General features: G+C 55.9%; 116 protein-coding genes, 1 tRNA gene and 3 pseudogenes (1 of these 120 only partly in view). 55 read left to right on the top strand and 65 right to left on the bottom strand.

What is annotated here, in order from left to right:
• Positions 1-186 carry the end of a hypothetical protein gene (locus TR2A62_RS16270; protein ID WP_009158208.1) on the top strand. Its footprint begins 210 nt before the window's first position, so 186 of the gene's 396 nt are visible here — the last part of the coding sequence; its start codon lies off the left edge, out of view; the stop codon is at positions 184-186.
• A gap of 28 nt (positions 187-214) precedes the next feature.
• Here TR2A62_RS16270 and TR2A62_RS17775 read toward each other — a convergent pair.
• From TR2A62_RS17775 to TR2A62_RS16235, 6 genes and pseudogenes are all read right to left on the bottom strand, one after another.
• Positions 215-1,146: pseudogene (locus TR2A62_RS17775) on the bottom strand (IS5 family transposase).
• 206 nt (positions 1,147-1,352) lie between these two features.
• Positions 1,353-2,309, bottom strand: a complete 957-nt coding sequence (locus TR2A62_RS16255; RefSeq protein WP_223296131.1) for a hypothetical protein — start codon at positions 2,307-2,309, stop codon at positions 1,353-1,355.
• Positions 2,310-2,393: 84 nt separating this feature from the next.
• Positions 2,394-2,684, bottom strand: a pseudogene (locus TR2A62_RS16250) (integrase core domain-containing protein); the annotation flags it as partial.
• Positions 2,684-2,950 (bottom strand): annotated as a pseudogene (locus TR2A62_RS19245) (transposase); the annotation flags it as partial. The pseudogenes TR2A62_RS19245 and TR2A62_RS16250, both read right to left, overlap by 1 nt.
• Positions 2,951-3,251: 301 nt before the next feature.
• Complete coding sequence (locus tag TR2A62_RS16240; RefSeq protein ID WP_009159705.1) at positions 3,252-3,551, bottom strand: hypothetical protein; 300 nt, start codon at positions 3,549-3,551, stop codon at positions 3,252-3,254.
• Positions 3,552-3,807: 256 nt separating this feature from the next.
• Positions 3,808-5,025: a hypothetical protein gene (locus TR2A62_RS16235; RefSeq protein ID WP_150103520.1), complete on the bottom strand. Its 1,218-nt coding sequence runs from the start codon at positions 5,023-5,025 to the stop codon at positions 3,808-3,810.
• Between the two features lie 335 nt (positions 5,026-5,360).
• Between TR2A62_RS16235 and TR2A62_RS16230 the strand changes: the two genes are divergently transcribed.
• On the top strand, positions 5,361-6,197 hold the full coding sequence (locus TR2A62_RS16230; RefSeq protein WP_009157654.1) for an FkbM family methyltransferase: 837 nt from the start codon (positions 5,361-5,363) through the stop codon (positions 6,195-6,197).
• Positions 6,198-6,275: 78 nt separating this feature from the next.
• Here the strand turns inward: TR2A62_RS16230 and TR2A62_RS18850 are convergent, their stop codons facing one another.
• From TR2A62_RS18850 to TR2A62_RS16220, 3 genes are all read right to left on the bottom strand, one after another.
• Positions 6,276-6,425, bottom strand: a complete 150-nt coding sequence (locus TR2A62_RS18850; RefSeq protein ID WP_009160243.1) for a hypothetical protein — start codon at positions 6,423-6,425, stop codon at positions 6,276-6,278.
• Positions 6,426-6,702: 277 nt separating this feature from the next.
• A tRNA-Gly gene (locus TR2A62_RS16225) sits at positions 6,703-6,776 on the bottom strand.
• A gap of 58 nt (positions 6,777-6,834) precedes the next feature.
• Complete coding sequence (locus TR2A62_RS16220; protein ID WP_009160844.1) at positions 6,835-7,917, bottom strand: alcohol dehydrogenase family protein; 1,083 nt, start codon at positions 7,915-7,917, stop codon at positions 6,835-6,837.
• A gap of 153 nt (positions 7,918-8,070) precedes the next feature.
• Between TR2A62_RS16220 and TR2A62_RS16215 the strand changes: the two genes are divergently transcribed.
• The 3 genes from TR2A62_RS16215 (at position 8,071) to TR2A62_RS16205 (ending at position 9,304) form a co-directional block, all read left to right on the top strand.
• Positions 8,071-8,487, top strand: a complete 417-nt coding sequence (locus tag TR2A62_RS16215) for a GFA family protein (protein ID WP_040820880.1) — start codon at positions 8,071-8,073, stop codon at positions 8,485-8,487.
• The gene (locus tag TR2A62_RS16210; RefSeq protein WP_009157857.1) at positions 8,484-8,870 is read left to right on the top strand and encodes a carboxymuconolactone decarboxylase family protein; all 387 of its coding nucleotides are present in this window, start codon (positions 8,484-8,486) and stop codon (positions 8,868-8,870) included. Before TR2A62_RS16215 ends, TR2A62_RS16210 begins: the two co-directional genes overlap by 4 nt.
• Before the next feature lie 95 nt (positions 8,871-8,965).
• Entirely contained in the window at positions 8,966-9,304 is a 339-nt protein-coding gene (locus TR2A62_RS16205) for a hypothetical protein (protein WP_009158659.1), read from the top strand.
• Here TR2A62_RS16205 and TR2A62_RS16200 read toward each other — a convergent pair.
• Together TR2A62_RS16200 and TR2A62_RS16195 are read right to left on the bottom strand one after the other, a co-directional pair.
• Complete coding sequence (locus tag TR2A62_RS16200; protein WP_009159210.1) at positions 9,301-9,963, bottom strand: SOS response-associated peptidase; 663 nt, start codon at positions 9,961-9,963, stop codon at positions 9,301-9,303. The two genes, TR2A62_RS16205 and TR2A62_RS16200, sit on opposite strands and share 4 nt — an antisense overlap.
• A 171-nt stretch (positions 9,964-10,134) precedes the next feature.
• The gene (locus TR2A62_RS16195) at positions 10,135-11,700 is read right to left on the bottom strand and encodes a bifunctional UDP-sugar hydrolase/5'-nucleotidase (protein WP_009157455.1); all 1,566 of its coding nucleotides are present in this window, start codon (positions 11,698-11,700) and stop codon (positions 10,135-10,137) included.
• 182 nt (positions 11,701-11,882) lie between these two features.
• On the opposite strand from TR2A62_RS16195, the gene TR2A62_RS16190 reads away from it, so the two are divergent.
• The gene (locus TR2A62_RS16190; protein WP_009160400.1) at positions 11,883-12,206 is read left to right on the top strand and encodes a DUF952 domain-containing protein; all 324 of its coding nucleotides are present in this window, start codon (positions 11,883-11,885) and stop codon (positions 12,204-12,206) included.
• On the top strand, positions 12,203-13,255 hold the full coding sequence (locus TR2A62_RS16185) for a quinone-dependent dihydroorotate dehydrogenase (protein ID WP_009159200.1): 1,053 nt from the start codon (positions 12,203-12,205) through the stop codon (positions 13,253-13,255). Before TR2A62_RS16190 ends, TR2A62_RS16185 begins: the two co-directional genes overlap by 4 nt.
• Position 13,256: 1 nt before the next feature.
• Here the strand turns inward: TR2A62_RS16185 and TR2A62_RS16180 are convergent, their stop codons facing one another.
• Genes TR2A62_RS16180 through TR2A62_RS16170 form a run of 3 tightly spaced genes read right to left on the bottom strand, consistent with a single transcriptional unit; the run spans position 13,257 to position 15,491 of the window.
• Positions 13,257-14,570, bottom strand: a complete 1,314-nt coding sequence (locus TR2A62_RS16180) for an MATE family efflux transporter (RefSeq protein ID WP_009158889.1) — start codon at positions 14,568-14,570, stop codon at positions 13,257-13,259.
• Positions 14,563-15,057 (bottom strand): PaaI family thioesterase, encoded by a 495-nt coding sequence (locus TR2A62_RS16175; RefSeq protein WP_009157429.1) that lies wholly within the window; start codon positions 15,055-15,057, stop codon positions 14,563-14,565. Before TR2A62_RS16175 ends, TR2A62_RS16180 begins: the two co-directional genes overlap by 8 nt.
• Entirely contained in the window at positions 15,054-15,491 is a 438-nt protein-coding gene (locus TR2A62_RS16170) for a PaaI family thioesterase (protein ID WP_009160077.1), read from the bottom strand. Before TR2A62_RS16170 ends, TR2A62_RS16175 begins: the two co-directional genes overlap by 4 nt.
• A 134-nt stretch (positions 15,492-15,625) precedes the next feature.
• Here TR2A62_RS16170 and TR2A62_RS16165 point away from each other — a divergent pair, with 134 nt between their 5' ends.
• The 9 genes from TR2A62_RS16165 (at position 15,626) to TR2A62_RS16125 (ending at position 23,742) form a co-directional block, all read left to right on the top strand.
• The gene (locus TR2A62_RS16165) at positions 15,626-15,997 is read left to right on the top strand and encodes a MerR family DNA-binding transcriptional regulator (RefSeq protein ID WP_009160679.1); all 372 of its coding nucleotides are present in this window, start codon (positions 15,626-15,628) and stop codon (positions 15,995-15,997) included.
• 235 nt (positions 15,998-16,232) lie between these two features.
• The gene (locus tag TR2A62_RS16160; protein ID WP_009159076.1) at positions 16,233-16,637 is read left to right on the top strand and encodes a MerR family DNA-binding transcriptional regulator; all 405 of its coding nucleotides are present in this window, start codon (positions 16,233-16,235) and stop codon (positions 16,635-16,637) included.
• Between the two features lie 27 nt (positions 16,638-16,664).
• Complete coding sequence (locus tag TR2A62_RS16155) at positions 16,665-18,443, top strand: acyl-CoA dehydrogenase C-terminal domain-containing protein (protein ID WP_009159481.1); 1,779 nt, start codon at positions 16,665-16,667, stop codon at positions 18,441-18,443.
• Between the two features lie 54 nt (positions 18,444-18,497).
• Complete coding sequence (locus tag TR2A62_RS16150) at positions 18,498-18,710, top strand: hypothetical protein (protein WP_009160332.1); 213 nt, start codon at positions 18,498-18,500, stop codon at positions 18,708-18,710.
• A gap of 22 nt (positions 18,711-18,732) precedes the next feature.
• On the top strand, positions 18,733-19,365 hold the full coding sequence (locus TR2A62_RS16145; protein WP_009157837.1) for a glutathione S-transferase family protein: 633 nt from the start codon (positions 18,733-18,735) through the stop codon (positions 19,363-19,365).
• A gap of 16 nt (positions 19,366-19,381) precedes the next feature.
• Complete coding sequence (locus TR2A62_RS16140; protein ID WP_009159542.1) at positions 19,382-20,593, top strand: acetyl-CoA C-acetyltransferase; 1,212 nt, start codon at positions 19,382-19,384, stop codon at positions 20,591-20,593.
• Positions 20,593-21,057 (top strand): cupin domain-containing protein, encoded by a 465-nt coding sequence (locus tag TR2A62_RS16135; protein WP_009159833.1) that lies wholly within the window; start codon positions 20,593-20,595, stop codon positions 21,055-21,057. The genes TR2A62_RS16140 and TR2A62_RS16135 overlap by 1 nt, the downstream gene beginning before the upstream one ends.
• A 4-nt stretch (positions 21,058-21,061) precedes the next feature.
• The gene (locus TR2A62_RS16130; RefSeq protein WP_009160729.1) at positions 21,062-21,547 is read left to right on the top strand and encodes a hypothetical protein; all 486 of its coding nucleotides are present in this window, start codon (positions 21,062-21,064) and stop codon (positions 21,545-21,547) included.
• Positions 21,544-23,742, top strand: coding sequence for a 3-hydroxyacyl-CoA dehydrogenase NAD-binding domain-containing protein (locus TR2A62_RS16125; protein WP_009159089.1), 2,199 nt, complete (start codon positions 21,544-21,546; stop codon positions 23,740-23,742). The genes TR2A62_RS16130 and TR2A62_RS16125 overlap by 4 nt, the downstream gene beginning before the upstream one ends.
• Before the next feature lie 1,250 nt (positions 23,743-24,992).
• On the opposite strand, the gene TR2A62_RS16115 is transcribed toward TR2A62_RS16125, so the two are convergent.
• The 3 genes from TR2A62_RS16115 to TR2A62_RS16105 all read right to left on the bottom strand — a co-directional run bounded on the left by TR2A62_RS16115 (position 24,993) and on the right by TR2A62_RS16105 (position 27,399).
• The gene (locus TR2A62_RS16115) at positions 24,993-25,730 is read right to left on the bottom strand and encodes a Hint domain-containing protein (protein ID WP_223296130.1); all 738 of its coding nucleotides are present in this window, start codon (positions 25,728-25,730) and stop codon (positions 24,993-24,995) included.
• 122 nt (positions 25,731-25,852) lie between these two features.
• Positions 25,853-26,497, bottom strand: a complete 645-nt coding sequence (locus TR2A62_RS16110) for a sulfotransferase family 2 domain-containing protein (RefSeq protein WP_009157772.1) — start codon at positions 26,495-26,497, stop codon at positions 25,853-25,855.
• Positions 26,494-27,399, bottom strand: a complete 906-nt coding sequence (locus TR2A62_RS16105) for a DMT family transporter (protein WP_009159648.1) — start codon at positions 27,397-27,399, stop codon at positions 26,494-26,496. The genes TR2A62_RS16110 and TR2A62_RS16105 overlap by 4 nt, the downstream gene beginning before the upstream one ends.
• A gap of 91 nt (positions 27,400-27,490) precedes the next feature.
• Between TR2A62_RS16105 and TR2A62_RS16100 the strand changes: the two genes are divergently transcribed.
• Together TR2A62_RS16100 and TR2A62_RS16095 are read left to right on the top strand one after the other, a co-directional pair.
• On the top strand, positions 27,491-29,116 hold the full coding sequence (locus TR2A62_RS16100; RefSeq protein ID WP_009159113.1) for an AMP-binding protein: 1,626 nt from the start codon (positions 27,491-27,493) through the stop codon (positions 29,114-29,116).
• A 134-nt stretch (positions 29,117-29,250) separates the two neighbouring features.
• Positions 29,251-30,270, top strand: coding sequence for a hypothetical protein (locus TR2A62_RS16095; RefSeq protein ID WP_009158068.1), 1,020 nt, complete (start codon positions 29,251-29,253; stop codon positions 30,268-30,270).
• A 64-nt stretch (positions 30,271-30,334) separates the two neighbouring features.
• Here TR2A62_RS16095 and TR2A62_RS17770 read toward each other — a convergent pair whose 3' ends face one another.
• From TR2A62_RS17770 to TR2A62_RS16060, 7 genes are all read right to left on the bottom strand, one after another.
• Complete coding sequence (locus TR2A62_RS17770) at positions 30,335-32,026, bottom strand: SPOR domain-containing protein (protein WP_009157639.1); 1,692 nt, start codon at positions 32,024-32,026, stop codon at positions 30,335-30,337.
• Positions 32,027-32,091: 65 nt separating this feature from the next.
• The gene (gene upp, locus TR2A62_RS16085) at positions 32,092-32,724 is read right to left on the bottom strand and encodes a uracil phosphoribosyltransferase (protein ID WP_009159262.1); all 633 of its coding nucleotides are present in this window, start codon (positions 32,722-32,724) and stop codon (positions 32,092-32,094) included.
• Between the two features lie 4 nt (positions 32,725-32,728).
• The gene (locus tag TR2A62_RS16080; protein WP_009157999.1) at positions 32,729-33,709 is read right to left on the bottom strand and encodes an adenosine deaminase; all 981 of its coding nucleotides are present in this window, start codon (positions 33,707-33,709) and stop codon (positions 32,729-32,731) included.
• Positions 33,706-34,914, bottom strand: coding sequence for a phosphopentomutase (locus TR2A62_RS16075; RefSeq protein ID WP_009160867.1), 1,209 nt, complete (start codon positions 34,912-34,914; stop codon positions 33,706-33,708). Before TR2A62_RS16075 ends, TR2A62_RS16080 begins: the two co-directional genes overlap by 4 nt.
• Positions 34,914-36,221, bottom strand: a complete 1,308-nt coding sequence (locus TR2A62_RS16070; protein WP_009159823.1) for a thymidine phosphorylase — start codon at positions 36,219-36,221, stop codon at positions 34,914-34,916. Before TR2A62_RS16070 ends, TR2A62_RS16075 begins: the two co-directional genes overlap by 1 nt.
• A 3-nt stretch (positions 36,222-36,224) precedes the next feature.
• The gene (cdd, locus tag TR2A62_RS16065; protein WP_040820877.1) at positions 36,225-36,617 is read right to left on the bottom strand and encodes a cytidine deaminase; all 393 of its coding nucleotides are present in this window, start codon (positions 36,615-36,617) and stop codon (positions 36,225-36,227) included.
• 4 nt (positions 36,618-36,621) lie between these two features.
• Positions 36,622-37,722 (bottom strand): cupin domain-containing protein, encoded by a 1,101-nt coding sequence (locus TR2A62_RS16060; RefSeq protein WP_009159457.1) that lies wholly within the window; start codon positions 37,720-37,722, stop codon positions 36,622-36,624.
• 125 nt (positions 37,723-37,847) lie between these two features.
• Between TR2A62_RS16060 and TR2A62_RS16055 the strand changes: the two genes are divergently transcribed.
• A complete protein-coding gene (locus TR2A62_RS16055; protein ID WP_009160491.1) occupies positions 37,848-40,148 on the top strand; it encodes an NADP-dependent malic enzyme in 2,301 nt (766 codons plus the stop codon).
• A 125-nt stretch (positions 40,149-40,273) separates the two neighbouring features.
• On the top strand, positions 40,274-42,166 hold the full coding sequence (locus TR2A62_RS16050) for a propionyl-CoA synthetase (protein WP_009157373.1): 1,893 nt from the start codon (positions 40,274-40,276) through the stop codon (positions 42,164-42,166).
• A gap of 51 nt (positions 42,167-42,217) precedes the next feature.
• Here TR2A62_RS16050 and TR2A62_RS16045 read toward each other — a convergent pair whose 3' ends face one another.
• Together TR2A62_RS16045 and TR2A62_RS16040 are read right to left on the bottom strand one after the other, a co-directional pair.
• Complete coding sequence (locus TR2A62_RS16045; RefSeq protein ID WP_009158411.1) at positions 42,218-42,421, bottom strand: hypothetical protein; 204 nt, start codon at positions 42,419-42,421, stop codon at positions 42,218-42,220.
• Positions 42,422-42,966: 545 nt separating this feature from the next.
• The gene (locus tag TR2A62_RS16040; protein ID WP_009158326.1) at positions 42,967-43,731 is read right to left on the bottom strand and encodes an NAD kinase; all 765 of its coding nucleotides are present in this window, start codon (positions 43,729-43,731) and stop codon (positions 42,967-42,969) included.
• Between the two features lie 176 nt (positions 43,732-43,907).
• On the opposite strand from TR2A62_RS16040, the gene glyA reads away from it, so the two are divergent.
• A complete protein-coding gene (glyA, locus tag TR2A62_RS16035; protein ID WP_009160766.1) occupies positions 43,908-45,203 on the top strand; it encodes a serine hydroxymethyltransferase in 1,296 nt (431 codons plus the stop codon).
• A gap of 66 nt (positions 45,204-45,269) precedes the next feature.
• On the opposite strand, the gene TR2A62_RS16030 is transcribed toward glyA, so the two are convergent.
• The gene (locus TR2A62_RS16030) at positions 45,270-45,641 is read right to left on the bottom strand and encodes a hypothetical protein (RefSeq protein WP_009157893.1); all 372 of its coding nucleotides are present in this window, start codon (positions 45,639-45,641) and stop codon (positions 45,270-45,272) included.
• Between the two features lie 78 nt (positions 45,642-45,719).
• Here TR2A62_RS16030 and TR2A62_RS16025 point away from each other — a divergent pair, with 78 nt between their 5' ends.
• Entirely contained in the window at positions 45,720-46,472 is a 753-nt protein-coding gene (locus TR2A62_RS16025) for an alpha/beta fold hydrolase (protein WP_009158660.1), read from the top strand.
• A 161-nt stretch (positions 46,473-46,633) separates the two neighbouring features.
• Positions 46,634-46,933 (top strand): Dabb family protein, encoded by a 300-nt coding sequence (locus TR2A62_RS16020; RefSeq protein WP_009159724.1) that lies wholly within the window; start codon positions 46,634-46,636, stop codon positions 46,931-46,933.
• Here TR2A62_RS16020 and TR2A62_RS16015 read toward each other — a convergent pair.
• Positions 46,930-47,292 carry a hypothetical protein gene (locus TR2A62_RS16015; protein WP_040820876.1) on the bottom strand — a complete coding sequence of 121 codons (363 nt, stop codon included), beginning with the start codon at positions 47,290-47,292 and terminating at the stop codon, positions 46,930-46,932. The two genes, TR2A62_RS16020 and TR2A62_RS16015, sit on opposite strands and share 4 nt — an antisense overlap.
• A 17-nt stretch (positions 47,293-47,309) precedes the next feature.
• Positions 47,310-47,822 (bottom strand): alkylphosphonate utilization protein, encoded by a 513-nt coding sequence (locus TR2A62_RS16010; RefSeq protein WP_009159400.1) that lies wholly within the window; start codon positions 47,820-47,822, stop codon positions 47,310-47,312.
• Between the two features lie 97 nt (positions 47,823-47,919).
• Here TR2A62_RS16010 and TR2A62_RS16005 point away from each other — a divergent pair, with 97 nt between their 5' ends.
• Entirely contained in the window at positions 47,920-48,165 is a 246-nt protein-coding gene (locus TR2A62_RS16005; protein ID WP_150103519.1) for a hypothetical protein, read from the top strand.
• Between the two features lie 112 nt (positions 48,166-48,277).
• Here TR2A62_RS16005 and TR2A62_RS16000 read toward each other — a convergent pair whose 3' ends face one another.
• The 3 genes from TR2A62_RS16000 to lepA all read right to left on the bottom strand — a co-directional run bounded on the left by TR2A62_RS16000 (position 48,278) and on the right by lepA (position 51,227).
• Entirely contained in the window at positions 48,278-48,634 is a 357-nt protein-coding gene (locus tag TR2A62_RS16000) for a hypothetical protein (RefSeq protein ID WP_150103518.1), read from the bottom strand.
• Between the two features lie 126 nt (positions 48,635-48,760).
• Positions 48,761-49,363 carry a hypothetical protein gene (locus TR2A62_RS15995; RefSeq protein WP_223296129.1) on the bottom strand — a complete coding sequence of 201 codons (603 nt, stop codon included), beginning with the start codon at positions 49,361-49,363 and terminating at the stop codon, positions 48,761-48,763.
• A 67-nt stretch (positions 49,364-49,430) separates the two neighbouring features.
• Positions 49,431-51,227: a translation elongation factor 4 gene (lepA, locus tag TR2A62_RS15990; protein WP_009158211.1), complete on the bottom strand. Its 1,797-nt coding sequence runs from the start codon at positions 51,225-51,227 to the stop codon at positions 49,431-49,433.
• Between the two features lie 77 nt (positions 51,228-51,304).
• Between lepA and TR2A62_RS15985 the strand changes: the two genes are divergently transcribed.
• From TR2A62_RS15985 to TR2A62_RS18250, 3 genes are all read left to right on the top strand, one after another.
• Positions 51,305-52,042 carry a hypothetical protein gene (locus tag TR2A62_RS15985; protein ID WP_009159266.1) on the top strand — a complete coding sequence of 246 codons (738 nt, stop codon included), beginning with the start codon at positions 51,305-51,307 and terminating at the stop codon, positions 52,040-52,042.
• 86 nt (positions 52,043-52,128) lie between these two features.
• The gene (locus TR2A62_RS15980; RefSeq protein WP_150103516.1) at positions 52,129-52,500 is read left to right on the top strand and encodes a hypothetical protein; all 372 of its coding nucleotides are present in this window, start codon (positions 52,129-52,131) and stop codon (positions 52,498-52,500) included.
• Between the two features lie 276 nt (positions 52,501-52,776).
• Positions 52,777-53,106 (top strand): hypothetical protein, encoded by a 330-nt coding sequence (locus TR2A62_RS18250; protein ID WP_009159094.1) that lies wholly within the window; start codon positions 52,777-52,779, stop codon positions 53,104-53,106.
• Here the strand turns inward: TR2A62_RS18250 and TR2A62_RS15975 are convergent.
• The 5 genes from TR2A62_RS15975 to meaB all read right to left on the bottom strand — a co-directional run bounded on the left by TR2A62_RS15975 (position 53,103) and on the right by meaB (position 57,210).
• A complete protein-coding gene (locus TR2A62_RS15975) occupies positions 53,103-53,417 on the bottom strand; it encodes a HigA family addiction module antitoxin (RefSeq protein ID WP_009157685.1) in 315 nt (104 codons plus the stop codon). The genes TR2A62_RS18250 and TR2A62_RS15975 overlap by 4 nt on opposite strands.
• Before the next feature lie 2 nt (positions 53,418-53,419).
• Complete coding sequence (locus TR2A62_RS15970; RefSeq protein ID WP_009159691.1) at positions 53,420-54,637, bottom strand: hypothetical protein; 1,218 nt, start codon at positions 54,635-54,637, stop codon at positions 53,420-53,422.
• Positions 54,638-54,944: 307 nt separating this feature from the next.
• On the bottom strand, positions 54,945-55,226 hold the full coding sequence (gene rpmB, locus TR2A62_RS15965; RefSeq protein ID WP_009160037.1) for a 50S ribosomal protein L28: 282 nt from the start codon (positions 55,224-55,226) through the stop codon (positions 54,945-54,947).
• 188 nt (positions 55,227-55,414) lie between these two features.
• Positions 55,415-56,239, bottom strand: coding sequence for a hypothetical protein (locus TR2A62_RS15960; protein ID WP_009158455.1), 825 nt, complete (start codon positions 56,237-56,239; stop codon positions 55,415-55,417).
• Entirely contained in the window at positions 56,236-57,210 is a 975-nt protein-coding gene (gene meaB, locus TR2A62_RS15955) for a methylmalonyl Co-A mutase-associated GTPase MeaB (protein WP_009157876.1), read from the bottom strand. The genes TR2A62_RS15960 and meaB overlap by 4 nt, the downstream gene beginning before the upstream one ends.
• Positions 57,211-57,359: 149 nt before the next feature.
• Between meaB and hrpB the strand changes: the two genes are divergently transcribed.
• Positions 57,360-59,774: an ATP-dependent helicase HrpB gene (gene hrpB / locus TR2A62_RS15950; protein ID WP_009160053.1), complete on the top strand. Its 2,415-nt coding sequence runs from the start codon at positions 57,360-57,362 to the stop codon at positions 59,772-59,774.
• A 1-nt stretch (position 59,775) separates the two neighbouring features.
• On the opposite strand, the gene gndA is transcribed toward hrpB, so the two are convergent.
• Positions 59,776-61,179: an NADP-dependent phosphogluconate dehydrogenase gene (gene gndA, locus TR2A62_RS15945; protein ID WP_009159294.1), complete on the bottom strand. Its 1,404-nt coding sequence runs from the start codon at positions 61,177-61,179 to the stop codon at positions 59,776-59,778.
• Between the two features lie 147 nt (positions 61,180-61,326).
• On the opposite strand from gndA, the gene TR2A62_RS18585 reads away from it, so the two are divergent.
• Positions 61,327-61,782 (top strand): hypothetical protein, encoded by a 456-nt coding sequence (locus TR2A62_RS18585; RefSeq protein WP_009158629.1) that lies wholly within the window; start codon positions 61,327-61,329, stop codon positions 61,780-61,782.
• Between the two features lie 623 nt (positions 61,783-62,405).
• Here TR2A62_RS18585 and TR2A62_RS15930 read toward each other — a convergent pair.
• The 3 genes from TR2A62_RS15930 to TR2A62_RS15920 are packed head-to-tail and all read right to left on the bottom strand — an operon-like array spanning position 62,406 to position 65,539.
• Complete coding sequence (locus TR2A62_RS15930; RefSeq protein ID WP_009160078.1) at positions 62,406-63,815, bottom strand: TRAP transporter large permease; 1,410 nt, start codon at positions 63,813-63,815, stop codon at positions 62,406-62,408.
• Complete coding sequence (locus TR2A62_RS15925; protein ID WP_009160005.1) at positions 63,815-64,480, bottom strand: TRAP transporter small permease; 666 nt, start codon at positions 64,478-64,480, stop codon at positions 63,815-63,817. The genes TR2A62_RS15930 and TR2A62_RS15925 overlap by 1 nt, the downstream gene beginning before the upstream one ends.
• 57 nt (positions 64,481-64,537) lie before the next feature.
• Positions 64,538-65,539, bottom strand: coding sequence for a TRAP transporter substrate-binding protein (locus tag TR2A62_RS15920; protein ID WP_009157518.1), 1,002 nt, complete (start codon positions 65,537-65,539; stop codon positions 64,538-64,540).
• Between the two features lie 181 nt (positions 65,540-65,720).
• On the opposite strand from TR2A62_RS15920, the gene TR2A62_RS15915 reads away from it, so the two are divergent.
• The 4 genes from TR2A62_RS15915 to TR2A62_RS15900 are packed head-to-tail and all read left to right on the top strand — an operon-like array spanning position 65,721 to position 69,517.
• On the top strand, positions 65,721-66,626 hold the full coding sequence (locus tag TR2A62_RS15915) for an alpha/beta fold hydrolase (protein ID WP_009160449.1): 906 nt from the start codon (positions 65,721-65,723) through the stop codon (positions 66,624-66,626).
• Positions 66,623-68,002 (top strand): 3-isopropylmalate dehydratase large subunit, encoded by a 1,380-nt coding sequence (leuC, locus tag TR2A62_RS15910; RefSeq protein ID WP_009160461.1) that lies wholly within the window; start codon positions 66,623-66,625, stop codon positions 68,000-68,002. Before TR2A62_RS15915 ends, leuC begins: the two co-directional genes overlap by 4 nt.
• A gap of 11 nt (positions 68,003-68,013) precedes the next feature.
• Positions 68,014-68,613: a 3-isopropylmalate dehydratase small subunit gene (gene leuD, locus TR2A62_RS15905; RefSeq protein WP_190275719.1), complete on the top strand. Its 600-nt coding sequence runs from the start codon at positions 68,014-68,016 to the stop codon at positions 68,611-68,613.
• 19 nt (positions 68,614-68,632) lie between these two features.
• Positions 68,633-69,517, top strand: a complete 885-nt coding sequence (locus tag TR2A62_RS15900; RefSeq protein WP_009157745.1) for a LysR family transcriptional regulator — start codon at positions 68,633-68,635, stop codon at positions 69,515-69,517.
• A gap of 236 nt (positions 69,518-69,753) precedes the next feature.
• Here the strand turns inward: TR2A62_RS15900 and TR2A62_RS15895 are convergent, their stop codons facing one another.
• Positions 69,754-71,112 carry an FAD-dependent oxidoreductase gene (locus TR2A62_RS15895; RefSeq protein WP_009160065.1) on the bottom strand — a complete coding sequence of 453 codons (1,359 nt, stop codon included), beginning with the start codon at positions 71,110-71,112 and terminating at the stop codon, positions 69,754-69,756.
• 261 nt (positions 71,113-71,373) lie between these two features.
• On the opposite strand from TR2A62_RS15895, the gene TR2A62_RS15890 reads away from it, so the two are divergent.
• The gene (locus TR2A62_RS15890) at positions 71,374-71,610 is read left to right on the top strand and encodes a hypothetical protein (RefSeq protein WP_150103513.1); all 237 of its coding nucleotides are present in this window, start codon (positions 71,374-71,376) and stop codon (positions 71,608-71,610) included.
• 95 nt (positions 71,611-71,705) lie between these two features.
• On the opposite strand, the gene argF is transcribed toward TR2A62_RS15890, so the two are convergent.
• On the bottom strand, positions 71,706-72,632 hold the full coding sequence (gene argF / locus TR2A62_RS15885) for an ornithine carbamoyltransferase (RefSeq protein WP_009160927.1): 927 nt from the start codon (positions 72,630-72,632) through the stop codon (positions 71,706-71,708).
• 58 nt (positions 72,633-72,690) lie between these two features.
• The gene (locus TR2A62_RS15880; protein WP_009159701.1) at positions 72,691-73,863 is read right to left on the bottom strand and encodes an aspartate aminotransferase family protein; all 1,173 of its coding nucleotides are present in this window, start codon (positions 73,861-73,863) and stop codon (positions 72,691-72,693) included.
• 236 nt (positions 73,864-74,099) lie between these two features.
• Here TR2A62_RS15880 and TR2A62_RS15875 point away from each other — a divergent pair, with 236 nt between their 5' ends.
• Positions 74,100-74,978 (top strand): DMT family transporter, encoded by an 879-nt coding sequence (locus TR2A62_RS15875; RefSeq protein WP_040820866.1) that lies wholly within the window; start codon positions 74,100-74,102, stop codon positions 74,976-74,978.
• Here the strand turns inward: TR2A62_RS15875 and TR2A62_RS15870 are convergent.
• Positions 74,968-75,774 (bottom strand): ABC transporter permease, encoded by an 807-nt coding sequence (locus TR2A62_RS15870; protein WP_009160431.1) that lies wholly within the window; start codon positions 75,772-75,774, stop codon positions 74,968-74,970. The two genes, TR2A62_RS15875 and TR2A62_RS15870, sit on opposite strands and share 11 nt — an antisense overlap.
• A gap of 124 nt (positions 75,775-75,898) precedes the next feature.
• On the opposite strand from TR2A62_RS15870, the gene TR2A62_RS15865 reads away from it, so the two are divergent.
• The gene (locus TR2A62_RS15865; RefSeq protein WP_009158957.1) at positions 75,899-76,462 is read left to right on the top strand and encodes a GcrA family cell cycle regulator; all 564 of its coding nucleotides are present in this window, start codon (positions 75,899-75,901) and stop codon (positions 76,460-76,462) included.
• Between the two features lie 81 nt (positions 76,463-76,543).
• Here the strand turns inward: TR2A62_RS15865 and TR2A62_RS15860 are convergent, their stop codons facing one another.
• Positions 76,544-78,040 carry a hypothetical protein gene (locus TR2A62_RS15860; RefSeq protein WP_223296128.1) on the bottom strand — a complete coding sequence of 499 codons (1,497 nt, stop codon included), beginning with the start codon at positions 78,038-78,040 and terminating at the stop codon, positions 76,544-76,546.
• 143 nt (positions 78,041-78,183) lie between these two features.
• Between TR2A62_RS15860 and rimO the strand changes: the two genes are divergently transcribed.
• Entirely contained in the window at positions 78,184-79,578 is a 1,395-nt protein-coding gene (gene rimO, locus TR2A62_RS15855; protein ID WP_009157281.1) for a 30S ribosomal protein S12 methylthiotransferase RimO, read from the top strand.
• Positions 79,579-79,615: 37 nt separating this feature from the next.
• Here rimO and TR2A62_RS15850 read toward each other — a convergent pair whose 3' ends face one another.
• The 3 genes from TR2A62_RS15850 to TR2A62_RS17765 form a co-directional block, all read right to left on the bottom strand.
• Positions 79,616-80,353: a hypothetical protein gene (locus tag TR2A62_RS15850; protein WP_009158575.1), complete on the bottom strand. Its 738-nt coding sequence runs from the start codon at positions 80,351-80,353 to the stop codon at positions 79,616-79,618.
• Positions 80,354-80,381: 28 nt separating this feature from the next.
• A protein-coding gene (locus tag TR2A62_RS15845; RefSeq protein ID WP_150103511.1) for an IS3 family transposase occupies positions 80,382-81,538 on the bottom strand; the annotation gives its coding sequence in 2 pieces (ribosomal slippage) (positions 80,382-81,286 and positions 81,286-81,538; 1,158 coding nt in all).
• A gap of 40 nt (positions 81,539-81,578) precedes the next feature.
• The gene (locus tag TR2A62_RS17765; RefSeq protein ID WP_009158160.1) at positions 81,579-81,956 is read right to left on the bottom strand and encodes a hypothetical protein; all 378 of its coding nucleotides are present in this window, start codon (positions 81,954-81,956) and stop codon (positions 81,579-81,581) included.
• A gap of 407 nt (positions 81,957-82,363) precedes the next feature.
• On the opposite strand from TR2A62_RS17765, the gene TR2A62_RS15830 reads away from it, so the two are divergent.
• On the top strand, positions 82,364-83,014 hold the full coding sequence (locus tag TR2A62_RS15830) for a hemolysin III family protein (RefSeq protein WP_009158855.1): 651 nt from the start codon (positions 82,364-82,366) through the stop codon (positions 83,012-83,014).
• A 40-nt stretch (positions 83,015-83,054) separates the two neighbouring features.
• Here the strand turns inward: TR2A62_RS15830 and TR2A62_RS15825 are convergent, their stop codons facing one another.
• On the bottom strand, positions 83,055-83,414 hold the full coding sequence (locus TR2A62_RS15825) for a diacylglycerol kinase (RefSeq protein WP_009159827.1): 360 nt from the start codon (positions 83,412-83,414) through the stop codon (positions 83,055-83,057).
• A gap of 142 nt (positions 83,415-83,556) precedes the next feature.
• Here TR2A62_RS15825 and TR2A62_RS15820 point away from each other — a divergent pair, with 142 nt between their 5' ends.
• Positions 83,557-83,835 carry a hypothetical protein gene (locus TR2A62_RS15820; protein WP_009157980.1) on the top strand — a complete coding sequence of 93 codons (279 nt, stop codon included), beginning with the start codon at positions 83,557-83,559 and terminating at the stop codon, positions 83,833-83,835.
• Here TR2A62_RS15820 and TR2A62_RS15815 read toward each other — a convergent pair.
• Positions 83,832-84,551, bottom strand: coding sequence for a M48 family metallopeptidase (locus tag TR2A62_RS15815; protein ID WP_009160868.1), 720 nt, complete (start codon positions 84,549-84,551; stop codon positions 83,832-83,834). The two genes, TR2A62_RS15820 and TR2A62_RS15815, sit on opposite strands and share 4 nt — an antisense overlap.
• A 119-nt stretch (positions 84,552-84,670) precedes the next feature.
• Between TR2A62_RS15815 and TR2A62_RS15810 the strand changes: the two genes are divergently transcribed.
• The 4 genes from TR2A62_RS15810 (at position 84,671) to TR2A62_RS15795 (ending at position 87,407) form a co-directional block, all read left to right on the top strand.
• Positions 84,671-84,913, top strand: coding sequence for a hypothetical protein (locus TR2A62_RS15810; RefSeq protein WP_009157397.1), 243 nt, complete (start codon positions 84,671-84,673; stop codon positions 84,911-84,913).
• 71 nt (positions 84,914-84,984) lie between these two features.
• Positions 84,985-86,085, top strand: coding sequence for a class II histone deacetylase (locus TR2A62_RS15805; protein WP_009158196.1), 1,101 nt, complete (start codon positions 84,985-84,987; stop codon positions 86,083-86,085).
• A gap of 54 nt (positions 86,086-86,139) precedes the next feature.
• On the top strand, positions 86,140-86,718 hold the full coding sequence (locus tag TR2A62_RS15800) for a nitroreductase (RefSeq protein ID WP_009159504.1): 579 nt from the start codon (positions 86,140-86,142) through the stop codon (positions 86,716-86,718).
• Positions 86,715-87,407 carry an EI24 domain-containing protein gene (locus tag TR2A62_RS15795; protein WP_009157844.1) on the top strand — a complete coding sequence of 231 codons (693 nt, stop codon included), beginning with the start codon at positions 86,715-86,717 and terminating at the stop codon, positions 87,405-87,407. The genes TR2A62_RS15800 and TR2A62_RS15795 overlap by 4 nt, the downstream gene beginning before the upstream one ends.
• Here the strand turns inward: TR2A62_RS15795 and TR2A62_RS15790 are convergent.
• Positions 87,404-87,688: a DUF1467 family protein gene (locus TR2A62_RS15790; RefSeq protein WP_009160379.1), complete on the bottom strand. Its 285-nt coding sequence runs from the start codon at positions 87,686-87,688 to the stop codon at positions 87,404-87,406. The two genes, TR2A62_RS15795 and TR2A62_RS15790, sit on opposite strands and share 4 nt — an antisense overlap.
• A 65-nt stretch (positions 87,689-87,753) precedes the next feature.
• Entirely contained in the window at positions 87,754-88,152 is a 399-nt protein-coding gene (gene mce, locus TR2A62_RS15785; protein WP_009158683.1) for a methylmalonyl-CoA epimerase, read from the bottom strand.
• A 135-nt stretch (positions 88,153-88,287) separates the two neighbouring features.
• On the opposite strand from mce, the gene TR2A62_RS15780 reads away from it, so the two are divergent.
• Positions 88,288-89,004: a response regulator gene (locus TR2A62_RS15780; RefSeq protein ID WP_009159320.1), complete on the top strand. Its 717-nt coding sequence runs from the start codon at positions 88,288-88,290 to the stop codon at positions 89,002-89,004.
• A 4-nt stretch (positions 89,005-89,008) separates the two neighbouring features.
• On the opposite strand, the gene TR2A62_RS15775 is transcribed toward TR2A62_RS15780, so the two are convergent.
• Positions 89,009-89,743 (bottom strand): GNAT family N-acetyltransferase, encoded by a 735-nt coding sequence (locus TR2A62_RS15775; RefSeq protein ID WP_009157686.1) that lies wholly within the window; start codon positions 89,741-89,743, stop codon positions 89,009-89,011.
• A 183-nt stretch (positions 89,744-89,926) separates the two neighbouring features.
• Between TR2A62_RS15775 and TR2A62_RS15770 the strand changes: the two genes are divergently transcribed.
• Complete coding sequence (locus tag TR2A62_RS15770; RefSeq protein WP_009159854.1) at positions 89,927-90,115, top strand: hypothetical protein; 189 nt, start codon at positions 89,927-89,929, stop codon at positions 90,113-90,115.
• Positions 90,116-90,117: 2 nt separating this feature from the next.
• Here the strand turns inward: TR2A62_RS15770 and TR2A62_RS15765 are convergent, their stop codons facing one another.
• The 3 genes from TR2A62_RS15765 to aspS form a co-directional block, all read right to left on the bottom strand.
• Positions 90,118-91,341: a DUF1501 domain-containing protein gene (locus TR2A62_RS15765; protein WP_009160653.1), complete on the bottom strand. Its 1,224-nt coding sequence runs from the start codon at positions 91,339-91,341 to the stop codon at positions 90,118-90,120.
• Between the two features lie 2 nt (positions 91,342-91,343).
• Complete coding sequence (locus TR2A62_RS15760; protein ID WP_009157923.1) at positions 91,344-92,723, bottom strand: DUF1800 family protein; 1,380 nt, start codon at positions 92,721-92,723, stop codon at positions 91,344-91,346.
• A 145-nt stretch (positions 92,724-92,868) separates the two neighbouring features.
• Positions 92,869-94,722, bottom strand: coding sequence for an aspartate--tRNA ligase (aspS, locus tag TR2A62_RS15755; RefSeq protein ID WP_009158688.1), 1,854 nt, complete (start codon positions 94,720-94,722; stop codon positions 92,869-92,871).
• A 187-nt stretch (positions 94,723-94,909) separates the two neighbouring features.
• Here aspS and TR2A62_RS15750 point away from each other — a divergent pair, with 187 nt between their 5' ends.
• The 3 genes from TR2A62_RS15750 (at position 94,910) to TR2A62_RS15740 (ending at position 100,896) form a co-directional block, all read left to right on the top strand.
• The gene (locus tag TR2A62_RS15750) at positions 94,910-96,193 is read left to right on the top strand and encodes a glycosyltransferase family 87 protein (RefSeq protein WP_190275718.1); all 1,284 of its coding nucleotides are present in this window, start codon (positions 94,910-94,912) and stop codon (positions 96,191-96,193) included.
• Between the two features lie 96 nt (positions 96,194-96,289).
• Positions 96,290-99,640 carry a carbamoyl-phosphate synthase large subunit gene (gene carB, locus TR2A62_RS15745; protein WP_009160056.1) on the top strand — a complete coding sequence of 1,117 codons (3,351 nt, stop codon included), beginning with the start codon at positions 96,290-96,292 and terminating at the stop codon, positions 99,638-99,640.
• 137 nt (positions 99,641-99,777) lie between these two features.
• Entirely contained in the window at positions 99,778-100,896 is a 1,119-nt protein-coding gene (locus TR2A62_RS15740) for a beta-ketoacyl-ACP synthase III (RefSeq protein ID WP_009157563.1), read from the top strand.
• On the opposite strand, the gene arsH is transcribed toward TR2A62_RS15740, so the two are convergent.
• Complete coding sequence (gene arsH, locus TR2A62_RS15735) at positions 100,897-101,616, bottom strand: arsenical resistance protein ArsH (RefSeq protein ID WP_009160808.1); 720 nt, start codon at positions 101,614-101,616, stop codon at positions 100,897-100,899. It lies immediately after the preceding gene.
• A 3-nt stretch (positions 101,617-101,619) separates the two neighbouring features.
• A complete protein-coding gene (locus TR2A62_RS15730; protein ID WP_009159149.1) occupies positions 101,620-102,078 on the bottom strand; it encodes a hypothetical protein in 459 nt (152 codons plus the stop codon).
• A gap of 256 nt (positions 102,079-102,334) precedes the next feature.
• On the opposite strand from TR2A62_RS15730, the gene TR2A62_RS15725 reads away from it, so the two are divergent.
• Positions 102,335-102,925, top strand: coding sequence for a thymidine kinase (locus TR2A62_RS15725; protein WP_009157988.1), 591 nt, complete (start codon positions 102,335-102,337; stop codon positions 102,923-102,925).
• Here the strand turns inward: TR2A62_RS15725 and TR2A62_RS15720 are convergent.
• The 5 genes from TR2A62_RS15720 to TR2A62_RS15700 all read right to left on the bottom strand — a co-directional run bounded on the left by TR2A62_RS15720 (position 102,922) and on the right by TR2A62_RS15700 (position 106,112).
• Positions 102,922-103,866: a D-glycerate dehydrogenase gene (locus TR2A62_RS15720; RefSeq protein WP_009158796.1), complete on the bottom strand. Its 945-nt coding sequence runs from the start codon at positions 103,864-103,866 to the stop codon at positions 102,922-102,924. The genes TR2A62_RS15725 and TR2A62_RS15720 overlap by 4 nt on opposite strands.
• Positions 103,866-104,207: a tRNA-binding protein gene (locus TR2A62_RS15715; RefSeq protein ID WP_009160260.1), complete on the bottom strand. Its 342-nt coding sequence runs from the start codon at positions 104,205-104,207 to the stop codon at positions 103,866-103,868. Before TR2A62_RS15715 ends, TR2A62_RS15720 begins: the two co-directional genes overlap by 1 nt.
• Positions 104,197-105,015, bottom strand: coding sequence for a pyrroline-5-carboxylate reductase (gene proC, locus TR2A62_RS15710; protein ID WP_009159164.1), 819 nt, complete (start codon positions 105,013-105,015; stop codon positions 104,197-104,199). The genes TR2A62_RS15715 and proC overlap by 11 nt, the downstream gene beginning before the upstream one ends.
• Positions 105,016-105,048: 33 nt before the next feature.
• Complete coding sequence (locus TR2A62_RS15705) at positions 105,049-105,552, bottom strand: YbjN domain-containing protein (RefSeq protein ID WP_009157832.1); 504 nt, start codon at positions 105,550-105,552, stop codon at positions 105,049-105,051.
• Between the two features lie 314 nt (positions 105,553-105,866).
• Positions 105,867-106,112, bottom strand: coding sequence for an accessory factor UbiK family protein (locus TR2A62_RS15700; RefSeq protein WP_009157687.1), 246 nt, complete (start codon positions 106,110-106,112; stop codon positions 105,867-105,869).
• Positions 106,113-106,206: 94 nt separating this feature from the next.
• Between TR2A62_RS15700 and lgt the strand changes: the two genes are divergently transcribed.
• The 5 genes from lgt to TR2A62_RS15675 all read left to right on the top strand — a co-directional run bounded on the left by lgt (position 106,207) and on the right by TR2A62_RS15675 (position 110,482).
• Positions 106,207-107,085, top strand: a complete 879-nt coding sequence (lgt, locus tag TR2A62_RS15695) for a prolipoprotein diacylglyceryl transferase (protein ID WP_009159844.1) — start codon at positions 106,207-106,209, stop codon at positions 107,083-107,085.
• Positions 107,082-108,149 carry a class I SAM-dependent methyltransferase gene (locus TR2A62_RS15690; protein WP_009160660.1) on the top strand — a complete coding sequence of 356 codons (1,068 nt, stop codon included), beginning with the start codon at positions 107,082-107,084 and terminating at the stop codon, positions 108,147-108,149. The genes lgt and TR2A62_RS15690 overlap by 4 nt, the downstream gene beginning before the upstream one ends.
• Positions 108,146-108,901, top strand: a complete 756-nt coding sequence (pgeF, locus tag TR2A62_RS15685; RefSeq protein ID WP_009157653.1) for a peptidoglycan editing factor PgeF — start codon at positions 108,146-108,148, stop codon at positions 108,899-108,901. Before TR2A62_RS15690 ends, pgeF begins: the two co-directional genes overlap by 4 nt.
• 269 nt (positions 108,902-109,170) lie before the next feature.
• Positions 109,171-109,323, top strand: coding sequence for a hypothetical protein (locus TR2A62_RS18845; protein WP_009160328.1), 153 nt, complete (start codon positions 109,171-109,173; stop codon positions 109,321-109,323).
• A gap of 361 nt (positions 109,324-109,684) precedes the next feature.
• Positions 109,685-110,482, top strand: coding sequence for a Hint domain-containing protein (locus TR2A62_RS15675; protein WP_040820858.1), 798 nt, complete (start codon positions 109,685-109,687; stop codon positions 110,480-110,482).
• Here TR2A62_RS15675 and TR2A62_RS15670 read toward each other — a convergent pair.
• Entirely contained in the window at positions 110,479-110,979 is a 501-nt protein-coding gene (locus TR2A62_RS15670; RefSeq protein ID WP_009159734.1) for an Lrp/AsnC family transcriptional regulator, read from the bottom strand. The two genes, TR2A62_RS15675 and TR2A62_RS15670, sit on opposite strands and share 4 nt — an antisense overlap.
• 193 nt (positions 110,980-111,172) lie before the next feature.
• On the opposite strand from TR2A62_RS15670, the gene trxB reads away from it, so the two are divergent.
• The gene (gene trxB / locus TR2A62_RS15665; RefSeq protein WP_009159867.1) at positions 111,173-112,108 is read left to right on the top strand and encodes a thioredoxin-disulfide reductase; all 936 of its coding nucleotides are present in this window, start codon (positions 111,173-111,175) and stop codon (positions 112,106-112,108) included.
• The last annotated feature ends 32 nt before the right edge of the window (positions 112,109-112,140 follow it).

The raw sequence follows: 112,140 nt of genomic DNA, 5'->3' as shown, positions 1-112,140 counted from the left end.
CAAGCTTTCGAAGCAGGGTTCCGTCTAGGTGAGCAACAGGGACGCGATCAAGGGTATGTCGATGGGTGTCGGCGGCATCACACCCGCAATGAAACCAAAAGCAGCTGCGTAAATTCTACGGCTAGACCCATTAAAAATGGGGGGATTACCCAATGGACAGGGCTTTGTTGCACAAATCGGTCTTAGGCCGTTCTTCTCCTTACCCCAGACGGATTTAGCCTTTAGCAACGGTACTTGGTATGCCAAGCGCTGTGAAGGCGTTTAGGATCACAGCGCAGATTTGGATCTCTGCAACCTGCCGATCAAAGTCGCGCGCTGAGAGACGCTGACCGAGTAACTTCACACAATGCATCTTGGCCTCGACACGGCTTCTGCGGTGGTATCCGGTCACCTGTCGCCACAATGCGCGGCCTAGATACTTTGAAGCTCTCACAGCTTCGTTGCGCGCTCTGGCCCCGGGGGGTAGGGCTTCCATAATTTGGCATTCTTGCGCGGCGGTATGACGGCGCGGGCATCTCGGGCAGCAATCGCATCGTGACATTTGCGTGTGTCTTATGCTCCGTCGGCTGTAACGCTGCCGAGTTCTTGCTCCGGTGGGATTTGGTTGAGCAGGTCTGACAGAATGGACGCATCCCCGATACTGCTACTCGTGATCTCGACGGCACGGATCTCCAGCGTTTGCTCATCAATCCCGATATGTATCTTGCACCACAGGCGGCGTTTAGAACCGCCGTGCTTGCGGGCATTCCACTCACCTTCCCCTTCAGCCTTGATACCCGTGCTGTCGATAAGCAGGTGCAATGGTCCTGCCGAGCCACTGTAGGGAATGGCAACGGACAGGGTTCGTTGTCGCCGGCACAGGGTGCTGCAATCTGGGACAGACCAGTCCAACCCAACGAGTTTCAGAAGGCTCGTTACAAACCCTTTGGTCTGTCGCAGGGGCAACCCGAACAGGATCTTGAAGGTCAGACAGGCCTGTACCGCCGCATCGCTATAAGCTTGCTGGCGTCCGCGTCGACCGGACGGTGCAGCCTCCCACACCATCTTCGGGTCAAACCAGATCGAAAGCGATCCTCGCTTCTTCAGTGAAGGGTTATACTCTGCCCAGTTCTGGGACTTGTATGTCGTCGGAGTCCAGCTGCTCATGACCGCCAGCTATCAAGCTGGATTCATGAGATGAATCCCAGATCAAGCCGATTTGTGCGACAAAGCCTCCGGCTACTCATAAACGCCAACTAGCACGCTGGAATCAAGCCGTGAATCCTCGCAAGAGACGATTTCCGAAAAAAAGCCTCACCCTGCTCGCTCCTGACGATTTGTTCTGAAAATACCTCGCGACAAGATCATTATTCTTATTCTTGATGAAACTGGTTATTCATTAATTCAAACATTTCAAATTTCTGCTGTAGCAAAGCCAATAGTCGCAAGAATGCCTGAAGAGTTTCGAATTCAATAATACGAATTTTACTACTTCTAATTTCTGAAATTTTTTGACGCATCAGATTAATGTCAAAATCCACACCTTTTCTTCGGGCCTTTCTAAAATACACAAAGCACCAGTCGTCAATTGAAATATCACTTTCAGCATAAAAATGATCTCGGTCAGGTGCAAGTAGAACTTTCCCTTTAAGATCTTGGAATATTGACTTTGGGATCACTCCTTTACAATAATCCCATGGATTTTTTATCGAATGGGTTGATGCACAATTGATCAAGGGCAGGCGATCAGTTTCGATTGCGTAGAATAGACCATTTTGCGAAATACTTAAGTCCTGCATGCTATCAACTGGTGGGAATCTTGCCACTGGATCATCACTAAATTTTTCCAAACTCTCGATTCCATGGCAAATAAAGGTGTCTGATTGATGAGTTGCAAAAAATTGGACTGTACGAAAAAGGTTTGACGTTCGGCTAACACCTGGGTGACCTTCGACAAAGGCCCTTGCGATAACCTCCTCTAGAAACGTTTTGTTATCCAATTCTTTATAAGCTGCAAAGGCCGCCATAATACCTTCAAAAAGGTTCTTGTTACCACGGTCTAACAGCAATAATCGGATTAATTTTGCGTTATGATGGGAGCCGAACCAATCGGACTTAGTTGGGTGAGATTGCTGAATATTTGAGGGACAGTAGGCACATAAGTAAAAGGTAAATAGATTGCAAAAATCCTTGAAATCGTCATCATTATTTTCGCTCAAGACTGGCCAATAGAAGCTCATCAACTCATTGTAATGAAGAAAGTGTTTGTAGGCTTTAATATAGGGCCTAACCCATTTCTTTAATCTAGACTTGATCATTTTTCTTCTCACTCCCTATCACCTTATAGCTTAAAATAGAAGAATCCTTGATAGTTAGGTAATCCCCCCATTTTTAATGGGATCCAGCCGTAGAGTTCAGGCGGCTGTTTTCAGCTTCATGGCGGGGTTATGCCGCCGATGCCCACATTGGGTCGCTCGTTGTTGTAAGTCCAGAGCCATTCCGTTGCCATCCTCGATGGTTTCAAAGATGTATTGGCTCAACTATTCGCCGCGAACGGTGCGGCTGTAACGCTCGATATAGGCATTCTGCTGGGGCTTGCGGGGCTGAATGTGTTCCAGCCTAACGCTCTGCTTCTCAGCCCATTCCATCAACTTTCCACTGATGTATTCGGGGCCATTATCAACTCGAATGATGTTTGGTTTTCCCTCGCAGCTTTGGTCAATATGAGCTTGTCCAATGTCAGATCGGATATCGCCCGCCGCGGCCGTTGGTTCACCTTCTCAAGCTCCTTCAGACGCTTGAGCTGAGACCGACCCATCCCACCATACAGTTTCCTCTATCGATAGAACGTCTGTTGCGTCACGCCGATCTGACGCACCGCATCCGCTATCGTCATCCCTTGCCCTTGCAGAACTTTAACTTGCTGAAGCTTCGATACTATCTCTTCGGGCTTCTCTCGCTCTCCACCCACCGCTGATCCTCCAGTTTGCGGGACAAAACTATCACAGATGGTGGACCACTTTCAGGGGGCTACTCCACATCTGGAAAGGGCATCTATCGATCCCGTATCTAGAGCGGGTGTGGTGATTGATATTCTGCTGGATATTTTTTGGCTATGAACAAATCCTCTTTGGTCCAATCTCTGTTCGACCAATCCGGTATGTATCGTGTACGTATTGCCTCATCCTGACTTGCATTATTATATTTAAATGCCAGTATCGGGGCATCAGGGGTCAGCTTTTGCACGTATTCACCAAGGCGATGCAAGCCACCTACGTTAAGGTGGCAGCCCGCATCGACGTAAACCAGCACCCCCCCTCGCTCATCTGCGCAAGAGTTTGCAGGGCGGTCTGCGGCTTCCAGCACCAATAGCCGAACCCGCGCACATTATTGTGTATTTTGCTTCCAAAGCGAGACAGGAAGTCGCTGTCCAACATCGTCTCGTCATAGCGTTTGAAATCATCAAATACCCCCATATTCGCAGCCTGCTGCCCGACACGGTCCGCCGCAGGTTGCATGGATTTACTCGCAAACGTCGCACAAAATAGCTGCCTAGCCTTCAAATTGGACATGCTTCCGCCTTATTTCTTCTTCTAGCGATAATACGTTTGGTCAGTAACGCTGATCTGTCTGATTGCGTTAATCCGAGGCATGCATTGCTCGATCAAAACTTCAACCTGCCGCAACTTCACACCCGCCGACGTCTACTTCGGACGCGACAAAGTCATTCTACAACAAAGGGAAAGGATCAAACGAAACGCGCCGCTTGCATCACCGCCAACGCGCCGGGTAATCAAACCAACCAGATGAGACAAACTCTCTCTTAGTTTACGCGGCCTTTGGTGCCAAAAACTCTGACGACGGACAAAATGGGAATTTAGCATAACGGGCGTGCATTGCTATCCGGGCCTGTTGTGTAGCCGCATTATAGGGTGCGGGGTTAGCGGCCATGTCTAAGATCGCCTTGGCAAATTCATCATCAGATGTTGCTTCAATCCCATTTCCGAACGACAGGCATTTTGCCATCGCCATTCCGCGCGTTCGGATAACAGGGAGAGCAGCGTTGACCGCATCAATAATCATGCCTGACCCGCTGGTGGTATATCGATCGAGCTCATAAGGGAGCAGAACGCAATCTAGTCCGCATAAGACACTGTGGAAGTCTTTGCTAGACTGTGCGCCCCAGAGCATTTCGACGTTTGGATAGCCCGGTAAGATTTTTGCACACAACAAAATTTTTAGTGTGATTAGAGTTCTCATCGGCTTCTTTTTAGGCGTTGTTTGGACGACTAGTGTCACTTTTGGTGGCGAATTCATCTTTCGACTTTGGGTGCGAATGGCTCTTACAAAGCTGCGTAGCCGGCGGCTTCCTTTTTCCCGACGCTGGCCGCCCAACATACCAACTCGAAACGATGCGCCACGCAAATTCTCTGATACTCCATCATCTGGCAAGATATTGCACGGTAAGATAAAATCACAGTGGCAGGCTAAGTTGTATTGACTGCGCGCCGCATCTTGCATTTCTTCCGTTTCACACGACAAGTGGATACGGCCATCAAGCTGAAACTTGCGAACAGAATCCCGATGCTCTTCTGACAGCTCATAAAGAGCTCTGAGCACTATAATACGCAAAATAATCTTTGGGCCATCGGTTTTTGCCAGAGTAATCGCTACTCTCAGATCATGAGCAGACGCAGTCGGAACAACTATAACGTCATCACGGGTTGCGCCACTTTCTGACACAATCCGAGCTAGCGTTTGGGCCTCAGACACCGTAAGCGATTCTACATCAGCGATCTCTTTTAATGCGGATGAAGTCTCGAGAACATAATGAACTTTCAAGTGCTCGCGGCGATTGGATGGCAAAGCTGAAGCAGGAAATTGCTTCAAGCCTGACCAAGTCACAACATGAATGTCATCGGCGTTACTAAACGCCGCGATTGACTTGATTTGCCCAGGATGGTGTCCCATTTCGTGGTGAAGATGGCGCTCAACAATTAGCATAACTGACACAGCCAGAATTCCTTTAAAAGATGTTGCGATCACGTCTTGGGTGACATTCGCAATTGGAAGAGTTTACACACGTCAATCATCGGTGTCTTCATTTGTTCTATACTCACTGTTAAAACGGGAAGACTCATCATGATACCCTTTTGGTGTTTTTGTATACCAAAGGATATAAGGCTAGTTGTCATCAATCTACTCGTTTGGAGCTAACTTCTGTGAGCAGCCCCACCTGATTGTTGAATTTGAAAGTTAGTGCATGACTGGCCTTTGGTCCGTCGAGATGGTGGTTTCCGGCGCAGGCGGGCGATAGCCCCATACACTGTGTGGTTTTCTCGAGGCAGGAGTTTGCACATACAAACAGGGAGGAAATAGCAGTGAAGAAGTTGAAGGCCATACTATCGCGACTAAACAACCGTCGAAAACGGAATGCACATGCGGTTCGCAACAATGCACTGATCGCACAAGAAGCGGTGGCAGTGGGGGCCGTACCATGGTCCGAAGTGCAGAAATTCTTTGAGCTCTTTACACCTTACAAAACACAGCATGAGCTGGTACGAATTGGTCCCAACCTAGACGGCGGGTATCTGGTGCCGAACGATCTTGACGGACTGTGTGCAGTGTTTTCTCCGGGTGTATCCGACACGCTGGGATTCGACCTAGAGATGTCCAATCGAGTGAATGCCTGCTATCTCGCAGACGCGTCGATTGAGCCGCCGAAGGGTATGCCTTCTAACATGACGTTCGTGCAAAAATTTTTAGGAATGGAAAACAAAGACAACACCATCACTTTAGACCGATGGGTCAGTGCACATACGCAGCCAGGCGATGATCTGTTGTTACAAATCGATATAGAAGGAGCTGAATATGACGTTTTTAATACCGTTTCAGATGAAATACTGAACCAGTTTCGCATTATTTTGGTTGAGTTTCACCACTTGGATCAGGTGTTTGACCGTGCACAATTCGACAAAATGTCGACAACGGTGCGCAAGTTGACAGACACCCACGTGTTGTGCCACCTACACGCCAATAACTTTTCCCCTTTATACCAGTTTAAAGGCCGCGATATCCCACCGTTGGTCGAAGCAACTTATCTCCGTAAGGATCGCGTCAGTGGTGCTCTCACGCCTGCACAGGTGCCCCAACTGCTGGATCAACGCAACGTTACTAGATTTGATGATACGCCAACGCCTGCCTTCTGGAAGAGTTGACACGATTCTGCACGCGATGGGCTGCTGCTGATGAATTTTCTGATTTACTCGGTGAGAGTAGACGGCTTTGTTCCACTGTCAAACGAGTGATGACTTCAGAAAATTGTAGAAGAACACCTTGTCAGACACTTCGCGGATGTCCTTCGGGACGTTGCGCTTGAAGCGAAACACACCAAAGGCAGTCCTGAACACGTACTTTGGCAACTTGTCTTGGCTAGTCTTGGACATCTTTCGGCTCCCTTTTCTGACCTTACGGGTACTATGGGAACACTTCCACCGAGGAGTTTGCCAGTTTTTGACGAAGCTTGGTTCGTTTTCGACGCTTTTGACGAACCATGCAGGGACGTTTCTGACGAAATCAACCTTGTGAAGCGATGCTGAGTAGCAGACCTCCGAAAACTCCCCGAAAACCGCAAAGCGCTCCCTAAAGCGTTCCCGTAAAATGACCCCGTATCTGTTATTATAACTGATAATCTATGTTTTTAAGGGAAAATCGAGAGGAAGCTGGAGCGGGTAGCGGGAATCGAACCCGCACCTTAAGCTTGGAAGGCTCTTATGATACCATTTCACCATACCCGCGCTCAGTATGCGCTAGCTATGCCATGCGATTTCAGAGGTCAACAATGGTTTGGCCCGTTCAGGGTGTCACAACGATATTTCCTGTGTGCGTTTTTTCGATAAACGCTGTTTGAGCCGCATGAATATCCTCAAGCGCGTAGGTTGCAGCCAAAACCGGCGCAATCGCACCCTCTTCGATATACGCGATCATATTTGTCATGACCTGTGCAGGAATGACTGTTGAACCCGTAAATGTGAGATCGCGCAAATAGAGCGTCCGCAAATCCAGATCGACCATCGGCCCCGCGATTGCACCAGAACAGGTATAGCGACCACCCCGTTCGATCACATCAATCAACTGAGGCCAGTAGCTACCCCCAACAACATCGGCGACCACGGTGATCTGTACGTCCCCAAGTGCGGCGCGCAAATCATCAGGCGCACGTGGCAGGATCAAATCTGGGTTCAGCTTGGCCACGTCAGCTTGCTTTGCCTCGGACGCCATCGCGACCACACGGGCGCCGCGGCGTTTGGCCAATTGCACCAATGCGCCACCCACGCCACCGGACGCACCTGGCACCAGAACCGTATCCTGTGCCGTAACATTCGCACGGGTCAGCATCCCTTCGGCTGTCGAGTAAGAACAGGAAAATGTCGCAAGTTCTGCATCGGAGAGTGGGCTGTTCACCGCGCGGGCGTTGCGAGAGGGCATGACAGTGTATTCCGCAAATCCACCATCGCATTCTGACCCGAAATAGCCGGTTTTGTTCAGATTTTCGAGATCGTCAGGATCACGCAGCCAGTTATCGGTGATGATACGTTCGCCAATCCGTGCGGGGTCAACATCCACACCAACAGCCACGATTTCGCCGCACACATCGGCGCCTTGGATACGCGGAAAACTAATCGGGGCTGCACCCCATGTCGGGTCTTCATCATTAACCGTGTTGTAGGCGCCGCCAGTTGTCGCCTCGGTCACGGCCTTGGAATACCAACCCGAACGCGTGTTGACGTCCGTGTTGTTCAAACCGCACGCACCGACACGTACTAACACTTGGTCAGGTGCAGGCTCTGGGCGCAGCCAATCTGTGTGCAGCACCATCTGGTCGATTTCTCCGTGGCCCATCGTCACCATAGCGCGCATTGTATCAGGCAGTGTCATCAGGCGTCTCCACATAGGTTTGTTCGTTTGAGTGTGACGAGACCACATCGCGTGCGGGCGATCTAGGTCGAAATCAGCAACTGACGTTGGGAGCAATTGTTCTGGACAGGTGCCAGCGCGGCGTGCAGGGCTAAGACAAACACGGGGGCCAAAATGATCGATTTCACTGGCAAATGTTTATGTGGGGCGGTGACTTGGACATATTCAGGCGCACCAGATCGCAATTTGATCTGTCATTGCGAGAGCTGCCAACGTGCTGCGTCATCGGCGTTTTCGGCGTTCATCGGGGCGACAACTGACGCAGTGCATTGGCAGGGTGAGATTAACCACTACCAAAGCTCGCCCGGAACATGGCGTGGGTTTTGCGCGACCTGCGGCACACGACTGTATTATGCATCCGATTTGTGGCCCGGTGAAATTCACATCGCAGCAGCAACACTAAACGATCCAGAACTCTATTCCCCGACCAGTCATTGTGTTTGGGGTGAGCGGGTGCCATGGCTGGCCTCGCTCGACGACCTGCCCAAACCGGACGGGTTTGACATTGAACCAACAGGAGACCCGACATGAGTGTTTTTGACGAAGATTTGTTTCTCAAAGGTTTGGAGCAACGCAAAGGCACATTGGGTGCGGAATATGTCGAGAAAAACCTCGCTGCCGCTGATGATTTCACCCGTCCCTTTCAAGAGGCGATGACCGCTTGGTGTTGGGGCTTTGGTTGGGGTGATGATGTGATCCCTGCCAAGACACGCAGCATGATGAACCTGTCGATGATCGGCGCCTTGGGTAAGATGCACGAATGGGAAATCCATTGCCGTGGTGCGATCACCAATGGTGTCACGCCTGAAGAGATCCGCGCGATCATCCATGTGATTGGCATCTATTGCGGTGTTCCACAGGCGCTTGAGTGCTTTCGCGTGGCTAAAAAAGTGCTGGCGGAACAGCCAGAATAATTCGAATCCGCCATATCTTTGCCAAAATCACCAACTAGCTGAGTGCCTGAATAACTTTGTCGCTGGGTGGGACCGACGCACAAAGGAGCATTTAGATGCTTAAGAAAATTGCACTCTCGATGGGGGTTGCTCTGGCTATTTTGGCCTCGCCGGTTCAGGCGGTCGAGCACCGTATCGAAGTTCACCATGGTGAGTTTTTCCCATATGTGACCTATCTCCAAGCCGGAGATACCGTCCGTTTTGTGAACTTGATGGACCGGAATGTTCAAATCAAGGCCACACGACACTATAACCGTTGGTACACAGGCTGGATGGCTCCCCTTGGGGAGTCCGTGGTCACGATCAATTCGAACACACAGCTCAAATTCCAAAACGATCACTACAGCTGGGGTTTTCAGGGGGAACTGTCGTTTTCGCCTGCTCCGAACAGCTAATCAGTCATCGGATCGCGCAGCTGCGCGCCTGAGGCACGGTTCGAATTGACGGCCGTGTCGACACGGAAAAACGACAATGCGTCATTGGGCGCGGCACGCATCAGCGTGGCCGCGCCTTTTCCGTCTTCGCCCAACCACTTTGACCAATCGCTTGTCGGTAAAATCACGGGCATTCGGTGATGGATTTGGCTCATGGTGTCATTGGCGGGCGTCGTCACTATGGCGCAGGTATCAAACGTCTCGCCGTCCTTGCTCCAACTCTGCCAAATCCCTGCAAAGGTCAAAGGGCCCATATCGTTGGGATGTATGTACCAAGGAAGGCGAGCCCCCTCGGGCGCCTTGGTCCATTCGTAAAACCCATCTGCAGGGATCAGGCATCGCCGTTCACGGCAGGCCGCGCGAAACGCGGGTTTCTCAGCTATGGTTTCGCTGCGCGCATTGATCAGCAATGGCCCGTCGTTTGGCTTCTTGTACCAATGCGGAATGAACCCCCACCGCATCGTCCGCAGTCTGCGCCCCTGATCCGACGCCACAACCGCAACAGGATCGGTTGGACAGACGTTATAGTTCTCTTGGGGGGGCAAGTCGTTTGAAGGCACAGCGTCAAAGACCTGAACCATCGCCTCGTGAGGAAGAGTTATCGCCATGCGACCGCACATGGGGTCAGGCTAGCGCGGTCCACGCTCAAGAACCAGCGTCTGGTTGCAAATTGCGCCATGCGGCTGGGCCATCTAGATCTAGATTTGCGCCCCATCAGCGCGCCCTGAACCCGCATACAAAAAAGGCGCGCCAGTTGCCCAGCGCGCCTCGTGATACTTAGGATAAACCGCCTATTTCTGCGCGATGCGTCCGTCAGTGTAGCCGGTATAGGCACCTTGCTCGGCCATGTATTCGGCCAGAACATCAGCCAGATCAGGACCAAAGTCATAGGCGTTCAAGCCGTCAGATGAGAACATCTTATAGCCGTCGCCACCGTTACGCACGTAGTTGTTGGTCACAACGCTGTAGGTCGCAGCGGGATCAATGGCAGCACCACCGACCATCACTTCGACAATCCGGCCTTCGTTGGGGGCAATGCTTGCGTCCCAAGTAAAGGTGATGCCTGCGACCTGAGGGAAGCGACCTTTGACCTCTTCCACTTGGCTGACCCCATTCTCAAGCGCGTCGATGACACCTTGGCCCGAGATCTGGAATGTGGACAGCGTGTTCTGGAACGGAAGCACGGCCAGCACTTCGCCCATGGTCACATCACCCTCGTCGATCGAAGAGCGGATCCCGCCCGAGTTCGCGATCGCGATTGTCACACCTTGGTTAGCCACACGTGCCAACATCGCATCAGCAACGAGATTGCCCATCGAACATTCCTGAACACGGCAAACAGCGCGGTCCCCTTCGATAACGCCACCAGAGCTGGCGACAACCTTGGTCCGGATTTCTTCGAGAGGTCCGGCCAATTCCGCAATGCGCGATTTCACGGCTGCGTTTTCGGTCACGGTGCCATCGATGCTGATCGGCTCGCCCGATGCCTCGGTGATGTTGCCGTCATCGTCAAAGGTAACTTTCAGTTCGCCCAAGAATTTGCCATATGCATAGGCCGACACGATGGCGGTGTTTCCAACCATTGTGGGGTACGGACCTTTGGCGCGGTCATTGGTGTTCGACAGCAATGTGTTGGTGTGACCGCCTACAATCACGTCGACACCGGTGGTGTTCGCAGCGACCGCTTGGTCCACGTCATAGCCAGAGTGCGACAGAACAACGATCTTGTTAACGCCCATTGCAGTCAGCTTATCGACTTCGGCCTGTACTGCCTCGGATGGGTCGGTAAAGATGATGTTCTTGCCGGGGCTGGCCAGTTCGTCAGTGTCTTGGGGTGTCAGACCGATCATGCCGATCTTTTCGCCACCGCGCTCGATCACGACCGATTTCTGGATCGCATCCGAAATCAGAGGCTCACCCGAGAAATCCGCGTTGGACATCAAGATAGGAAAGCTCACGCTGTCAACAAAGCCGCGCAGAACCTCTGGGCCGTCGTCGAATTCGTGGTTGCCGACGGTCATGCCGTCATAGCCCATCTGGTTCATCATCTCAGCCGCTACTGCGCCCTTGTAATATGTATAGAACAACGAGCCTTGAAACTGGTCGCCGCCATCCACAAGGATCGAGTTGTTTGTGCGGGCGCGTGCCTCTTCGATCGCTGTGATCAGACGCGCGGATGAGCCAAAGCATTCACCAGCATCATTGTCTTCCCATGAGCAGGGGCTGTCGTATTTCGAGACGGGCTCGAAGCGCGCGTGAAAGTCATTGGTGTGCAAAACGGTCAAAGTGTAGTCGGCAGAGGCCGCACCTGCCGTCAGAGCCAAAGCCGCTGCGGATGTCAGGAATCGTGTGAACATAATGTCCCCCTATGGTTGTTGTTCCAACAGACTGACCCTTTGGGCACGATGAGTCAAAGGATCGCTGTTAAGTGGCGTAGCGTCAGCTTGTAACTGCCGCATGACATGCGGGCGTTCCGAACGTCTTTAAAAACCAACGCCTAGATATTGACCCCACGCAGGACGCGAGGCATCAGACGGGCATGATGATTTACAAGATCCTGACCGGCGACCAGTGGCGCGCCTTTGACGAAAGCGGCGTGTTTGAGGGTGCTCCGATTGATTTGGCTGATGGCTATGTCCACACATCCACGGCCGAGCAGGCACAGGAAACGCTAGATAAACACTTTGCCGGACAGACGGGTCTGATGCTGGCCGCGCTGAACGAGGCGGACTATGGCGACGACCTGAAATGGGAAGTTTCGCGCGGCGACGCCTTGTTCCCGCATATCTTTCGCCCGCTCAAATTGTCCGACGTCAAATGGTGCCGTCCAATCACCGACGGCCAACTCCCGGATCTGACATGAGCCTTTATGAATCCTTTGGCCTGAAGGTCTTGCGCCAGTTTGATCCTGAACGCGCGCATATTCTGGCGCTCGCGGCACTGTCATTTGGGCTGGCCCCGACACCCGGCGTTGTCCGAAGCACGCGACTAGCCACACGCATCGGCACGCTGGATTTTGCAAATCCAATCGGTTTGGCCGCAGGCTTTGACAAGAATGCGCAGTCTGTCACGCCGCTGTCCAAAACGGGGTTTGGGTTTCTAGAAGTCGGCGCAACGACGCCGCGCCCTCAACCGGGCAACCCCAAGCCGCGGCTGTTTCGCCTGACCGAGGATGAGGGTGTCATCAACCGCTTTGGTTTTAACAATGACGGAATGGACGCGATGGCGCGGAGGCTGAATATCTCGCCCAGCGCTGTCCCTGTTGGTCTAAACCTTGGCGCAAACAAAGACAGCGACGACCGCGCCAGTGACTATTCAAAGGTGTTGATGACCGTCGGTGGGCATGTGGATTTTGCCACGGTCAACGTATCGTCGCCTAACACTGAAAAGCTGCGTGATCTTCAGGGGCGTGACGCGCTGGCCATGTTGCTGGGCCAAGTCATGGAAACCAACGATACGATTGCCAAGCCATTGCCGATCTTCCTCAAGATCGCACCGGATTTGAATACCAATGAATTAGCCGATGTGGCAGAGGTGGCCCAAGCCGCAGGTTTGACGGGGATCATTGCCACGAACACGACGTTGGCGCGTGACGGGCTGGCCAGTGCGCACAAAGGCCAAGCTGGCGGTCTGTCAGGGCAGCCATTATTTGAAAAATCGACACGAGTTCTGGCCCAGTTGTCGACGATGACGGACCTGCCCTTGATCGGGGTTGGCGGCATCGGATCAGCACAACAAGCCTATGCCAAGATCAAGGCCGGCGCGTCTGCTGTGCAGCTCTATTCGGCGATGGTGTACAGCGGCGTTTCATTGGCCGGTAAGATCGCCAAAGAACTGGATACTCTGCTAGAGGCTGACGGCTATTCTAACGTCGCCGACGCGGTGGGCACGGATCGCGGCGCTTGGCTGTGATTTAGCTGTCCGCTTGGGCCTCGAGCGCGGGATAGCGACATGTCAGCGTTATCCCCCGAACCGCAAAGCTAAGCAGCAGACCAATCCACAGCCCGTGATTCTCAAAGGTGTTCATCAACGGCACGATCGTCACGAAATAGAACGTCGCAGAAATGATCATCATATTTCGCATGTCACGGCTGCGGGTTGCGCCGATGAAAATCCCGTCCATCATCCAAGCAAGGCATCCCACCAGAGGGGCCAACACCATATAGATCAGGTAGACCCGTGACGCGGCGCGCACGTCCGGTGATGTCGCCATAACGTCTGTGATGAATGGGCCAAACACTGCAAAGACAAACGACAGTCCAATGCAGGTCCCAAACCCCCATAGCAACGATAGCTTGGCCGCACGGCGCAGTGCTGCGCGTTTGCGCGCGCCTAAGGCTTGGCCAACCAACGCTTCGGCTGCAAAGGCAAAGCCGTCTTGGGCATAGGAAGTGATGAACAGGAATTGCAGCAGGATTTGGTTTGCTGCCAATTGGACGTCGCCAAAGTCAGACCCCCAGAACAGAAAGCTGACAAAGATCGCCTGAAGCAGCACCGAACGGATCAGGATAGCACTGTTGACCACGGCCATCTGCCGCAGGCGGGCGACGTCAAACACCCGCGCACGGCTGCGCCAATCGGTGCCTGCAAACACGCCGCGACACAGCCACAGGCCTATCGCGAGCCCGCCATATTCCGCGATCAAGGTCGCAATAGCGACGCCTTCGACGCCCCATCCGAACCCCAAGACGAACACCAAGTCGAGCAAGATGTTCGTGCCGTTCATCACGAGTTGGATCAACAGAATCCCTCGGGTGCGCTCTTGGGCGACCAACCAGCCGGTGATGCCGTAGATCGCAATTGCGGCGGGGGCCGAGCAAATGCGGATCTGCATATAGCTGAGGGCCAGTGTTTCGACCTCGGCACTGGCCGGGGCCAATTTAAAGGCGCCCCAGAAAAACGGGATTTGCAGCAAGATCAATGCGCTGCCTGCGGTCGCTGCAATCAGCAACGCACGGCTGAGCAGGGCCGCGTTTTCAGCCTTGTCCCCTGCCCCAAGTGCTTGGGCCGCAAGGCCCGTGGTCCCCATCCGCAGAAACCCGAAAATCCAATAGAGTGCCGACAAAATAACCGCGCCGATGCCCACAGCGCCAATCGGGGCTGCCTCGCCCAGCTGACCAACCACGCCTGTATCAACCGCGCCCAAAATCGGCACTGTCGCGTTCGACAAAACGATCGGAATCGCAATCCCGAGAACACGTTTGTTGGTGAGTGCGGTCTCAGCCATCTCGCGCAGGCATCAAGAAATGTCCGGTCGCTTGGGCAAAGAGACGGCTGCGGTTGTCCTGCCATGCCTCGACATGGACGCTGGCGTAGCGCCGGCCCGAACGATTGACACGCGCACGGGCATAGGCGTCTCGTGGCAGGCCCGCACGCAAATAGTCGACTGTGAAATCAATCGTCTTGGGCAAACGGGGCAGCGGCGCATTTTCCAGATCAATGCATTCGGCTTCGATATCGGGCCATAGGGTGGACCAGCTCAGTTCAATAATCGCCGTGATCTCAAGAAACGCGGCGGTTGCCCCGCCGTGCAAAGCAGGCAGCATCGGGTTGCCGATCAACCGCTCTGCAAACGGCAGCGTCGCGGTTAGCTCGTCACCGCGCCTGTCGAACTTAACACCCAGATAGTTGATGTAGGGCACACCACCAACCAACGCACCCAGCGCGGCATCACGGCGGTGTTTGATCTGCTGAAGGGGTTCAGGTGTCTTCATTTCGGATAACTAACGGTAAAGGCGCCCGTGGCGGTGGCCACCGGACGATCGATGTCGGCGTCCATCGCGGTCGCGCGAACAAAGGCGACAGACCGCGTCACGTGATAGCATTCTGCAATCGCTGTGATGGGCTGGTTCGGGGTGGCCGCACGCATATAGTCGATCCTCAGATCTAGAGTTGCCGTCGAAATCGGACCCGATGGATGCGACATGACTGCCGCGCCACCACAGGTGTCCATCAATGCCGAAACAGCACCGCCGTGGATGACACCGGCCTTGGGATCGCCGATCAACCGTTCGTCATACGGCATTTGGATCGTGGCTGTGCCGTCGCCGATATCAGTCAGCTTCATCCCAAGGTCGATCGCATGCGGCAACGCACCAATAAACGTGCGGGCGACGGTTTCTTTTTCCTTTTGGGTGAGTTCGGGCATTTTGAATTCCTTTGCCGCGTTTATTGGACAGCCGCTGGGCACTCGCAAGCGCAATCACGATCAAGAGTGTCGTCGCGTGGCGTCTTGCCCGATGGAGAGGAACACTCTACCTTTGCGGATAGGGAGATACCGCCATGGCCGAAGACCGCCTGTCCTTTAAAGAGATGTGCACCAAATTCGACGTAACGCCGCGAACATTGCGGTACTACGAATACATCGAATTGCTGACACCTGAAAAAGAGGGTCGCACACGGTATTATAGCCCAAAAGAATCTGCACGGATGACATTGATCCTACGCGGGCGCCGGTTTGGCTTTGCGCTAGAGGACATTCGTCAGTGGTTGTTGATCTACGAACACGAGGGCAACGAAGCCCAAATGAAGGCATGGCTAGAGCTGGCAGATCGCCAATTGAGCGGGTTGGCAGAGCAACGTGTCCAGTTGGACGAGACGATGTCCGAGCTGCAACAGCTACGTGATGAAACGTCCAAAAGTCTGAGTCGCTAAAGTCATTCGGGCGATGTGCCGCGTCGAATAGGTACGGAAAACTTTACTTTGTTGAGGTTTTCGCCGATTTTTCACTTTTTCAAAAATTTTGTTTGAGGCGCAAATTTTTTGCTGACCTTTCGTCAACTCTGAAATGACGCGGCGTTACGTTTACGTTCGCGTCAACTATTCTTGTAAGAATAAGAGCAACACCTCAGATCGACCTCAAATACTGTCGTAACGAGGACCCGAAACTATGACGCCAGATACAATGAAAATGACGATCCGAGAAATGTGTGACGCTTTTGACGTGACCCCGCGCACCTTGCGGTTTTACGAGAGCAAAGAGCTCTTGTTCCCTGAGCGGGACGGTCAAAAGCGGCTCTTCACCAAACGCGACCGCGCGCGGCTCAAGCTGATTTTGCGCGGCAAACGCTTTGGCTTCAGCCTCGAAGAGATCCGCCAGCTTCTCGATCTATATGACCGCGACGAAAGCCAAGAACTGCAATTGGCCGAAACTTACGGTGTCGCCCAACGTCATCTGCGCGAGATGGAAGACCAGCACCGCGAACTGGACGAGGCCATCGCCGAACTCAAAGATCAAATGGAATGGGGCGCCGCGGCGCTGGCCCGTATGGGCCGGACCGTCGAACCCGCCTAAGACAACTCTCAAAGGAGCCCGACCAACATGCCAAGTTTCACAGCCAACACAAAAGACATGCAATTTGTTCTGCACGATCTGTTGAAGATCAGCGAACAGGACATCCCTGGGTTTTCCGAACTGGACCGTGACTTTACCGGTGCGGTTCTGGAAGAAGCGGGCAAAATCAGCAACGAAGTGTTGGCGCCTTTGAATGTCGTTGGCGACACCGAAGGGTGCGTGTTGGAAAACGGTGTGGTGCGCACGCCCACAGGTTTCAAGGAAGCGTTTGACCAAATGCGTGAAGGCGGATGGACCGCTCTGGATGCCAGCGAAGAGTTTGGCGGCCAAAGCATGCCCTATGTCATGCACACCGCGGTCAACGAGCCGTTTGTGTCGGCGAACATGGCGTTCAACATGTATCAGGGTCTGACCCATGGCGCCTATTCCGCGATCCTCGAGCATGGCTCGGGCGAGCAAAAGAAAACCTATCTGCCGAAACTCGCATCATGCGAATGGACTGGCACAATGAACCTGACCGAACCGCATTGCGGCACGGATCTTGGACTGATGCGGACCAAAGCGGTACCGCAAGACGATGGATCGTTCCAAGTGTCGGGCCAAAAGATCTTTATCTCGGCGGGCGAGCACGACATGTCCGACAACATCATCCACCTTGTGCTGGCGAAAATCCCCGGCGGTCCTGACGGGATCAAAGGTGTGTCGCTATTCATCGTGCCTAAATTCCTCGTCAACGACGACGGATCAGTCGGCGCGCGCAACGGCGTAAGCTGTGGCAAGATCGAAGAGAAAATGGGCATCCACGGCAATTCGACCTGTGTGATGAACTATGACGAAGCAACCGGCTATCTGATCGGCGAAGAGCACAAAGGCATGCGTGCCATGTTCGTCATGATGAACGAGGCGCGTTTGGGTGTTGGCTTACAAGGCTATGCCGCCGCCGAAGCCGCCTATCAGAACGCAGTGATCTACGCGAACGACCGTTTGCAGGGTCGCGCTGTAACAGGCACAGAAAATCCTGAAGGCCCAGCTGATCCGCTGATCGTGCACCCAGACATTCGCCGCAACTTGATGGAGCAAAAGTCGTTCATCGAAGGAGCGCGTGCCTTTACATACTGGGGTGCCAACCTGATCGACCGGGCCCATAGAATGCGTGACGCGGATGCAGATGGCCTGATTTCCCTGCTGACACCGATCATCAAAGGCTTCCAGACCGACAAAGGTTTTGAATACGCCACGGCTGCACAGCAGGTTTATGGCGGTCACGGCTATATCGAAGAATGGGGCATGTCACAGTTCGCACGCGATGCGCGGATCGCAATGATCTACGAAGGTGCAAACGGTGTTCAGGCGCTGGATCTTGTTGGGCGTAAACTGGCCCAAGACGGCGGCAAGCACGTCATGGCGTTCTTTGAGATGGTCAAAACCTTTATCAAAGAGAACAAAGGCAACGAGGCGCTCAAAGCTGACTTCCTCGATCCGCTCAAGGCGGCATCCAAGGATCTGCAATCGGCCGCTATGTATTTCATGCAAAACGGCATGACGAACCCGAATAACGCGTTGGCGGGTTCTTACGACTTTATGACCATGTTCGGTCACGTCTGCATAGGGCTGATGTGGGCAAAGATGGGCAAAGCGTCGCTAGAAGCACTTGAAGGCGGTGCGTCCGACACCGAGTTCTATAAAACCAAGTTGGCAACAGGCCGTTTCTACATGGCGCGTCAGTTGCCTGCCACGACCATGCACCTTGCACGGATCGAGACAGGTGCCGACACTGTGATGGCACTTGATGCTGCGAGTTTCTAAACTGACCGGAGGCGGCAACATTCCGTTGTCGCTTCCAACTATACGAGAGGTTTCATGCCCAAACGCCTAAGACTGACACGCCGCACAAATATCGCCATGACCGAGGACGGTTATCGTCGGCTCAAGCGGTTCGCAAAAGACAGCGGGTTGGAAGAAGGCGAAGCTCTGTCTTTTCTCTTTGAGAATTTCGACAGCGTGATGGACGAAGAAACCTTTGGGCACCGCCTGCGCCTGTTCAACGCCGAGTTGGACGCGCGAAAACGCTAAACACCGTCTGGGAGGACGCGACATGACGATCAAATTGCATTGCTTTGGCGAAAGCGGAAATTCTTTCAAGGCTGCGCTCGCGCTTGAACTCAGCGGTCTCGATTGGGAAGCCGTCAAAGTCGATTTCTTTAGCGGTGCGGCCCGCACGCCAGAATGGAAAGAGGTCAACACAATGGCCGAGGCCCCCGTTTTGGTCGATGGCGATATGACGCTGTCCCAATCGGGTGCGATCCAACAGTATATCACCGACAAGACCGGCAAATTCGGCGGCGCTGAAGCTGACAAATACGAAGTGCTGCGCTGGGTCTTGTGGGACAATCACAAACTAAGCTCGCAAGCAGGCATGACACGGTTCTTGATGAACTTTTTGCCAGCAGAGAAACGCCCAGAGCAGGTAATCGCCTTTACCCAAGGGCGTCTTGCGGCAGCCTATGCGGTGCTCGACGCACATTTGGCAGGACGCGACTGGATTGTCGGTGACGGTCTGACCAATGCCGACATCTCGTGCTGCAGTTATCTATTTTACCCCGAACCTTATGGGTTCGAGCGCAAAGATCACGCCAACATCGATCGTTGGCTTTCGAATATCCAAGGCCTCGATGGCTGGAAACACCCCTATGACCTGATGCCCGGCAGCCCTGCTGACCGCGCCTGAAGAACCGGAGAGACCCATGACCGAAGCCTATATTTATGACGCGATCCGCACCCCACGTGGTAAGGGCCGCAAAGACGGCAGTTTGCACGAAGTCACATCCGTTCGCCTGTCCGCAGGTGTTCTGAACGCTCTCAAAGAGCGCAACAATCTGGACGGCCACGCCGTCGAAGACGTGATTTGGGGCAACGTAACCCAAGTTGGCGAGCAAGGTGGCTGCCTCGCGCGGACGGCTGTTTTGGCCTCGAACCTTGACCAATCTATCCCTGGTCTGGCGATCAACCGTTTCTGTGCGTCCGGCATGGAGGCTGTGAACCTCGCAGCGAACCAAGTCAAAGGCGGCGCAGGTCAGGCCTATATCGCGGGCGGCGTTGAAATGATGGGCCGTGTTGCGATGGGCAGCGACGGTGCGGCGATTGCCGTCGATCCGTCGGTTGCAATGGTCACCTATTTTGTTCCCCAAGGTATTTCGGCAGATATCATCGCGACAGAATACGGCTTTAGCCGTGACGACGCAGACGGTCTTGCTGTTGAATCCCAGCGCCGCGCCAAAGCGGCATGGGATGCAGGTCATTTCGATAAATCCGTCGTCACGGTCAAAGACCAGAACGGTCTCAAAATTCTGGACCGTGACGAATACATGCGCCCACAAACAGACATGCAAAGCCTTGGGTCGTTGAACCCGTCTTTCCAGATGATGGGCGAGCATATGCCGGGCTTTGATAAGATTGCGCTGATGAAGTACCCGCACCTCGAGCGGATCAACCACATCCACCACGCGGGCAACTCGTCTGGTATAGTCGACGGGTCAGCTGGTGTTTTGATCGGCAACAAAGAGTTCGGCGAACAATACGGTCTGAAACCACGTGCGCGCATTCGCGCAACTGCCAAAATCGGCACAGACCCCACCATCATGTTGACCGGCCCCGTCCCCGTCACCGAGAAAATTCTCGCAGACCACGGCATGGCGATCAGCGACATTGATCTGTTCGAAGTGAACGAAGCTTTTGCGTCGGTTGTCTTGCGCTTTATGCAGGCGTTTGATGTCGATCCTTCGGTGGTCAACGTCAATGGCGGATCAATCGCAATGGGCCACCCTTTGGGTGCGACTGGCGCGATCATCATCGGCACATTGCTGGACGAACTTGAGCGTCAGGACAAAGAGGTTGGACTTGCGACCCTTTGCATCGCATCCGGCATGGGTGCTGCGACAATCATCGAGCGTCTCTAATGCCAAAGCTGGACCTCACCGCAATCCCGGTCACCTCAGGATCGACCTATCCAGCAAAGCACGCTTCGCAAATGGATGGTCGGTCCAAGCAGTCGCTATCGCAGGCTGGTGGGCTGACGCAGTTTGGCGCAAATCTTGTCCATCTGGCACCTGGTGCGCTGTCTAGCTTGCGGCACTGGCATGAAAATCAGGATGAATTCTTGGTTATCACAGCCGGCGTCTGTACGCTGATTGATGATCATGGTGAAACCGAATTGCACATGGGTGAGTGCGCGGCGTTCCCAGCTGGCGACGCCAATGGCCACCACCTCGCGAACCGGACAGATTCCGTGGCGAGCTTTGTCGTTGTCGGCACACATACTCAAACAGAAGTTGGGCACTATTCTGACATCGACATGATGGTGAAATTTGACGAGTCCGGCGCCGCGTTCACCCGTTGTGACGGTAGCAAAATCGAGGATTAACAACATGGCCGACCCAATTTTTTCAACTGCGCTAGAGGTCTCAAACTACTTGCTGGAAAAGACCGGTGCGGCCATGGAGGCAGCGGATTTTGAAGCATTCATTCCGTTGTTCAAATTGCCACAAGAGATGGAAACCTTTGACGGTCGCCGCATGATTTCCGATCCCGAAGAAATTCGAGCGATCTTTCATGCGGTGCGCGCGCACTACGACAAAATCGGCGTCACCGAGATTGTACGAAACTGCGTCAAAGCCGAATTTATGGCCCATGATACGGTCGCAGCGACCCACGAGACCCGCCTGTTGCGCGGCCATCAATTGATCCAAGAACCCTATCCCTGTTTCTCAGTCCTCAGACTGATCGACGGCTACTGGCAAGTTGCGTATTCGCAATACGCCATTGCCGACAGCCCCGAACAAAATGCTGCGCTGGCCACCAAGGTGCCATCACCAATCAAAGCTCATTCTTCCGAAGAAGGACCCAAGACATGACCGATTTCACAATGACCACCGATTCCGATGGTGTCGCGACCATCACATGGGACACGGTTGGCAAATCGATGAACGTAATGAACCAACAAGGGTTCGTTGATCTGGACGGCTTGATTGACCAAGCGTTGGCTGACGACGCTGTCAATGGTGTGATCATCACCTCGGGCAAAGACGGGTCTTTTGCCGGTGGTATGGATCTGAACATCATTGCCAAGATGAAGGAAAGCGCTGGCGACAACCCTGCCAAGGGTTTGATGGACGGCCTAATGGCCAGCCATGCGATCCTGCGCAAGATCGAGCGCGGCGGCATGGACGACAAGAACAAGGGCGGCAAGCCAATCATCTGCGCCATGCAGGGCACAGGTTTGGGCATCGGCTTTGAGATCCCGCTGTCGTGTCACCGCATCATTGTGGCCGACAACCCAAAGGCCAAGCTGGGCCTGCCCGAGATCATGGTTGGCATTTTCCCTGGCATGGGTGGCACCACGCGTCTCGTGCGCAAAATGGGCGCTATGGCAGCCTCGCCGTTCTTGCTCGAGGGTAAACTCAGCGATCCTAAAAAGGCGCTATCAGCTGGTCTGATCGATGACGTTGTACCGGCAGGTGAATTGCTGGACCGCGCCAAAGAGTGGGTCCTGTCCGAGCCAAAAATCGTCAAGCCATGGGATGAAAAGGGTTACAAAATGCCCGGTGGTGCGCCGTACCATCCTGCAGGTTTCATGACCTATGTCGGCGCCTCTGCAATGGTCCACGGGAAGACCCAAGGCGCGTTCCCAGCAGCCAAAGCTCTGTTGTCGGCAGTCTACGAAGGCGCGATGGTTCCATTCGACACTGCGATCAAAATCGAAGCGCGTTGGTTCACCAATGTTTTGATGAACCCAAGCTCTTCGGCAATGATCCGCAGCTTGTTCATCAACAAAGAGGCGCTGGAAAAAGGGGCCAACCGTCCAGACGTGGCAGACCAAACCGTCAAAAAAGTCGGCGTCATTGGCGCTGGCATGATGGGGGCTGGTATCGCGCTGGTTTCCGCGCTTGCCGGCATTGAGGTCGTGCTGATCGACAATAGCCAAGAGGCCGCAGATCGGGGCAAGTCCTACACGACCGCCTATATGGACAAAGGGATTTCCCGCAAAAAAGCCACCGAAGAGAAAAAGGAGGCCGTTCTAGGGCTGATCAACGCAACAACAGACTACGAAGCCTTGGCTGGCGTTGATCTGATCGTCGAGGCCGTGTTCGAGGACCCAAAAATCAAAGCCGAGGTCACACAAAAAATCGAGGCCATTGTCGGTGAAGATACGATCTTTGCGACCAACACCTCGACCTTGCCGATCACCAGCCTCGCCAAAGCGTCCAAGCGCCCAGAGCAGTTCATCGGCATCCACTTCTTCTCACCCGTCGACAAAATGCTCTTGGTTGAGATCATCAAAGGCAAAGAGACTGGTCCAGTGGCAGTGGCGAGGGCGCTCGATTATGTGCGCCAGATCCGCAAGACACCGATTGTGGTCAATGACGAGCGGTTCTTCTATGCCAACCGCTGCATCATCCCATATATCAACGAAGGCATCCGTATGGTTGCCGAGGGCGTACAGCCCGCATTGATCGAGAACGCAGCCAAGATGCTGGGCATGCCTCTGGGTCCGTTGCAGTTGTGTGACGAAACGTCGATCGATCTGGGTGTCAAAATTGCCAAAGCGACCAAGGCCGCGATGGGCGACGCCTATGACAACGACGTGTCAGACGAAATTTTGTTCTGGTTGGCAGATGCCGATCGTTTGGGCCGCAAAGCCAAGGCTGGGTTCTATGCCTATGACGATGCGGGCAAGCGGACTGGCCTGTGGTCCGGTCTGGGCGAGAAATACGCGCCTGTCGATGACCAACCTGACCTGATCGAAGTGCAGCACCGACTGATGTTCTCTCAGGTTCTCGAAGCTGTTCGCGCGCTCGAAGAGGATGTTCTCGAAGACATTTGCGAAGGTGATGTGGGTGCGATCCTCGGCTGGGGCTTTGCCCCATGGTCCGGTGGTCCGTTCAGCTGGCTCGATATCATCGGCTCGCCCTATGCTGCCGAGCGCTGTGACCAGTTGGCCGCCAAATTCGGCGACCGTTTTGCAACCCCTGCGCTGCTGCGCGAAATGGGTGACAAGGGTCAGAGCTTTTACACACGGTTCGGCGGCGAGGCTGCAAAGGCCGCCTAGGCTCCAGCACTATACCAAGATCAAAGAAGGCGCGCCCTGCCCGGCGCGCCTTCTTTCATTGTTATACCGCCACTCGTCAGCACTCAGATTGATGGGCATTTAAACCCACGACTATCTCAAAAATTTTCAAGAGGGTCTTCACCCTTGAAAAACAGATTTCGATGAAAATTCGGTCAAGGTCTGCTCAGCGAACTTTGCTACCGTTGAAAAATTTATACATTTTGAGTAATTCTACATCATGGAAGATAGCCCGACCCGGAAACCCACCAGTCATTTGAAGATCGTGTCTTGGGTAGGTTCACTAGTTGTTTCTGGTCTTTTTCTTCTACGGGTTGTTGCAAGCGAACTGCCTGCTTTTTTGTTTCCGAGATATCAAAATCTTCTTTCGGAACATACACCTTTGGTGTTGTTCCTACCTGGAATTTTCTGCTTAAGCGCCTTTGTTCTTTACACGTTTAGATCAGAGGCATCCGTGTCGGATAACAAGCGATCAGTTCTAACATGCTATACAGACCACGCAGAGGCGATACCGGTCATTTGTCTACTGCTTGTCCTGCTAGCAATGACGCTTGCTATCTTCCAATCGTTGTTGGTTGAACAGGTCATCCAATCTCTTCACTAAAAATTCTTGCGCAGACTTACTCTACTCAGTTGTAAATGTAGTTGGGCAAATGTTGTCCGCTACCGCGCAAATTATTTGTCGGCGTTCTTTCTTAACGCCACAACTTGGGCTTGACGAAGCGCATGCACTCTTCGTTTTTTTTGCAAAACCTATACTGGTGGCGCAACTGCTGCACATACGATCAGAGCAAGCAGGCCAAGTTTCAATGTGCTATCGGACACGCCAAACAGGATGACTGGAAACAATAAAATCAAAACAAAATAGTAATAGACTAGCGATCGGCCCAACCCAGAATCAGGGACATGATTTGCCGCGTGCAAGTCCGTCTCGATAGTCATCACTCTATTCTCCAAGCAAAACGAGCCCAATCGGATTGGTTTATACCGTAGTCCGCTGTTCTGTCGCCCTATCACCCTAACGTCGGCTAACAAGTTGCTCGAGACCTGCAGTAAAATTGGGCTTGAACCAGACACCCATCGAATACGGTCAGATGTCATCTACCCGAAACGCAGAACCTCTTCACTGAGATCCTGCCGTTTCATTTTCCAACATTTTGGAGCATCGGCTGGGCCCTGCCTGGCCCGCCTTTTTCGCTTTGAGAATATCGGCTTGGGGACCGTTAGATTGCTTAGGCTGCCACGTACTGTAGGGCGACGTGGTGGGTTGCTGGGCAATCCGTCTCGAGGTCTACCATTTCGATGCAAGCGATCAATGTGTCGGCCTGCTCCATGTTCAGCGAAGTGTAGTCGTACTGTGTCAGCGGTGTAGACACGAGATCGCCCGCGCCTGGGCAAAAGAACAACGCGCCGATGTTGGCAAAGACGATCTGGTCTTCTGCGAACTGCAGGCTCACCAAGTGGCCTTCACCGCGCTGGTAGGCGCGCTTGATGCCGCGGAACCCTTCGAGAGCACGTGCAGGCACCAGAACGAACGGGTCACCAAACGCTTCTTCTGCAACGTCGCTTTCCAGCATGATGGTCTGCTCTGGCAACAGCTGCATCGCTTCGCGGTTGCCCAAGGCACCTGCGGGGAGGTTCATTGGCTGTGCTTCTGCAGGGCATTCAGAAATGCTAGACCAAACGGCGCCGTGGTTGACGGCGACAACGGTTTGAAAGCCACCATCGAATGTCAGCACCTGATCGCCAGCAGCGATGGCTTCTACTGCGCGCCAGCCGTTTGGTGTCGCAAAACGTGTGCCAGCAACCAAACCAGTTGCAATGCGCTGTGTCGCGGCAGTCCATGCGCCGGACATTTCGGCGATTTGGCATACGCGGTTTTCAGATTTCCATCCAAACATTTTATCGATCCCCAGATCATTAGAGTAAAACGCGATTGGCAGCTGGCGTTTCGTTAGCAGCAAAACCATCTGGGGTGATTCTGTTGTCCGACCTTTGCCGACAAAGAGGCAAGTTTGGGGCATTGTTAATGATTGATTAACTAAGAATTTGAATCAAATTGATGGAATCTAAAGCGCGAACAATATGGTTACTAAAAGGTGAATCCGAACCGTTCGATATCGTCCGAGCAGAGAATCACGACCAATGCGCGATCCGCGTCAGAAAAGTAGGATTGATAGGCTGCGTCGCGTTTTGACGCGTTCGCATGGGGCAGTTTGATGTCGAAACCCAAATGCTCTTCGAGCGCCTTAACATCTTGGGCAAACTGGTCCAGCCGGATGTAGAGATCAGCGTGAACTGTCCCCGCAGCATCAGTCACATAGCGCACAGCCGGATTGGCCCGCAGGCTGTTTTGAGTGTGCTCGTGATTTAGGAATGACGAAAAATCCAACTGTTGGGCCAACGCCACGGCACGATTCTCAAAGGTTTGGACCTGTAGCCAGTGGTAATAGCTGACCAATCTGTCCCACGGGTTGCGCACCATGGTGAAGACAAACAGGTCTTGCATCTCGTTCCGCGTGACCAACTCCTCGACATCAGCGAGCGTCGAATGTTTCCAGACCCGCCCCCGCGTCTCGATGCCCTTAAGCCGCGCCTTGCGGCGCAATGCCTTTGGTGTGTCGCCAATCAGGATGTCGTCGGCCTTGGCCCGATCTTCTAGTGCGAGCGCCATCGACGTGCCACCCGTTTTCGGAATGTGGACAAACAGATACTCACGCCCCCGCGAGATGATCATTTCGCCGTACTCCGCACGGATATGATGCCGCCCGATATAATGATCATCACCACTCCGCCCATTGCCAGCAGGTTCAGTCCTTCGCTCCAAATGACCCATGCCCAAAACGACGCAAAGATCATCAAGGAATACTCTAGCACAGATACATAGGATGCATCGCCCAGCAAATAGCCGCGGAACAGCAGGCCAACGCCCACCATGGATCCAATCGCCTGCACTGTTGTCCAGAACAAGAACGTGCCGGTCAAAGAGGTAAAGCTGCGCGTGACAAATCCATCAGTCCCGTCCGCAACGGGCATCGGCCAAATCGTAAGAACCGTCAGGCCAATCACTCCAAACACCCCCAACACGCCAAAAAAGCCTGCGGTGAGTGTCAGTGTCGTTTCACCCTCGCACCACGCCCGCGTGGCGACCGCGCCGATCGCATAGAGAACGCCTGCACCAATGGGCAAGAAAGACAGCCAATCCAGATCATTGGGGTTTGGCTGAATAACCATCATCACCCCTACAAAACCGATCGCCACGGCCAGCCACCGCAGAGGCCCAACTCGAACCCCCATAAACACGATCGAAATCAGCAAGATAAAAATGGGCGAGGTGAACAGGCCTGCTGCGACAACGCCAATGGGCAAAAACGCAAGGCAGCCGAAATAGATCAGCATCGATCCCGCTGTGAACACACTGCGTCCCAGTACAGCCAATTTGCGTTTGGGGCGAATCGTTGCCCAGCCTAGGGCCGCCATGCCCCCCATAATGGCCAGCGCCATCACCGCACGCACCGCATGAAACTGCCATAGACCAGCGTCCACAGCGATCAACCGTACAAAATTGTCGATCAAACCTAGAGTCATCATCCCACCGAGAATGCTGATCGTGGCTTGGGTGCTTGAATTGTCTGACATTTACCATCTTCCGTCGCTAACAGGGCTTTTCGTATCGCGACTGCTGTGCATACTCTCGCTCATCCGCGACACGCACATAGGGATTTTGGACATGGGTTGGATGGCAGACGAAACCGGTTTGGATAAATGCCAAGCCAATTATGTTCCGCTGACACCGCTCAGCCACCTCAACCGCGCCGCGCGCGTGTTTCCGGACCACGATGCTGTTGTCTATGGCGACACCGTGATGGACTACAAAACATACCACCGTCGCGTGACCCAATTGGCATCGGCCTTGACCAAGGCGGGGGTAGAGCCTGGCGAAGTGGTTGCAACCTTGCTTCCTAATACACCAGCACAATGCGAGGCCGCGTTTGGCGTGCCTGCTTGTGGTGCGGTTCTAAATACAATCAACATCCGTCTCGACGTGGATACGGTCGCCTACATCTTTGACCACGGCGGCGCCAAGGTTGTGATCACCGACAGCCAGTTCCTGCCGCTGACGATGGAAGCGATCGCCCAGATGGAAGGCCCTGCCCCGCTGGTCATCGAAGTCCCTGACCCTGTCGCCGGCGTCCCTGGCTTGGGCGAGCAGATGGACTATGAAGATTTCTTGCTGGCGGGTGACACTGATTTTGAATGGATCATGCCAGCGGACGAATGGGAGAGCCTCGCGCTTAACTACACCTCTGGCACGACAGGCCGTCCAAAGGGCGTCGTTTACCACCACCGCGGCGCATATCTGATGACGATGGGCACCGTGATTTCATGGCGCATGACACTGCACCCACGGTTTATGGCAATCGTTCCGCTGTTTCACTGTAACGGCTGGAACCACACGTGGATGATGCCTGTTCTTGGCGGTACTGTTGTGTGCTGTCGCGATATCACGGCTGCGGCCATTTATGACGGGATCGCGGATCGTGGTGTGACCCACTTTGGCGGCGCGCCGATTGTGCTGAACATGATCGTCAACGCAGTCGACGGCGACCGCAAAACATTTGATCACACGGTCGAGGTGTTCACAGCCGGTGCCCCACCCGCCCCTGCAACGCTCGCTGCGATTGGCGAAATGGGGTTCAACATTACACAGGTCTACGGTTTGACCGAAACCTATGGTCACGTCACCGAATGCATCTGGAATGACGCGTGGGACACCCTGCATCAGGAAGAACAGTCCAGCATCAAGGCCCGCCAAGGCGTGGCCTTCCCGATGATGGAAGATGTCACAGTTGTCGATGAGCAGGCCCAGCAGGTCCCGATGGACGCCCAAACCCAAGGCGAGATCGTGATGCGCGGCAATTCTGTGATGAAAGGGTACTACAAGAACCCAGAAGCCACGACCAAAGCATTTGCCAACGGGTATTTCCATTCGGAGGATCTCGCGATCCAGCATCCTGACGGCTATATTCAGATCGCTGACCGCGCCAAAGACATCATTATCTCGGGCGGTGAAAACATCAGCTCGGTTGAGGTTGAAGGCGCGTTGATGCATCATCCTGCCGTGTTGCTTTGCGCTGTCGTCGCCAAACCCGATGACAAATGGGGCGAGACCCCATGCGCGTTTATCGAGCTCAAGGACGGTGCGACCGCAACCGAGGCCGAAATGATCGCGCACACAAAAACGCGTCTTGCTAGCTTTAAGTGCCCAAAGACTGTGGTCTTCCAAGAACTGCCCAAGACCTCGACAGGTAAGATACAAAAGTTTGAACTGCGCACGTTCGCCAAAACGCTCTGACCTGTCTCAAAGAAAATAGATCTTGAGTGATCCGCACCACCGACGGGGGCCATGCCCCCGTTTCTGCGTTCCGATTGCCCGCGACCGGTGTTTACGCTAAACTCACCTCATAAACAGAGGCAGAGCAGCCCACCATGACCGCACTCAAAGAATACGAACGCCTCGAAAGCGGCGGCTTGTGGCGTATGACACCACAGGATCAACGGCGCGATGTGATCGTCTCGTTTGGAGATGCGACGCTGGTTATTTCTGACTCGGCTAATCGCGCACTTAGCCATTGGTCGCTGGCTGCGGTTACGCGTAAAAACCCGGGGCAAAGGCCCGCAATTTTCACGCCAGATGTCGATGCGACCGAGACGCTTGAAATCGATGATCCTGATATGATCGATGCGGTGGAACGGGTTCGCAAAACCATTTTGAAAAATCGGCCTCGCGCAGGGCGGCTTCGCTTTTGGGGGATCGGGCTCAATGTTGCAGCTGTTGGTTGGGTCGCCTTGTTTTGGGCGCCGGACGCATTGACCACGCACACTCTAAGTGTCGTCCCAGACGTCAAACGCAGCGCACTGGGACGCAGCCTGCAGGACCGTGTGGAACGTGTCGCTGGCACGCCCTGTCGGGCACGTGGCGGACGCCCTGCGCTCAACCGTTTGCGTGCTCGGCTTTTGCCTGACGCGCCAGATGCCCAGCTGATTGTGGCCCCCGCATTGCCCCAAGATATTCTCTACCTTCCGGGCGACATCGTCGTGATGAACCGCAGCCTGTTTGAAGACTATGAGAGCGCCGATGTTGTTGCGGGTTATATCCTCGCGGCAAAGACCCACGCAGAGAGCCGCGACCCATTGCGCGACCTTCTCGAAACCGCAGGCCTGCGCAGTACGTTTCGATTGCTCACAACGGGCGAAATGAAGGACCAGACATTGCGTGACTATGGCGAAGTTCTGGTCTCGACCCCGACACCCCGCCCTGCGGACCAACCCCTGCTTGCTGCGTTTGAAACAGCCGAGGTTGCTAGCACGCCCTTTGCATTCGCAATCGATGTTTCAGGTGAAACAAGCCTTGGGTTGATCGAAGCAGACCCTCATGCAGACACACCGCCACGTGCCGTGTTGGGCGACGTCGATTGGGTCATTTTACAGCAAATCTGCGGCGGCTGATCCCGCCATCCGCGCAAGAAAAAACCCCGCGATCTTCTGCAAGGTCTTTTCCCGGGAGAACTGTTTAGCGGCGAGTCGTTGCGCTGGGGAAACCGCTTGAGCGCACCGTGCTAAGTGCAGAGTTCAGCGCTGAGGCAGAATTGAAGGGTCCGACCATAACAATACGGTAGGTCTGTCCCCCACGATCATAGCGACCGATCCGCATTGGCAGACCTTGGGCCCGTAGGCGCTTGGCTACGATCTGCGCATCATCCGAGCTACCGTAGGTGGCAACCTGAACATAGCGGTGTGCTGTTGTTGCGGCGCTGCGCTGGGTTGTAGGTGCCGGCGCTTGGCGCGTGGCCACTGTGCTGCGCTGCGGTGTTGTAGTCCGAGCTGCGACCGCAGGTGCCTGACGGCTGGTCACGATAGTTGATGTCCGAGGTGCAGGGTTAAACAGGTTTGCCCAGAACCCACGGTTCGCAGGCTGTGTCACCTGCACCCGCGTGCCAGACGGCAAACCACGCTGTGCGTTCAAACGGTCGTCATCCCACACGCCGCGGAACCCATCTGGTGTCCCGTTCGAAGCAAAGGCAAAGCCCGTGCCGCCAACCATCGTGCCTGCACGGCTATACGTGCCTGCCGAGGCGACGGTCGAGCCATAGCTATAGGTCGGTGTTGCACCCGCAGGAGCAGGCCCCTGCCGCAAGATCGGGTTTGGGTTCAGAGTTTGTGGACCACAACGCGCGGGCAATCCGGTGCTGCGGCTGATATAACGTTGCCCCTGAGCTGACCGATTGGCGCAGATATCTGCGGCTGTGGTGCGAATGACTGTGCCAGCTGCTGTTGCACGCGGTGCTGCGGCGACAGTCATGCGGGTCGGTGTGGCTGTGGGCACAATTGTTGCCGGTGTCGTCCGTACTGTCGAGCTTGCGACGATGCCATTCGGGTTTTGCGCCTGTGCGCCACAACGCACCGGCAAACCAGTCGCGCGGCTCACATATCTCTGCCCGTTGGCAGAACGGTTCGCACAGATATCGGCGGCGGTGGTCCGGATTACGGTGCCAGCTGCAACACGCGGTGTCGTCACTGTTGGTGCAACGACGCGAGGTGTGGCAACCGTGCGCACAGCGCCTGAACCGCAATCAATCGGCTGACCAGTGCGACGGTTCACGTATCTCGACTGGACGCCTGTGCGACCCTCACAAATCTGGGCGCGGGTCATAATCCGTTGCGTGGCTTGGGGAGCACGCGAAGGGTTTACAGTCGCGGCTGGGCGGATCACGCGCGCTGTTGTCTGTTCTGGCGCGGCTGTTTGCACAGGGTGGGTCACCCGAACTGTGCTTGCCGCAGGGGCAGTCGCTGTCACGCGGGGTGCAGCAGTTGCTGTGACCACTCGTGTCGCAGGTGCCTCAGCGGCGGGGACTGGTGCGGCGGCGGGCGTTGGCGCAGGTGTTTCGATCGTGATTTCAACAGGGGCTGGCGCAGACGTTGCAGGAGCCGCCGATGCTGTCGCGCGCTGTGCGCCAGACAGTGATGGTTGGAAACCACACAAAACTTCGCGCTGACGCGTCACGCGCGGCACCCAGCTTACGTTGCCGCTTATACCTGCACGAATGAACACACAGCCGTTGCTGTCGACGTACTGGCTCGCCGTGTAGGACGACGGCGGAAACTCAGCCGGCGTCGCGCCATCGCGCAAAGATTGTGCCAAACTGGCTGTTGATGAGGTGGATACAACCAATAGAGCGGTTGTGAATACTTTGGTAATACGCATTTTGCCCCCACAAGATGTTGTGGAAACATGCCAAACAATAGCGCCTGTGTAAAGCGATTGTTGCCTTATTTCGTACCAAACATCCGGTCGCCAGCATCACCCAAACCAGGCACGATATACCCGTTTTCATTCAGTTTTTCGTCGATTGCCGCGGTCACAATTGGCACATCTGGATGTGCCTCACGCATACGTTCGATGCCCTCTGGCGCGGCCAAAAGGCACATAAACTGGATATTCGTCGCACCTGCCTGTTTCAGCAAATCAATCGCTGCAACCGACGAATTTCCCGTGGCAAGCATCGGATCCACCGCAATCACAAGCCGTTCGTCCAGCCGATCCGGCACTTTGAAATAATACTGCACAGGCTCTAGTGTCTCTTCGTCGCGGTAGAGCCCGACAAATCCGACACGCGCGGACGGGATAAGATCCAGCATCCCGTCGAGCAGGCCATTGCCCGCCCGCAAGATAGACACCAAAGCCAATTTGCGACCATCCAAAACCGGTGCGTCCATCTCTTGGATCGGCGTTGAAATCCGGCGCGTTGTGACATTCAGATCGCGGGTCACCTCGTAGGCCAAGAGCTGGCTGATTTCGCGCAACAACTGCCGAAACTCGGCAGTCGATGTTGTCATTTGGCGCATCAAGGTCAATTTGTGTTGAACCAGCGGGTGAGTGACGTGTGTGACGTGATCGGTCATGGCTTTAATCCAGTCTTGCTTTGATGTTTGCGCGGGTATCGGCATCACAAAAGGCCGCGTCGATTGCAGTGTGATTGACCTGCGAGAATTCTGCGTCGCCCCAGTCGAATGTGCGGTTCAACATCTCGAATTCATGGGTCATTGTCGTATGAAAAAATGGCGGGTCATCCGTAGACACGGTGACTTTGACCCCTGCGGCGCGCAGGCGTTCAATCGGATGGCTCGCCCAATTAGGAACAACGCCCAAGGCAACATTTGAGCCAGGGCAAACCTCGAGCACGATACCTTGCTCGACGATCTGTTCGATCAATTTGGGATCGTCTATCGATTGCACGCCGTGGCCAATCCGTTCAACGCGCAGATCGCGAAGCGTGTCAGCGACCTCGGTAGCACCACACCATTCTCCGGCATGCGATGTCAGGCGCAGGCCAGCCTCGCGCGCGATGTCGAATGCATAGGCAAAATCAACGGCACTATGCGCGTTCTCTGCCCCGCCCATGCCAAAACCTACGACCCAATCACCGGCCACCTCGGCGGCACATTTCGCTGAAATACGCGCCTGATCGGGGCCAAAGTGGCGGACACATGTCACGATCCCACGCATGGTGATGCCTAGATCACGCTCGGCTGCGCCTGCGGCCTCAATCGTGGCAGCCAGATATTCGCGCCACGCCACCATGTCGCACTGTCCCATAAAGTCTGGAGACAGGAACGCCTCGGCATAAATCACGCCGTTCTCAGCACAATTCTCGAGGACAGAGCGGGTCAGACGTGCGTAGTCTTCCGGCGTCTTTAGTGCCTTGGTTGCGCCTTCATAGACGCTCAAAAACTCGGCGAAATCTTTGTATTTATAGCTGCCTGTTTCATCAAACACGCCAGACACATCTATCTTTTTTTCAGTGGCGATCTGACGCACAAAATCAGGGTCTGCCGCACCTTCTAGATGCAGATGCAATTCAACCTTGGGGATGGATTGAAACGTCATAAAAAGCTCTTTCCTGGCCCGGATTGGGCGATATTCAAATGATAAGCGATCGAGGCCGCGACATCGACAAATTCGACAAGCCCGATTTCTCGCGTCCCTAGGCCATGCGCCAAGACCGGTACCCGCTCACGCGTGTGATCGGTGCCGGTCCAGGTTGGGTCGTTGCCGTGATCTGCGGTTACGATCAGCAGATCATCATCCTTGAGACGAGGCAAGAGGCGCGCCAGTTCGATGTCGAACCATTCGAGATGTTTTGCATAGCCCGCGACATTCCGTCGGTGGCCATATTTAGTGTCGAACTCGACCAGATTAACAAAGGTAAACGATCGATCCTCGGCCGTCTCGACCAAATCAAACACATGCCCCATCAGATCGGCATCAGCGCCTTTTCGGCATTCGTCGATCCCGCGCGTCGAAAAAATATCACCAATCTTTCCAACGGCATAGACGCGGCCGCCCGCCTCTGAAACCCAATCACACAGCGTTGGGGAGGGCGGAGATATTGCAAAATCTCGACGGTAAATTGTGCGGGTAAACCCATCCTCGACCGAGCCTACGAACGGTCGCGCGATGACCCTGCCAACTTTGCGTTCGTGCAACATCGGCGCGACAGCCCGGCACAAATCAATCAACCGCTCGCGGCCAAAATGATCTTCGTGTGCGGCGATCTGTAGAACACTGTCGACCGAAGTATAGCAGATCGGCCAGCCGGTTTTCAGATGCTCAGCCCCGAGGTCAGCGAGCACCTGTTCGCCCGATGCATGGCAATTCCCCAAAATACCGTCGGTGCCTGCAGCCTCACAAATTGCAGCAACGATATCGCTGGGAAAGCTTTTGGTTTTGTCTGGAAACACGCCCCAATCCCAAGGAACCGGCACGCCCATCAGCTCCCAATGTCCCGAGGGCGTGTCTTTGCCCATCGAGACCTCTGTTGCGGCCCCCCATGCCCCTGTGGGCACAGCGCGCAAATCAGTTTTATCACCCGAGGCCAACGTGATCGCAGCCCCGAGGCCCAGCGCATCAAGTGTTGGCACCGCCAAGGGCCCTTGGCGCCCATCGTCAGCCAAACCTGCAGTGCACTGTTGCGCAATATGCGCGACAGTATTTGCACCCGTGTCCGGACGATCAAGATTGAAAAACTTGTCAGCATCAGGCGCACCACCGATGCCCGCGCTATCTATCACGATGACAAATGCGCGGGGCATCAGGCCAGCCGTTTATGCACAAGCGGGTCGGCTTTGGGGGCCTCGTCGCCGAGCTTGATGGCTGCGCGAACGACGTCGGCAGCAGCGGTGGCGGCCTCTTCTGTTGTCGCGTGGATCGTAGCGATCGGATCGCGTTTGATTACCCGTTTTCCCGGAGGACAGATATGCGTAATGCCAACTGATGGGTCGATCTGATCCCCCTCGACTTGGCGGCCGCCACCCAACAGGACGACAATCTCGCCCAAAATTCGACAATCAATCTCGGTAACGACGCCAGCTTGCCCAGCATGAACCTCTAAGATCACTGGGGCTTCAGGCTGATAGGTCTGCCATTTCTCGACGAAATCCTTGGGGCCACCTAGGGCCGCAACCATACGGCCAAACCGTTCGGCGGCTTGGCGAGTGACCAATGATTTGAGGATCATGTCACGCCCATGGGTCACGCCGCCGGCCAGACCAGATTGTGCAAGCAATGTCCCACCAAGTTCGACGACCAATGCTTCGATACGTGATGTGCCCGCACCGCGTGTGAGGACCTCCATCACAGCGCGGATTTCCACGGCGTTACCGATCGCTGGCACCACGGGCTGGTTCATATCTGTGATCAGCGCGGCAGTCGGGCAGCCCGCGCCATTTGAAGTCCCGACCAAGGCCGAGGCGAGCTCTGTCGCGGCCTTAAGATCGGTCATGAATGCGCCCGAGCCGACTTTGACGTCCAAGACCAATCCTTGGAGACCCGCCGCAAGTTTCTTGGACAGGATCGAAGCCGTGATCAAATCGATGCTTTCAACTGTCGCAGTGACATCGCGGATCGCATAGAGCCTACGGTCCGCAGGCGCGATACGCTTTGACGCGCTGACGATCGCGCAACCGACGTCAGATGTGATCGCCCTGAGCCCAGCATCATCGACTTCGGTAGACAGACCAGGGATCGCTTCAAGTTTGTCGAGCGTGCCGCCCGTATGCCCCAAACCACGGCCAGAAATCATTGGAACATAGGCGCCACAGGCCGCCAGAGCGGGGGCTAGGATCAGTGAGACACAGTCACCAACGCCACCTGTTGAATGCTTGTCCAACACAGGCCCGTCCAGATCCCATGCCAATACATCACCGCTGTCGCGCATCGCACGGGTCAGCGCCACACGTCCCATTGGACCCAGACCTTTGGACACAGCGGCCATTGCAAAGGCACCGGCCTGCGCGTCGCTTACCGCACCACTGGCCAAACCACCAGCAAACCAGTTCAATTCGTCAGCAGACAGCTCTTCTCCGAGACGCAGTCGGTAGAGTATGGATCGTGCATCCATGGCTTAGCCCTCACCCAAATAATCATTACTAAACGCACCGGGCAACAACGCGCCCAGCGTGGTTTCTTCTACGGTGCCACCGGTCGTGGCCATCGTGACAGGCACATCACTCGCGCCAAACTCGGCCAGTTTCTGGCGGCATCCACCACATGGGCTGACAGGTAGCGGGCTACCGGCAATCACAGCGACCTCTACCAATTTGGTTTCGCCTGCAGCCACCATCGCAGCAATCGCGCCGGCCTCTGCACAGGTGCCTTCGGGATAGGCTGCGTTTTCAACGTTCACGCCAGTGTAGACCACGCCAGAGGCAGACCGGATCGCAGCACCAACCTGAAAATTTGAATACGGGGCATAAGCATTTTCACGCACCAAGCGGGCAGCATCGACAAGCGACATCAATTCAATCCATTTCTTGGGTGTCAAACACACCGGGCAAGGACACCTCGAGCAGTTCGAGGTCGTTCGAGACATCGCTATATCGTGTCTTCATGTCGGGCGGAATGACAAACGCATCGCCCGGGCACAGTTTGTACGGCTCCTGCCCCTCTCCCTCGAGGGTCATTGTGCCTTCCATGACAAAGGTGAAATGAATGTCTGCACCATGGCTGGCCCAGCGCGGCGCAGCTTGGGCTGCGCGCACGACTTGCACGCCAGCATCGTTCTGAGTGTGTTCCGCGATCGTTGTGTCGCGCGCATCAAATCCAGTCAGACGGAACGGCGCCCAAACGGCCTCTTCCACTTTGTGATGGACAAATTTCTGGCCCTGAAACGCACGATCCGGATCATAGGTTTCGTTTGGCAGCCCCATCTCGTGATCAATGGTGGTGACATGCTCGGCCGGCACACCAATTTCGATCACTTCGATATTGTCACTGGCAAAGAGGACCCGATGACGGATTTCCGGAGGCTGGATCACGCAGCATCCAGCATGCAGCCGAAAGGGCGCGCCTTGGTCCTCGTAGACCAAATCGACCCAGCCGCGATAACAGAAAATCAACTGAAACCCGACAGTATGATAGTGCACCATGTCCGGCACAGGGCCGCCATCGGGGATCCGAATGTGGCTTGCGATGATCGAGCCGCCCAATCGGTCGGGGATTAAATCGCGGTATTGCATCCCTGCCCGACCAATGACCCAAGGCGCCTGATCCGCGAGACGCCGCACGACAAACGCATGTTGGGTCTGTGGCTGCTCAAGCGGTGGCGACAGCGGCAAGATTTGCACTCGGGTTCCACCGGGGCTTGCGTCTCCTGCACCAGAAAATTGCTTGGCATCATCGGTTTGCAAAATAATCTCGCCTGCTGGCAGGTCGAGAGATTGGTCCAGTCGCACAGCCAAGCCATGCCCGGAAAAGACAGCAACCAATGGGTCGTCTGCCGGATAGATCATATCCATCCGCATCCCCAAGACTTTGGTAAAATACGAAATATCGGCTCTCAGATCAGATGTTGAAAGCAGAGCTTGGGCACTGGTGCGGGTGGATTCATTTGCGTCGGACATGGGTCAAAGCCTGTCCCGTCAAACCGTGATTTGCAACCCATGTTCTCAGCGCGTAATTTCCGGTGGCACACCAGCCCAAAATAATATAGTTCAACGTTAAACTACTTTTCAAAGTGAGCTTCCAGATGTCAGACACGCCAAAAGAAAATACCGCTGCCGAAGCTCTTAGACAGGCCGCGCTCGCCTATCACCGCGATCCGAAACCCGGTAAATTGGAAATCCGCCCAACCAAACCGATGGCGAATGGTCGTGACCTCGCTCGGGCGTATTCGCCGGGGGTCGCAGAGGCTAGCATCGAAATCAGGGACAACCCAGCAACAGCACGTGACTACACGGCTCGGGGCAATTTGGTTGCGGTTATCACAAACGGAACGGCCGTTTTGGGATTGGGTAACATCGGCGCGCTCGCGTCCAAGCCGGTGATGGAAGGCAAGGCCGTTCTGTTCAAGAAATTCGCTGACATCGATTGCTTTGACATCGAGATCAACGAACCCGACCCCTACAAGCTGGCCGATATTGTCTGCGCCCTCGAACCCACGTTTGGTGCAGTAAACCTAGAAGACATCAAGGCGCCCGAGGCATTCATCGTGGAGGAAGAGTGCCGCAAGCGGATGAACATCCCCGTCTTTCACGACGACCAGCACGGTACAGCAATTGTTGTTGGGGCCGCAGCGGTCAACGCTCTGAAAATCGTCGGCAAAGATTTCGCGGACATCAAGGTGGTCAGCACCGGCGGTGGCGCCGCAGGGATCGCCTGCCTGAATATGCTGCTCAAACTCGGCGTAAAGCGGGAAAACGTCTGGCTGGTCGATCACAAAGGTTTGGTTTTTGAAGGCCGGACAGAAGAGGTCACGCCACAAAAGCTGGAATACGCCCAAGACAGCGATCTGCGCGATCTGGGTCAAGTCATCGAAGGGGCCGATCTGTTCTTGGGCCTCTCGGGCCCTAACATTCTTAAGCCCGAGATGGTTGAAAAGATGGTTGATCGCCCAATCATCCTGGCTCTTGCGAACCCAAACCCCGAGATCATGCCAGATGCCGCCCGTGCCGTCGCACCAGAGGCCATCATCGCGACGGGCCGGTCGGATTTCCCAAACCAAGTCAACAACGTGCTGTGCTTTCCCTTTATCTTTCGCGGAGCGCTCGACGTTGGTGCAACCGATATCAACGACGAGATGAAGATCGCCTGTATCGAGGGCATCGCCGCCATGGCCCGCGCCACCACCAGCGCCGAGGCTGCCGCAGCATATAAAGGCGAAGAGCTGACCTTTGGCCCTGACTATTTGATCCCCAAGCCGTTCGATCCACGCCTCATGGGGGTTGTGGCCACGGCCGTTGCCCGCGCCGCGATGGACTCGGGCGTGGCGACAGCGCCCATCTCCGACTTTGATGCCTACAAGGCTCATCTCGATGCATCTGTTTTCAAATCTGCGCTGATCATGCGCCCCGTGTTCGAGGCCGCAGCAACCGCCAAACGCCGCATCGTATTTGCCGAGGGCGAAGACGAACGCGTGCTGCGCGCGGCCCAAGCGATGCTAGAGGACACAACCGACCAACCCATTCTGATTGGCCGCCCCGAGGTTATCGAGGCGCGTGCCGAACGCGCTGGCCTGTCCGTACATCCTGGCACAGATTTTGAGATCGTGAACCCTGAGAATGATCCGCGCTACCGCGACTACTGGCAGCACTATCACACCAAAATGGCGCGGAGCGGCGTCACGCCTGATTTAGCCAAGGCGATCATGCGCACCAACACTACCGCCATTGGCGCGGTGATGGTTGATCGTGGCGACGCCGACAGCCTGATCTGTGGTACCTTTGGGCAATACCTGTGGCACCTCAAATACCTCACCGAAATTCTGGGGGAAAAAGGCGACGGGCTGCACCCTGTGAGCGCGTTGTCGTTGATGATCCTAGAGGACGGCCCGTTGTTCGTGACCGACACCCATATCCACGCAGAACCAACGCCAGAACAGATCGCCGAGACGGTGATCGCAGCCGCGCGCCATGTCCGCCGCTTTGGCGTGAAGCCGAACATCGCGCTGTGTTCCCATTCGCAGTTTGGCAATCTCGATTGCGACACAGGCATCCGGATGCGTGCGGCAATTGATATTCTCGACGCTGGGAATCACGACTTTTGCTACGAAGGCGAGATGCACACCGATGCCGCACTGGATGCGAGCCTACGCAGCCGGATCTTTCCCGAAAACCGAATGCAGGGCGAAGCAAACGTATTGGTCTTTGCAAATTCCGATGCCGCGTCGGGTGTTCGCAACATTCTCAAGATGAAGGCCGGCGGCCTCGAAGTCGGCCCAATCTTGATGGGTATGGGCAACCGCGCCCATATCGTCACACCGTCGATTACTGCACGTGGTTTGCTCAACATGGCGGCCCTCGCGGGCACCCCTGTGGCGACCTACGGCTAGGCCCAAAACTTCGCAAACTTTGCAATCACTGCCTGCAAGTTCTGCAAATTATGCAAGCCGCACGTCTTGCCCCTACGTCTCTGCCCACTTAACACAAAGGGGCATGACGAGGGGGAGAGACCATCATGACCTACGCAGATGTCTACGCCAGCTGGCAATCCGATCCAGAAGCATTCTGGATGCAGCACGCACAGGCTATCGATTGGGACACGCCCCCCAGCCGTGCGCTGAATTCCGACAACGCGCCACTTTATGAATGGTTTACCGATGCGCGGGTCAACACCTGCTACAACGCAGTAGACCGCCATGTCGTTGCAGGTCACGGTGACCGCACAGCGATCATTTACGACAGCCCCGTCACCGACACTAAACGCGATATCACTTATGCCGAGCTACGTGATGATGTGGCTGCTCTGGCGGGTGCGCTGCGCGACAAAGGCATCACCAAAGGCGACCGTGTCATCATCTATATGCCAATGGTGCCCGAGGCCCTGACGGCCATGCTGGCCTGTGCGCGCCTAGGTGCAATCCATTCGGTTGTGTTTGGTGGTTTTGCGGCCAATGAATTGGCCGTGCGTATCGACGACGCCACACCCAAGGCGATCATCGCGGGGTCCTGCGGGATCGAGCCGGGACGCATCGTCGCCTACAAACCACTGCTGGACGGCGCGATCGAACTATCCACGCACAAGCCCGACTTTACCGTTGTGCTGCAACGCGACCAACAGCCCTGCGATTTGATCGAAGGCCGCGATTTTGATTGGCAGGAAATCACCCAAGCAGCGCCCTCGGCGGACTGTGTGCCTGTCGAGGGCAATCACCCTGCCTATATCCTCTATACGTCAGGCACGACGGGCCAACCCAAGGGCGTTATTCGCCCAACAGCAGGTCACCTTGTGGCGCTGAACTGGACGATGAAGAACATCTACAACGTCGATCCTGGCGACGTATTTTGGGCCGCCTCTGACGTGGGTTGGGTCGTGGGCCACAGCTATATTTGCTACGCCCCGTTGATCGCGGGAAACACAACGATTGTGTTCGAGGGCAAACCCGTGGGCACCCCTGACGCTGGCACGTTCTGGCGTGTGTGCGAAGAACACAAGGTCCGCTGTTTCTTTACAGCGCCGACAGCCTTTCGTGCTGTGAAACGCGTCGACCCCAAGGGCGAGTTGATCAAAGACTACGACCTAAGCGCGCTCGAGAATATTTACCTTGCGGGTGAACGGGCCGATCCCGACACCATCGAATGGATGCAGCATCATCTTAAGAAGCCGATCATCGATCACTGGTGGCAGACGGAAACGGGCTACACCATTGCGGGCAACCCTGTCGGCATCGAGCTTTTGCCGATCAAACTAGGCTCGCCCACCGTGCCGATGCCCGGGTATGACGTGCAAATCCTAGGCGATGAAGGGCACCCTGTCGCCGATGGCGAGCTTGGTGCGATTGCAATCAAACTGCCTCTGCCTCCTGGGACATTGCCAACCCTGTGGAACGCCGAAGAACGTTTCAAGAAGAGTTATCTCAACACGTTTCCCGGATATTACGAAACAGGCGATGCTGGGTACAAAGACGACGACGGGTATCTCTACATCATGGCGCGTACCGATGACGTCATCAACGTGGCAGGCCACCGCCTGTCGACGGGCGGCATGGAAGAAGTCCTCGCTGGTCATCCAGACGTGGCAGAATGCGCAGTCATCGGTGTTTCCGACGAACTCAAAGGGCAATTGCCACTTGGGTTCCTGTGCCTGAACGCAGGGACTGACCGTGAAGCGACTGATATCGTCAAAGAATGTGTGCAACGTGTCCGCGACACAATTGGCCCTGTGGCCGCGTTCAAACTCGCCGTTGTGATTGATCGTCTGCCCAAGACCCGCTCGGGCAAAATCCTGCGCGGAACAATGGTCAGCATCGCGGATGGCAAAGACTACAAGATGCCAGCGACCATCGACGATCCCGCAATTCTAGACGAGATCAAAGTGTCGCTCAAAACGCTTGGATACGCCGGCGGCTAAACTCTAGGGGCACCAGCGGCGAGGGGGACACGTCCCCCTGCCCGCCTCCTTTTAATTCGCTGAGCGCAGCGCCTTAGGGGCTGCAAAGAACGTGGTGCGGCTCGGGCCATCTGGCAGGGCTCTGCCATCGGTACTGACAGAGACCAGCACATAGTCATGGCCCGCGCGCGTATAAATCACACAAACGCCACCAACACGGTCGATTTCGGCGCGCATCACGTCTTGGATAAAGCGGCTGGCGTTGGGGTCACTCAACGCTATGCAACGAGCTATTGAGAGGCCCGCGGCGGCAGACGTTCGAAAGACAGGCTTCGGCAGGTATTTGGATTTAGTGAAGGAGATGAAGAATTGATTTTGAGCCCTGGAAGAACCCCATTCGATTATCCCCTCAGCGCAAAGTGCTGGTCGAAAAGTACCTGCAAGAACACTATCCCGCAGAACTCAAGAGTTGGTGGGAAAACCTCGATATGAACTCCATCTAAAAAAACACCGGTGTTACGAACACACGAGGGCAAGGCCGCTTCCTGCCGATGCGCGGAGACATCAAATATCGGAGCGCATAGGCAGGATGCGGTATGGGTTTGCAACACCGAAAATGGGGTTTGAGAGCGTTTTTAACGACCCCTAAAAAAGTATGCTTTCCGTCTGCTCTGATGAGGAAAAAGATATGGGAAACCCGTATCCTTTTTGGGTGTATGGTTTGTCAGGCGCCCAAGTCCTTACAAAATAGGGGTCCAAACTGCGACACCACTGTTACACTCGCTGTCTACGTGACAGAAACAGAGAAACTCCAGTTCCGATTACACAAATTGCTCGCGGATCAGACGTTCCTCGAGCCCGTGACCGGGATCAAAGAGAATGCGGTGCTCGACGTCCGACGCGCTCTTGATCTCGACACTGACGACGTCCCGCACCGACCGGCTATCGGCATCGGCCATCACAGGGCGTTTGAGATGATCGCGCACTTCGATGCGGACTTCTGCGCGTTTCGGCAGTAGTGCACCACGCCACCGGCGCGGGCGGAACGCGCTCATCGCGGTCAGGGCGAGAACGTCCGAACCGATTGGGATGATCGGGCCGTGTGCGGAATAGTTATAGGCCGTGGAACCCGCCGGCGTTGCAACCAGTGCACCGTCACAAACCAGTTCGTCTAGGCGCAGCTTGCCGTCCACATAGATGCGCAGCTTTGCCGCCTGCGGTCCCGCGCGCAGCAACGACACCTCATTGATCGCCAGCGCCTCGTGAGTTTCGCCTGCGGCGGTGATTGCGCGCATCTCCAGTGGGTTGATGACTTCTTCCATTGCTTCGGCCAACCGGTCGCCCAAATCGTCCTCGTGATAGGAGTTCATCAAAAACCCGACCGTGCCACGGTTCATCCCGTAGACGGGAGCCACCAAATGTTGGGTCGCGTGCAGGGTCTGCAACATGAACCCGTCGCCCCCCAGCGCCACGATGACGTCCGCCTCGTCTTGCGGCACCGATCCGTACCGCGCATTGAGAGCGACCAACGCCTCTTGGGCGGTGTCTGCAGTACTGGCGCAAAATGCGATATTTGTGCGGCTCATCAAGAAGCTCCTTGTTCCCACCCATCTTTTGCCTGTGCCTATCGGAAACGCAAGTCGCCGATCGGTTACCGCTAACTGGCGCAACGCTCACCAAGTGGGTCGTTTTGTAGCCTTTTCGACCGGAGCTGCCTGATATAAAAGGCCGCATGCCTTATGACGCGCCACAGGAGACTCTTATGAACGCTGCCGCAAAAGACACCGGGTTTTTCAACGAAAGCCTCGCCTCTCGCGATCCAGAAATCGCAAAAGCAATGGAGCAAGAGCTAGGTCGCCAGCGCGACGAGATCGAATTGATCGCCTCGGAAAACATCGTCTCTGCTGCCGTTATGGAAGCACAGGGCGGCGTGATGACCAACAAATACGCCGAAGGCTATCCCGGTCGTCGTTACTATGGCGGTTGCCAGTACGTCGACGTGGCCGAGAACCTCGCGATTGAGCGCGCCAAGGAAATGTTCGGCGTTCAGTTCGCCAACGTTCAGCCCAACTCGGGTTCGCAAGCCAACCAAGGTGTGTTCCAAGCACTGATCAAACCCGGTGATACCATTCTGGGGATGTCGCTGGACGCAGGTGGTCACCTGACCCACGGCGCCAAGCCGAACCAGTCCGGTAAAATCTACAACGCGATCCAGTATGGCGTACGCCAGCAGGACAGCCTGCTCGACTATGATCAGGTCCAAGAGCTCGCCACCGAGCATCAACCAAAGATGATCATCGCTGGCGGCTCTGCCATTCCTCGCATCATCGATTTCGCACGTATGCGCGAGATTGCCGATAGCGTCGGTGCATATCTTTTCGTCGACATGGCGCACTTTGCCGGTCTTGTTGCGGCGGGTCTCTATCCGTCGCCGTTCCCGCACGCACATGTTGCGACATCGACCACACACAAAACCCTGCGCGGTCCACGCGGTGGTATCATCGTCACCAATGACGAAGATCTGGCAAAGAAATTCAACTCGGCGATCTTCCCTGGTATTCAGGGCGGTCCCCTGATGCACGTGATTGCGGGCAAGGCCGTGGCCTTTGGCGAAGCACTGCGCCCCGAGTTCAAGACCTACCAAGAGCAAGTTATCAAGAACGCCCAAGCCTTGGCTGATCAACTGATGAAGGGCGGATTGGACATCGTCACAGGCGGCACAGACACTCACGTTATGCTGGTTGATTTGCGCCCCAAAGAAGTCAAAGGCAACGCGACCGAGCGTGCCTTGGGCCGTGCACATATCACCTGTAACAAAAACGGTATTCCGTTTGACCCAGAAAAACCGATGGTCACGTCCGGCATTCGTTTGGGCAGCCCTGCGGGCACAACGCGCGGCTTTGCCGAAACCGAGTTCTGCCAGATCGCCGATTGGATTGTCGAAGTTGTCGACGGTTTGGCCGCCAATGGCGAAGACGGCAACGACGCTGTCGAAGCCAAGGTCCGCGCCGAAGTTGCAGCCATGTGCGCGAACTTCCCGCTGTATCCAAACCTATAAGAATTGGGCCTCGGCCCACTTGCGGTTTCAGCGCCCCGTCAGTTCCAACTGGCGGGGCGTTTTTCGTTAGATCAGGCCGCGCCACCAAACATATGCGATGAAGACCACCACCACAAAAATCAGTTGAAACGAGATCAACCCAAGCATGTTCAGCATCTTGGTCTTGCGGCGTTCTTTGGGATCGATCGCCTTTAGGTGTTCGCGGATCCGCGTATGTGCGGCGGTCACGGACGAGGTATCGACCATGCGCGCCAATTTCGGGTTTTGACACTGCATCTGTGCCGCGCTCAGCGTCTCGACGTCGCGCTGAACACCCTTGGGCAACCGTCGCCCCGCCTTGGCCGCGAGCCGCCCCAGACTGCGCCCACGAAGCCGCAGTTTTTCCTGCATCAAGAGGCGCAGTTCTTCCACGGTTTTGTCTAGGGTCACGCTATCCATCGGGCAACCTTATGCGTGGCGGCAGGGCGGCTCAACCAGACCACTGGTCATTGACCACAGGCCTGCTAAAAACGGTGCATGTTGAACACAATAGAACATGGGGCGCGCACAGAGCGTCCTGACCTTTTGATCGCTCATGGGCTGTTTGGTTCGGGGCGCAATTGGGGTGCCATCGCCAAGCGCGTTTCAGACAGCCGCCGTGTTATGGCGGTCGACATGCGCAACCACGGCACCAGCCCACGTTTTGATACAAACAGCTATCCCGATATGGCCGGTGATTTGGCACAGGTCCTAGAGGGATCAGTAGATGCGCCCAGTGACGTTCTGGGACATTCGATGGGCGGCAAGAGCGCAATGGTTCTCGCGCTGACCCGACCCGAATTGGTCAGACGTTTGATCATCGCTGACATCGCACCCATCGGTTATTCACACACGCAGTCGCATCTGATCGACGCGATGGAACGGTTGGATCTAAGCGGCGTCAGCAAACGGTCTGAAGCTGCCGAACGGCTGGACGTCGATGAAAACGTCAAAGCCTTCTTGTTGCAAAGCGCGGACCTCAAGGCCGGAGAATGGCGGTTCAACCTACCAGTGCTGCGCGCCGAAATGGACAAGATCATCGGCTTTCCGAAGATGCAGGGATCGTTCGAAGGGCCTACACTGTTTTTGACAGGCGGCGCGTCAGACTATGTGCTGCCCGAGCATCGCGACGAAATCAAACGCCTGTTCCCGCGCGCCCGTTTTGCCAAGCTGCCTGATGTCGGACATTGGCTGCACGCCGAAAAACCTCGCGAGTTCGACGCGACCGTGCGCGCGTTTCTTGACGCCTAAAACAGGCTGGGTTGAGCCATCGCAACGGTCAGCAACGAAAGTCCGCTCATCACAAAGAGAAACCCAACGAGAATGATGCGCATTTTGACCTCCGTTTGTTGTGTCAAAGGTGATACGTCTGGGGCCGCACATTCCGTCGAAAAAATCGCTAGGGGTTATCAATGATCCGTCACATCGTTCTGTTCAAAACGCCAGAAATCTTTTCAGATCAACAGCTTGAAGACGTCCGTGCGCCATTGATGGCATTGCAGACCACTGTGCCAGGGATCATCGCGATGGACTGGGGAACGAATGTATCACCCGAGGGGTTTGCACAGGGCTACACCCACGGATTTACCATTTATTTTCAAGACGTTGCGGCGCGGGACGGGTATTTGGTGGATGCCGACCATGCGGCGGCTGGCAAACGGCTGTTCGAGATGTGTGGCGGCGATTTGTTGGTTTTTGATTTCGAAATTTAACCAAGGGTTTCAAGTACATCCACGACCCGCAGCGTATCTGGACCGTGTTGGTTGGCCAGTTTGATCGCCAGAACAACGCTGGTGGTTTGTGTATTCGGGGCGTTAAAATCCACCGTATCGAGACTGGACAGCACTGTATCCACGCCCTGAGGTCCGCCTGTAAGTATCTGGAAATATTCATAATTACGGGAATTGACGTATTCAGCCGAACTGAGCAACGCGCCCCAGTTCGCGGCGGTCTGAGAGCCATTCCCCAAGACTATGACGCGCGCAGTGTCGACACCCAGTTCGAGAATTTCGGCACTGCCAAAAGACGTCTCAGACACGTTTTCAGCTGGCGAACAGGCAGTTAAGAGCATGATAAGGCTGAGTTTTTTTATCGTTTGCGTTTCACGAAATCGGTTAAGATCACAATCCGTTGACCGCTGACGCGGCCTTCGATCTGGGCGGGGTTGTCGGGGACCAAGGATATGCCGCGCACGGCGGTGCCGCGTTTGGCGGTGAACCCTGCCCCTTTGACCGGAAAATCCTTGATCAGGACGACGGTGTCGCCTGTGGACAGGGCCGCACCGTGGGCGTCGGCGTGGTCGGTTTTGGCGACGACGTTATCGGCCCATGCGCGGGTCTCGTCATCTAGATAGAGTTGGTCTGCGGCGTCTTGGGCCCATCCCTCGTGGCTCAGGGCCGTGAGGAGGCGCGCTGCGAGCACTTGGATTGCGGGGTCTTCGGACCACATGGTCGAAGGCAAAGCGCGGAGATGATCGACCTCGGGGGTGCCGCCAATCTGGTCCACACAGATCGCACAAACAGCGGCGGATGCGCCGTCTGGCCGACCCGAAACGGGCATTTGAATGAGCGGGGCGTCAGTGGCGCAAAGCGGGCAAGTCATGGTGTTTGTTAACAGGGCGCGCGGGAAATTTGTATGTAATTTGCGTAATTTTGGTCTGATTTTACGTAATTTGCATATTTTGGATCAGGAGAGCGCAATGACGGTGGATTACAGAATACTGAGCGTGTCCGAGTTCGGGCGGACAATGGTAGATAACATCGGCTGGGTGCGGCACATGGGCGGGCGGCTGTGGCTGACAAACCACGGGCGGAATGTGGCGTCGGTGGTGCCGGTGTACCAATGCGAGATGCTAGAGAGATGGGACGGGCTAAAGCTGGACGAAGAACGGCGCCGGATCGAGGCGGTCTACCGGCGGATGGAGCGGATGTTGGAGGGCGAGTGACGATCGGGCATCGCCCGAGAAAACGGTCGAGGACCCTTTTCAGTTACGAGCGCGGTGTCGGTGGGGATCGGGCTGGGGAGCAAATCCTAATGTCTTACATTTTCGTCGCGCTCTAGTTTCGGATAATACTATCGAAAATGGCTCGCTCAATATCGTTATCTTGCACCAAAGAATATCCGAGATCATCGCTCAGATATTGATAAGTACCGAGTTCTGGAAATAAGTCCGAGTTGACAAACAATATTTTGCCAGAACCCGTTTTCTGAACTACTCTGCCAACAGATGTTTCCTCTTCCACAGCAATGGTAATTGTTTGAAGCGACAGAAGATGTTGATGACGCAGATAGCCTGACAGTGCCGACAGCGAAAGAACAAGTGTTGTGCAATATGGGATCGCCAGTTTCGGAACCGATAGATCCGCGTTCAGCTTCAATCTCTTGTTTCGTTTCCAAGTCTCCAGTTGGCTCATAGGAGACACGCCCAGCAACGCCGCACCGATAAAAACTAAACCCGGAAAAAAAGACTTCCATCAATCCAAATCGGTGAGTCGGTCCACATCAGGATTATCGTTGTAAACCCGAAAAAGACTACTGCCTCATGGCGATTCAAAAAAGAACCCCCCTTTGGGTTGAATCCGTTGAGTTACAAACATCCCTACGACATGTGCTCGGACCATTCGTTTATTGATCAGTCTTATCGACCATTTGTTCAGCGAATAAGTCAAAGCCGATATGTGCTCTGGAAGGTTATTCCTCTTCGTCACTGGACTAGATAACATCACTTTCTCGCTCAAAGAATGGCTGAAATTGCGCCTTGATGAAGCGTATCTAGCGATTAGTGACAAATAAAGGGCCACTCTAAGGGTCGGGTGTATAGCCAGTATCAAAATACGAGACAGTATTGCGCTAAGCGTAAAGAAAACCGCAAACATTCCCAAAAGTGACAAGCTGGCGGATCCGCCCCAGATAAGTCGAATGCCGTCAGGCAACAAAAAAGTGAACCCGAAGATATGCGCTAACCCGATGGAGAGGAATATGGCTACGGCTTGGCCAAAAACATAGGCATGAGACTTAGCAGTCTCAAAAATTTCACCAAAATACTTCTCTATATCCATTTTTTGAGCCGTATGCCCGCTGGGGAAATAGCCCAACAGGAAAACTCTAGCCCAGATTGGAATATGGTACCAGCCCCCAGCCACCGAGTGCCGGCCACAGTTTTGATTTGCAAAACCGTTTACCCGCACGCACTCTCAAAATGGGCAGCTTTTAGCTGTCCATTTTGAGAGCGGAAATAAAAGCTTCTTGAGGGATATCGACCTTACCGAATTGGCGCATCTTCTTCTTACCGGCCTTCTGCTTTTCCAGCAGTTTCTTTTTACGCGTCGCGTCGCCGCCGTAACATTTTGCGGTCACGTCTTTACGCATGGCCGATAGGGTTTCGCGGGCGATGACGCGGCCACCGATGGCGGCTTGGATCGGGATTTTGAACATGTGACGGGGGATCAGGTCTTTGAGCTTTTCCACCATGGCTCGGCCACGCTGTTCGGCGCGGTCGTAGTGGACCATGGTCGAGAGCGCGTCGACGGGTTCTTCGTTCACGAGGACGGACATTTTGACGAGGCGGTCCTCGCGGTAGCCGATCATTTGATAATCGAAGGACGCGTAGCCCTTGGTCACGGATTTGAGTCGGTCGTAGAAGTCAAAGACGACTTCGTTCAGCGGCAGGTCATAGACAACCATGGCGCGCGAGCCTGCGTAGGTTAGGTCCTCTTGGATACCGCGGCGGTCCTGGCACAGTTTGAGGACGTCACCAAGGTATTCGTCGGGCACGAGGATGGTGGCTTTGATCCGCGGCTCTTCGAGGTGGTCGACGAGCGTGAGGTCGGGCATGTCGGCGGGGTTGTGCAGTTCGATCATTTCGCCGTCACGCATGTAGACGTGATAGATCACGGACGGCGCGGTGGTGATGAGTTCGATGTTGTATTCGCGCTCGATCCGGTCGCGGATCACCTCGAGGTGCAAGAGGCCAAGAAAGCCGCAGCGGAAGCCAAAACCAAGGGCGGCAGATGTTTCCATCTCAAAGCTAAAGGACGCATCGTTGAGAGCGAGTTTCTCGATGGCGTCGCGCAGGTCTTCGAACTGGGCATTGTCGACGGGGAACAGGCCACAGAACACCACGGGCTGGGCGGGTTTAAAGCCGTCGAGCGGGGTGACTTCGTTTTTCTGGTGCGTGACCGTGTCGCCAACGCGGGTGTCGCGGACCTGTTTGATCGAGGCGGTGAGAAAGCCGATCTCGCCGGGGCCGAGCACGTCGATGCTCTCCATCTCGGGGCGGAAGACGCCGATGCGGTCTACGGGGTGGACGGTGCCGTTCGAGACGAATTTGATTTTGTCGCCCTTGCGCAACTGGCCGTCGATGATGCGGACCAGAACGATGACGCCGAGATAGGCGTCGTACCAGCTGTCGACCAGCATGGCCTTGAGCGGGGCGTCGACGTCGCCCAAGGGTGCAGGCAGTTCGTTGACGATAGCCTCGAGCGTCTCGTGGATGCCCTGCCCTGTTTTAGCAGACACGGCGATGGCGCCGGAGGCGTCGATGCCAATGACGTCTTCGATCTGTTCCGCCACACGGTCGAGATCAGAAGCCGGCAGGTCGATCTTGTTCAGGACCGGCACGATGTCGTGGTCGGCATCGATGGCTTGGTACACATTGGCGAGCGTCTGTGCCTCGACCCCTTGGGTACTGTCGACAACCAAGAGCGAACCCTCGACCGCGCGCATGGAGCGGGAAACCTCATAGGCGAAATCGACGTGACCGGGGGTGTCGATGAGGTTGAGCACATAAGCCTCGCCATCGTCAGCGGTATAGTCGATGCGCACGGTGTTCGCTTTGATCGTGATGCCGCGCTCGCGTTCGATATCCATACTGTCCAACAGCTGGGCCTTCATGTCGCGATCCATAACCGTTCCGGTCTCTTGGATCAGGCGATCAGCCAGCGTGGATTTCCCGTGGTCAATATGCGCCACGATCGAGAAATTGCGGATTTTTGCGAGGTCGGTCATGGTAGGGATATGTAAGGGATTTGAAGGCTGGTCAATGGGTCGTTGGGGCGCAGGTGCGGGGAAGGGGGATTTTGGGTGTGAGTGAGGTGGATTTTAGGGATTTCAACAGCGCGGAAGCGTGGTTCGAAACCCAGAGCATTGAGATGCGCTGCGCGATGGCGAGCCTTGCCGCATTGCGGGTCGTTGCGGAAATTGGCCGATCCAAGGCCTCAAGCAAGGGACCGCTTGCCCTGGCCAGCTTGCGAGCGACACTCATATCTGCGGGTCGCGGCTCTGGCCAACCTACAGATATGGATTGGGGCGCAGCCGCCGATCCCGCCGCCAATTCCGCCACCAGGTCCGCGAATTCCACCGCTGATTCCACCGTCTTTTCCGCCGTCAATTACTGCCTTTCCGCCACCAATTTCACCACCATTTCTGCCAATTCCGCCACCAATTCCGTGAATTCTGCCGCCGATTTCGCCACCGATTTCGCAACAACTTTAGATGCGAGTTTGGATCATGCCGCGCTGATCCGAACGCCCGTTTGGGGCGAGCAGGATGTTCCCGATATCATTGCCGAGAACCATCGGGGCTTCCTCGGATTTTTGTTTGCAAATGACGCGTGGACATTCTGGCGCGAATTCTACGAAGGCATGTGGAATGGCACCTTTGACAATTGGGATCTGGCGTTTGAGGTGATCCGGATCGAGGACGCCGAGTGGGAGAAAGGACATGTGCATATCGATGAGGTGATTGAGGCGTTGCGGGACGGACGAGTCAGTCCTGCAAGCACTGAAGAAAAGAGGACAACAGAGCTAGGCCTCAAAACCTGACCAAACAGCAACTTGCTTCGAACCGTGATCAAATTGCGCTGTCCGTTGCTGCGCTGTCGGAACAAATTGCAGCTCACCGAGAAAAAGTGCGCGGCCTCAACCATCTTGAGCTAGAAGTTCGTAAAGGTTTGCTGTTATGGCTTGATGACATGAGTGCAAGCCTCGACGAGTTGATGTCGATCCTGCCGGAAGATGTAGACGCGACCAACGACAAGGACGCGATGAACGCGCAGACATGGTTGGAGCAAGCAAAACCGCTTATGTTCGCAAAATTCCGCGATTACGTGTCTCCGGAAAATGTTATTGAGGCGGCGATACCCACAAGTATTGTTCTTGGAAGTGCCGTGATCGGGACGATGTTAGGGATGCCAGTCATGAGCGCGTTGGTCGGCGGCTTGCTTACGCGGACCACAAAGCCCTCAAAGGCGGTTGATGACATACTGAACCCGTCCAATTGACATAATTGAACGGACCAAGCGAAAGGACTCATCTTGGCGGGGCCAAGATCACATGGCCGCCCCCGCGGGAGGCGTGGGCGGCCATGTGGGGATGACCTGAGATGTCGGTTGTCTGTGACAGACTAAACCTGCCCCACCGCCCTGCGCGTCTTTGCCGATGCCACGGCTGTGAGCCAAAGCCCCCTTTTCCACTCGTTCGGGTTGCGTTAGGTTGGGGACAGGCAAACCGCCCCTGCAGACTTGGGATACATCAAGAGGGGGCATTGAGGTGGTAGTATGAAGCAGTTGGTTCTTTTGGCAGTGGTGTGCTCGTTGGCAGCCTGTGGCGGTAATCGCAGCACGGGCAGCCGGGCGAATTTGGTAACGGGTCCTGTGGCCAGTGCATGTAATACGAGCGACCGGCGGGCGTCGAACCGTGCGCTGTGTTCGTGCATTCAGCGGGTCGCGAACCAGAGCCTAAGCAGCAGCGAGCAGTCGCGGGTTGCGGGGTTCTTTAAGGATCCACAGCGCGCACAAGACACGCGGCAGAGCGACCGGTCATCGGACGAACGGTTCTGGAAGCGCTACAAAGAGTATCTGGGTCGGGCCGAGCGGACCTGTAGCTAGAGCGGCGTGATGTCGAGAGCTGCCGCTTCGGTGCGGTGGCTGGCGAGGTCATATTGCATTTGCAGGGTGAGCCAGAATTCAGGCGTCGACGCTGTAAACGCAGCGAGCCTATAGGCCATCATCGTTGAAATCCCACGTTTTCCGCCAACCAATTCATTGATGGTCCGGCGCGAGACGCCAAGACGCTCGGCGAGGGCGTCTTGGGTCAGTTTGTTGGCCTTGAGCACGCGCGCCTTGATGAATTGCGCAGGCGCGACCAGTGGGACGGATGTGCCGTCATCAAGCGTCTGGGTTGGGGTCGGGTCCGACAATTTCAAGCTCCCACGATTGCGTGTTGGTCACGGTTAGCTCGAACCAGATGGGCATCCAATCGAACGCGAACTTGGGCTTGATCGTGTAGTGACGTTTGTGCGTTGTGGTTGCCTTGATCCGGCCTGCAAATTCCATGTCTTGCGGGGTCAAAGCGGCAAGCGCGTGCTGCACCATAAGGCGCAATTTGTCCACATCGGCGGGCGTGGGTGCGGGTGTATTCGCGTCTAGAGGCTCGCCATTGAGCGCACGGGTCAGACGGGGTCCGAGGGTGAGCTTTGACATGTAGAGTTCCGATCATTTTTTGTTGCGTGAGGGGGGAAGTGGTCCCTGCAACGATGTCGGAGTTCTGTGTCTGGGTGCCCGTCGGGGTGAGACCCAAGAGCGCCATACGGTAGCGAAACACCCCGGCGGAATAGCGGATGCGCGGAGGACGCGCGGTGACGCGCAGGCGCGATTTGATCTGGATGATCAGGCGTTTGAGTTGACGGATGCGGAGCGTGACAACGCGGCGCACGAGGGCCGCGAGCACGACGTCGGAGATGACATAAAGATGCTCGAGTGCGAGGTCGAGCAGCGCGGACGCTTGATCATCGTTTAGGTGCCTCGCCATTTGTGCGGCGGCAATGGTGTCTGCCTCAGCGTGGTTCTTGGTATAACCACGGGCGGCAAATCGCTTGGTGATTTGGGTGTCGAGAGCGACCCGAGCTAGCTCTCGGATCGGGGTCTGGTGACCATAGTGGCCGTGTTTGAGGAAGGTTAGGTGTTCGTTGAGAGGTAAAAAGTAAGACCCTTCGCTCCAGAAGATGCGCACTGGGCGATTTGGCGCGACGCGGCAACTTTTCCCTTCTTTCAAGTTCGCAACGACAGCATCATACCGATCTTTGACACCTGTCGCCCAAGACCGTTTGCACGGTTTTTTCTGTTCGGACCTTGACGGTGACAAGCCATCAATCCAAGAGCGCGCTCGAATGGTGGTCGGCGCCTGTCGTGCAGGAAGACTTGTCGCAACCTCAGTTGCGAGCTTGTCCACCCCGCGCTTCATATTCTCACGCATCTCGGCGCGTGTGACTGAACCCTTGGTCGAATTAGGCCCCAAGATCATGCGCAGGTTTTTCAGATCATCGTTGGGCAGTTCATCGACCAGGCGTTTGATCCGCTGAGCATTGGCTAGTTCACCACGCGCTTCGTTTAGGCACGTTTCCTTCTTTTCGACAAGCATCAAGCGGCGACCGCCGGGCAAGTCGGAAAATCTGGGTTTGTCGCACTGCTTTGTTAGCGCGGCGTTTATGGAATCGGCCTTGATCACGCCAGCAGTGTAACTATATGCATTACATTTTGTAAGTCCCCTGCCCGAACATCTATTTCTACCCTTGCCCCTATGCCGCCCACCCGCGTGGGGGACGGGGGTGCGAGGGTTGGCGGAACCAGCCTGAGGGGCCGCGTTTTCGGCATGAAAAAACCCCGCAACGCGGGGCTGCGGGGTTTCTTTAGACTACAAAGCGGGTAGCCGGTGAGGCCCTAGGCAGTTAAGCCTGTGCTTTGGCGATCTCTTTTTTGACTTTCAGAGCTGCATCGGACAGCTCGACGTCTTTGGACTTGGCAAAGAAGCCGTCGAGGCCACCGCGGTGGTCGACTGTGCGCAGTGCTGCATTCGAGATGCGGAACTTGAACGAACGGCCAAGTGTCTCGGATGCGAGTGTCACATCCTGCAGGTTAGGCAGAAAACGACGACGAGTTCTGTTTTTGGCGTGGCTGACATTGTTGCCAGTCATTGGGCCTTTTCCGGTCAATTCGCAACGACGCGACATGGTATCATCCTTTGACTGTGCCCTTGCAATGAAGCGGGCCGGTTAGATCGGTGTGCGCCTCAGATTGAAACGCAAAGGGCCCGCGCGCGGCTAGGCCCTGTTATTCGGTTCATGCGGATTAAGGGGATTCCGCCAAGGCGTCAACCCAAACCTGTCGGAATTCACCGAGTTTCGACATCAGGTCGGGCCTACGCCCCACGTGTGGCGGAACCCTGCGATAGGGTCAAGCGGCCGTGTTGCGTTGTGGCCCAGTCTGCAAGGTGCGGGTGTTGCGCCCCTGAAAACGCGCCAAGCCGTTGCCAATATTCAGGATTTTGGCGTTTCGCGGCACAGTCAGCGCGGTTAACTTCAGAAAGATCTGCATCAGGATCGAGGGCCGCGCGGCGGATCAAGCCTGCGTGCCCTGCCCCGCGCAAAAGCGTGGCGGCTGGGTGTCCACCAAAGCCTAGCCGCACGGCTCGCAAAGCCGGGAAAAGCGCGGTGATACAGCGCGCGTGTCGCCAATCAGCCGCGAGGAACGGATCAACCACCATGACGCCATTGAGACCCGCGTTTGCATGAGGTGTCAGGTCGCCAAGGGCGCGATCAAAACCGCCCGCGTGCTGGTGGAAGCGGGTATCATTGGGTGTAACGTCGGGGTGGATCGAAAACTGCGGTGAAACAATCACCACGCGGCGGGCCTGCATCGCGGCCGCGAACCGCAGCGCGCCGTAGCCCCCCATCGAAAACCCAAGCGCGTGAATGTAGGCAAACTGGCGGCTGATGTCGGCAAGGCAATGTTCGAGCAGGACCGTATCGGGTGAAATGAACCAATCGTTGCGCCGCGAGGTGACATGAAGCTGTGCCCAACCGCGTTTTGCGAATTCCCGTGAGGCTCGGACAGGTGTGAAGCCTTGGCGGTGCGGCGTGCGAAAATCAAAGGTCGCGATCAATCGTGGTAAATGCCCGTTAACCAAATGCGCCCGCAAGAACCGTCCGTCCAAGAGACGGTCGGCTGCGGGCGTTTTTGTCATGTGGGATCAGCGTTCAGAATGGTCGCGGCGGCGACCGACGGCGCGGTCGTGCCTGCAGCAACCTCGGCTGACAATGCCTGCATGCGAGCGGCGAGCGTTGGATCAGCAAGGATGCGTTGCATGAGGCCGCTGCGCACGTCCTCTTGGAACCAAAACAGAGCTTGGTCACGACGCGCATCATCCCATGCGCCGTTGTCCTGACGCCACGCGGCCAGTTCGGTGATCGCGGCCCATGCGGCGTCTAGCCCGTCGCCTTCGATCGCGGAGAGGGTCATCGCCTTGGGGAAGTCGCGCGGGTCTTGGGGGCGTTTGCGCAAGAGGCGTAACGCACCAGCGTAATCGGCACAGGTGCGCATCGCTTGGGATTTGAGATCGCCGTCAGCCTTGTTCACAAAAATCAGGTCGGCCATTTCCATGATGCCGCGCTTGACGCCTTGGAGTTCGTCGCCACCTGCAGGGGCCAGCAGCAATGCAAAGACGTCAGACATTTGGCTGACAATGGTTTCGGATTGGCCGACGCCGACGGTTTCAATCAACACGATGTCAAAGCCAGCGGCCTCGCACAGCGCGACAGCCTCGCGGGTGCGGCGGGCGACACCGCCCATTTCGGCCTGTGACGGGCTGGGCCGGATAAACGCCATTGGATCACGGCTGAGCCGCTCCATACGGGTCTTGTCGCCCAAAATGCTACCGCCCGAGCGTGCGCTGGACGGATCCACAGCGAGGACAGCCACACGCAGATCGCGTGCGGTTAGGGCGAGGCCAAAGCTCTCGATAAAGGTGGATTTGCCGACACCGGGCGTGCCGGACAGACCAATGCGCAGCGCGTGTTTCTCGGTGCCGAGTTGGGACAAAAGCTCGGTCGCTTGCGCACGGTGGTCATCGCGGCCCGATTCAACAAGCGTGATCGCCCGCGCCAGAGCACGGCGATTGCCGGATTGCACACCGGTGACAAGCGCGTCGAGTTCCATCTGTCCCCCAAACTGGTTACTGCTGTGGTTATGAGCCTTTCGTCCCGAATGTGAAAGTGCGATGTCAAAGAGAATGATACGCCGCGTCCCAATGTCATTGTGTTAGCATCGGCAGAATAGTGGCGCAGATTTTAGAGGAATTGTTCTGAGTGGCTCAGGTGCACCCCTTACCAATCAACGAGGTATTGGACGACGTGGTTGCGGCCCTGCGTGATCAGGGCTGTGCCGTTTTGCAAGCGCCCCCCGGTGCAGGCAAGACGACACGGGTGCCTTTGGCGATCCTCCAAGCTGGGATTTGCGAAGGCCGGATTGTCATGCTCGAGCCGCGCCGCTTGGCCGCGCGGGCTGCAGCAGAACGGTTGGCGCAACAGTTGGGCACGCAAGTTGGCGAACTCGTCGGTTACCGGATGCGCGGCGACACCAAGGTCAGCGCGGCCACCCGTATCGAGGTCGTGACCGAGGGTATTCTGACCCGCATGTTGCAAAGCGATCCTGAATTGTCTGGCGTGGACGTTGTGATTTTTGATGAATTTCACGAGCGATCGCTGAATGCCGATCTAGGGCTCGCCTTGGCATGGGAAGTGCGCGGCGCGTTGCGCGATGATTTGCGGCTTTTGGTGATGTCGGCCACGCTGGATGCTGCCCCTGTCGCAGCCATGATGAACAACGCGCCTGTCATCACCAGCGAAGGCCGGAGCTTTCCTGTTGAGACACAGTGGCTGGATGCCCCGATCAAGGGACGGATTGAAGCCTCCTGTGCCGATCTGATCGAACAGGCAGTTTGCGAGACAAAGGGCGGTGTTTTGGTTTTCCTGCCCGGCGAGGGAGAAATCCGGCGCGTGGCCAAGATGCTAGAGGGCCGGCTGCCCAAGGCCTGTGTCGTGCGTCCACTGTTTGGCGCCATGCCGTTCAAGGATCAGCGAGCCGCGATTGCGCCGGTCACGGAGGGGCGCAAGATCGTATTGGCGACATCAATTGCCGAAACCTCTCTGACCATCGAAGACGTCCGTGTTGTGGTCGATGCAGGCCGTGCGCGGCGGGCGCGGTTTGATCCGAACACTGGCATGTCGCGATTGGTAACCGAGCGGGTGACCCGCGCCGAGGCGACCCAACGGGCGGGCCGTGCGGGGCGTGTGGCCAAGGGCGTGTCATACCGGCTGTGGACCAAGGGCGAGGAAGGCGGGCTATACGCCTATCCCCCTGCCGAGATCGAAGCGGCAGACCTGAGCGGGCTGGCGTTGGAATTGGCGGTTTGGGGCGCCTCCGAGGATGATCTGGCGTTTTTGACACCGCCACCTGCGGGAACACTGCGTGAGGCGCGCGGGTTGCTGGAAATGCTGGGGGTTCTAGAGGCGGGACGTATGACGCCCCATGGTGAGGCGGTCGCGGCTCTGCCGTTGCACCCACGGATCGCGCATATGCTGGTGCGTGCGGGATCAGACGCCGCGGAGATTGCAGCGCTTTTGAACGAGCGCGATGTCGTGCGCGGTGCAGGGTCTGATATGCGATTGCGTCTCAAGGCTGTGCGCGGCGAGCGTGTCGCAGGCGAGGTCAATCGCGGAGCCGTCGCACGGGTACGCGACGAGGCGAAACGATTGCGGCGCATGGTGTCTGCGGGGGCTGGCGGCAGTGTCGCCGAGATGTGCGCACTGGCCTATCCAGACCGCATCGGGCTGCGGCGCAAAGGCGAGGCACCGCGCTATGTGATGAGCGGCGGCAAGGGTGCTGTGTTCGACGGTGCCGACGGACTGGCAGGGCAACGATTGATTGTCGCCGTCGATCTGGATGGTGACGCCCGCGAAGCCAAAGTTCGGCAAGCCGTCTCGATCAGCGAGGCAGAGCTGCGCGGTCTCTATGCAGATCAAATTGGTTGGGCTGATGTCTGCACATGGAGCAAGCGTGAGCGGCGGGTTTTGACCCGACAGCAAGAACGGTTTGGCGCGCTGGTGTTAGAGGATCGCAATTGGACAGAGGCGGATGAAGAGGCCGTGGCCCGCGCCATGCTGGACGGTGTGCGCGAGGTGGGTTTGCGGATCACCGGCAAGGCGGCGTTGTTGCGGGCGCGTGTGGCGCTGGTTGATGGGTTGCCTGACATGTCGGACGACGCATTGATGGCCACCCTGGACGATTGGTTGCTGCCGCATCTTCGCGGGGTGCGCAGCGCGGATGGGTGGAAGCGTTTTGATCCCTTTGTTGCGCTGTCGGCAATGCTGGATTGGGACGCGGGCCAACGGTTGGACCGCATCGCGCCTGCCCATTACCGGACCCCGACCCAGCGCAATGTCGCGATTGATTACAGTGGCGACGCGCCCAGCATCGAGGTTCGTTTGCAAGAGATGTTCGGAGTGACAGAGCATCCGACCGTAGGCGGACGCCCATTGCAGGTCACGTTGTTGTCGCCCGCGCGTAAACCGTTGCAGGTGACAATGGATATTCCGGGGTTCTGGACGTCATCCTACGAGGATGTGCGCCGCGACATGCGCGGGCGCTATCCCCGCCATCCATGGCCCGAAGACCCGCGCGAAGCCGCCCCGACAATGCGGGCGAAACCACGCGGAACCTAAGTTAATCCCACCATGGGCCGTGATGTGCGCCTTCGGCATCGACGCGTTCAAACCCGTGGTGGCCAAAGTAATCGCGTTGCATCTGAATGACGTCGGCCGTACCGCGCGACTGGCGCATCGTGTCGTAGAAGGCGAGCGCGCCAAAGAGGGCTGGCACAGAATAACCACCGCCGATGGCCGCGATACAGACGCGGCGCAGGGCAGGAATAGTGTCATTGAGTTTTTCGACCATCGACGGGGCGAGGTAGAGTTGGCCCTCAGGTGTGCCTTGGCGGAAAGCGTCCGAGATGTCATCAAGCAAGGCCGAGCGGATGATGCAGCCAGCGCGCCAGATTTCAGCAATGCGGGCATAGTCCAGCGGCCAGTCAAATTCAGCAGCGGCTGCCGTCAGAATACGGAAGCCTTGGGCATAGCCCAAGATGCGTGCGGCCATCAGGGCATCGTGCAAATCTGTGGCGCTGAGATCCAGCTGTTCGCGGTCATCCCCGATGATTTTTGCCCCTGCGACGCGGGTGGCTTTTTCAGCGGACCATGCACGGGCTGCAACGGCGCCTTCGATTGCGCTGGCAGATTGTCCCATTTTGATCGCCTCGATCACAGTCCAGCGGCCAGTACCTTTTTGCCCTGCACGATCAAGGATGATGTCCACGACAGGTTTGCCGGTCTTAGGATCAGTTTCCTGCAATGTTTTGCCGGTGATCTCGACGAGGTAGGACTTCAACGCACCTGCGTCCCATTCGGTCATCAGCTTGCCGATATCAGCGGCGGACCAGCCTGCACCGTAGCGCAATAGCTTGTACGCCTCGGCGATCATTTCCATGTCGGCGTATTCAATTCCGTTGTGCACGGTTTTGACAAAGTGGCCTGCGCCATCGGGGCCGAGGTGGTCCACGCATGGGTCGCCTTCGAATTTCGCGGCAATCGCAGAGGCGATCGGTTTCAGGCGGGACCAACTGTCTGCGGTGCCGCCGACCATCATGGATGGGCCGTGGCGCGCGCCGTTTTCACCGCCAGAAACCCCCATGCCAACAAAATGCAGGTCCTTCTCGGCCAACAGTGCGCTGCGTCTACGGGTCAGGTGAAAATCAGCATTGCCACCATCGATGATGGTGTCGCCCTTGGACAACAAAGGCATAACCGTTTCGATCATGGCGTCCATTGGTGCGCCCGACGGGATCATAAAGAGGATCGTGCGCGGGGCTTGGATGCCTGCGATAAAATCTTCTAGCGTTTTGTGCCCTGTGAGCGTGCCCGAGAGACCGTCACCCTCTTTGATAAAATCATCAATCCAATCGGTTTCGCGGTTTGTAACGGCCACGTCAAAGCCATTGTCCGCCATGTTCAACGCCAACGCGCTTCCCATTGTTCCAAGTCCGTATACGCCGATTTGGGCCAAGTTGCTCACTGGGTCTTCCTCTCAGGTGTTTGCGCCGTAACACCTAGGATGCATTCGCCCCAAACAAAAGGGGCGGAACACGAGTGTGTTCAGGCGTGGGGTGCAACCTAGGTCAGAGTTGACAGTCCAAGACAGCTGTTTCACCATTACAGGCTGTTGAAATCCAAATTTTCCGTTTTCTTATTTGTCTTGGCTCTCGTTGGCTGTGGAGACCTTGCCGTCATTCGCGAAAGCCCCGATGCCCGTCCCGGAGAAAATCTGATCCCGCCAGAATTCGCGGGCAATTTCTTTACTGAAATCTGTCTGGTAACCGCCCCGAGTTTTGATCGGGTCCCCCAAGCGATATCGGGAGAGCCGTTTGTGCGTCACGCCACGACCGGAACCTATTTCCACAAATTCGCGGACCTTTCGATCAAGGTCAGCGACTGTGGGTGTTCTTTAGTGTTCCGATCCGAAATGAGCGTCGATGAGACAATATCAGGACTGGCCGCAGGGGTTCAAAAGCATGCCGCGAATTGGGACGTGGTGATACCGCGCAATTTGAACATTACGTCGAAACCCTCACCGATCAGTACGGGTAGATATTTTCGGATCGGCCTTCCTCGGACGTGAAGATGTGGTCGTTTCGCGGAATGAAGCGGATGGCTGGTCTGAGATCACAGCGCCCTGTGCTGCAGTGGCAGCAAATGCCTACGCATGAGCAACAAACACTCTCTTAGCAAATACCGCTATTTGGACCCATAAGTGCTGACGTCAGAAACTCCTGCCCAGAGCCTTTACGCGGGCCCTCATGCGCTTGAGGCATTAACAACAGAGGCGCTAAACGAAATTTTTGAGATTTTCCCCGAGCTGGAAGCCGCAGGCAAGTTTGGGTCAACAGTACGCGCCACGGTTCACAAAAAGGGCAGAGGTGAACGAGCTTTTGGTAAGGCACCAAAAGAACGGCAAAGACTTGGTCGTATTGGATGCGCCGACCTAAACGTTTTTGCGCTCTTGGAACGGGGCTCCGAAAGCGGCCAATGACGCAACAACGAAAATAGGCAACAAGGCCCCGGATAACTGCTATCGGTACGCTATGCAGCGAAGGTCAGGTTTGAGCCCATATTGACCAATGCTGCAGTCTGTATGAATGGCTGCTTCGCTTGGCGAAGACGGTACGTTCGATTTCTCAAAATATAGAAGAAAAGCGGCGATGCCAAAACTGGCACCGCCGTTTTTTGCTCGCATGGTCACGTCTATTTCGTAATGATCTCGGGGCCCATAAATGTGTTGGGCAAGACCGTCGAAATCCACGGCACATAGGTCACCAGAATCAAGAAGACAAAGAGCACTGCAAGAAATGGTAGTGCCGCGCGCACAACGCTCATCATTGGCATTCCGGCTACTCCCGAAGTCACGAACAGGTTCAATCCAACGGGCGGTGTAATCATACCGATCTCCATGTTGACGACCATGATGATGCCGAGATGGATCGGGTCAATGCCCAGCTCAATCGCGATTGGGAACACCAGTGGCGCTACGATCACCAGCAGTCCCGACGGTTCCATGAACTGGCCGCCGATCAACAGGATGATGTTGACGACGATCAAGAACATGACCGGCCCGAAACCAGCAGAAAGCATCGCATTGGCGATCTGCTGTGGGATTTGTTCGTCCGTTAGAACGTGCTTTAAGATAAGCGCGTTTGCGATCACGAACAGCAACGTGACTGTCAGCTTGCCGGCATCGAACAAAGTGCGTTGTGTATCTGGATGGAAAAACGCGGTCACGATGGCCCAAGGACGGTGACGCAAGGGTATGCTTCCCGGCGTTTCATTCACCGCCGCAGCTGACAGGCTGCGCACCTGTCTATCAGCGAGTGGCCCCATATCCTTGTATACGAAAGTCGCGATGAAGAACGCATAGACTGCGGCGACTGCGGCCGCTTCGGTTGGGGTGAAAATACCCCCGTAGATGCCGCCAAGGATGATGACGATCAGGAAAAGTCCCCAGCCCGCCTCGCGGCCAGAGGCGAGGATTTCGCCCCAACCCTGCCACTCACCCTTGGGCAAATTCTTAATTCTTGCGATCACATAGATGGTCGTCATCAGCATGAAACCGGCGAGCAATCCGGGGATGACCCCCGCCAGGAACATTCGACCGACCGAAACCTCAACCGACGCAGCATAGACCACCATCACGATGGACGGTGGGATCAGGATACCCAATGTCCCTGCTGTACAGATGACGCCTGCGGCAAAGTCTTTGGTATATCCCACCTGACTCATACCACCGATGACGATGGTTCCGATTGCCACGACAGTTGCAGGCGAAGATCCTGAAAGAGCCGCAAACAGCATACAGGCAAAGACCCCGGCAATCGCCAAACCGCCTGGCAAGTGTCCGACGCAGGCGATTGAGAACCGAATGATGCGTTGAGCAACACCCCCCGTCGTCATGAATGAGGATGCCAGAATAAAGAACGGGATGGCGAGAAGCGTATAGTGGCCTTCAAACGCGCTGAAGAGGGTTTGGGCAACTGACGCCAGCGAACTGTCGGAAAAGACTAACAGAAATAGTACTGACGACATACCGAGCGATATCGCGATTGGCACACCGATGAGCATGAGACCGATGACCAATGTGAAAAGGATGACAACTTCCATTAGTTTTCTCCCCGCATCTGGTCACGAATTTCTTCTAACTCGTCTTCAACTTCGTGGCTCGCAACGACACGATCAGTCTTACCAATCCAGAGTGCCCATCCTGATTGCACAAAGCGCAACAGCAAGAGCCCCATCGATAAAGGAAGAACCACGTAAGGTATCATACGTGGAATTTTTTCGTATTCTTCGCCTTCGTTGAACACCGCCTCCATCCACCCCAGGATGGCGGGATGCGGGATGTCGTTGACCTCGTACCAGCCTTTGCCGCGGTAGTTCTCTTCAAAGCCCAGTGGAAACCAGCGCCCCTCAGTTCCTGGGAGATTGGCGAAATTGGCCCAGTAATCCCAAGCGCCTTTCAGCATCAACAAGCTGAATGAGATGCACACAAACACCGCTGCCAAACCCATGATGCGGCGCGGTTGCGGGGGCAAAGCATTGACCACAATATCGACGCCAAGGTGAGCGCCTTTTTTGACCGCATAGGACGTGCCGAGAAGCACAAGCCAGCCGAACAGAAAGACGGTTAGTTCTAAAGCCCAGAGAATGTTTTGGTTGAAGCCGTAGCGCGTCACCACATTTGCGAATGTGATCAATGTCATCGCACCTAGTATGCCTGCAATCAGCGTTTCCTCAATGCGGTCTGTGAAAGCTTTTGAATGATCCATCCTGAACCCTCCCTTTGAGCATCGAGGGCGGACTGCCCGCCCTCGATGAGATTAAGTTCAGCTTCCAGTGTTGAAGGATTGCGCGGCGTCGATCATGTCCTGACCGACGTCACCAGAGAATTGCTCCCAAACAGGCTTCATCGCGTCGACCCATGCCTGACGCTCTTCGGGTGTCAGTGTGCGAACGTCTGCACCTGTATCGATGATGGCCTGACGATTAGCTTGGTTGACCGCGTAAGACTCAGCATTGCGAAGCTCGGTAACCTCTTTCAAGATTGTCAGGAATTGCTCGCGCACATCCTCGTCTAGGCTGTCCAACCAATCAACACTGGTCACGACCAGATAGTCGATAACACCGTGGTTGGTTTCAGTGATGCCGTCCTGAACCTCAAAGAACTTTTTGCCATAAATGTTGGACCAAACGTTCTCCTGTCCGTCAACAACACCCTGCTGCAACGCTCCATAAACCTCGGAAAAGGCCATCTTTTGTGGGGCACCGCCGATCGCTTCCATCTGCGCAACGAGAACGTCAGATGACATCACACGGAACTTCAATCCGTTAGCATCAGTTGGCGTCATCAGTGGTACGTTGGCAGACATTTGCTTCATGCCGTTGTGCCAGAACGTCAAACCCTGAAGGCCGCGACGCTGCATGCTATCGAGCAAGGCTTGTCCCGCTTCGGAAGCTTGGAACGCATCAACTGCTTCGATGTCCTCAAACATGAAAGGCAAGTCGAAAATGCGGAATTGCTTAGTGAACTTCTCAAATTTTGACAGCGATGGGGCCGCCAATTGAACGTCACCCTGAAGCAATGCTTCGAGCACCTTGTTATCGTCATAAAGGGTCGAATTCGGGAAGACTTCCAAGCAGACTTTGCCGTTCATCTCCTCGTTGACACGCTGTTCAAGAAGTGTCGCAGCAATGCCTTTAGGGTGTTTGTCAGTGTTCGTGACGTGGCTGAATTTGATAACCATTTCGCCATCATCGCAAGCCGCCACTGCGGATGTTGCGCTAAATGCCAATGTCATGGATAGTGCTGTGCTTAGCAGAAACTTCATTTTTTCCTCCGTTGAACCGTTGTTGCCGTACCTCCGGATTTTTTCTGGAACGGCTTATGTCCGAGAGATTACTGGGGTTTCGCCTGAAGATTAGTCGGCATAACTAATCAGTTTTCCCGATTAAACATTCTCGTTTAATCTGAGATAGTGGATAAAAATTCATGTCCTAAGGGGGATCGAAATGTTCAAGGATTTCGTGGAAGAGCGCATCGAAGGTGAAGGAGCAACGTTGTTTGTCCGCCGCGCCGGGCCACGAGGTGCGCCGCCGCTTGTCCTTCTACATGGCTATCCGCAAACATCCGCCATGTGGCACGGTGTAGCCCCCATTCTGGCCCGCTCGTTTCAGGTCATTTGCCCCGATCTGCGCGGCTACGGTCGATCTGACAAGCCAGCGTCCGATGCGGCGCACGCGCCTTATGCAAAGCGTGCTATGGCGAACGACATTGTCGCTGTCATGCGGTGCTTGGGCCATAAACGATTTCTTGTTGGTGCCCATGATCGCGGAGCGCGGGTCGCTCATCGGTTGGGTCTGGACTATCCTGACCACGTCGCGGCCATGGCATTGCTCGACATCGCGCCGACCCGCGAAATGTATACGGGCACAAATGCGGCATTCGCACATGCGTATTGGCACTGGTTCTTTCTGTCTCAGCCAAGCCCACTACCTGAGCGCATGATAGGAGCAGATCCCGAAGGGTTCTGGAAGCTGAAATGCTTTAATCAGGCGCGCGGTGATAATCCGTTTACACCCGAGGCCCTGGCGGAATACCTAAATGCCTTCGCAGACCCCGACGCTATTCATGCAAGCTGTGAAGATTATCGTGCTGCCGCCACGATCGACATCACACACGATGATGCGGATCAGGGCCGCAAACTTCACATGCCCGTTCTGACCCTTTGGGCGAAACGAGGTGTGATTGAGACTTGCTTTGACGCGCTTGCACTATGGCGACAGCGGGCAGAAAGGGTTGAGGGCGAAGCGCTCGACACCACACATTACATGGCCGAAGAAGTCCCGGGTGACGTCGCTACACGCATGTCTGATTTCTTTGCCCGTAACCCAATTCACGCAAAGGCTACCGCATGAGCCGGACACTTTACGACAAACTGGTCGACGCCCATCAGGTGTGCGATCTGCCAGACGGCGACATGCTGATCTATGTCGATTTCCACATCATGAATGAATACACCAGTCCGCAGGCCTTTTCGGGTCTGGACACAAAGGGGTTAAGCGTTTGGCGGCCCGAGGCGCATCTGGCTGTGGTCGATCACGTGAACGCAACCCGCAGCGATGAGCCGCATGATGCGGCGTCCAAACTCTTGATCGACAATCTGGAAGACAATTGCACAAAACACGACATCGCTTTCTACGGTCTGGGCGACCCGCGACAGGGCATCGAACACGTTGTGGTTCCTGAACAGGGGTTGGTCACACCCGGCATGTTAATTGCCTGTGGCGACAGCCACACCACAACCTATGGCGCGTACGGCGCGTTGGGGTTTGGCATTGGCACGTCGGAAGTGGAACACGTCCTTGCAACCCAGACGCTGCGCTACAAACGCATGAAAACCATGCGGGTGATGATCGACGGCGAAACCGCACCCGGCGTGACCGCGAAAGATATCATCATGAAAGTCGTGCAGGTCGTTGGCGCAGGTGGGGCCAATGGGTTTGCGGTTGAGTTTGCAGGTTCTGCTACTCAAAGCCTCGACATGGCTGGACGGATGACCGTCTGCAATATGGCGGTTGAGTTAGGCGCGCGGGCGGCATTGATTGCAGTAGATGAAGTCACCGAAGCCGCGTTACAAGGCCACGCCCACAGTGGTCAGTTCGCGTTCGAAGGTGAAAACTGGATGAGCGACCCCGAGGCCGTCTTTGATAAAGAGGTCACGATTGCAGGCAGCGACATCGAACCGTTAATTACGTGGGGCACCAGCCCGGATCAATCGGTACCCATCACTGCAAATGTGCCTGTTGCGTCGGACTATGTCTCTCCGAAAGCCAAAGCCGCTTTGGATCGCTCTTTGAAGTATATGGGGCTAACCGAGGGACAATCAGCCCAGTCGATTAAAATCGACACAGCCTTCATTGGGTCTTGCACGAACAGCCGGATCGAAGACCTGCGCGAGGCGGCCAAGATACTCGAAGGTCGGAAGGTTGCGGTGGGCATCGAAGCCATCGTCGTGCCCGGCTCTGCTATGACGCGGATCCAAGCCGAAGCCGAAGGGCTGCGCGCGATCTTTGAGGCCGCCGGTTTCGAATGGCGACCAGAGGCGGGCTGTTCTATGTGTCTGGCGATGAACGACGACATCGCGATGGATGGTGAACGCGTCGCCTCATCAACCAACCGGAATTTTGAGGGGCGACAGGGCCGCGGCGCACGCACGCACCTTATGTCACCCGCAATGGTCGCGGCGGCTGCTGTCGCGGGGCATCTGGCAGATGTGCGAGAATTCACATGAAAGACCAAAAGATGACTAAAACGATCAAAGGGGTTGCAGCACCTTTACCGCTGGCCAATGTCGACACAGACGTGATTATGCCCAAGCGGTTTCTGATCACGATCACCCGCGAAGGATTGGCGGATGGCACTTTCGCAGATCTGCGCTTTGATAATGCTGGGGGTCCTCGACCCGACTTTATCTTGAACAAAACACCTTGGACTAAGGCCAATATTCTGATTGTCGGCGACAATTTTGGCTGTGGTTCTAGTCGGGAACATGCTGTCTGGGGTATGCGCCAACTTGGTATTGATGCCTGTATTGGAACAAGTTTCGCCGGAATATTCTACGATAATGCGCGAAAGAATGGTTTGGCACTGCCGATTATCTCACCAGAAACGCGGGATTTACTTTTGCAGGCCGCAGGCAACGGTACCGAGATAACAATCGACCTTAATGGCCGCAGGCTCACAACTGGTGACATTAGCGCGCCATTCGAGATGGACGACGCTACACAAACAGCGCTGATCCAAGGACGCAATGATACGCTGGACACATTGGAACATGCAGATGCGATCCGAGACTATGAGGCAGGATTGAATAGCGAGATGCGGGTAAGCGTCAACAAGTAGACCAATAAGGAAACACAGATTGGACATCAGACAGCTGGAATGCTTCGTCGCCGTCGCGGAAGAGCTACACTTCCGACGAGCAGGCGAACGTTTGGGGTTAAGCCAATCGGCTCTTTCTGAACGGGTCTCAGCGTTGGAACATGAACTTGGTGCGCGACTGTTTTTCAGAACGACCCGTCAGGTTAGCTTGACCCAAGCCGGATCGGAGTTTGTCCAGGACGCCAGTAGGATACTTGCCGATATCGAAAGGGCGGTCTCAAATGTTCGCCACACCGCCGAATCCGACCTGCGCCACATCCGCGTCAGCGGCGTCGACGAGGCGATTTCAATGCTGCTGCCCAAAGCTTTGCTGGCTTTTCGCAGGACAGACCCGAAGGTCCATGTGCAGGTATTGGAAACCGCGTCTTCTGAACAACATGCCCAAGAATTGATGGGCCATCGTACTGATGTGGCCTTCGTGCGCACCCCTCAACAAGACGATTTCGTCACTAGTGAACTGCTTCATCGCCAGCCAGTTTTGGTGGTTCTTGCCGAAACCAACCCTTTGTCCAGCGCTGTGTCTTTGTCCGCGTCCGATATCGCCGATCAGCCGATTGTCGGCTATCCAAAGCACGCCCGACCGATCCTTCACGAAGCTCTATGGAGCGGTTTTCGGAAAATTGGCGCGCAACCAAACATTGTCTGTGAGATCATTGATAAGTCCACAATGTTGCAGTTTGTTGCTCAGGGCCTCGGAATCGCATTGGCCCCTGCCTGGGTCAGAAATATCTCCCCCTTAGGTGTTTCCTTCGTTCCATTCGAGCCATGCGAAAACCTAATTGAACTCTATATTGCTTTTCGAAAAGCGGGGAATTCAGACACCGTGAAAAGGTTCGTCGAAACGGTAAGAACAATCGCGGTCTAAGGGTCCGAGACCGTGATTTTCTCGATGGTATGGTACCGCTGTTCAATGCAGCACTTAACAAACGCGTGGCCGCCAAAGTCTGGAAGCAGCCGTTAACAATGAGAGCGTCAAAGTCTGGAATGTCCTGGCTAACTGCTGTCGGTGCGCCATGCAGCGAATGTCTGGATTGAGCCCAAAGCTGACGGATACTGCGCGTTGAACCAATGTCGGCTTTGCTATTTATGGGATTAATGCTGTCACAGCCTGCGCACACCTTGCCGATCTAGCTCTTTGTGGATGGCGACAAGATCCACGCCATCCAACTCTGATTTCGATTTGACTGCCTGAGCTGCCGCAATACCAGCACCCTGGCCCGCAACTGCACAGCACGCCATGTTGCGCGTGGCTGCATGGGCGATGCGGCCCCCTCCGATAGCGCGTCCTGCAACCAGCAATCCCTTGATCTTTTTCGGCAGCAACGACCGGTATGGAATGTGCATATAGCGCCCTGTCGTTGGCAAGATCAGTACTCCGTAGCCGTCAATGAACTCTGGATAAATGCCGATACTGTCTTCGAAACGGGCCTCATGACGCACATCAATTTCCGTCATGTTATAGACCGCATCGATCTTGCGCGTGTCCCGCACCCCCAGCGTCATGCCGAAGTTGCGTAGCCGGACGCCCTCACATCCTGGAGCAAAGCGGCGCAGCGCATCAATGGCCATCATCGCTTGACGTCGGCCTTCAATTTCAAAATGGGTCAGATCCCCGGGGTCGGTACCATCGCAATTGTCCAGATGTACGAGGTTCATATAGGTCATCTCACCGCTATCATGCACAGCGCCCCAAGTTCCCGCGATGGTAGTCAGATTGGCGGGGATGACCCCTGCTTTGCGCGCGGTCTCAAATGGTTTCTTGAGGAAGGGCGAAAACATTTCGTCTTCCTTGCCGTCTGTTTCGACCGTCCATTCGCCCGATGACCAATCCGAATAGGTTGGTGGATTGGCGCGCACGTCGTCCATGAAGCGCTCTTTATCCACCCCTGCGACGTGGAACATAACGCTGGCGGCCTGCAACTCTTCCCGGGGGGGATGTGTTACAGGCGCCCCGACCCGATGGGCGATATCTGCATCCCCAGTTGCATCGATGACGACTGTTCCCAGGATCGCCTCGCGCCCAGCCTTGGATTCTGTAATGATCCCTGTGATCCGGTCGCCCTCCATGATCGGAGCAACGAATAGGCGGTGCAGCATGGGCGTTATGCCAGCTGCCTCTACCAACTGATCTGCAACAACTTTGAACCCTTCGCTGTCGAGTTCATAGCTTAGCGACTGCGACTCAGGAACAGCGGCACCCATTTCCTTGGCACGCTCTTCAAATTCACGCCCAATACCGTTTGCTTCGACGGTCTTTTCGTGGCGATACCAAGCAAAGCCCTCAACGCCAACGGTCGTAATGTTACCTCCAAAGCAGCCAAAGCGTTCCACCAGCGTAACCTCAACCCCCGCACGCGCCGCAGCCAGTGCTGCAGCTAAACCTCCGGGGCCTGCGCCGACAACCAAAACATCTGTGCGATGTACGACGTCAATTTGACGCGATGGTTCGGTGATCTTCATATTTGCTCTCACTGATTGGTATTCGTTTCATACTTATGGATGTTCGCAGGGCAATTCCAACTATTTAGCAACCAGTTGGTGCATGAAAACCGTCAGAAAGCGGCCGTTGCCGGAACTGCCGCGAAAGTCTGCTTCGTCCGCAATCTGGTCATCTGACTAGGCCAAATAGCTGCAGACTGTACGAATGGCGGCAAGGAGCCCAAATTGTCTATCCGAACAAGCTAAGCGTGACTTTCGATCATGGTAAGAATAGCATGAGCTATGGCAAAGTTTAGATATAAAGCCGCGATGACTATTTTAGGTCCTATGATTGGTTGGGTGGCTTATCAATTTTCTGGGCCTTGGTGGGTTTATCTGATTGCTTTGACTGTGTTTCTTATTGGCCTGATGTCTTTTTCTATCGACAGTGAACCAGACGGATCAGGATACGGAAAAAGAGCTGATGACAGCCGCGGGCATGGCTCCGGCTACGATGGTTCAGGCGGCGGAGATTGCTGAGACATTTGTTGTCAAAAAATGTAGATTTTGTCCCGCAAAGCCACCCTCGCGAACAGGCCCCGCCTGTTCAGCAGGACCACACTGTTTCGTCAGGCTTATTTGCCCAAGCAGAACTTCATGATCGCCTTTTGCGCGTGAAGACGGTTTTCGGCCTCATCAAAGATGACTGACTGCGGGCCGTCCATGACTTCGGACGTGACCTCTTCTTCGCGGTGCGCAGGCAGGCAGTGCATGAATAACGCGTCGGGTTCGGCCTGTGCCATGAGGGCTGCGTTGACCTGATAGGGGCGCAGCATATTGTGGCGACGTTCGCGCGCCGATTGCGCGTCATGCATTGAAACCCATGTGTCAGCGACCACCAGATCCGCGCCTTGGACCGCCTTGTCGGCGTCGCGTTCGATCGAAATCTTGCAGCCTGCGTCACGGGCCAGTTTGACGAACTCGCCCTCGGGGTCGAGCTGGCTGGGACCCGCAAAGGTGAGGTCGAATTTGAACTGTGCGGCTGCGTGCAAGAAGGATGCGCAGACGTTATTGCCGTCGCCCGTCCAGACGACTTTCTTACCGGCAATCGGGCCGCGGTGTTCCTCGTAGGTCATGACGTCAGCCATGATTTGGCAGGGGTGGGTGCGATCGGTCAGGCCGTTGATCACAGGGACGTCGGCGTATTCGGCCATTTCGGTCAGCACGCTTTCGTCAAAGGTCCGGATCATGATGAGATCGACGTAGCGCGACAGAACCCGCGCGGTGTCGGCGATGGTTTCACCGTGTCCCAGCTGCATGTCTGCACCAGAGAGCACCATCGTTTGACCACCCATCTGGCGCACGCCCACGTCAAAGCTGACACGGGTTCGGGTCGACGGTTTTTCAAAGATCAGCGCGACCATGTGGCCCGCCAATGGTTGATCGTCATCAAGCGCACTCTTGGGGCGGCCATGCCGCGCGTCTTTGATGTCGCGCGCGGTGTCGATGATCTGCCGCAGGTCGGATGGGTTGGTTTTATGAATGTCGAGAAAATGGGTCATGATATCGCTTTCGGGTAGAGAGCCGCAGGGGGATCAGCCCCCCGCAGTCCCGTAGAGATTACTGAGACAGAGACGAGGCAGCAGCGTCGAGCAGCGATGCCGCCTGTACGATGTCATCGTCTGTGAGGTTAAGAGCAGGCAGCAAACGGATCACATTGTCAGCGGCAGGCACGGTGATCACGCCATTTGCGTAGCCCGCGTTGACCACGTCCATATTGGTCGCCTTGCATTTGAGACCAAGCATGAGGCCGGAACCACGCACCTCTTCGAACACGTCCGCTTGGTTGGCCACGAGACCTTCGAGCCGTTGGCGCAAGAGGCCAGCTTTGCGGTTTACGTCATCCAGAAATTCCGGTGCAGACACAATGTCAATCACTGCATTGCCAACGGCACAGGCCAACGGGTTGCCACCGTATGTCGAGCCGTGGGTGCCTGCGGTCATGCCAGAAGCCGCGTGTTCCGTAGCCAGCACACAGCCCAGCGGGAAGCCACCGCCAATGCCCTTGGCGACCATCATGATGTCGGGTGTGATGCCGGACCATTCATGCGCAAAGAGTTTGCCGGTTCTGCCGACGCCGCATTGCACCTCGTCCATAATCAACAGGATGCCGTTGGTGTCGCAAAGATCGCGCAACCCTTTGAGGCAATGATCAGGCACGGGGCGGATGCCGCCTTCGCCTTGCACAGGCTCGATCAGGATCGCGGCGGTTGTGTCGGTGATCGCTGCCGTCAGCGTGTCGTGATCGCCAAACGCGAGGTGGGTAAAGCCGCCCAAGATCGGGCCAAAGCCTTTGGTCATTTTCTCGGACCCAGCAGCGGCGATTCCTGCCGCCGACCGGCCGTGGAATGATCCGTCAAAGGTGATGATATCTACACGCTCAGGCGCGCCTGCGTCATAGAAGTATTTGCGCGCCATTTTGACCGCAAGCTCACAGGCCTCGGTGCCAGAGTTCGTAAAGAACACAGTGTCGGCAAAGGTCAAATCCACGAGTTTGTCAGCGAGTGCCGTTTGTGCGGGAATATTATAGAGGTTTGACGTGTGCCACAGTTGGCCCGCCTGCTCTGTTAGGGCTTGGGTCAATGCAGGATGGGCATGGCCCAGCGCGTTGACCGCAATACCAGCCCCCAGATCAAGGTATCGGTCGCCGTCGTCCGTGGTCAGCCAAGAGCCTGCGCCGGACACAAAAGTCAGCGGCGCGCGGGAATAGGTCGGGAGAACGGACGAAATCATCGGGTAGGGTCCTTATAAGAAGCCATGGAAGTGCCGGAGCGGCAGGCATGTGTCAACAATTTTAGGGATTTAGACAGGAGAACAGCGCACAGCTGTGCGGACGCAAGAAATTAGCGTCGGCGTCGGAGAAGTGTTGTGCGTGTCTGTGTCATACCGATCGTTTAGTGGGATTGATCGGATTTGTGAAGAGGTTTTGGGGATTGCGGGTTCCGTATGGGCATGGTTTGCATCCGCCTATGGCGAGAACTGCGCAAAATCCAAAACTAGCAGTCGGGTTTATCCTGTACGCCACCGCATTTATCGCGGGGACGATGGTGCTCGCCAAATTCCTGAGTACGAACACATTCGGAGATGCGCTGCACCCACTACAAATCAGCCATGGCCGGTTCATATTTGCGTTCCTTGCGCTGTCTACGGCGGCTGCAATTTTGCGCCCTCGGATCGAGAGGCCCAATCTCAAGTTACATATCGGGCGGTCGTTCTTTGGTTGGGGTGGTGTCACCTTAATGTTCGCCAGTGTGGCATTCATCCCCCTGCCCGACGCAACCGCGATCAGTTTTCTTAACCCCGTGTTTGGCATGATGTTGGCAATCCCGTTTCTAGGCGAAACCGTTGGACGTGTGCGCTGGTCAGCCGCGGCAATTGCTCTCGCTGGCGCGATGATCCTGTTGCGCCCAAGCGCGGAAAGTGTTCAAGCGGGCGCGCTGCTGGCATTGTGCGCTGCAATGTTGATGGGCGCCGAGTTGATTTTCATAAAGAAGTTGGCTGACCGCGAGGCGCCGTTTCAAATCCTATTGCTGAACAATGCGATTGGCTTGGGGATCTCTAGCGTCGCTGTATTGCCCGTGTGGGTCATGCCAACGGGTCCACAGTGGATGGCGCTTGCCGCTTTGGGTGTATTGATGGCCTGTGCCCAGAGCCTATTTGTCAACGCAATGGCGCGGGCCGACGCGAGCTTTGTCACGCCGTTTACCTATGTGACGCTGATATTTGCCGCGCTCTATGATCTCGTGTTCTTTGACACGTTGCCCGATGCGGTGTCCGTTGTCGGGGTCTGTGTGATCCTAGGCGGCGCCATGCTACTGGCGTGGCGGCAGGCGCGCATCAAGGCTTGAGCCGGTAGCCAGTTTTGAACCACCGGATACAAATCCCAAGCAAGATGGCAGAGGTCGCACAGGTGAACCCGAGGCCCAGCCACGGATCGCTATCTGACACACCCAAGACGCCGAAACGCACACCGTCGATAATGTAGAAGAACGGATTGATCCGGCTGAGCATTTCCAAAACCGGTGGCAGCGATGTGATCGAATAGAAGGTGCCAGAGAGAAACGCGAGCGGTGTCACCACAAAGTTCGCAATCGTCGCAAGCTGGTCAAATTTGTTGGCATAGACCGATGCGATGATCCCAAGCGCACCCATAAACGTGCTGCCTGCAATGACGAACACGATGACCCACAACGGGTTTGCGATCCCCATGCCCAAAAACAGGGCCATCCCGATCAAGATGACCACGCCCACCAGCGCGCCGCGCACGATGCCACCCGCGATGTAGCCCACCACGGTTTCGGTCGCCGAGAGCGGCGGCATGAGCGTATCAACGATATTGCCCATCACCTTGGCCGATACGATACTTGACGAAGTATTCGAGAATGCGTTCTGGATCACAGTCATCGTCAGAATGCCGGGTGCGAGGAATTGCATGAACGGCACGCCCATCACATCGCCCCGCGTCGGGCCAATCGCGATGTTAAAGATCAGCAAAAACAGCCCAGCCGTGACCAACGGGGCCACAATGGTTTGCGCCCATACATTCATGAAACGACGCACTTCGCGTTCGGCCAATGTCCATGTTCCCTGCCAATTGACGCGACCAAAACGGCGCACGCCCATAGATTCCGAGGGTTGTGACATCTGATCACTCCTTGATTGCGCTGTGCGCTCTTGTAACCGCGCCGTCAGTGATTAGAATAGGGCGCTGAGAGATTTGTTAAGGTCGTGTGAGATATACCGCGACCAGACCCCAAAGGAACCCCTTATGTCCTGGACAGATGACCGCGTTGAGACGCTGAAAAAAATGTGGGGCGAAGGCCAATCCGCAAGCCAGATCGCCAAGGAATTGGGCGGTGTGACCCGCAACGCTGTGATCGGCAAGGTGCACCGTTTGGGCCTGTCGAACCGCGCGGGTTTTGGTGGAGGCAAAGCCGCGCCAAAAAAAGAGACCGCACCCAAGGTCGAGACCAAGGCCGCCAAGCCCGCAGCCAAGCCCGCAGCGGCCGCCAAGCCCGCAGCGGATACTCCGCCGCCGATGAGTGCTGCGCGCCGTGCGATCATCCCGGCCGGTCAGCCATTGCCACCACAGCCATCTGCGAACGAGATTTCACCAGAGGCCTTGGCATCCGTGCGCGAGGTCGAGAAGACCTCGAAAAAGATCAGCCTGATGGAATTGACCGAACGGACCTGCAAATGGCCTGTCGGCGATCCTGCAACCGATGATTTCTGGTTCTGCGGTCTGACCGTGAAACCCGGCAAGCCCTATTGCGAGGCCCATGTCGGCGTAGCGTTCCAACCCATGAGCTCGCGCCGCGACCGCAAACGGTAGAACGATCCGGATTTAGAATAGTAAGGCCCGCGCTGGGACACAGCGCGGGCCTTTTGCGTTTCGGGGTTAGCGCAGTCGAAGTTATCGCAACCCGCTCAATGCATCAGTTAACCCTATCAACAGCGCCTTGTAGGCCAGAGCGACCTCGGCAATCCAAGGCGAGACCAGCAATCCCAACCCGTACAAGACCCCAACGGGCACGACCATCGATAGCCACCAGATGAAGGCAAACAGCATTGGCAACAACAGAGCCATAAGCCCGTCAGTGTCCAAGTTTTTGGAACTGTCCAGCACTCGCTTGCGAAGCTTAACGTTGAACACAGCCTGAAAGCTGAAGGTCGCGATCACCAAATGCACCAAGGTCGGAAGCAAGGTTGTCGCGGCCATCGCATAGATCCAGTAGTTGTCCGGATTGCCATCGCGACTATCGAGGAAGCTGCGAATATCAAGGATCGCGAAGTCAGCCAAGCGATTAATACCGACGATAGAAACCACAAGAACCACGCCAATCCCAACGAGGAATGCCATTGCAAGTGCAATATCAAGAGCAGCCCAAAGAATCGCCTGCGATGGCCGTGCCAACCCCATTCGTGCAAGCGAAATCGTAGTGCCGTAGGACAGCGCATCGAATAGGCCGTTAATGTACGGAACGACGAGACCAAATACGCAAACAACAAGGAAAACGCGATCTGTATTGCTAGGGTCGAGCAACAAAGCACTCGCGATGATTCCGACGGGAATAAACGCAAAGTACGCCACATATCGCCAATTTGACCGCCCAGACACAACAAGGCGATCCAAAGCATAAATGGCCGCATAGAAGACTGCCAACGGACCAAAAGTCAGCCAATGTGAAGTGAAAGTTCCACTATTGGTAATGGCAGTTCCCAAGACATAAGCGCCGATAAGACCCAACGCCAAAATGCTCGGGGAATGGCCTTTCGACAAAAGACCAATCCCAACAGCAAGAAATCCAAAGAATGACGTTACTCCATTGAATTTTATCCCAAGCCCATACCCTAAGAGACCACCAATAGCGGCACCGGACAGCAACAACGTAGTCAGAATATTTTCAGAATTTTTGATGACCCACTCATTGCCGCATAGCCGTACAATGCTCTCGAACCTTAGAAGGGTCGACATGGCTAGAAGCCCCAAAACGACGAGCAATCGAAACCACCATCGATCATCAAACTCGAATATTGCAATGTCGCCAATCTTGCCAGTGTTAACCCCCATGGACCAATAGATCACCATGAATAAGAGGGGATAAATGACTGCTACGAGGAGTGCCCTGTCCAACATCTGGAAATTAAACGTTGACCGGATTGAGCTGCGAAGATCTTTGGGCAGGTTTCTGGGGATCTCGCCAGACAAGAGGCGCTGGAAGCCATTGATGCACAGGCTTAGAGCATAGGAGTAAAGCAAGGCATAGCTGTCATGGCCAAGATGCGTTTTGAGCTGCTTTTTCCGGTTGGGCGAATTCAACAGTGCGAACGCCACGACCAATAGCACGATGTAGACGCGGAACGGCAGCGACAGCCAGACGGGCATCTTGAGGACCGCTGGCGCGACCATGCCTAAGAGTAGAAATGCAAAGAAATGCAAAAAGACTAATAACTTGACCGGAACCCATTCGCCGATATGGCGAAATTTGTGGTAACTGGTCAACTCTTTCCTAACTCTTTCCTCGCCCGCCATTCCCCCCTATACGCAGGCGCATGGCCAGCAATCCTCCAAACCTCCGCCCTGATCTTGCGCCTGCTGCGCAAATTGATGCAACGCCACGTGGCAATCAGCCGACGATTGGCATGGTGTCTTTGGGTTGTCCCAAGGCCTTGGTCGACAGTGAGCGTATCCTGACGCGCCTGCGGGCCGAGGGCTATGCGATCAGCCCTGATTACAGCGGTGCCGAGGCGGTGATTGTGAACACCTGCGGGTTTCTCGACAGTGCCAAGGCCGAAAGCTTGGACGCGATTGGCGAGGCGCTGACGCAGAACGGCAAGGTGATTGTCACGGGCTGTTTGGGTGCCGAGCCGGATTATATTCGCGAGCATCACCCCAAGATCCTCGCTGTGACGGGACCGCAGCAATACGAGCAGGTGCTGGATGCCGTGCATAGCTGTGTGCCGCCCGATCCCGATCCGTTTATTGATCTGTTGCCTGCAACGGGGGTCAGCCTGACACCGCGGCATTACAGTTATCTCAAGATATCCGAGGGCTGTAATCACAAGTGCAAGTTCTGCATCATCCCCGACATGCGCGGACGTTTGGCCAGCCGGCCTGTCCACGCAGTGCTGCGCGAGGCGGAAAAGCTGGTCGAAAACGGCGTGAATGAGCTGTTGGTGATTTCACAAGACACCAGCGCCTATGGTCTGGATCGCAAGTATGACGTGCATCCGTGGAAAGACCGCGAGGTGCGCAGCCACATCACCGATCTGACCCGCGAGCTGGGCCAGTTGGGCGCGTGGGTGCGGCTGCATTATGTGTACCCCTACCCCCATGTGCGCGATCTGATCCCGCTGATGGCGGACCCAGAGAATGGCGTGCTGCCCTACCTCGATATCCCGTTTCAACATGCGCATCCTGATGTGCTGCGCCGTATGGCACGGCCTGCGGCGGCGGCACGGACATTGGACGAGATTGCGGCATGGCGGGCCGAGTGCCCTAACATCACGCTGCGCTCGACTTTCATTGTTGGGTATCCGGGCGAGACCGAGGCCGAGTTCCAGCATCTGCTCGACTGGATGGACGAGGCGCAATTGGACCGCGTTGGATGTTTTCAATATGAAAACGTGGACGGCGCGCGATCAAACGATCTCCCCGATCATGTGGCACCCGAGGTCAAGCAAGACCGATGGGACCGGTTCATGGAAAAGGCACAAGCGATTTCCGAGGCCAAGCTGGAGGCCAAGGTCGGGAGCGTGATGGACGTGATCGTGGACGACATTGACGAGGACGGCGTGGCGACATGCCGGACCATGGCGGACGCGCCCGAGATCGACGGGAATTTGTTTATCGATGAAGGAACCAGCGGGCTGTCAGTTGGCGAAATCGTGAGCGTCGAAGTTGATGAGGCGGGCGAGTATGATTTGTGGGGCGCGTTGGTGGAGTAGGAGGGCACCAAAGACGGACTGTCTGGTGAGTATCTCGCTATTCTTCTGAAGCCTCTTCCAATCCATCGACAGAAACATCCTCTGCCGTTTCGCGATCAGTTTTGATACGAGCAGCAGGTGGGTGCCAAGCACTAAGATCCTGCCCGACCTCTCTGTAAAAGCTCGGCACAACTGCTTCGAGATCTTTGATGAAGTTAGTTTGTTGAGTAAATCGCGCACCCAACCGTTTGGCGGTGAACAAGAAGCAGGACAACACTTGCAGTCCTTCTTTACCTTCATTCGCGATCTCAACATCATCAAGCAGCGCATCAATTGAGAATTGAGTCTCCTCACTTCGACCAGGCCACATCAAACGGACATGCAAATCGGCAGTTTCAGTGGTCGAAATCTGCCGTAAGAGCCAATTCAACCTCGCTTTGGTCGATTTCTTGTCCGTTGGTGCCTTGAGTGCCATGCCGACCTCTAGCGTCCGGCGGGGGAGGTCGACGAGCACAATGAGGTCTGATGCAGCATTCGGAATGCTGAAGACTGCATCAAGAACATTACTGTCCCGCAGCCGCCCCAAGATATGGCTCTCGCGTGCAGCGACATCCTTGACCAGAGATTTCTTGATTTTCTCAACGACCGTCGTTTCGGTCTGGCGCGATAAAATAAGGGACAAATCCTTAGTCTCTTGAAACCACGCAGCGACGACTTCGCGAGCTTCTGGAGAGCGGACCCGTATTTGGCCGCCCGCAGACACCAATCTATTAACCTTGGTCCATTCTGCGGGCATTCTATCAAAGTGAGGTGCCCCTAGTTTCCTATACGCCTGCCTCGTTCATTTTCCTTTGTTCTGTTTCATAGTCAACTGGCGACAGCATGCCGTTGTTGGTGTGCTTGCGAGTCGGGTTGTAAAACATCTCGATGTAATCGAACACGTCCTGCCTTGCTGTGTCGCGCGTGGTGTACGTCCGCCGCCTGATGCGTTCCCGTTTCAGCAAGTGAAAGAAGCTCTCGGCGACTGCGTTATCATGACAATTCCCGCGCCTACTCATGCTGGCATCCAGATTGTGTTTGCTGAGAAAAGATTGCCACACTTTGCCAGTGAATTGGGAACCTTGGTCAGAATGGATCAAGACCCTATGCTTTGGTTTGCGTCGCCAAACGGCGCTCAGCAATGCTTGTAGGGCTGGGTCGGTTGTCATGTGAGACTGCATCGACCACCCAACGACACGCCGTGAGAAAAGGTCGATGACCACAGCGAGGTACGACCAGCCTTCATGGGGCCTGATGTACGTGATATCGGTCACCCATACGCAATCAGGCGCATCCACCTCGAACTGTCGATCCAGTGTGTTGTCAGCGACGACTGCAGGCTTGCCGCCATATCGACCAGGTCGACGTTTGTATCCGATCTGCGCTGCAATGCCAGCCAAGCTGGCCAAACGTGCCACACGGTTCTCTGAACAGGTCTCGCCAGCATCGCGCAGGTCGTCTGCAAATTTGCGATATCCATAGACCTTACCGCTATCGGTCCATGCCTGCTGGATCAGCTCCGTCTGACGTGCATCTTCACGCGCACGCGCACTTAACGGTTCTTTAAGCCATGCATAGAAACCGCTGAAATGAACCATCAGCACGCGACACATTGAACGCACAGAAAACTCAGTGCGATGAGCCTCAATAAACGCGTACCTCACTGAGACGCTCGCGCGAAGTACGCGGTCGCCTTTTTTAGAATAGTGCGCTCCTCGGTGACCCGGACCAACTCACGCTTCAACCGTTTGATCTCAGCAGCCTGTTCCGCCACCTCCGATCTGACACGGGGTGACTTCGCAAACTGCGACTTCCACGTGTAAAGCGACTTGGTGCTAATTCCGAGCCGTTCCGCCACTTCGCTGACCGCATATCCACGCTCAACGATCTGTGCCATGGCGTCCCGTTTGAACTCGTCTGTAAAACGTATTCCCTTGTTCATATCTGTCTCTCCTTGCTTCCAAAATTACCAAGCAAAGCGTCTACAAATCTAGGGGCACCTCAAAGCCCTTAACCCCGGCGCTCTCATGGAGGAGAAATCGCTTTAACTCTTTTAGCAAGAGATGCTGTTCGGGATCATCCAGCAGGTCGTTGGTTAACAGCAGATCAGCTTGGGTTAAGATGAACATCCATGACCAGTGAAAGACGGGAATACGCGATTTGCTCTTGCGGATATCCTCGCTCGGGTGGTTCTCAGGTAGCGACGCAAATTGGTTTGATATGGTGATAACGCAATCAACTTTGTTGTCCTTTGCGATTGTCCGATATCTTTCAACTTGTTGGGGAACGATTTGGGCATTCCCAACCTTTGTTTCGACAAGAGCACGCCATTCCCGCGTTCCATTGGTCAAAACAATCATGCCATCCGGTCAGTCAGCTTTCGGGTTCTTGTCCTTGTGAAAGACAACCTCAGTATAGCATGTTAGTCGACCGCGCTTGCCGACCTTTGCTCCTAGTGTTTGGAGCAGATGTGCACCAAATGGTTCAACATTTGCGAGACACGAAAGAATGATAGACGTAGTCCAGCCTTCTTTTGATGTTTCAGAAAGAACGGGAAACAATCGCGCGATTTGGCCTTGGGAAAGATATACGGGTAAAGACATTTGCACTCCAATAATTTTCCAACTTAGAGTTGAAGCGCAAAATAAAGCAACTGAAAGCTGCACTTGCCGCCCCCAACAAGCGCGCCCCCAAACTCCCGCAACGTCATCCTAGATTTACGAAACCCTTTCCTATCTGATCTATGATCAAGGACAGGAGGACGTACATGCCCTACCCAACCTATACACGCGCTGAGAAGATTGCGGATGGGACGATCCACACGGTCGGTATTCTATCCGCGTTGACAGCGACAACCATTTTGATCGCGGTGATGGCGCACCACCTGGGCACGCCCGCTTTGGCGGCGACGATCCTATATGGCGTGACGCTGGTTTTGATGCTGACCGCGTCGGGTGTTTATCACATGACATGGTCGCCGCGGTTGAAGCCATTGCTGCGACGGTTCGATCACGCGGCGATCTATCTCAAGATTGCGGGGACGTTTACGCCGCTTGCGGTTCTGATCGGGTCTGGGTTTGGCTATGCCGTTCTCGGGCTTGTTTGGTTGCTGGCCCTTGGTGGCGCAATCTCAAAGCTGTTTTTCTGGCAGTCCCCCGGTTGGCGGTCGACCGCGCTCTATCTAGTGATGGGATGGCTGGGGGTGACATTGTTGTGGCCGATCACTCAGACCATGCCGACGGTTGCGAGCGCCTTTTTGATCGCAGGTGGTTTGACCTATTCGGCCGGAGTGGTGTTCTACCAATGGGAAAGCCTCAAGTTCTCGATGGCGATCTGGCACGGCTTTGTTCTGGCGGCGTCGGCCTGTTATTTCACAGGGATCGCATTCGCGCTTAATGCGTCGGCGGCCTTGTTCTAGGACGATCTGGACGAGTGGCGGGGCAATGCCCCCTGCCCGATCAGACGATCAAATCGACAATCACGCACACCCAAGCCACGCCGACGCCAATGCCGCTGACGGCAACTGCGGCGCTGCCCGCGTCTTTGGCCTCGCCTGCGCGTTCGCGGTGTTCGGTCGAGATATCATCAACAACCCGCTCGATTGCGGTGTTCACACATTCCATCGCCAAAATAAAAATGCCGCCCATAAGGAGCAGCCCGCGCACGGTACCGTCCAAGGGCAGCACAAACGCCAGAATGGCGAACACGATGTTCAGAACGATCCATTGGGTCAGGCTGGCCTCTGTCCGGTAGACGTGAATCCACCCCTGCCATGACCATACTGCGCGCTGCCAAACCCGCTTTAATTGCTCTTTCACCACGAATTCATCCCCTCTTCACGTTTTTTGGACGGCAAGGACACCCCAAGGTCAGGACCGCCCCACCTGCGCGGCTGCGCACCCGCAAATAGGGTTACTGCAATCGCCGCATAAGGCGCAGTTGACCAGATGGGAGGGTAAGATGGAATACATTTTGGGGATCATGAGTGCACAGAGCACCCAAGCAATCGGCATCGCAGGGTTTGCGGCCTATGTTCTGAGTTACTTGATGCTCACGCTGCGGTGGATTTCGGCGGACAGCACGGTCTATTTTGCACTGAACCTCGCGGCGGCCAGACTGGTGTTAGTCAGCCTCGCCCACAGCTTTAACCTCGCATCCGCCTTGATCCAGTTGTTCTGGATCTGCATTTCGATCGTTGGCATCACAATGCGGCTGACGCGCCGCGGCACCGCAGCCTAGAGCCCTTGGCGTGCCACGCGGCGGACGGTCGCGATCCGGGCTGCATTGGGTGGATGCGTCCCGAGAAATTTATTGCCGGGATCCGGGATGCGGGTAAAGAATTCCGCCCCACGGATCGGATTGAACCCTGATTTCTGCGTGATCACGGTGCCCAGCGCATCTGCTTCGAGCTCGAATTCTTTGGAGAAACTGCGCGCGCCGACCGCGGCCCCTAATTGCTGGGCATTGCGTACGACTTGTTCACCACCGCCAGATAACGAGGCCAGCTCGCCAAAGACCGACGCGCCCGCTTGGGCCGCTTGGCGTTGGCGGGTGAGGTGTCCCGCGATGTGGTGGGCGGCTTCGTGCCCCATGACAAAGGCAAGCTCGTCATGGTTGCGCGCCTGCGCGATCAGGCCCACGGTAAAGGCCACAATCGGGCGTCCGTTGGCATCGACCGTTTGGAACGCATTGGGCGGCATGTTGGGACGGTCATCTACGACGGTCTGGAAATCACAATTGACGCCAGTCGTACGGGCCCGACATTCGCGTTCTGCGACAGGCTCGACAGCCTCGACCACAGCAATAAAGTTCTGCGCAAGCGTCCGGCCATCGAGACGCCCGTTCGCCTTTTCCACGACGCCTTGGGGCTTTTGCCCATCGCTGGACACCGGCTGGATCGTCATCTCGGTACAGGCAGTGAGGGCAAGCGCCGCCACGAGGGTCATACTGCGCATCAATCGGTCCTTTGGATACTGGATTATATCATAGCAGCCTGCCGCGCAGAGACCAGTCACATAACTGACAAGAGCCGTGGCATCTTGGCTGTATGGCGGAACCTCGCTAGTCTGGGGTCATGTTTACAATTGAACACGATTATGACGCGACGGTTGTCACCCTTGTTGATGAAGGGGCCGCACCGTTAGGCGAAGATGTTGTGGTGCAGGCCTTTGATGACTGTGTCACGCTAGAGCAATACGATGCCCGTACAGACAACGTTGTGCGGATCACATTGTCGCTGACCCAAGTTCAGGATTTGGGGGCGGCTTTGGACTTGCCCGAAGGGGTGTATCAGCTGCGCCGGACGGACAGCCAATAGACCGCAGACATGGGGCGGTCAGGCAATAGAATGCGCCGGATGGCGCGCCTTTGGATCACGGTGGGACTAGAATGACGACAGGGTTTTATACGGACGAGCGCACGTTTTGGGCAGGGGGCGGCAACTATGCATTTACCCAACCCGTGGCCGGATTGGTCCAACCGTTCGTTGGGGGCGGATTGCCCGAAGCACCAGAAACCAAGCGGCGGTTCAAGAACCTTATGGAGGTCACCGGATTGATCGGTGATCTGTCAGTGCGCACAGCCCCTGAGGCCGACCGCGCCGATCTACTGCGCGTCCACCCCGCAACCTATCTGGACACCTTCAAAGAGATGTCTGACGCAGGCGGCGGCGAATTGGGATTGCGCACGCCTTTTGGTGCGGGCGGCTACGAGATTTGCGCGTTGTCGGCAGGATTGGCGGTCGATGCAACGCGCGCCGTGACGTCAGGCGATCTACGCAACGCTTATTCCCTTTCGCGCCCACCGGGGCATCATTGTTTGCCCGAGTTTCCGAACGGGTTTTGTTTGATGTCGAACCTTGCGATTGCTGCACGGGCCGCACAGGCCGATCACATTGGCCTGCGCATCGCGGTGATTGATTGGGACGTGCACCACGGCAATGGCACAGAGGCGGTGTTTTACGATGATGCCGATGTGCTGACCATCAGCCTGCACCAAGAGCATAACTATCCATTAGACACAGGCGATTTTGCGGATCGTGGTGCGGGGAATGGCGTGGGCACGAACCTGAACATTCCGCTGCCATCAGGTGGTGGACATCAGCTATATCTCGAAGCCTTCGACAGATTGGTCGAACCCGCAGTGCGCGCGCATCGCCCTGATTTGATAATGATCGCCTGTGGCTTTGATGCAGCCGCGATTGATCCGCTGAGCCGGATGTTGGCCAGTGCAGATACATTTCGCCAGTTGACGGCGCGCACGATGGCGTTGGCCGATGATCTGTGTGACGGGCGGATCGTGATGACCCACGAAGGTGGGTATTCCGAGGTCTATGTGCCGTTTTGCGGTCATGCCGTGATCGAAGAGATGTCGGGATCAAGCATCAACGCCCCGGATCCCTATGCCGACACGTTCCGCATTCGCCAGCCCAAGTCGCATTTTGACGACTATGCACGCGGGTTGTTGGATCAGATGGTTGCCGCACTCTAACAATCTGGGGCGGTGTGCCTATCTCAGTCTCATTGCTTATTGCCGGAGCCAATTATGCCGACCCCAAACCCTGCCGCATTTGAATTTCTCACAACGCGCCGGTCGCGCCCTGCCAAAACACTGACGTCACCGGTGCCGACGCGTGACCAGCTGATTCCGATCCTAGAGGCCGCGGCCCGCACACCCGATCATGGCAAGCTAGAGCCGTGGCGGTTTATCGTTCTGGAAAAACCTGCGTTGATGCGGTTGGCGCAACTGGCTGCAGATCGCGGGCATGCTATGGGCATTGAGCCAGACAAGCGCGACAAGGGTGTTGCACAATATGCCAACGCGGATTTGGCCGTCGCGGTTGTCACCTCGCCCAAGGACAGCCCGAAAATCCCGCAGATCGAACAGGTCTATTCGGCGGGTGCTGTATGTCTGGCCCTCTTGAACGCGGCGCTGGCCAGTGGTTGGGGCGCCAATTGGCTGTCCGGCTGGGCGAGCCATGACCGCGCGTTTGTCACCGAAGGTCTGGGGCTCGACGATCACGAGACGGTCGCAGGATTTCTACATCTCGGAACAGAGACCAGCGCACCACCCGAACGCCCGCGCCCCAATCTAGATGCTATCACAACGTGGGTCGCATCATGATCCTGACGGACTTTTCCAAAGCCGTCGCCCAGTTGGGTGATCCACGGTTCCGGCGCGTTGTATTGCTGGGCATCGGGCTGGCGCTGGCACTGTTGTTTGGTGTCTATGCGCTGATGCTTGGCCTGATCCAATGGTTCAATGACGGATCTGTCCTATTGCCAGTCTTGGGTGAAGTCACTTGGGTTGGCAGTTTACTGTCGTGGACCAGTTTGGTGTTCATGATGATCCTGTCATTTTTCCTGATGACGCCCGTGGCAAGTGCGATCACCGCGATGTTTTTAGGCGATGTGGCACAGGCGGTAGAGGACGAACATTACCCCCACTTGGTGCATTTGGAACGGGCGAACTTTTTCGACGGATTGCGCGAGAGCGTCAATTTCTTGGGCGTCTTGATCTTGGCCAATGTCATCGCGTTGATCTTGACGCCATTCGTCTGGTTTCTAGCCCCCTTCATGTTTTACGCATTGAACGGGTTTTTGCTAAGCCGAGAGTATTTTCAGATGGTAGCGCTGCGCAGATTGCCACGCGCCGAAGCCGTTGCATTGCGCAAGAAACATCAAGGTGCAGTCTGGATGGCTGGGATATTGATGGCGCTGCCCCTAACGATCCCGATCATGAACCTGTTGGTGCCTGTGATAGGGGCCGCGACCTTTACCCATATGTTTCACAGGCTCAACGGGACCCGTTAATCGTCTAGGCTGGGCGTTGACATCCGGTCGAACCAATCGAGGTCACGCACGGTGATCGCGCCCGACAGGATCGTGCCTGCGATGATCACCCACACACCCAATGCCCAGAATGTCGTGATCTTGGCCTTACGCCCGATCTGGGCGTCCGCGGGGGCCGAAGTGTGCGTGCCGGGCACAACCTCGCCCGCCTCACCTTGGGTCGTCATCCGCAAGGGTAGGACGATAAAGAACACCATGAACCAGATCACGGCAAAAAGAACGAGAGCAGAGACGGGACCCATGGGCGTATTCCTATGTGTTTGGCCAGTGGCGGTGCCTCTGGCGAGCAGTTTCTAGAACAACAGACTTAGTTTTGTTCTAGCTCGATCAGACAACCATTAAAGTCCTTGGGGTGAAGGAAAATCACTGGCTTGCCGTGGGCGCCGATTTTCGGGGCACCAAGAACGCGCGCGCCTTCAGTTTCCAAATGGGCCGCGGCGGCGACAACGTCATCAACTTCGTAGCAGACGTGGTGAATCCCACCTGACGGGTTTTTGTCGAGGAACCCTTGGATCGGGCTGTTTTCACCCAACGGGTAGAGCAATTCGATTTTGGTATTCGGCAATTCAATAAAGATCACCGTGACACCGTGATCGGGTTCGTCCTGTGGTGCGCCCACATTCGCCCCCAGTGCGCCGCGGTATTGAGCGGCCGCTGCTTCGAGGTCTGGCACAGCAATAGCCACGTGGTTCAAACGTCCGATCATTGGGTGTCCTTTCATCCGGTTGGGGCGGTTATGGCGCGGGGCCTGGAGGCGCGCAAGTGCGACGCGGGGACGCGTTAACATCCTGTTAGCTTCGATATGAAAAAATGAGGCCTACGATTTCTGGGGAGAGCGACTATGGACGACCTTGCTGATTTCATGACATCACGACCACCAACCTCGGCCCACCCCTTGTTAGGGCGGACAGTGCTCGTGGTCGAAGATAGCCGATTTGCTTGCGAGGCGATGCGGCTGTTGTGTTTGCGGTCTGGTGCACGGATCAGGCGGGCCGACAGTTTGCGATCAGCGGGGCGTCATTTGCAGGCCTACCGGCCATCCGTTGTGATTGTGGATATGGGGCTGCCCGATGGATCAGGGGCTGAACTGATCGAAGAGTTGAACCATGCGCAACCCCGCGTCGATGTTATCTTGGCGACAAGCGGCGATCTCGAACTAGAGGACGTCGCGACAGCGGCTGGTGCAGACGGGTTCATTGCAAAGCCAATGGCGAGCCTATCGCAATTTCAAAACGCCATTTTGCAACATGTCCCGCTGGACGAACATCCACCCGGCCCCCGTGTCGTCAGCGCGGATACAGTATCGCCCGACCCGATCGCATTTCGCGATGATATGGCACATGTCGCGGATGTTCTGGCGGGTCGCCATGACGAACGGACGTTGGACTATGTCGCGCAATTTGTGGGCGGCGTCGCCCTAAGCGCAAAAGACGCCGGTTTGAGCAAAGCCATCGACACATTGGTTGAACGCCGCGCACGAGGCGTCGAAGTTGGCAATGCATTGGACCGATTGTCAGGGATGGTGCAAGACCGGATGAACGCCGACCGCGCGATGTAAACGGCTAAAGCGTGGGGTCCGAGGCCACACGCACGAGGCGGGTAAGATCGCCCAAGCGTTCGATTTGCTGCCCCGATGCATCAAAGTTTGATGGCGCGAGCCAGAGTGAGAACGCTTCCTTTAACGCAGGCCAGTCCGTATCTGTCACCGCAAACCAAGCCGTGTCACGGTTGCGACCCTTGACCACATCCGCTTGGCGAAACGTACCTTCGTAGCTGAAGCCCAACCGCTGGGCAGTCCGGCGAGACGGCCCATTGAGCGCGTTGCATTTCCATTCATAGCGCCGGTACCCCGCATCAAACGCCCATTGCATCATGAGAAACATCGCTTCGGTCGAGGCGCGGGTCTGCTGTAGCTGCGGCGCAAAAGAGATGTAGCCGACTTCGATCGAGCCAGCATCTGGGGAAATGCGAAGATAAGAGCAAAAGCCACCAAATTCGCCCGCCTCAAGATCTTTGACCGCATAAAACTTGGGGTAGTCCGCTTTGGTGATGTCTGACACAAACCGGTGAAACCCTGACGACGACCCGAACGGGCCTGCGGGCATGTAATCCCAAACCTGCGGATGGCCGGAAAACGCACGATAGAGCAACGCTGCATGGCGTGCAGGATCTAGCGGTTCAAGCTGCGCATACTGCCCAATTCTGACGTCCTCTTGGGGCCGGATGGGCGGAGACCAATTCGCAACGATCGGACCCAAAGGCCGGTTTTGTGATCCTGTATCTGACATTTTCCCCATCACTCGATCTTGTCCCTCGGGTTTGAACCTAGCGACCCAAGTGCTGGGGTCCAAGTCCCTAAATTTGAACCAATCCGCCCTTGGAATGCCCCAATTGTTTCCATTCCGAGGCAAATTTCTGCCGAATTCACCGCCTATCCCTAGAGCATGGGACACGGGCGTAAGTACGAGCAGGAGCACCTAATGAAGTCTTTTTTTAAGACGTTTATTAACGAAGAAGACGGGAACGCGACTCTCGACTGGATGGTCTTGATGGCAGGCGTTTTGATGTTATCGGTTGCAATTACTGCAACGATGGCGGGCCAGTCGATGCGGATCGCTCAGGACACATCCAACGTGGTCGGCAGCATTTCCACCGATTCCGCGATCTAAGATTACAGCAAAATCCCGGGGTCGGCTCCCAGATCGAGCCCGGGAAACACGACTTGCTCTAGCGTTTGCGTCTTGAGACCAAAGAGACCGCGCATGGCCCATGCCGCATGCGCACGCACATCACGGGTCGGCAGCAGATCGCGCCCGTCGTACAGATCACCATCGCTCAAACCGGGCCAATCGGTGATCACACGTTTGCCGCGCACAGCCCCACCCGCCATCAACATCGCACCACCGGTTCCATGATCCGTGCCTTTGGTGCCATTTTCGCGGGCCGTCCGCCCAAATTCAGTCATCGCAACAATGGCCGTGCTTTGCCACGCGGGGCCAAGGCGCGCGCGCAACGTAAGAATGGTATCACTGAGGCGTTTGAGAGAACGGCGCAAACCGCTGCGTTGGTTCGAATGCGTATCCCACCCATTGAGCGAAAACGCCGCAATCCGCGCATCGCCGCGCAAACGATCCGCCACAAACTCGGCAATCTCAACATGATCGCCACCTTTGACTGTGTTCATCATCGGGGTTTCGGCCATCATCATCTCGCCTTCTTCAGCAAGCTCGCCGGTCATTTCAATTTCTTCGGCGATCGCAATCGCATCGGTCGCAGCCTCTTGGAACAACGGATCAGAATGGTGGATCAGTTCAAGCAAGCGTTTGGCTTGGGGGCTGAGGTTTAGCTCGGCCTCGGGGGACCAACGCGACACAGGTGCGGCACCACTGGTCAGCAGCATCTGCTCGCGCCCAACCGCATAGGTGGTCTGTACTGTGATATCGGGCACCTCTTGCAGCATCCGGTTCAACCAACCGCCACGAACGCCACCGCCGAACACCTCACCCGAGCCCGCCTCTAGGATATCTTGGCCGTCAAAGTGGCTGCGTTTGTCGCGGTATGGGGTTGAAACCGCATGTGTGAACGCGAGGTCCTCGTCATCCCAGAGAGGTTTTAGTGGCGCCAGCGCAGGGTGCATTGAGAAATACCCATCGAGATCAGAGGCATCGCCGTCTTCACCAAAGACCAGAGATTTCCGCAGGGTGCCGAGAGCCGGATCACCGTAGGGTTGGACCACGTCGAGTCCGTCCATCCCACCGCGCAGGATGATGACGATGAGCCGGTTTTCCCACGGGGCTTGGGCCAGTGTCACAGGAGCGAGCAGCGGGCTTGCTGCGGCCGAACAGCCCAGCACGGTCGAATTGATCAGAAATTTGCGGCGACTGAGATCGGTCATCTCTATCTCCTTTGGAATGCGGGCGACGACAGGATCAGGCCGATCCCTTCGGTCACGCTTTCGGCGGCGTTGGCGGCGAATTCTATGTCTTGGGTCGCATAAGGGCCCAGCGCGGTGTGTACAAAATCGCGGGGGTCAGGAAGCGGATCGACAAAGGCCTTGGGCGCTTGCATCGCCCATGTGATACGGCCTGCCATCCCTTGGGGGGTGATCCACGCCGCCGCATCCTCGGCCCACCCGTCTGGACCAGGGGGTTGTTCCCACGGCTGGCCCATAACGCGCAGCGGGCGTTCCGCCAATCGGCGCACCGTGCGGTCATCTGCGGCACCAACACTGGCTGGCGATACGCCTAGACCCCGCAAAGAAGACAGCATAAAATCAAACGGTTGCTTGACCTTTTCCAGATCAATCAACCACGCGTCGTCGTGGGTCAGCAGTGCCTCGACCGCGGCCCCGAGGTTGCCGCCTGTTTGAACCAATGCCTGTTCGACGGCTGAGACCAGCGCCGGTTCAGGCGTGTCCGAGACAAAGTGCACAGCCAGTTTACGCGCGAGATGTTTTGCTGTGGCAGGGTGTGCTGCCAAATCATCCATCGCCGCCAGAATGTCGTCCAACTGGGGCGCGCCGCCGCCATAAGAGCGGCCCAGCACAATCTCTTCGCCGGGTTCGGCAAAGCGGAACCGGAACTTGAACCCGTCTTGGGGGGTGTAGCTGAGGCCCGTCATCAATTCGGCCAATTGGCGCACGTCGTCTTGGGAATAGGGGCCACCCACGCCTAGCGTGTGCAGTTCGAGCACTTCGCGGGCTAGGTTTTCATTCAGCCCGCGGTCCCGCTGGGCGGCTTGGCGGCTGTTGGGGCCCATTGATTGTTCCTGATCCAGATAGAGGACCATGACGGGATGGGTGACAACCGCGCGCAACATGTCAGAGAACCGGCCCATCACATGCGGGCGGATTGCTTCTTCGACGTAGGCCGCGACCAGATGGCGGGTCACGGCACGGTCGGACTGGGCGGTGAAATGGTCAGCCCAAAACCGAACAAGACGTTCGCGCAACCCGTCAGAGGTCGACACGCCGCGCTGCACCACCGCGCGGAAGGATTGATATTGCACAACGCGCACTTGGCGTTGGATGGTTTTGAGATCTTCTGCGGCCTGCGCGCCAACCTCGGTTCCATCATTTTGGCGACGCAGACGTGTCAGGCGGACAAACTCGCCGTGGCTGGGCCACATCTGATCCATGTGCGGAATACGAAAGGCACGGCCCGCTTCATCGGGTCCACGCGCCTGCGCCAGCATATCGTCCACAGAAACCGGTGCCGCCACGGTCGGTGACAGCCCGTATCCAAACCGGATCGCGGCCAAGGTCGGATCAAAAGGCATGAACGCTCCTGTTGTGCTAGGCTTTAACGTAATAGCACCATGGCCCGTTTGCCAGAAAACAAAAGACGGACCTGCAATCTCTTGCCGATCCGTCTATTTGTCTTGGTTCTCAGACGCACTGAGAGCCGCGGCTGTTCGCCTGATCCTAGTCGTCCTGAGGGATCACACGCAGGTTCAGTTCGCGCAGCTGTTCGTTCATCGGATCATTGGGCGCACCCATCATCAGATCCTCGGCACGCTGGTTCATCGGGAACATGATGACTTCGCGAATGTTCGCCTCTTCGGCCAGCAACATCACGATGCGGTCGATACCTGCGGCACAACCACCGTGGGGTGGGGCGCCGTATTGGAAGGCGTTGACCATACCGCCGAAGCGCTTCTCGACTTCGTCCTTGCCGTAGCCAGCGATTTCAAACGCTTTGAACATGATCTCGGGGCGGTGGTTCCGGATTGCGCCCGACACAAGTTCGTACCCGTTACAGGCAAGGTCATACTGATAGCCCAGCACATCCTCGGGGTCGCCATCCAGAGCGGCCATGCCGCCTTGGGGCATAGAGAACGGGTTGTGTTCAAAGTCGATTTTGCCGGTTTCTTCGTCACGCTCGTAAATCGGGAAATCGACGATCCATGCAAAGGCATAGCGGTTGGTGTCTGTCAGACCCAGCGTATCGCCAATCTCAGAGCGCGCACGTCCAGCGAACGCTTCGAATGCAGCAGGCTTGCCACCCAAGAAGAACGCCGCATCGCCGTTGTCGAGACCCAGCTCAACGCGGATCGCCTCGGCACGTTCTGGTCCGATGTTTTTAGCGAGCGGGCCTGCGGCTTCCATTGCCACTTCGATTTCGCCTGCTTTGATCTTGGCGTTGACCTCTTTGACGGTCATGCCAGTTTCCTGCGCAATCGCATCAGCGGTTTGTGTCCGCCAGAAGATATAGCCCATGCCGGGCAGGCCCTCTTTTTGCGCAAAGGCGTTCATGCGGTCACAGAATTTGCGGCTGCCACCTGTCGGGGCGGGGATCGCACGAATTTCTGTGCCTTCGTTCTCAAGCAGCTTGGCAAAGATCGCAAAGCCAGAGCCACGGAAATGCTCGGACACGACCTGCATCTTGATCGGGTTGCGCAAGTCAGGCTTGTCGCTGCCATACCATAGAGCCGCGTCGCGGTAGCTGATCTGCTCCCAAGTGGCGTCGACTTTCTTACCGCCGCCGAATTCCTCGAACACACCTTGGATCACAGGCTGGATCGTGTCGAACACGTCCTGTTGTTCGACAAAGCTCATCTCGAGGTCGAGCTGGTAGAAATCGGTGGGCGAGCGGTCTGCACGCGGGTCTTCGTCACGGAAGCACGGTGCGATCTGGAAATACTTGTCGTAGCCCGACACCATGATCAGCTGTTTGAACTGCTGTGGCGCCTGCGGCAGAGCGTAGAATTTGCCGGGGTGCAAACGGGATGGCACGAGAAAGTCGCGCGCGCCTTCGGGCGAGGACGCTGTGATGATCGGCGTCTGATATTCGCGGAAGCCTTTGTCCCACATGCGTTTGCGCATCGAGGCCACAACATCCGAGCGCATCTTCATGTTGTTTTGCAGCTTTTCACGACGCAGATCGAGATAGCGATATTTGAGACGCGTCTCTTCTGGATATTCCTGTTCACCAAACACCATCAGGGGCAGCTCATTCGCCGCGCCAAGAACTTCGATATCGCGGATAAAGACTTCGACCTCGCCCGTTGGGATTTTCGGGTTCACAAGGCTTTCGTCGCGGGCCATGACATTGCCATCGATGCGGATACACCATTCGCTGCGGACCTTTTCGATCTCGGCAAATACGGGGCTATCGGGATCGGCCATAACTTGGGTGATGCCGTAGTGGTCGCGCAGGTCGATGAACAACAGACCGCCGTGGTCGCGCACGCGGTGAACCCAGCCCGAAAGACGGACAGTGTCGCCAACGTTGGCTTTGGTGAGGTCGGCGCAAGTGTGGCTGCGATAGGCGTGCATGTCATCGGTCCCTTTGGGAAATTCGGATCAGCCCGATACACCGCGCCGCACCAGCAAAGTCAAGCGCCACAGCGCCTGTGGACAGGGGGATTTCTGCGGATTGTCCCTAATTTGGTCACAATCAACCGCTACTGTTTCCTCAAATCATGTAGTTTTGGGGCAAAGACTAGTGTTTGACCGATTTGAAATGACGAAACGTGACGCGTTTTTTTGCGTCTTCCTGATCCTCGCATTCTTTGCGTACACGCTGAGCGACCTCTGGGGCAATTGGGCCACGGATTTCAGCGCCTATTATTATGCTGGGCATTTTTGGGGAACGGGGCAACTAGACCAGATTTACGCCGGAACTGAGCAAGTTATCGGGCCGCAAATGCCACTAGAATGGACGTTTGCGGTTGTTGAAGACGGATATGCAGGCGAGCAAACCTATCCGTTTATCTATCCGCCATGGGTTGCGGTTCTGATGACACCTTTTACCAACATGGACCCGATGATCCTGATGAACGGGGTGTTGGTGTTGAATTGTTCGCTCATGATCGCGTCGATGTGGCTGGCCTACCGATTTATGCAGCCGCATACCGTGTCACCTGTTATCTGGACGCTTTATAGTGTGTTACTGTTTGCGATTTCGTTCACGTCCACGATTGCGTTGTATCTAGGGCAGATCCAAATTCTTGTCTTTTTCTGTTGTATGCTGGCGTTCGAGCGTTTGCGCTATGGCGCGCATTGGAGCGCGGGCATGGCATTGGCGGTGGCTGCATGTCTCAAGGTCACGCCCGGTGCTCTGATCCTGATCTTTATCTGGAACCGCAATTGGCGTGCGCTGGGTGGGTTCATCGTCGTCTCAGCAGCGATTCTCGCGTTCAGCTATGGCTATATGGGCGTGACAATCCATGCCGAATTCCTAACGACGTTGCACAAGCTAGAAGAACAGTTGTTTATCGCTGGTATGGGCTTTTCCGTCGAAGGGTTCATTTTCGATCTGGTGCACACCATCAAAGGCACAGGTATCGTCCATAATTCGGGCGAGATGATTTTCGAGAAACCCGATTGGGTCGGATATTTTGCCAAAGGTTTGTTTGTCTTCGGTGCCGCCGCGATTTGGTGGCGGACACGTGGGATGTACCAGCCGCGCGCCCTACAACGGCAGTTTGTCGGGTTGGCGCTATTGATTCCGTTGGCGGCACCTCTGGGTTGGGCCCACTATTTCCTACTGGCTACATATGTTTTGCCCGCTTTCGGTGTTTTGTTCGGGCAACGTGCGTTCAACGTCATCTATCTGACGTATCTGTTCTTGTTCAGCATGATTGCCCAAATGCTTATGGCACGGGTCGGATTGACCTTTTTCCCGCAGATCATGATCAGTGTGCCGATCCTGTTGGGTATCCTCGGATTGGTGATTGTTGCCCCTGCCCGTCCGCGTGAACCCGCCCAACAAACGCAGAACATTGGCGCGATCCCCGCGGAATAGCGAAACGGCCCTTGCACGCCTTGGCTTGGCAAGTATAACCCCGACAATTTGCTGGCGCTCTGGGGTGTCAGTAGCCTTTTTGCTGTGGGGGCCAATATGCCAAAACGAGACGATATCAAATCCATCATGATCATTGGTGCTGGTCCTATTGTCATCGGGCAGGCCTGCGAATTCGACTACTCGGGTGCACAAGCGTGTAAGGCGCTGCGCGAAGAGGGTTACCGCGTCATTCTGGTCAACTCGAACCCAGCAACAATTATGACTGACCCAGGCATGGCTGATGCCACATACATCGAGCCGATCACACCTGATGTTGTCGCCCAGATTATCGAAAAAGAACGCCCCGATGCATTGCTACCGACGATGGGCGGTCAAACGGGTTTGAACACCTCGCTCGCCTTGGAAGAGATGGGCGTTTTGGACAAATACAATGTCGAGATGATCGGTGCGAAACGCGACGCGATCGAAATGGCCGAAGACCGCAAGCTGTTCCGTGAAGCGATGGGCCGTTTGGGCATCGAAAACCCAAAGGCCACGATTGTCACGGCCCCTACCAAAAACAAAGACGCAATCCGCGTCACCGATAAGTTCGACATCAACGCGGGTTTGTCTGCCGCGATGGACGCGCTCGAAGAAATCGGTCTGCCTGCGATCATCCGTCCTGCATTCACATTGGGTGGAACGGGCGGCGGTGTGGCAAACAACCGCGAAGAATACGAGCATTTCTGCCGTTCGGGCATGGAAGCCTCGCCCATGGCGCAGATTCTCATCGATGAGAGCCTGCTGGGCTGGAAAGAATACGAGATGGAAGTGGTCCGCGACACAGCCGACAACGCCATCATCATTTGTGCGATTGAGAACGTCGATCCGATGGGTGTGCACACAGGCGACAGTATCACTGTGGCTCCTGCCCTGACGCTGACCGACAAAGAATACCAGATCATGCGCAACCATTCGATCAATGTCCTGCGCGAGATTGGCGTCGAGACAGGCGGATCGAATGTGCAGTGGGCTGTGAACCCTGCCGATGGCCGGATGGTCGTGATTGAAATGAACCCGCGCGTGTCGCGTTCGTCAGCGTTGGCGTCCAAGGCCACGGGTTTCCCAATTGCCAAGATCGCGGCCAAGCTGGCTGTTGGCTACACGTTGGACGAGCTGGACAATGATATCACTGGTGTGACGCCTGCATCGTTCGAGCCGTCAATTGATTATGTCGTCACAAAAATTCCGCGCTTTGCGTTCGAGAAATTCCCCGGCTCTGAGCCATTTCTGACCACAGCGATGAAGTCAGTGGGCGAAGTTATGGCCATTGGCCGGACCATCCACGAAAGCCTGCAAAAGGCATTGGCATCGATGGAAAACGGGCTGACCGGTTTTGATGATATCGCCATCGAAGGTGTGTCGCCTGATAGTGTGAAGCGCCAAGACTCTATTCTGGTCGGTATCGATGCCACGGCCCAAGATGCCATCGACAAAGCCGTGACCAAGGCGCTGTCCAAACAGACACCTGACCGGATCCGCGTGATTGCCCAAGCCATGCGTTATGGCTTTAGCGATGCCGAGATCAACGAAATCACCGCCTTTGACCCATGGTTCCTGGCGCGTATCCGCGAAATCATCGAAACCGAGGCCGGTGTGATCGCAGGCGGGCTACCTGTGACAGAACACGGGTTGCGCGCGCTCAAGATGATGGGCTTTACCGATGCACGTCTCGCGACGTTGTCTGGCCGGGACGAAAAGAACGTCCGCGATGCGCGGCGCAATCTGGGTGTCAAAGCGGTGTTCAAACGTATCGACACCTGTGCCGCCGAGTTCGAGGCGCAGACGCCATACATGTATTCGACCTATGAGAGCCCAATGATGGGCACTGTCGAATGCGAGGCGCGCGCATCCGAAGCCAAAAAGGTCGTGATCTTGGGCGGTGGCCCGAACCGGATCGGTCAGGGCATCGAGTTTGACTATTGCTGTTGTCACGCCTGTTTCGCGCTCACAGAAGCGGGTTACGAGACGATCATGGTCAATTGTAACCCCGAAACGGTGTCGACAGACTATGACACGTCGGATCGTTTGTATTTCGAGCCTTTGACCTTTGAACATGTGTTGGAAATTCTGCGGGTCGAGCAGGAAAAAGGCACCTTGCACGGTGTGATCGTTCAATTTGGCGGTCAGACACCATTGAAACTGGCCAATGCGCTGGAAGCCGAAGGTATCCCAATTTTAGGAACCACACCGGACGCGATCGATCTGGCAGAAGACCGCGAGCGGTTCCAAGACCTCGTTGAAAAACTGGGCCTGAAACAGCCGGGCGGCGCGATTGCATCGACAGATGCCCAAGCATTGGCTGCAGCTGGCGACATCGGCTTTCCATTGGTGATCCGCCCATCCTATGTCTTGGGCGGTCGCGCGATGGAGATTGTCCGCGATATGGCGCAACTGGAACGCTACATCGCCGAGGCAGTTGTCGTGTCCGGTGACAGCCCTGTGTTGCTAGACAGCTATCTGACCGGCGCGATTGAGATCGACGTTGATGCGATCTGTGACGGCACATCAGTCCATGTTGCCGGTATCATGCAGCACATCGAAGAAGCCGGCGTCCATTCGGGCGACAGCGCCTGTTCGTTGCCACCTTATTCGCTGTCTGCTGAAACCATTGCCGAACTGCGCGTGCAGACCGAAAAACTGGCGCTTGCGCTGAATGTGGTCGGTCTAATGAACATTCAGTTCGCAGTCAAAAACGGCGAGATTTATCTGATCGAAGTGAACCCGCGTGCGTCGCGGACGGTTCCGTTTGTCGCCAAAGCAGTTGGCAGCCCAATCGCCACAATCGCCGCGCGCGTCATGGCGGGCGAGCCGTTGTCGAACTTTGACCTCGTAGATCCAGAAATCGACACCTTTGCTGTGAAAGAGGCGGTTCTGCCCTTTGCCCGTTTTCCAGGTGTCGACACGATCTTGGGCCCAGAAATGCGCTCGACCGGCGAAGTCATGGGATCCGACAGCAAATTCCACCGCGCATTCCTTAAGGCGCAGATGGGTGCTGGCACCGAATTGCCAACCGAAGGTGCGGTGTTCATGTCGATCAAGGATATGGACAAGACCGACGACATGGCAGACGCCGCGCGCGCGCTGATCGAGCTGGGTCTGAACCTGCTGGCGACACGCGGCACGGCGCAGTGGCTGACCGATCAAGGCATCGAAGCCGAGACCGTCAACAAGGTCTATGAAGGTGGTTTGACCATCGTCGACCGGCTGAAAGACGGCCATGTTTCGCTGGTCATGAACACGACCGAAGGGGCCGCCGCCGTCGAGGACAGCCGTAGCATTCGCGCCGTGGCTTTGTATGACCGCATCCCGTATTTCACGACAGCAGCAGCATCCCACGCCGCCGCTTTTGCAATGAAAGCACGGGTCGAGTTGAAGGTTGGTGTGCGGGCGTTGCAGGACAAGTAATCGTTCGCAGGTTTAAAGATTTGACGCGTCCGTTCTGATGATCGGGCGCGTTTTCTTTGGCGCAATACGACCCTGCGTCATTCTGGACAAACATCACAGGGTTCCCCAAGGTCGCTTTCATATAAATGAGGGCTCTGATGCATAGTGTAGCGATCACCGGAACGGGCGTTTTCACGCCGGAAAACACCATCACAAATGACGAGCTGGTCAAGGCGTTCAACGCCTATGCGGATCGGTTTAATCTGGCCCATGCCGATGCCATCGAGGCCGGAGAGATTGAGGCCAAGCCACATTCGTCGTCCGAGTTCATCATCGCAGCAAGCGGGATCGAACGCCGTTATGTGATCGACAAAGAGGGTGTTCTGGACCCTGACCGCATGTCGCCGGCGTTCACCCCTCGCCCAGATGACGCCCCCAGTTTGATGGCCGAAATGGCGGTCGATGCGATCAAAAAGGCGCTGACCGATGCGGGCAAGACCGCCGCAGATGTGGGTGCCGTGATTTGTGCCGCGTCCAATCACGAGCGTGCCTATCCGGCGATTGCCGTGGAAATCCAACAGCTGATGGAAATTGACGGCTTTGCCTTTGACATGAACGTGGCCTGTTCCAGCGCGACCTTTGGTATTCAAACGGCCGCTGACATGATCCGTGCCGGTAGTATTCGCAGTGCGATCGTTGTAAACCCCGAAATTTGCTCGGCGCATTTGGAATGGCGGGATCGGGATTGTCATTTCATCTTTGGGGATGTGGCAACGGCGACGTTGTTGGAACGCGAAGACGATGCCAAAGCGCCCTATTTCAAGGTCAAATCGACCCGTTGCGCCACCCAGTTTAGCAACAACATCCGCAACAACAACGGGTTCCTGCGCCGTGCCCATGACGAAGTGTACGACCGCCGCGACATGCAGTTCATGCAAAACGGGCGCAAGGTGTTCAAAGAGGTTCTGCCGCTGGTCAGCAAACACATTGCCGATCACATGGCGGATGAAGGTGTGGTGTCTGCCGATCTAAAACGGCTGTGGTTGCATCAGGCGAACAAGACGATGAACGACTATATCGGCAAAAAGGTTTTGGGGCGGACGCCCGAGAACGAAGAACAGCCAAACATCCTGCAAGACTATGCAAACACATCGTCGGCAGGTTCGATCATCGCGTTCTCGAAGTATTCGGATGACATGAAGGCGGGCGAAACAGGGCTGATCTGTTCATTCGGCGCGGGTTATTCAGTCGGATCAGTGATCGTCGAGCGCGTCTGATTATTTGGCGGGGGTTTCGTTGACCCGCTTGCGTGCAGCCTCGGCCGTTTCGACCCGTTCGGAATAGCGGTCGACCAGACCATCCGAGCGGCCACGTATCATCCACGTAAAGCGTGCGAGCTCTTCCATCACATCGACGATGCGGCGGTAGAGGCTGCTGTCTTTCATCCGGCCATTTTCAAATTCGTTCCATGCTTTTGGAACAGAGCTTTGGTTCGGGATCGTGACCATCCGCATCCAGCGGCCAAGAATCCGCATTTGGTTCACGGCATTGAACGATTGCGAGCCGCCACAGACCTGCATCACAGCAAGCGTTTTTCCTTGGGTTGGGCGGACCCCGCCCATGCTGAGCGGCAGCCAATCAATCTGTGCCTTCATAATACCGGTCATCGCACCGTGCCGTTCGGGGCTGGACCAAACCATACCCTCGGACCACACGGCCAATTCACGCAATTCTGCAACTTTTGGGTGCGTTTCATCGCAAGAATCGGGCAGTGGCAGGCCAGCTGGATCGAAAAACCGAACCTCGCAGCCCAATGCCGTCAGGATTCGCGCACCTTCTTCGGCAGCCATACGGGAATATGACGTTTCGCGAAGGGATCCATAGAGGATCAGAATACGAGGGGCATGACCGGGGTCGTCCGGCGCGCGCAAAGCCGCCACATCGATCTGTTGAAATGCATCAAAATCGATCAGCGGCAAATCGGCTTTGTCTGACATGGATCAGGTGGTTTCTTCTTCGAGATGGATTTTCATGTCCAAGAGAACACGCTGCAACTGAACTGTCTCACGCAGCAAACGCTTGGCTTCGTTCACAGTGATAATACCGTCTTCGATGGACTGGTTGTATTCGCTCATCAACATCGCAAACCGTTGAGCCAATTGAATAACATCCGAGTTCACACCGCCTTCGCGGTCCTTGTTGGATGGCGCGTCATTGTAGCTAAGGGTAATGCCCTTAAGCTCGGCCAAAGCCGAAGTGACATGTGGGTAGCTGGACGCAGCCTCGAGTGCCGCAACAGCGTCAACCGGCATAAAGCGGTCGGCATGTTCCTCGGCATCGGAATAGTAGCGACCCAGCGTTGCCTTTGACTTACCAGTCAATTTGCATGCGAGTTCGATACCCACGTCCTTGACCAAAGCCTCGGTGTGTTTCTTGAGATAGCTACCCATGCCAGCCATTCGATTCCGCCTCTACGTCCTAGATGGGTAAAGAGCCCCCGCCTTTCCCATTAAGTACATATGTCAGGTTTGTCATTGGTAAACCTGTCCTCACGTTGAGGATAGTAACGAGTTTCAGGGCTCTGTGTCCTGTTTGCTTTCCTGGGGGTGTGGGCCGGTGAGTGCATATACCTGTTTTGCAAGTATTCTGCCTGCCCCCCAACCCGAGCTTTCCTGCCACTTGAACGATCGGGATGCCTTGGGGTAGGTCCATATTATGGCCAAGCTCTATTTCAACTATTCCACCATGAACGCGGGTAAATCGACTGTGCTGCTGCAAGCATCGCACAACTATATCGAACGCGGCATGAATACCTTTTTAATCACGGCGCAGTTCGATAACCGTGCGGGCGATGCCACCATTGCCAGCCGGATCGGAATTGGATCGGCGGCTGATACCTTTGCTGCGGGTGAAGACCTGTTTGCCAAAATCGAGCGTCGGCTGGCCAAACCTTGTGCCTGTGTGTTCATCGACGAGGCACAGTTTCTAGAGGAAGAGCAGGTCTGGCAGTTGGCCCGTGCAGTGGATGATCTAAAAGTTCCGATCATGTGCTTTGGCCTGCGGGTCGATTTTCAGGGACAGTTGTTTCCGGGATCTGCGGCGCTGTTGGCGTTGGCCGACGAAATGCGCGAAGTCCGCACCATTTGTCACTGCGGCAAGAAGGCGACCATGGTCATTCGGCAAGATGAGAATGGGAAAACCCTTCGCGACGGCGATCAGGTGCAGATCGGCGGCAACGAGACCTATGTGTCGCTATGCCGCCGTCATTGGCGCGAAGAAATGGGCGACCGCCCCCGCGATGCCTAAACCGCGTTTGGCGGCAGCGCACCAGATTTGAACGCCAGCAGGTTATCGACAGCCATCAGCCCCATTGCCTCGCGGACTTCTAAGGCTGCGGTCCCGAGATGTGGGAACAAGACCACATTCTCGAGCGCCTTGAGCGCGTCGGGCACGGTCGGTTCAAATTCATAGACGTCCAACCCCGCGCCTGCGATCACGCCGGTCTCTAGCGCTGCGATCAAGGCCGCTTCGTCCACGATGTCACCCCGCGCGATGTTCACGAAATGCGCAGTGGGTTTCATATGGGCAAAGACGTCAGCGTTGATCAGATGGTGTGTTTCCGGTGTGGCTGGAACCGCGACGACAACCACGTCAGCGACAGCTGCAACTTCGGCAATGCTATCCAGCTGCGTTGCAGGCACAGCCACAGATTTGGCAGAGCGGTTTTGGTAGACGATTTTCATATCAAAACCGTAGTGGCCGCGTTTTGCAATCGCCTGACCAATGCGCCCCATTCCGATGATGCCCAGCGTTTTGCCGGTCATGTGCAGGCCCAGCATTTGCGTGGGCTGCCAGCCGCCCCAATTGCCCGAACGGACCAACCGTTCGCCTTGGGACGCGCGACGACACGCCATCAGCATTAGGGTCAGCGCAATATCAGCGGTCGCATCCGTCACAGCCCCCGGTGTGTTCGACACTTGGACGCCCGCCGCTTGGGCCGCATCAACGTTGATATGATTGTAGCCCACGCCAAAGTTGGCGAGCATCTTGCAACGGACGCCTTCAGCAAAGGCATCCGCGGTGAATTGATCTCCCAAGGTGGACAGGATCGCGTCATAGATCTGCATCTCGGCCTTGGCGCCCGTCGCCGTGAGTGGCGTTTGATCCTCACGCACTGTGACGTCAAACTCGGCCTCGACCGCCGCGATGACAGCATCGGGCAGTTGTCGGGTGATCAAAAGCTTCATCAGCCGAGCCTCGCACCATTTGGAACAGGATGGTCCGGGCTCAGCAAAACGACGCCATCCGCGTCATCATGCAGGCCCAGCACCAAAATTTCGGACCGCACAGGACCGATCTGGCGGGGTGGGAAATTGACCACTGCCAGCACCTGTTTGCCGATCAATGTCTCGGGCGTGTAGTGGGCCGTAATCTGAGCGGAAGATTTCCGCGTACCGATTTCGCCACCGAAATCGACCCACAGTTTAGTCGCAGGTTTACGCGCTTCGGGAAACGGTTCGGCACGGGTCACGGTGCCGACACGGATGTCGACCGCGAGAAAATCGTCAAAGGTAATCTCATCCGCCATTGGCTAGTTCCTTGGATCGGTTGGTGGCAGCCGCGACCGCGGTGTTCAACAGCTGAGGAAAGCCGTTCGTATCATCCATCAACACCTCAAGTGCTGCTTGGGTCGTGCCATTGGGCGATGTCACGTTGATCCGCAATTGCGAGGGATCGTCGGCGGCCTCTTGGGCCAGCGCACCAGCGCCTGCCACGGTGGCCTTGGCCAGCTTCATCGCAAGGTCAGGGGCAAGCCCTTGAGCCACACCACCAGCCGCGAGGGTTTCAATCAAGTGAAACACATACGCTGGGCCTGATCCGCTGACGCCCGTGACGGCATCCATCTGATCCTCGGCATCGAGGCAGACGACCTCGCCCACAGCGGCCAGCAGGGTCTCGGCCAGATCAACCTGATCGGCGCTGGCATGCGCGTTTCCAATGATGGCTGTAATCCCGCGCCCGATGGCAGCAGGTGTGTTTGGCATCGCGCGCACGATCGGGGTTCGCCCGCCCAGCGCGGCCTCGAACGCCGCAATAGGGGTGCCGGCAGCGACCGAGACAAACAACGTAGTGCTGTTGCCCAGCGTCACCAATGTCGGCAGCGCGTCACCCATCATCTGGGGTTTGACCGCGACGAGAACGATTGCTGGATCTGCAGGGAGCGTGGCGTTGATATGCACACCTTGGGCCTGCACCCAATCAGAGGGGTTTGGATCGATCACCCAGACCGATGATTTTGGCAGCCCACCAGCAAGCCAACCGGCCAACATGGCCGATCCCATTTTACCGCAACCCAGCAGAACCAATCCGCGTTCAGCGACATCATCCATCGTCATTTAATTTCTCCCCAATCGTCGTTGGGGCAAGTGTTACGCGCGGCCGTAAGCCTCGGCAATGGCAACTTCGACCGCTTCGGCGGGTGACCGCTCGGCCCAAGTAATGAGCTGCAAAGCGGGGTAGAAGCGTTCGGCCGTCATGACCGCAATATTGATCATCGTGTCGACCTGTTCGGGGCCGGCAATCTGATCGCCAGCCAACACGAGGCCGTAGCGGTAGACCATCAACTTTTGTTCGTTCCAGTAGGTGAACGCGCCGGCCCAACAGCGATCATTGATCGTGTTCAGACCCTCGTAGAGGGCTGGCAGGCGATCCTCGGGTGGCTCCATCTCGAAGGTGCAGATCAAACGCAGGGTTTCATCATAGGCGGACCACGCCAGCGTAATAGAATAGGTGCGCCACTGGCCCACGACTGCCATAGCGATTTGTTCGTCGGAAATACGGTCAAATTCCCATTCGTGATGCTCGGCGATATGTTCGACAAGATCGATGGGGTGAAGATCGTCGGCTTCCAGAAACTGCTCGGACAATGCCATGTGGGCCTCCTGTGTGTTCTAGGGATCAGTGGCGATTTAGCCAGCTATCACTAGGTGCCTGCGCAAGGGACGGGGTTTGGCACCCTCTGCCCTTACTACATATGGTGGTCGAAATGGGACGTTCCTGTAAAGGCCTAAATCTGGGGAGACCCAAATAAGCTGTGGATAACCCAAGAAGATTTGGAAATGGTTTACCTATACGGCGCAAATCGTCGTCCCGCCGTCGGCGAGAACCCGAACCGGCACCATAGACAGCAAAACGCCGCCCGCTGGATTGACCAAGGGGCGGCGCTTTGAAGGTCGATCTTGCGAGTTTACTTCTTTTTCTTTTCCAACGCGTCGAGACGTGCGGATAGCTCTGCGTTTTCTTCGCGGGCCTTTTGCGCCATGGCACGGACAGCGTCGAACTCTTCTCTCGTGACAAAATCACGATCAGCCAGCCAGCGATCCATCATGCCCTTCATCGCGGTATCAGCTTCGTCCTTGGCCCCTTGGGCCACGCCCATCGCGTTGGTCATAAGCTGCGAGATGTCGTCAAAGATTTTGTTGCGGGTCTGCATGTCTGGTCTCCGAATACTTGATGAGCCTTATATGGGGGCTCGGACAGTGGTGCACAAGGTTGACATCGCCGCACCCCAACCGCAGGTAAGTGCTATGATCACATTTCCACAAATTTCGCCCGAAATCTTTTCGGTCCAACTGTTCGGAATAGAGTTTGCCCTGAGATGGTACGCGATGGCCTATGTGGTCGGTATTCTGATCGGCTGGTGGCTGGCTGTCCGCGTGGTGAGACGCGCCCGTTTGTGGCGCAACGAAACACCTGTGATGACATCGACCCAAGTCGAAGATCTGCTGACATGGATCATCATCGGCGTGATTGCAGGCGGACGGCTGGGTTATGTTCTGTTCTATCAGCCAGCCTACTATTTGGCGCATCTCATCGAAATCCCGATGATCTGGACCGGCGGCATGTCGTTCCACGGTGGATTTCTGGGCGTGTGTCTCGCGGTCTTCCTATTTGCGTGCAAACACGGTTTGGTATTGTGGAGCGTCGCGGACATGCTGGCATTGACCACGCCGCCTGCCCTCTTGCTGGGACGGACCACGAATTTCATCAATGCCGAGCTGTGGGGCCGTCAAACGGACCTGCCTTGGGGCGTCGCCTTTCCTGGGGACGCGGCCCAAGCCTGTGCCACGGCCGCTGGACCCTGCGCGCGGCATCCATCACAATTGTACGAAGCGGGGCTGGAAGGCCTGTTGTTGGGCACGGTTCTGCTGGTCCTCGCCTTCGGCTTTGGCGCCCTAAAGCGGCCCGGACTTTTGACAGGGCTGTTTTTTGCAGGCTACGGGATCAGCCGCTTTGCCATTGAATTTGTGCGCCAACCGGATGCGCATTTTGTGACCGAAGGCAATCCTCTGGGACTTGCTCTCGAATCTGGGGGCTATGGGCTGACCATGGGACAACTGTTGTCGATCCCCATGATCTTCGTTGGTTTGACGCTGTGGGCCATGTCGCGGCCACGTCAGCAATGACCCTGACGGACTATCTGCTGCGCAGGATCGCAGCACAGGGGCCGTTGAGCGTGGCCGACTATATGGCTGAGTGTTTGCTGCATCCGGACTTAGGGTACTACACAACCCAGCAGCCGTTTGGGCGCGACGGAGATTTCACAACAGCGCCCGAGATCAGCCAGATGTTCGGAGAGCTTGTGGGGCTCAGCCTTGCGCAAGCGTGGATCGATGCAGGGGCACCTGATGCGTTCACACTATGTGAACTGGGCGGCGGACGCGGCACGTTGATGGCAGATGCCTTGCGTGCGGCGCGGGCTGTGCCGAGGTTCATCGACGCCATGACGGTCATCATGGTCGAGGCATCACCCCAGCGGCAAGCAGACCAAGAGACCTTGCTTATGGACTATGCACCAATTTTTCGCGACACCCTGACCGACCTGCCAGATCAGCCCCTGTTGTTGATCGCGAACGAGTTTTTCGATTGTTTGCCGCCGCGCCAGTTTGTGCGCGACGGTGCAGGTTGGGCCGAACGTGTGATCGGAGCGGTCGATGGCGTATTGTCCTGGGGGCTGGCCCCTGCACAGCCGCGTGCCGAGCTGGAGCACAGATTGGCCGATACCAAAGACGGCGATCTGGTGGAACTGCACACGCTCGCGACCGCGGTGACAGATGAAATTGCCCATCATATCGCAAGCCATGGAGGCACCGCATTGATCGTCGACTACGGCGACTGGCGGTCCCAAGGGGATACGCTGCAAGCGCTCAAGGGACACGCGCCAATTGATCCTTTGGCCGCACCCGGTCTGTCCGATCTAACGGTTCAGGTGGATTTTGAAGTCATCGCATTGGCCGCACAAAACGTGGGCGCACGCCATAGCCGCGTCACACCCCAAGGCGTCTGGCTGGAACGGTTGGGCATCACCGACCGTGCGCAAGCATTGGCCCAAAAGATGCAAGGTGCGCAGCTAGACGCGCATATCGCCGCCCATCGACGCTTGACCCATCCTGATGAAATGGGGAATTTGTTCAAAGTGATTGCGATCACTGCTTTGGATGCCCCCCTGCCTGCTGGATTTGTTGAATGACGCTCGAAATCATCACCGCTGATGCATTGGCCCCAATCCAGCATGGGTTCTTTACCCGGCGGGGCGGCGCATCTTCTGGGGTGTTTCAGGGATTGAACTGTGGCTTTGGCTCGTCCGACCAACACGAGATGGTAGCAATCAATCGGGCACGCGTGGCGGACGCGATGGGTGTCGAGGAATTGGCGCTGGTGGGTGTCCATCAAGTCCATTCCGCCGATGTCATCGCAGTTTCGGAACCCACAGCGGAAAAACCCAAGGCTGACGGGCTGGTGACGCGCACGCCTGGGATTGCGCTGTCGGTTCTAAGTGCCGACTGCCAACCCGTGCTTTTTGCCGATGCGCAGGCCGGTGTGATCGGTGCCTGCCACGCGGGATCGAAAGGGGCGCTGGCGGGCGTGATAGAAGCGACAGTTGCGGCAATGGTTGATTTAGGCGCCACACGCGACAGCACCGCAGGGGTCATCGGCCCAACCATTAGCCAACGCGCCTACGAGGTTGGCCCCGAGTTCTTTGAGGACTTTGTCGCGGAAGACGCCAACTTTGCCCGCTATTTCGCCAACGGCAATGGCGACCGGATGATGTTCGATTTACCGGGCTTTGGTTTGTCGCGCTTGCGCGAGGCGGGCGTGAGCCGCGCTGAGTGGACGCACCATTGCACCTATTCCGATCCCGATCGATTCTATAGCTACCGCCGTTCGGTGCACGACAAAGACCCCGACTATGGCCGTCTGATCGCTGCTATCTCGATGTGAATTGGGCAACTTCAGGGCAGGCCACTGCCCAGATCCTGCCGCAGTCGCACGAAACATCCCCCAGCAACTGAATTGATTGTCACAGATTCAGCGCCAAACCCTTGTTTTGTGGGGACCTGAGCGCCGCCACGAATTCAGGTACGGCTGCCACATTCCCTATTCAGAAATTTTTGAAAAAATGAGGGCTCGTCAAACTACCGCCCCTTTGACCCGTCACAGTAGGCCCAAGGTGAGATGAACCCATCGCCAGCAGACTTTGAGGACGAGACATGAAACAGACCCCCCGTTGGATGAGCGAGCTCATCAAAGAAACAGAGCAGACAACAACACGTATGCCGTGGGAACGCGGATTGCGTCGTCAAGCCTTTATCAATCGTCGTGAAGCCGAAGAGGCCACGCCAGAGCTAAAGACCGCAGCATAACAAACTGAGCCGACGCATCCTCCCCTAGACCGCGTTGGTCCTGATATCGTCCCGCATGTTCCCAAGGCATGTGTGATGACGTAAACGCCAACAGCGCTTTGCAAAGATCGCTCCGTGCCTCCCGGGGGGCGGTCTTTTGCGTTTCAGGGGGAAAAACACCCCACAAGAATCAAAATGTGGCGGCTTTGTTCGAAATTGGCAACAAATCCGTGGCTTTTGTTCGATTGAATTTGATTTGGCACTCAGATTAGTTGTTTTTTGACAGCTTGGCCCTGTTTCGGTCACATGCATCTCAACGCAATGTCCTCAGATGTTGTCGATGGGGGCCGACAGACGATGTGACCAACCTTTAGGTGCTCGCATGACAATGACCCCCTCCTCCACCGGTGGCCTCGCGGTGGAAAAGAATTCCGCTCTGGCCCGAATGGGTCGGATCGCTCAGCAAGACAGGCGACCTCAGCGCTTAAGGCCTCTGATGCGCAGATATGCTGTCGCCTATCTTACTCCCTCTCAAGAGATCAAAGAACTTGCGCGCCCTGCCCCAGCCATCTCGGCATTTGAGGATGCGTTCGCAGCCTTTGGGCGCGGCACGATTTTTGAAACTGAATTTGGCCCAACGGCTGTCGAAGATCTGTTGCCCGGCGACAAAGTGATGACGCAAGACGCAGGCCTGCAAGTTTTGAAATGGGTGGGTCGGATGACATTGATCCCCGATTTTACCCGACAATCCCCCGAAATGGGCAAACTGACCCGCGTCACCGCCGACCGGTTTGGCCTAGGCAAACCAATGCATGACTTGGTTCTCGGGCCACGTGCGCGGATGCTCTACAAATCACCTAGCTGTCAGGTCCGTTTGGGAATTGATGGCGCATCGGTCCCATTGCGCGGCTTTATCGACGGCGTGACAATTTTCGAAGTTACACCCGTGACGCCGGTCAAGACGTTCCATCTGTGTTTTGACAAGCATCACACGCTGGTGGCCAATGGCATCCTGCTAGAGAGCTTTCACCCCGGACGGACCAGTGATCTGGCTCTGTCGATCGAAATGCAGCAGCTATATTTGTCGTTGTTCCCTCAGATCAAACGGGTCGAAGATTTCGGACCTATGAAATACCCGCGTTTGTCAGCGGAAGAACTGGATAGCGTCCGCGCCGCTTAGGCGTTTTTGGCGAGCCGTTCTTCGAGCACGTCGAACGGCACGCCCGGATCATCCTTGGCTCCGCGGATCACCAGCGAGGTTTTGACACTGGCCACGTTGTCAGCCGAGGTCAGCTGTTCAGTCAAAAACGACTGGAAGGTGCTGAGGTCAGGCGCAACGCATTTCAAAACGAAATCGACTTCGCCGTTGAGCATGTGGCATTCGCGAACCAGCGGCCAGCCTTGGCATTTCAGCTCGAAAGCAGCGAGATCGACTTCGGCCTGCGAAACCAGCCCGACCATCGCGAAAACCTGCACTTCGAACCCCAAAGCACGGGCATCGACCTCAGCGTGGTAGCCGCGGATGTAGCCCGATTCTTCGAGCGTGCGGACACGGCGCAGGCAAGGAGGTGCGGAAATTCCGACCCGTTTCGCCAATTCGACATTGGTCATGCGTCCGTCGGCTTGCAATTCAGCCAAGATCATTCTGTCGATATCGTCTAGTTTGGTGCCAGGCATGCACTGCGTTCCCCATATTTTGGCAAACTATACCTATTCGCCACCTACCGCGCAATAATATTTCACGTTCACGCAACAAAAGAACTGTACCGTTTCGGAGCACAGCCGCGTGAACACCCATCGCAAGGGGGTTTTATCCCCCAGCGGTGCTGTCTATATCGTTTGGACACTTTTACACTGGGGGGCCCAGCGCATGGCCGAGACTAAGCATACCAAAGTATTGATAATCGGCTCTGGCCCAGCGGGATACACCGCCGGCGTTTATGCAAGCCGCGCGATGCTCGAGCCGATGCTGATCCAAGGGATTGAGCCCGGCGGCCAGCTGACCACAACAACCGAAGTTGAAAACTGGCCCGGTGATACCGAAGTTCAGGGTCCTGATTTGATGGTCCGGATGGAGGCGCACGCCAAGGCGATGGGCTGTAACATCGTGCATGACATCGTGGCCTCGGTCGAGTTCGACAAACGTCCGTTTGTGGCGCATCTCGACAGCGGCGGCACCGTTACGGCAGATGCTTTGATTTTGGCCACTGGCGCACGTGCAAAATGGCTGGGCCTCGAGACCGAAGAAAAGTTCAAAGGTTTTGGCGTGTCGGCATGTGCGACTTGCGACGGCTTTTTCTATCGCGGCGAAGAGATCGTTGTGGTCGGTGGCGGCAACACCGCCGTTGAAGAAGCGCTGTTCCTGACAAACTTTGCGTCCAAAGTGACACTGGTGCACCGCCGTGACGAGCTGCGGGCCGAGGCGATCCTGATCGACCGTTTGATGAAGAACCCCAAGATTGAGCCAATGTGGCATCACGAGCTGGTCGAGGTGACAGGCACAGATGCACCGTTGGGTGTTGAAGGCGTCAAGCTCAAGCACACACAGACCGGCGAGATCACCGAGCTGGCAGCCAAGGGCGTGTTTATCGCAATCGGCCACGCGCCTGCGAATGAATTGGTCAAGGGCGTGCTGGAAACCCACATGGGCGGCTATGTTGTGACCAAGCCAGACAGCACCGAAACCAGCATTCCGGGTGTTTTTGCAGCGGGCGACCTAACCGATCACAAATACCGTCAGGCGGTCACGTCGGCCGGAATGGGCTGTATGGCAGCATTAGAAGCCGAACGTTTCCTTTCGGACTAAAGTAAAATTATCAGCTTTATCAGCTGGTTGGG

Source organism: Thalassobium sp. R2A62, assembly GCF_000161835.1.
Classification (GTDB): Bacteria; Pseudomonadota; Alphaproteobacteria; order Rhodobacterales; family Rhodobacteraceae; genus Thalassobium.
This window is presented reverse-complemented; position numbering and strand designations above follow the sequence as displayed.

Coding starts and splice junctions, on each gene's coding strand:
- TR2A62_RS16240 (WP_009159705.1), bottom strand. CDS start 3,551: ATGTCCAATTTGAAGGCTAGGCAGCTATTTTGTGCGACGTTTGCGAGT.
- TR2A62_RS18850 (WP_009160243.1), bottom strand. CDS start 6,425: ATGTCCAAGACTAGCCAAGACAAGTTGCCAAAGTACGTGTTCAGGACT.
- TR2A62_RS16220 (WP_009160844.1), bottom strand. CDS start 7,917: ATGACACTGCCTGATACAATGCGCGCTATGGTGACGATGGGCCACGGA.
- TR2A62_RS16215 (WP_040820880.1), top strand. CDS start 8,071: ATGATCGATTTCACTGGCAAATGTTTATGTGGGGCGGTGACTTGGACA.
- TR2A62_RS16210 (WP_009157857.1), top strand. CDS start 8,484: ATGAGTGTTTTTGACGAAGATTTGTTTCTCAAAGGTTTGGAGCAACGC.
- TR2A62_RS16205 (WP_009158659.1), top strand. CDS start 8,966: ATGCTTAAGAAAATTGCACTCTCGATGGGGGTTGCTCTGGCTATTTTG.
- TR2A62_RS16200 (WP_009159210.1), bottom strand. CDS start 9,963: ATGTGCGGTCGCATGGCGATAACTCTTCCTCACGAGGCGATGGTTCAG.
- TR2A62_RS16195 (WP_009157455.1), bottom strand. CDS start 11,700: ATGTTCACACGATTCCTGACATCCGCAGCGGCTTTGGCTCTGACGGCA.
- TR2A62_RS16190 (WP_009160400.1), top strand. CDS start 11,883: ATGATGATTTACAAGATCCTGACCGGCGACCAGTGGCGCGCCTTTGAC.
- TR2A62_RS16185 (WP_009159200.1), top strand. CDS start 12,203: ATGAGCCTTTATGAATCCTTTGGCCTGAAGGTCTTGCGCCAGTTTGAT.
- TR2A62_RS16180 (WP_009158889.1), bottom strand. CDS start 14,570: ATGGCTGAGACCGCACTCACCAACAAACGTGTTCTCGGGATTGCGATT.
- TR2A62_RS16175 (WP_009157429.1), bottom strand. CDS start 15,057: ATGAAGACACCTGAACCCCTTCAGCAGATCAAACACCGCCGTGATGCC.
- TR2A62_RS16170 (WP_009160077.1), bottom strand. CDS start 15,491: ATGCCCGAACTCACCCAAAAGGAAAAAGAAACCGTCGCCCGCACGTTT.
- TR2A62_RS16165 (WP_009160679.1), top strand. CDS start 15,626: ATGGCCGAAGACCGCCTGTCCTTTAAAGAGATGTGCACCAAATTCGAC.
- TR2A62_RS16160 (WP_009159076.1), top strand. CDS start 16,233: ATGACGCCAGATACAATGAAAATGACGATCCGAGAAATGTGTGACGCT.
- TR2A62_RS16155 (WP_009159481.1), top strand. CDS start 16,665: ATGCCAAGTTTCACAGCCAACACAAAAGACATGCAATTTGTTCTGCAC.
- TR2A62_RS16150 (WP_009160332.1), top strand. CDS start 18,498: ATGCCCAAACGCCTAAGACTGACACGCCGCACAAATATCGCCATGACC.
- TR2A62_RS16145 (WP_009157837.1), top strand. CDS start 18,733: ATGACGATCAAATTGCATTGCTTTGGCGAAAGCGGAAATTCTTTCAAG.
- TR2A62_RS16140 (WP_009159542.1), top strand. CDS start 19,382: ATGACCGAAGCCTATATTTATGACGCGATCCGCACCCCACGTGGTAAG.
- TR2A62_RS16135 (WP_009159833.1), top strand. CDS start 20,593: ATGCCAAAGCTGGACCTCACCGCAATCCCGGTCACCTCAGGATCGACC.
- TR2A62_RS16130 (WP_009160729.1), top strand. CDS start 21,062: ATGGCCGACCCAATTTTTTCAACTGCGCTAGAGGTCTCAAACTACTTG.
- TR2A62_RS16125 (WP_009159089.1), top strand. CDS start 21,544: ATGACCGATTTCACAATGACCACCGATTCCGATGGTGTCGCGACCATC.
- TR2A62_RS16115 (WP_223296130.1), bottom strand. CDS start 25,730: ATGGTTTTGCTGCTAACGAAACGCCAGCTGCCAATCGCGTTTTACTCT.
- TR2A62_RS16110 (WP_009157772.1), bottom strand. CDS start 26,497: ATGATCATCTCGCGGGGGCGTGAGTATCTGTTTGTCCACATTCCGAAA.
- TR2A62_RS16105 (WP_009159648.1), bottom strand. CDS start 27,399: ATGTCAGACAATTCAAGCACCCAAGCCACGATCAGCATTCTCGGTGGG.
- TR2A62_RS16100 (WP_009159113.1), top strand. CDS start 27,491: ATGGGTTGGATGGCAGACGAAACCGGTTTGGATAAATGCCAAGCCAAT.
- TR2A62_RS16095 (WP_009158068.1), top strand. CDS start 29,251: ATGACCGCACTCAAAGAATACGAACGCCTCGAAAGCGGCGGCTTGTGG.
- TR2A62_RS17770 (WP_009157639.1), bottom strand. CDS start 32,026: ATGCGTATTACCAAAGTATTCACAACCGCTCTATTGGTTGTATCCACC.
- upp (WP_009159262.1), bottom strand. CDS start 32,724: ATGACCGATCACGTCACACACGTCACTCACCCGCTGGTTCAACACAAA.
- TR2A62_RS16080 (WP_009157999.1), bottom strand. CDS start 33,709: ATGACGTTTCAATCCATCCCCAAGGTTGAATTGCATCTGCATCTAGAA.
- TR2A62_RS16075 (WP_009160867.1), bottom strand. CDS start 34,914: ATGCCCCGCGCATTTGTCATCGTGATAGATAGCGCGGGCATCGGTGGT.
- TR2A62_RS16070 (WP_009159823.1), bottom strand. CDS start 36,221: ATGGATGCACGATCCATACTCTACCGACTGCGTCTCGGAGAAGAGCTG.
- cdd (WP_040820877.1), bottom strand. CDS start 36,617: ATGTCGCTTGTCGATGCTGCCCGCTTGGTGCGTGAAAATGCTTATGCC.
- TR2A62_RS16060 (WP_009159457.1), bottom strand. CDS start 37,722: ATGTCCGACGCAAATGAATCCACCCGCACCAGTGCCCAAGCTCTGCTT.
- TR2A62_RS16055 (WP_009160491.1), top strand. CDS start 37,848: ATGTCAGACACGCCAAAAGAAAATACCGCTGCCGAAGCTCTTAGACAG.
- TR2A62_RS16050 (WP_009157373.1), top strand. CDS start 40,274: ATGACCTACGCAGATGTCTACGCCAGCTGGCAATCCGATCCAGAAGCA.
- TR2A62_RS16040 (WP_009158326.1), bottom strand. CDS start 43,731: ATGAGCCGCACAAATATCGCATTTTGCGCCAGTACTGCAGACACCGCC.
- glyA (WP_009160766.1), top strand. CDS start 43,908: ATGAACGCTGCCGCAAAAGACACCGGGTTTTTCAACGAAAGCCTCGCC.
- TR2A62_RS16030 (WP_009157893.1), bottom strand. CDS start 45,641: ATGGATAGCGTGACCCTAGACAAAACCGTGGAAGAACTGCGCCTCTTG.
- TR2A62_RS16025 (WP_009158660.1), top strand. CDS start 45,720: ATGTTGAACACAATAGAACATGGGGCGCGCACAGAGCGTCCTGACCTT.
- TR2A62_RS16020 (WP_009159724.1), top strand. CDS start 46,634: ATGATCCGTCACATCGTTCTGTTCAAAACGCCAGAAATCTTTTCAGAT.
- TR2A62_RS16015 (WP_040820876.1), bottom strand. CDS start 47,292: ATGCTCTTAACTGCCTGTTCGCCAGCTGAAAACGTGTCTGAGACGTCT.
- TR2A62_RS16010 (WP_009159400.1), bottom strand. CDS start 47,822: ATGACTTGCCCGCTTTGCGCCACTGACGCCCCGCTCATTCAAATGCCC.
- TR2A62_RS16005 (WP_150103519.1), top strand. CDS start 47,920: ATGACGGTGGATTACAGAATACTGAGCGTGTCCGAGTTCGGGCGGACA.
- TR2A62_RS16000 (WP_150103518.1), bottom strand. CDS start 48,634: ATGAGCCAACTGGAGACTTGGAAACGAAACAAGAGATTGAAGCTGAAC.
- lepA (WP_009158211.1), bottom strand. CDS start 51,227: ATGACCGACCTCGCAAAAATCCGCAATTTCTCGATCGTGGCGCATATT.
- TR2A62_RS18250 (WP_009159094.1), top strand. CDS start 52,777: ATGAAGCAGTTGGTTCTTTTGGCAGTGGTGTGCTCGTTGGCAGCCTGT.
- TR2A62_RS15970 (WP_009159691.1), bottom strand. CDS start 54,637: ATGCTTGTCGAAAAGAAGGAAACGTGCCTAAACGAAGCGCGTGGTGAA.
- rpmB (WP_009160037.1), bottom strand. CDS start 55,226: ATGTCGCGTCGTTGCGAATTGACCGGAAAAGGCCCAATGACTGGCAAC.
- TR2A62_RS15960 (WP_009158455.1), bottom strand. CDS start 56,239: ATGACAAAAACGCCCGCAGCCGACCGTCTCTTGGACGGACGGTTCTTG.
- meaB (WP_009157876.1), bottom strand. CDS start 57,210: ATGGAACTCGACGCGCTTGTCACCGGTGTGCAATCCGGCAATCGCCGT.
- TR2A62_RS15930 (WP_009160078.1), bottom strand. CDS start 63,815: ATGGAAGTTGTCATCCTTTTCACATTGGTCATCGGTCTCATGCTCATC.
- TR2A62_RS15925 (WP_009160005.1), bottom strand. CDS start 64,480: ATGGATCATTCAAAAGCTTTCACAGACCGCATTGAGGAAACGCTGATT.
- TR2A62_RS15920 (WP_009157518.1), bottom strand. CDS start 65,539: ATGAAGTTTCTGCTAAGCACAGCACTATCCATGACATTGGCATTTAGC.
- TR2A62_RS15915 (WP_009160449.1), top strand. CDS start 65,721: ATGTTCAAGGATTTCGTGGAAGAGCGCATCGAAGGTGAAGGAGCAACG.
- leuC (WP_009160461.1), top strand. CDS start 66,623: ATGAGCCGGACACTTTACGACAAACTGGTCGACGCCCATCAGGTGTGC.
- leuD (WP_190275719.1), top strand. CDS start 68,014: ATGACTAAAACGATCAAAGGGGTTGCAGCACCTTTACCGCTGGCCAAT.
- TR2A62_RS15895 (WP_009160065.1), bottom strand. CDS start 71,112: ATGAAGATCACCGAACCATCGCGTCAAATTGACGTCGTACATCGCACA.
- TR2A62_RS15890 (WP_150103513.1), top strand. CDS start 71,374: ATGGCAAAGTTTAGATATAAAGCCGCGATGACTATTTTAGGTCCTATG.
- argF (WP_009160927.1), bottom strand. CDS start 72,632: ATGACCCATTTTCTCGACATTCATAAAACCAACCCATCCGACCTGCGG.
- TR2A62_RS15880 (WP_009159701.1), bottom strand. CDS start 73,863: ATGATTTCGTCCGTTCTCCCGACCTATTCCCGCGCGCCGCTGACTTTT.
- TR2A62_RS15875 (WP_040820866.1), top strand. CDS start 74,100: ATGGCGAGAACTGCGCAAAATCCAAAACTAGCAGTCGGGTTTATCCTG.
- TR2A62_RS15870 (WP_009160431.1), bottom strand. CDS start 75,774: ATGTCACAACCCTCGGAATCTATGGGCGTGCGCCGTTTTGGTCGCGTC.
- TR2A62_RS15865 (WP_009158957.1), top strand. CDS start 75,899: ATGTCCTGGACAGATGACCGCGTTGAGACGCTGAAAAAAATGTGGGGC.
- TR2A62_RS15860 (WP_223296128.1), bottom strand. CDS start 78,040: ATGGTCGCGCCAGCGGTCCTCAAGATGCCCGTCTGGCTGTCGCTGCCG.
- rimO (WP_009157281.1), top strand. CDS start 78,184: ATGGCCAGCAATCCTCCAAACCTCCGCCCTGATCTTGCGCCTGCTGCG.
- TR2A62_RS15850 (WP_009158575.1), bottom strand. CDS start 80,353: ATGCCCGCAGAATGGACCAAGGTTAATAGATTGGTGTCTGCGGGCGGC.
- TR2A62_RS17765 (WP_009158160.1), bottom strand. CDS start 81,956: ATGATTGTTTTGACCAATGGAACGCGGGAATGGCGTGCTCTTGTCGAA.
- TR2A62_RS15830 (WP_009158855.1), top strand. CDS start 82,364: ATGCCCTACCCAACCTATACACGCGCTGAGAAGATTGCGGATGGGACG.
- TR2A62_RS15820 (WP_009157980.1), top strand. CDS start 83,557: ATGGAATACATTTTGGGGATCATGAGTGCACAGAGCACCCAAGCAATC.
- TR2A62_RS15815 (WP_009160868.1), bottom strand. CDS start 84,551: ATGCGCAGTATGACCCTCGTGGCGGCGCTTGCCCTCACTGCCTGTACC.
- TR2A62_RS15810 (WP_009157397.1), top strand. CDS start 84,671: ATGTTTACAATTGAACACGATTATGACGCGACGGTTGTCACCCTTGTT.
- TR2A62_RS15805 (WP_009158196.1), top strand. CDS start 84,985: ATGACGACAGGGTTTTATACGGACGAGCGCACGTTTTGGGCAGGGGGC.
- TR2A62_RS15800 (WP_009159504.1), top strand. CDS start 86,140: ATGCCGACCCCAAACCCTGCCGCATTTGAATTTCTCACAACGCGCCGG.
- TR2A62_RS15795 (WP_009157844.1), top strand. CDS start 86,715: ATGATCCTGACGGACTTTTCCAAAGCCGTCGCCCAGTTGGGTGATCCA.
- TR2A62_RS15790 (WP_009160379.1), bottom strand. CDS start 87,688: ATGGGTCCCGTCTCTGCTCTCGTTCTTTTTGCCGTGATCTGGTTCATG.
- mce (WP_009158683.1), bottom strand. CDS start 88,152: ATGATCGGACGTTTGAACCACGTGGCTATTGCTGTGCCAGACCTCGAA.
- TR2A62_RS15780 (WP_009159320.1), top strand. CDS start 88,288: ATGGACGACCTTGCTGATTTCATGACATCACGACCACCAACCTCGGCC.
- TR2A62_RS15775 (WP_009157686.1), bottom strand. CDS start 89,743: ATGGGGAAAATGTCAGATACAGGATCACAAAACCGGCCTTTGGGTCCG.
- TR2A62_RS15770 (WP_009159854.1), top strand. CDS start 89,927: ATGAAGTCTTTTTTTAAGACGTTTATTAACGAAGAAGACGGGAACGCG.
- TR2A62_RS15765 (WP_009160653.1), bottom strand. CDS start 91,341: ATGACCGATCTCAGTCGCCGCAAATTTCTGATCAATTCGACCGTGCTG.
- TR2A62_RS15760 (WP_009157923.1), bottom strand. CDS start 92,723: ATGCCTTTTGATCCGACCTTGGCCGCGATCCGGTTTGGATACGGGCTG.
- aspS (WP_009158688.1), bottom strand. CDS start 94,722: ATGCACGCCTATCGCAGCCACACTTGCGCCGACCTCACCAAAGCCAAC.
- TR2A62_RS15750 (WP_190275718.1), top strand. CDS start 94,910: ATGACGAAACGTGACGCGTTTTTTTGCGTCTTCCTGATCCTCGCATTC.
- carB (WP_009160056.1), top strand. CDS start 96,290: ATGCCAAAACGAGACGATATCAAATCCATCATGATCATTGGTGCTGGT.
- TR2A62_RS15740 (WP_009157563.1), top strand. CDS start 99,778: ATGCATAGTGTAGCGATCACCGGAACGGGCGTTTTCACGCCGGAAAAC.
- arsH (WP_009160808.1), bottom strand. CDS start 101,616: ATGTCAGACAAAGCCGATTTGCCGCTGATCGATTTTGATGCATTTCAA.
- TR2A62_RS15730 (WP_009159149.1), bottom strand. CDS start 102,078: ATGGCTGGCATGGGTAGCTATCTCAAGAAACACACCGAGGCTTTGGTC.
- TR2A62_RS15725 (WP_009157988.1), top strand. CDS start 102,335: ATGGCCAAGCTCTATTTCAACTATTCCACCATGAACGCGGGTAAATCG.
- TR2A62_RS15720 (WP_009158796.1), bottom strand. CDS start 103,866: ATGAAGCTTTTGATCACCCGACAACTGCCCGATGCTGTCATCGCGGCG.
- TR2A62_RS15715 (WP_009160260.1), bottom strand. CDS start 104,207: ATGGCGGATGAGATTACCTTTGACGATTTTCTCGCGGTCGACATCCGT.
- proC (WP_009159164.1), bottom strand. CDS start 105,015: ATGACGATGGATGATGTCGCTGAACGCGGATTGGTTCTGCTGGGTTGC.
- TR2A62_RS15705 (WP_009157832.1), bottom strand. CDS start 105,552: ATGGCATTGTCCGAGCAGTTTCTGGAAGCCGACGATCTTCACCCCATC.
- TR2A62_RS15700 (WP_009157687.1), bottom strand. CDS start 106,112: ATGCAGACCCGCAACAAAATCTTTGACGACATCTCGCAGCTTATGACC.
- lgt (WP_009159844.1), top strand. CDS start 106,207: ATGATCACATTTCCACAAATTTCGCCCGAAATCTTTTCGGTCCAACTG.
- TR2A62_RS15690 (WP_009160660.1), top strand. CDS start 107,082: ATGACCCTGACGGACTATCTGCTGCGCAGGATCGCAGCACAGGGGCCG.
- pgeF (WP_009157653.1), top strand. CDS start 108,146: ATGACGCTCGAAATCATCACCGCTGATGCATTGGCCCCAATCCAGCAT.
- TR2A62_RS18845 (WP_009160328.1), top strand. CDS start 109,171: ATGAAACAGACCCCCCGTTGGATGAGCGAGCTCATCAAAGAAACAGAG.
- TR2A62_RS15675 (WP_040820858.1), top strand. CDS start 109,685: ATGACAATGACCCCCTCCTCCACCGGTGGCCTCGCGGTGGAAAAGAAT.
- TR2A62_RS15670 (WP_009159734.1), bottom strand. CDS start 110,979: ATGCCTGGCACCAAACTAGACGATATCGACAGAATGATCTTGGCTGAA.
- trxB (WP_009159867.1), top strand. CDS start 111,173: ATGGCCGAGACTAAGCATACCAAAGTATTGATAATCGGCTCTGGCCCA.